An 86,357-nucleotide genomic window follows, 5' to 3' on the forward strand; every position below is an offset into this window, starting at 1 on the left:
ACCTTGGACATGGACACCCCAGCCGACAGACTGGCCAGACTGCTCGCCAACCCGGCAGCAGCATGAACCGTTGCTTAGACCGAACGACCTTGCCCGGCCAGCAACCGTCAAGTTCACCGCTCCAGCGGTGATTTCGACAGACGGGGCTCCTACACCTCGTGCGGCCGCAGCGCGAGCGCAGCGGGGTCGACGGTGTCCGTGTCGAGCACCCGGTGCGGTACGGCGATGCGCCACTCGCCGCTCGCGACGTCCTGCACCCGGTCCGCCGGGCCGTCGAGCCCGGCCACCCAGGTCATCAGGGCCGCCGCCTCGGGGCGGCGGTCCTGCTCGACCAGCCAGCCACAGAGCCGGTGCACCGGCGGCAGCCCGCTGTGCACCAGCGAGCGCTGCCCCCACAGCTCGAGCACCCCGGCCCGCAGCAGTCGCCACCACTCGTCGCTCGCGCCGGGGATGAGCAGGAAGTAGCGCCACAGGTCGCCGGCGAGCACCCGGTCCACGGCGTAGGACGTGACCACCGGGTCGCCGTGCGCCTCCACCGAGGCGAGCGTCATCCGCTTGGTCTCCCACCGGTCGACCAGGTCCGGCACCGACGCCCGCTGCTGGGTGATCGAGGTGCCGTCGGTGCGGATGCGCCAGTGGTAGACCGGCTCCTCGAGCACGTCGAAGGTGCCCGCCAGGTAGGCACGCGTCGTGGTCGGCTGGTCCTCGTAGCGGACCCGCTCGGGCCAGGAGAGCCCCGCCGACTCCCAGAAGGACCTCCGGAACAGCTTGTTCCACGCGAAGACGTCGCCGAGGATCTCCGGGTGGTCGTGGATGCGGACCCCGGTCAGCGGCGGGTGGTGCAGCCGACGCATCCACGGCGGCTCGGTGAGCGAGCCGTCCTCCCAGCGCAGCACCGACCCGGTCGCGAAGTCCGACCCCGAGGCCTCCAGCGCCGCCACGAGGGTGGCCAGCGCGTGCGGCGGCAGCACGTCGTCGGAGTCGAGAAAGCCGACGTAGTCGCCCCGCACGTGGCGGAGACCCTCGTTGCGGGCGGCACCGAGCCCGCCGTTGTGGGTGTGCACGACGCGGATCCGGGGGTCGCGCGCGGCCCACTCGTCGGCGATCTCGCCGGACCGGTCGGGGGTGCCGTCGTCCACGACCACGGCCTCCCACCGGGTGTGCGTCTGGGCCGCCAGGGACTCCAGGCAGGCGGGCAGCCAGTCCTCGACGGCGTACACGGGCACGACCACGCTGACCAGGGGCCGCCGACGACCAAACCACTTCACGAGGGGGGACAGTAACGAGTTGTAGGCTCACCGACCGTGACTGAGGCGAGCGGGACCCGATCGACGACCCAGCGGCAGGCCCGCGCCATCGACGAGATGAACCCCGACGGCGTGCCCCGCAAGGTGCTCTTCGTCGCCGGCGCCGGCCGCAGCGGCACCTCGACCATGGCCGGCATCGCCAGCCTGCTGGGCATGCACGTCCCGCTGCCCGAGGTCCCCGCCGACGCGTCCAACCCCCGCGGCTTCAGCGAGCCCCAGTGGGTGGTCGACCTGCACGACCGGCTCCTCAAGGAGGCCGGCGTCCAGGTCAGCGACAGCCGCCCCAGCGCCTGGTTCGAGACCGGCCGCATCTCCACCCGCGAGCCCGCCCGCATCCGGGTCACCGAGTGGCTCGAGCCGCACTTCGACGTCCACCCCGAGCTCGTCGTCAAGGACCCGCGACTGAGCTGGTTCCTCGGCCTGTGGCGGGTCGCCGCGATCCGCACCGGCGCGACGCCGGTCTTCGCCACCATGCTGCGGCCGCCGGCCGAGGTGGTGGGCAGCAAGCAGAAGTACTACGCCAACAAGCTCGGCGCCTCGCACCTCGCGGCGAGCTGGCTCAACATGCTGCTCCACACCGAGCGCGCCACCCGCGAGAGCGCCGGCAGCGGCCGGGTGTTCGTGCGGTACGAGGACCTGCTCACCGACTGGGTGAAGACGACGATGCACGTCGGCAAGACCCTCGACCTGCAGACGATCATCCACACGCGCAGCGACCAGATCCGCGAGGTCCACCGCTTCATCGACCCCAACCTGCGCCGGGTCACCCAGACCCTCGACGACCTCGGCCTCCCGCCGCGGCTGCACGAACTCACCGCCACCACCTGGACCGAGCTCAACAAGCTGGCCGAGCCCGACGGCGACACCGCCGAGGTGCACGCGACCCTCGACGAGCTCCGCGACGCCTACACCGACCTCTACGAGGAGGCCGAGGCGATCAGCCGGTCCTCCGTCGTGGCCGCGCGGATCGCCGGCGCCCAGGCCGCGGCCGACGCCCCGGCCCCCGCGACCGGGCTGGCCGACCGGATCCCGCACGACGTGCGCGCCAAGATCCCGCCGTCCGTACGCCGCGGCGTCCGCAAGGCGCTCGGGCGGGAGCGGACCCAGGGATGAGCATCCCCATCGGCTCGGGCCCCGGCCTGTCCAACATCGAGGGGCACACCGACTTCGACATCGTGTGGCCCTGGAACCGCGAGGGCGGGCTGCGACGCGGCGCGACCGCCGTGCTGCGGGTGAAGAACGAGGCGGCGTCGATGCCCTTCGTGCTGCCGCCGCTGCTGCGGGCCTGCGACGCGGTGCTGCTCGTGGACAACGGCTCCGACGACGGCACGGGCGAGGCCGCGCTGGCCGCCGCCGCCCACGCCGGCCTTCCCGACAGGCTGACGGTCAAGGAGTACCCCTTCTCCGTCGCCCGCGCCGGCGCCGAGCACCTGGCGGTCAACGAGCGCTCGGTGCACTCGCTGGCCTACTTCTACAACTGGTGCTTCAGCCACGTGCGCACCCGCTACTCGTGGAAGTGGGACGGCGACATGGTGCTCACGACCGAGGGCGAGGTCTCGCTGGCCGACCTGTCGTGGCAGATCGGGATGACCGACGCCGTCGTGCGCATCCCGCGCCACGGGCTGTACATCAAGGACGACACCACCGCCTACCTCGACCTCGGCCTGCGCAACATCGAGGAGTGGGGCTTCCCGATGAGCCCGGACTTCGTCTACTCCAAGGCGCCGGAGTGGGAGATCCGCACCACCCCGGAGAACTTCCGGATGTTCGCCCTGCCCCAGGGCCTGGTCGTGGAGCTGAAGTACCTCGACGGCGACGAGTTCGCGCACTGGACCGACCCGGCGTCGTTCGCGACGAGCATCCGCAACCGCCGCAAGCGCCGGGAGTGGACGGTCTTCAACGCCCTCAACTCCGGCGAGGTCCCCGAGGGCGTCACCGAGATCGTGGCACCCGAGGGCGAGCACGTGGTCGACCATGTGACCCGTGCGTGGCTGCCCCGCGCCCCCCGCCCGTTCGTCGTCGACGACCCCGACCACGCCAAGCTGCACCTGCGCGCCTGAGGGATCCGTACGCCGTGGGCGCGGGCGTGTCGGGTACGTCACGTCCGCAGTCGGTTCCCACGGCGGAATCCGCGGGCGTACCCTCGGCGTTGAATCGAGCACATCGAGCGGTACCCAGCCTGTCTCCTCGGGGGAGGCAGTGGGACTGAAACGAGAGGTTCGCACCAGATGACCCAGCCCAGCACGGGCCTGCGGGTCGGCGCCATCGGCGCCGGTCGCGTCGGCGCGACCCTGTCCGCCGCCCTGCGCGCCGCCGGCCACGACGTCGTGGCCGTGGCGGGTGAGTCCGACGCCTCCCGCCGCCGCATCGCGGCGCTGCTCCCCGGCGTACCGGTCGCCAAGCCGTCCGACGTGGCCCGCGCCTGCGACCTGCTGCTCCTCACCGTGCCCGACGACATGCTGCCCAACGTGGTGGCGATGCTGGCCGCGTCCGGGGCGATCCGCGAGGGCCAGTACGTCGCCCACACCTCGGGTCGCCACGGCCTCGCCGTCCTCGAGCCCGCCGCCGCGGTGGGGGCGCGGCCGATCGCGCTGCACCCGGCGATGACCTTCACCGGCACCGAGGTCGACCTGCCCCGCCTGGCGGGCTGCGTCTTCGGCGTGAGCGCCGGTGAGGCGGAGCGTGAGCTCACCGAGCGCCTCGTCGCCGAGCTCGGCGGTCGCGTCGTGTGGGTGCCCGAGGACCGTCGCACGCTCTACCACGCAGGTCTCGCGCACGGCGCCAACCACCTCGTGACCCTGGTGTCCCAGGCCGTCGAGCTGCTCTCCCAGGCGCTCGACACCGGCTCCGACGCGGACGTCAGCGCCGCCGACACCCTGCGCCCGCTGCTCAACGCCGCCCTCGACAACGCGCTCGCCCAGGGCGACTCGGCCCTCACCGGCCCGATCGTGCGCGGCGACGTCGAGACGGTCCGCGCCCACCTCGCCGACGTCGCGGCCACCGCCCCCCACACGCTCCCGTCGTACGTCGCCCTGGCGCGCGCCACCCTCGACCGCGTCGTCACCGACGGGCGGGTCCTGCCGATCCGGGCGGCCAAGCTGGCGGCGGTCCTCGACGACGCCGAGCGGGCCGCGGCTCCCGGCCTGCCCACGGAGCGCCCCGCCCGATGACCACCACCCCCGTCCTCGCGTCGACCCGCGAGGAGCTGCGGGCCTGGCGCGCGCAGCGACCGGGCCGCGTCGCCTTCGTGCCCACCATGGGCGCACTCCACGACGGCCACGCCAGCCTGATGCGCACCGCCCGCAAGCACGCCGACACCGTGGTCGTCAGCGTCTTCGTCAACCCGCTGCAGTTCGCGGAGGGCGAGGACCTCGACCGCTACCCGCGGACCCTGGAGGCCGACCTCGAGGTCTGCGCCGCCGAGGGCGTGGACGTCGTCTTCGCCCCCTCGGTCGAGGAGGTCTATCCCCACGGCGTGCGCAACCAGCAGGGCGTGACCGTCGACCCCGGCCACCTGGCGACGATCCTCGACGGTGCGAGCCGCCCGGGGCACTTCACCGGGGTGCTCACCGTCGTGGCCAAGCTCTTCGGCCTCGTCCAGCCCGACGTCGCGGTCTTCGGTGAGAAGGACTACCAGCAGCTCGCGCTGATCACGCGGATGGCCGCTGACCTGTGCCTCCCGGTGGAGGTCGTGGGCGCCCCGACGGTCCGCGAGGACGACGGCCTGGCCATGTCCAGCCGCAACCGCTACCTCGACCCGGACCAGCGCCGGGCCGCGGTCGCGCTGAGCCGGGCGCTGCGAGCGGCGCAGGAGCGGGCGTCGTACGGCGTGCCGGCGGCGCGCTGGGCGGCGATGAGCGTCCTGCGCGCGGAGCCCGCGGTCGAGCTCGACTACCTCGCGCTCACCTCGCCCGACCTCGGCGAGGCGCCCGAGACGGGGGAGGGCCGGATCCTGGTCGCGGCCCGGGTCGGCACCACCCGGCTCATCGACAACATGCAGATCTTCTTCGACCACCTTCCACAGGCGGGCACCCCGACCGGGGGCTCGACCACCACTGAGAGGAGCAGCTGATGCTGCGCACGATGATGAAGTCCAAGATCCATCGGGCCACCGTGACCCAGGCGGACCTGCACTACGTCGGGTCGGTGACCGTGGACGAGGACCTCCTCGACGCGGCCGACCTGCTCGCCGGCGAGCTCGTCCACATCGTCGACGTCACCAACGGCGCCCGCCTGGAGACCTACACGATCGCGGGCGAGCGCGGCTCGGGCGTGATCGGGATCAACGGCGCCGCCGCCCGGCTCGTGCACCCCGGCGACACGGTCATCCTCATCGCCTACGGGCAGATGGAGACCGCCGAGGCCAAGGAGTACAAGCCGTCGGTCGTCTTCGTCGACGCCGACAACAAGGTGATGGCCACCGGCTTCGACCCCGCCGAGACGTTCGGCGACTCCTCGCTGACGCGCGGCGACTTCCTGTCCCGCTAACCTGCGCGGATGCAGTCGTCGCCCCCGGGGCTCCCGCAACGCCTGCGGGCGCCCGAGCCGGGCTGGACCACGCGCGCCGACGCGGTCGTCATCGGGTCCGGCATCGCCGGGCTCACCGCCGCGCTCCGGATCCGGGCGGAGGACCCGGCGCTGTCGGTGCTGGTCGTCACCAAGGACGTCCTCAGCGCGGGCTCGACCCAGTGGGCCCAGGGCGGCATCGCCGCGGCCCTCGGCCCGGGTGACACGCCGGAGCAGCACCTGCACGACACCCTGGTGGCCGGTGCCGGCGCCTGCGACGTGGAGGCCGTCCGGGCGCTCGTGACCGAGGGTCCCGCCGCCGTGCACGAGCTGATCGCGCTGGGGACACGTTTCGACCACCACGAGGGCGAGCTGTCGCTGACCCGCGAGGGCGGCCACCTGCGCGACCGCATCGCGCACGCCGGGGGCGACGCGACCGGTGCCGAGATCCAGCGGGCGTTGATCGCCGCCGTGGAGCGCGACCCCGCCATCGAGGTCATCCAGCACGCGCTGGCGGTCGACCTGCTCCTCGCCGCCGACGGTGGCGTGGCCGGGGTGACCCTGCACGTGCTGGGGGAGGGCCAGCGCGACGGAGTCGGGGCGGTGCACTGCCGCGCCGTCGTGCTCGCGTCGGGCGGCCTGGGCCAGGTGTTCTCCCAGTCGACCAACCCCAGCGTCTCCACGGGCGACGGGATGGCGCTGGCGATGCGTGCCGGCGCGACGCTGCGCGACCTCGAGTTCGTGCAGTTCCACCCGACGGTGATGTACCTCGGCCCCGACTCCCAGGGCCAGCAGCCGCTGATCTCCGAGGCAGTCCGCGGCGAGGGCGCCTTCCTCGTCGACGCCCTTCCTGAAGAGGGGGGCACCCGCTTCATGCAGGGCGAGCACCAGCTCGCCGACCTCGCCCCCCGCGACGTGGTCGCCAAGGCCATCACCCGGCGGATGATCGAGACCGGCGAGCCGCACATGTGGCTGGACGCCCGGCACCTCGGCGCCGCGTTCTGGGAGAGGCGCTTCCCCACGATCCTCGCCGTCTGCCGCGAGCACGGCGTGGACCCCACGACCGAGCTGATCCCGGTCGCCCCGGCCCAGCACTACGCGTCCGGGGGCGTCGCCACCGACCTGCACGGCCGCTCGGACGTGCCCGGCCTCTACGCCACCGGCGAGGTGGCCTGCTCCGGCGTCCACGGCGCCAACCGGCTGGCGTCCAACTCGCTGCTCGAGGGCCTGGTGTTCTCCCGCCGCATCGCCGCGGTCCTGCCCGGCGAGCTGCGTCCCTGGGCGGAGCCGGTGCCCGACGGCCGCCCCGCCGGGCTCACCGCCTGGGACCGGCGCCGCGCGCTCCAGGAGGTCATGACCTCGCGGGTCGGCGTGCTCAGGACGGCCGACGGCATGCAGGAGGCGCTGGACCGGCTCGCCGCCCTCGGCGGCGCCGGCGACGAGGCCCCGGGTGTCGACGGGTGGGAGACCACCAACCTGCTCTCCCTCAGCACCGCCCTGGCCGCTGCGGCCCTGCTGCGCGAGGAGACGCGCGGCTCCCACTGGCGCGAGGACTTCCCCGACCGCGACGACCTCAGGTGGGCCGGCCACGTCGACAGCCGCCTCGTCGCCGGCGAGCTCCGGCAGGACTTCGTCGCCGCACCCTCGACCGACCCGTCCGCCCTGACCGTGGAGAACCGATGACGCCGTACGCCGCCCTGCCGCCCGCGCTGCTCGACGAGGTGCGGGCGGCCGGGCTCGACCCCGAGCAGGTCCACGCCGACATCGCCCGCGCCCTGGCCGAGGACCTCCCCGGCGGGGCCGAGGACGCCACCAGCGTCGCCACCATCCCCGCCGACGCCACCGGCACGGCCGACTGGTCGGCGCGCGAGCCCGGCGTCGTCGTGGGGCTGGCGCTCGCGGCGATGGTCTTCCACCAGGTCATGGGCGACACCGTGACGATCTCCGACCGGGTCGCCGACGGCACCCACGTGGACCGGGGCGACGTCGTGCTCCGTGTCTCCGGTCCCACCCGGGGGCTCCTGACCGCGGAGCGCACCGCGCTCAACTTCGCCAGCCACCTGTCCGGCGTCGCCACCGCCACCAGCCGCTGGGTGGCCGCCCTCGAGGGCACCGGCGCCCAGGTCCTCGACACCCGCAAGACGCTGCCCGGCTGGCGGGCCCTGCAGAAGTACGCCGTGCGCTGCGGTGGCGGCGTCAACCACCGCTTCAGCCTCGTCGACAAGGCGATGATCAAGGACAACCACGTCATCGCCGCCGGGGGCGTCGTGCCCGCCCTCGAGGCCGTGCGGGCGGCGTACCCCGGGCTCCCCGTCATCTGCGAGGTCACCGACCTCGACCAGCTGCGCGACCTGCTCGCCGTCGACGCCGAGTGGGTCCTGCTCGACAACATGGACGACGCCACGATGGCCGAGGCCGTGCGGGTGCGGGACGCGAGCGGGGTCGGGGCCGTGCTCGAGGCCTCCGGCGGGCTCACCCTCGAGCGTGCCCGGGCGGTCGCCGAGACCGGCGTCGACTACATCTCCGTCGGCGCCCTGACGCACAGCGTGACCGTCCTGGACCTCGGCATGGACCTGCGATGACGCTCCTGACGGTCGACATCGGCAACAGCCACACCTTCCTCGGCCTCTTCGAGGGCGAGGAGGTCACCCACCACTGGCGCGTCGCCACCGACGAGCGGCGGACCGCCGACGAGTGGGCCGTGCTCGTGCGCGGGCTGCTCACCCAGGTCGACCCGGCCGGCACCGCGGGCATCACCGGCATCTCGGTCTGCGCCACCGTCCCGGCCGTGCTGCACGAGTGGCGCGAGATGATGGCCCGCGACTTCCCGCACGCGCACAGCGTCGTGGTCGAGCCCGGGGTGCGCACCGGCGTGCCCGTGCTGATGGACAACCCCCGCGAGGTCGGTGCGGACCGCATCATCAACGCGCTGGCGGCCGCGACCCTCTACGGCGGTCCGGCGATCGTCGTGGACTTCGGGACCGCCACCACCTTCGACGTGGTCAGCGGGGCCGGCCAGTACATCGGCGGGGCGATCGCGCCGGGCATCGAGATCTCGCTCGAGGCGCTGGGCCGCCGCGGCGCCCAGCTGCGCAAGGTGGAGCTCGCCCGGCCGCGGTCGGTCATCGCCAAGAACACCGTCGAGGCGCTCCAGAGCGGCATGATCTTCGGCGTCGCCGCCCAGGTGGAGGGGATCGTCGACCGGATGATCGCCGAGCTCGGCTCCGCCGTCGACGACGTGACCGTCATCGCGACCGGGCACCTCGCGACCCTGCTCCTCGACGAGTGCGACTGCTTCACCGAGCACGCGCCGTGGCTCACCCTGCAGGGACTGCGCCTCGTGCACGAACGCAATTCCTAGAACCCTTTACCCGGGGTCATTCCGGACAGCTCTTTCGAATAGCGACCGAAATGGTCTGGTCGGGTATTTGCCCGACCAATTCGGCGCGAGTACCTTTCCGATATCGCGGGGGTAATTTCCGAGAAAGCCGATGTCTGGAAGAAGGCAAATCGTGGCACAAAAGGTCAACATCGTCCTCGTCGACGACCTCGATGGTTCCGAGGCCACCGAGACCGTCTCGTTCGGCCTCGACGGGACGTCGTACGAGATCGACCTCAACGACAGCAACGCGGCCGCCCTGCGCGAGGCCCTCAGCGGCTACGTCGGGCACGCCCGCAAGGTCGCCGGCGGCGCCCGCCGCGGTCGTCGCAGCTCCTCGGCGAGCAGCGCGGGCAGCTCGAGCAACACCAAGGACGTCCGCGAGTGGGCCAAGGCCCAGGGCATGGAGGTCTCCGAGCGCGGCCGCATCTCCGCGGACGTCCAGCAGGCGTACGACGCGGCGCACTGACGCGTTCCCGCCGGGACGACCTGCGCGGGTCGTCCCGGCGGGGGGTCCGCGGCTCACCCGCTGCGGGGGTGGACGCCGTCCTCCCCAGGGTGTTCGCTGAGAGCGGACGCCTCCGGTGGGCGACTGGGAACACGTAGGGTGGAGTCGGGCGTTGAGCCCACTGTCCGCGCACCGTCCGTCGGTGGCCTCGTGGACGCACCAGACGAAGGAGCGCACATGTTCGAGCGGTTCACCGACCGAGCCCGGCGAGTTGTCGTGCTGGCCCAGGAAGAGGCCCGCATGCTCTCCCACAACTACATCGGCACCGAGCACATCCTGCTCGGACTGATCCACGAGGGCGAAGGCGTCGCGGCCAAGGCGCTGGAGTCCCTCGACATCTCCCTGGAGGCCGTGCGCGCCCAGGTCGAGGAGATCATCGGCCAGGGCCAGCAGGCGCCCTCCGGCCACATCCCCTTCACGCCCCGCGCCAAGAAGGTGCTCGAGCTGTCCCTGCGCGAGGCGCTGCAGCTCGGCCACTCCTACATCGGCACCGAGCACATCCTGCTCGGCCTGATCCGTGAGGGCGAGGGCGTGGCCGCCCAGGTCCTCCAGAAGCTCGGCGCCGACCTCAACCGGGTCCGCCAGCAGGTCATCCAGCTCCTCAGCGGCTTCCAGGGCAAGGAGTCGGCCGCGTCCGGCGCGTCCACCGGGGGCTCGTCCTCCGAGGCGCCGTCGAGCTCGCTGGTCCTCGACCAGTTCGGCCGCAACCTGACCCAGGCCGCCCGCGAGGGCAAGCTCGACCCGGTCATCGGGCGCGAGCAGGAGATCGAGCGCGTGATGCAGATCCTCTCGCGCCGCACCAAGAACAACCCCGTCCTCATCGGCGAGCCCGGCGTCGGCAAGACGACCATCGTCGAGGGCCTCGCCCAGGACATCGTCAAGGGCAACGTGCCCGAGACGCTCAAGGACAAGCACATCTACACCCTCGACCTCGGCGCGCTGGTCGCCGGGTCGCGCTACCGCGGTGACTTCGAGGAGCGCCTCAAGAAGGTCCTCAAGGAGATCCGCACCCGCGGCGACATCGTGCTGTTCATCGACGAGATCCACACCCTCGTCGGCGCCGGCGCGGCCGAGGGCGCGATCGACGCGGCCTCGATCCTCAAGCCGATGCTCGCCCGCGGCGAGCTCCAGACCATCGGCGCGACCACGCTGGACGAGTACCGCAAGTACCTCGAGAAGGACGCCGCGCTCGAGCGCCGCTTCCAGCCGATCCAGGTGCAGGAGCCCTCGATCGCGCACACCATCGAGATGCTCAAGGGCCTGCGCGACCGCTACGAGGCGCACCACCGGGTGACCATCACCGACGAGGCGCTGGTCTCCGCGGCCACCCTGGCCGACCGCTACATCTCCGACCGGTTCCTGCCGGACAAGGCCATCGACCTCATCGACGAGGCCGGCTCGCGCCTGCGCATCCGCCGCATGACGGCCCCGGCCGACCTGCGGGAGTACGACGACAAGATCGCCGACGTGCGCCAGCGCAAGGAGGCCGCGATCGACGGCCAGGACTTCGAGGCCGCCGCCCGCCTGCGCGACGAGGAGAAGCAGCTCATCGCCCGCAAGTCCGAGCGCGAGTCGCAGTGGCGCTCCGGTGACATGGACGAGGTCGCCGAGGTCGACGAGGAGCTGATCGCCGAGGTGCTCGCCGTGGCGACCGGCATCCCGATCGTCAAGCTCTCCGAGGAGGAGTCCACGCGACTGCTCAAGATGGAGGACGAGCTGCACAAGCGGGTCATCGGCCAGGAGGAGGCCGTCAAGGCACTCTCCCGGGCCATCCGTCGTACGCGGGCGGGGCTCAAGGACCCCAAGCGCCCCGGCGGGTCGTTCATCTTCGCCGGCCCCTCGGGCGTCGGCAAGACCTGGCTGTCCAAGACGCTCGCCGAGTTCCTCTTCGGCGACGAGGACTCGCTGATCCAGCTCGACATGAGCGAGTTCGGCGAGAAGCACACCGTCTCGCGCCTCTTCGGCTCGCCCCCCGGCTACGTGGGCTACGAGGAGGGCGGCCAGCTGACCGAGAAGGTCCGCCGCAAGCCGTTCTCCGTCGTGCTGTTCGACGAGGTCGAGAAGGCCCACCCGGACATCTTCAACAGCCTGCTGCAGATCCTCGAGGAAGGTCGCCTGACCGACTCGCAGGGCCGTGTGGTCGACTTCAAGAACACCGTCATCATCATGACCACCAACCTCGGCACCCGCGACATCGCCAAGGGGGTCAACCTCGGCTTCCAGCAGTCGGGCGAGGCGGGGTCCTACGACCGGATGAAGAGCAAGGTGCAGGAGGAGCTCAAGCAGCACTTCCGGCCCGAGTTCCTCAACCGTGTGGACGAGATCATCGTGTTCCCGCCGCTGTCGCAGGAGCAGATCATCTCGATGGTCGACAACATGATCGCCGCCGTCGAGCTGCGCCTCAAGGACCGCGACATGCAGCTCGAGCTCACGCAGCCGGCCAAGAACCTGCTGGCCCAGCGTGGCTTCGACCCGGTGCTCGGTGCCCGGCCGCTGCGTCGCACCGTGCAGCGCGAGATCGAGGACGTGATGGCCGAGAAGATGCTCTACGGCGAGATCGGCCCCGGCCAGATCGTGCTCGTGGACGTCGAGGGGGAGGGTCCCACGGCGACCTTCACCTTCAAGGGCCAGAAGGTCTCGGCGCTGCCCGACCTGCCGCCGTTCGAGACCGCCGACGTGGCCGCCGAGCCGCTCGACATCGCGACGCCGGTCGAGGGCGAGGGTCCGGACGACTCCGAGGGCCCGACGGACGTGCCCCGCTCCACCGAGTGACGGCCTGACCGCACCAGCACGACCAGCACCACCGAGGAGCCCCCGGCGCACTCGCGCCGGGGGCTCCTCGCACGTCCGGGGCGTCCCGGGCCCTCGCCCCTCGCTGGGTAGTTTGGGACGAAATCGTCGGTGGATCGGCGACTTCTCCTACGAGATCGTCCCCAACTACCCGGGTCAGGGGTGGACGCGGTGGACGGACTACCCCGGGAGTGCGTAGCCGCCGTCGACGACGGCGACGAGGCCGTCCTCGACCAGCCCGGCCAGGCAGCGCTCCCGCTGCTCCGCCCCGGGCCAGACCGCCTCGATCGCGGCAGGCCGGACCGTGCCGTCGGCCTCGCGCAGCACGGCCATGATGCGACCGCGGCACTGGCGGTCGGTGCCGGCCCAGGCCTGCCCGCGCCGCGGAGGACCGTCGTACGCCGGACGGCCGGCCGCCTGCCACGCGCACCGGTCGGCGACCGGGCAGGCCCCGCACCGCGGGTCGCGGGCCGTGCAGACGAGCGCGCCGAGCTCCATCACCGCCACCGCCCAAGTGGCGGCGGTCGCCTCGTCGTCGGGCAGCAGCGTGGTGGCCAGGTCGCGCTCGGCGCGGGTCACGGACGCCGGCGGGAGCTCGGCACCCGAGGCGACCCGGGCCAGGACCCGGCGCACGTTGGTGTCCAGCACGACGTGGCGTCGTCCGAAGGCGAAGCTGGCCACCGCCGCGGCGGTGTAGTCGCCCACCCCGGGCAGCGCGATCAGGTCGTCGTACGACTCGGGCACCTCGCCGTCGTGCCGCTCCACGATGGCCACGGCGGCGGCGTGCAGGCGCAGCGCCCGCCGCGGGTAGCCGAGCCGCCCCCACATCCGGACCGCCTCGCCGGTGGCCTCGCCCGCCAGGTCGGCGGGGGTGGGCCACCGCTCGAGCCATGCGTCGTGGACCGGGAGCACCCGCGCGACCGGGGTCTGCTGGAGCATGAGCTCGGAGACGAGCACGGACCACGCCGACGCGTCGGGCCGACGCCAGGGCAGGTCGCGCGCGTGGGCGTCGTACCAGTCCAGGATCGGCTCGTGCAGCTCGCTCATCGCGGTGATCGTACGCACGGATCCGACGGTGGCCCGGTGTGGCTCCCGCTGCCGTGCCCGCCCGGCTCCTAGGGTCGGGGCCATGCCGTCCTCGCGTCCCGCTCCGCCGATGGCACCGCGTGGTCCCCTGCCCGCCCGGGTCTACTGGTTCCGCCGTCTCGTGGTGCTCGGGGTGGCCGTGCTGCTCGTGGCCGGCCTGGCCCGCCTCCTCGGGGGGTCGAGCGATGCGTCCTCCGACGAGGACCCCCAGGCGACCACCGCCGGCGCGACGACGGGAACGACCCCCACCGAGAGCACCACCCCGGGGGAGACGGCCGCGACGGAGGACCCGGCCGCCACGCCGACCGAGGGGTCGACCGAGGCGCCGAAGCGCAAGAAGAAGCAGACCCCCACCGAGCCGCCGCTCGCCGAGCCGAGCGGGACGTGCGAGAACGGCGACATCGTCGCCACCCCCACCATCACCGAGGCGCCGGGCGGTAGCGACGTCCCGATCACGCTCAACCTGCGCACCCGGGTCACCGAGGCGTGCACGTGGACGGTGTCGCCGGAGACCCTGACGGTCAGCATCACCTCGGGCAACGACTCCATCTGGTCGAGCCGCGAGTGCCCGGCGGCCATCGTTCCCCAGGAGGTGGTGGTGCGGCAGGCGGTCGACGCCCCGGTCGTCATCACCTGGAACGCCCGCCGCTCGGACGAGGACTGCTCCTCGCTCACCGAGTGGGCGCTGCCGGGCTACTACCACGTGGAGGCCGCCGCCCTGGCCGGCGAACCGACCGACGTGCAGTTCGAGCTGGTGCGCCCGTCCAGCGAGGTGATCACCAAGACGGTGACGCCCAAGCCCCAGAAGGGCAGGAAGAGGCAGCAGGACAGCTCGCACCAGCCCGGCGAGGACGGCACGGGCAACTCCGAGGGCTGACGTGGACGTGGAATCACCGGGCGCCCGGTGATTCCGTGGGTTCGGCCACGCTGCAGTGCGCGCGAACCCACTGGAACACGCGCCAACCACGCGGCCGACCTCGTGCCTCGGTCGCGGAGCGTGCTCCATCTGACCGCGCCCACGCGGTGCGCGCGGGCGCGCACGACCGCGTGGCTCAGATGTAGCGCTCGGTGATGCTGGACTCCGCGAGCCGCGAGAGTCCCTCGCGCACGCTCCGGGCCCGGAGCTCCCCGACGCCCTCGACGGTCTGGAGGTCGTCGATCCCGGCGGAGAGCAGCTGCTGGAGGCCGCCGAAGTGCTCGACGAGCCGGTCGACCACCGAGCCGGGCAGGCGGGGGACCTTGGCCAGCAGCCGGTAGCCGCGCGGGGCGACCGCGCCGTCGAGGTGCTCCCCGGTGCCGAGCCCGAGGACCGCGGCGACGGCGCCGGGATCGACCAGCTCGGCGGGGGAGAGGGCCGACAGGTCGGCCAGGATGACCGACGCCTCGACCTTGCGCCGCTTGCCCGCAGGCAGGTAGTCGCGGACGACCAGCTCGCGCTCGGCGTCCACGCCGGTGATGAGCTCCTCGAGCTGCAGGGACAGCAGCCGGCCGTCGGTGCCGAGCTCGAGCACGTAGTCCTCGATCTCGCGGGCGATGCGGGTGACCATCTCGAGGCGCTGGGCCACCACGGTCACGTCGCGCACGGTCACCAGGTCCTCGATCTCCAGCGCCGACAGCGTCGCCGAGACCTCGTCGAGGCGGAGCTTGTAGCGCTCGAGCGTCGCCAGCGCCTGGTTGGCGCGGGAGAGGATCTGGCCGGAGTCCTCGAGCACGTGGCGGATGTCGCCGACGTAGGCCGCGATGATCTGCATCGACTGCGACACCGAGATCACCGGGTGACCGGTCTGCTTGGCCACGCGCTCGGCGGTGCGGTGCCGGGTGCCCGTCTCCTCGGAAGGGATCGACTGGTCGGGCATCAGGTGCACGGCGGCCCGCGAGATCCGGGTGACGTCGCGGTCGACGATGATCGCGCCGTCCATCTTGGCCAGCTCGCGCAGCCCGGTGGCGGTGAACGGCACGTCGAGGGTGAAGCCGCCGGTGGCGAGCGACTCGACCATCTTGTCCTGGCCCAGCACGATGAGGGCGCCCGTGCGGCCGCGGAGGATGCGCTCGAGGCCGTCGCGCAGGGCGGTGCCGGGTGCGATCATCGCCAGGGTGGCGCGCAGGCGCAGCACGTCGTCCGAACGCTCGGGCACGGTGGTCCTCTCTGACGGGTACGACGCCGGGCGTCGCGGCGCTCAGTCTAGGGGACGCAGGCGGGGCCGGTCGTCGTTCGTCACGCGCAGGGTGCGCAGGGCGCCCCACACCGTGCCCTCGGCGATCACGCGCAGCCCGTCGACCATCTGCGGGGTGCCCCGGTCGGGCCGGTCGGACGCTCCGGGCTCCCGCGGCACCACGGCCACCTCGAACCCGAGCCGGGCGGCCTCGGCCAGACGCTGGGGCAGGTCGCGCACCCGGCGCAGCTCGCCGGCGAGCCCGATCTCGCCCATCGCCACGACCCCCTTGGGCGGGGCGATCCCGTTGGTGGCGCTGGCGACCGAGACGGCGATCGCCAGGTCGGTGGCCGGCTCGGTGAGCCGCGCGCCGCCCACGGTCGAGGCGAACACGTCGGAGGCGTGCAGCCGGATGCCGGCGTGCTGCTGGAGCACGGCCAGGATCATCGCGACCCGGGAGGAGTCGACGCCCGACGTCGTACGCCGCGGGCGCTCGAGCGGGGAGGCGGTGACGAGCGCCTGCACCTCCGCGAGCAGCGGGCGCCGCCCCTCCATCGTCACCGCCACGCAGGTCCCGGGCACCTGCTGGCTGTGGTGCTCGACGAAGAGCCCGGTGGGGTCGGTGACGGCGGTGATGCCACCGGCGGCGAGGTCGAAGCAGCCGACCTCGTCGACGGGGCCGAACCGGTTCTTCATCGCCCGGACCATGCGGAAGCGGGAGTTGCGGTCGCCCTCGAAGTTGAGCACCACGTCGACGAGGTGCTCGAGCACCCGGGGACCGGCGATCGAGCCGTCCTTGGTGACGTGGCCGACGATGACCGTGGTGATGTTGCGGGTCTTGGCCACCCGCACGAGGGCGGCGGCGACCTCCTTGACCTGGGTGACGCCGCCCGGCACGCCCTCGACGCCCGAGGCCGCGATGGTCTGGATCGAGTCGATCACGAGCAGGGTGGGTCGCACCTGCTCGATGTGGCTGAGCACCGCGCCGAGGTCGGTCTCGGCCGCGAGGTAGAGCTCGTCGTGGACGCCGCCCGTGCGGTCGGCGCGCAGCCGCACCTGGGAGGCGGACTCCTCACCGGTCACGTAGAGCGTCCGGGTGCGCACCCGGGCGGTCTGGGCGGCGACCTCGAGCAGCAGGGTGCTCTTGCCGACGCCGGGCTCACCGGCCAGGAGGATGGCCGCGCCGGGCACCAGCCCGCCGCCCAGCACGCGGTCGAGCTCGGGCACCCCGGAGGTCCGGAACGTGGAGTCCTCGACCGACACCTGGCCGATGGGGACCGCCGGGCTGGTCACCGGCGTGGCCGCCGCCCGGACGGTCGGCGCGGCCGCCTCGGCGACCGATCCCCAGGCCTGGCACTCGCCGCACCGGCCCACCCACTTGCCGGTCTCCCAGCCGCACTCCGAACACCGGTAGGCGGCACGCTGTCTGCTCATGGTCGGCACCGTAGGCGAGAGCACCGACGACGCGGTTATGCTGCCGGTGCTTGGAACGATCAAGGGGGACCGAGATGTCGCGACCGGAGTCCCGGCTGGGTGCGCACCTGCCGGTGTCGCCGCCGACGCTGGCGGACGTGGCCGAGCGCGCCGGGGTGAGCCGCCAGACGGTGTCCAACGCCGTCAACAACCCCGACCTGCTGCGCCCGGGGACCCTCGAGCGGGTCCGCCAGGCGATCGAGGAGATGGGCTACTCGCCCAACCGTGCGGCCCGCAACCTGCGGACCCGCACCTCCCAGCTGATAGGCCTGCGGGTCTCCCCGGTCCAGGAGGGCACCGCCAACGCGATGATGGACCGCTTCGTCCACACGCTGGTGGAGACCTCCGCGCTGGCCGGGCACCACGTGCTGCTGTTCACCGGCGACGACGAGGACCCGGTGGCCGGCTACGACAACCTGCTCCGGTCCACGGCCGTCGACGCCTTCGTCGTCACCGACACCTACCTCGGCAACCCGCAGGCCGCGTGGCTCGCCGCCCAGCGGGCCCCGTTCGTGGCGTTCGGTCGTCCCTGGGACCGCGCGAGCGCCCGTCACCCCTGGGTCGACGTCGACGGGGCCGCCGGCACCCGGCTCGCGACCGAGCACCTCGTCGAGCAGGGCCACACCCGCATCGCCTGGATCGGCTGGCGCAAGGACTCGCCCATCGGCGAGGACCGCCGCTCCGGCTGGCTCACCACCATGCACGAGCACGGCCTGTCCACCACCGGCCTCGCCAGCCGGGTCGAGGACACCGTGCAGTCCGGCGGCGAGGCGGCGGCCGTGCTGCTCGACGAGTCGGCGCCGACCGCCTTCGTGTGCGCCTCGGACACCCTCGCCATGGGCGTCCTGCACACCCTGTGGCTCCGCCAGCTCGCGCCGGGCCGCGACATCGCGGTGGTCGGCTTCGACGACTCCCAGGTCGCGCAGGTCTACCCCGTGGGCCTGACCTCGGTGCGCCAGCCCCTCGAGGACGTCGCGGTCGAGATCGTCCGGGCGCTGCAGAGCCTGCTGTCGCACCAGCCGACCCCCGAGGACGGCGTCCTCCTCACGCCGACCCTGGTCGTGCGCGAGTCATCGGCCCGGCCCGAGGCCGACGTCCCTGCGTGAGGACGAGGCTCAGTACTCCCGCCACCACAGGTTGACCGCGTAGTCGACCTCGGTGCCCTCGTGCGTCGCCAGCACCCGGTCCGCGACCTCCGGCGTGAGCTCGATCCGCACCACCGCCTCGAGGTCGGCGCGGGAGGCGAAGGACCAGCCCATGTCGATCGGCACGCGGGTCCAGCCGCGCTGGGACCAGAACCTCTCGACCTCGTCCGGGTCGACCGTCGGGTAGCCGAGGCGGAACCACGCCCCGAACGTCGAGCGGGTGGCGTCGTTGTCGATGACGAACGCGGTGCCGCCGCGGCGTACGACCCGGTCCAGCTCGGCCAGCCCCGGCTCGCAGCCGGGCCCGAAGAAGTAGGCCCACCGGGCCTGCACGACGTCCACCGACGCGTCGGGGAGCGGGACGGCCTGCGCGGTGCCTTGGAGCACCTCGACGTTCGCGAGCCTCCTCGTACGACGCCGCGCCAGCGCCGCGAGGGACCCGTGCGGCTCGACGCCCACGACCGCCCGCGCGCGCTCGGCCCAGCGCGGGAGGTGGAAGCCGGTCCCGCAGCCGACGTCGAGGAAGACCCGGTCGTCCCAGGGCGCGATCGACCTCATGGCGGCGTCGATGCGGCCGTGCGGGTCCGCGGCGCGGTTCTCGAGCTCGTAGGTCTCCGGGTGGTGCCAGATGTTCGGGCTCGGGGTGGCCCCGTCGCGCCGAGGAGGTCTGGTCAGAGTCGGACGAGCCCGGAGGGCGTCTGGACCTGGACGGCGATGATGCCCGGCGTGCCGTTGGGGGCGACCCACTCGACCTTGATGTCCTCCAGCGGCGCCTCGACGGTCTCGCCGAGCCACTCGCTGACCCGCTGCGGGTCACCGGCGATCTCGAGCGCGACCAGCGAGAAGCTGCTGTCGGCGGCGTTGCTCGGGTGCATCTCAGCCGGCGACTCCCACTGGATGAAGAAGGGGAGCTGCGGGTCGGAGAGCAGGCCGTGGACGCCGATCTGGCGCCAGAGCAGCTCCTCGCCGTTGGGCAGGTGGCGGTTGCCCTTGACCGACTCGCGGCCCAGCCGGGTCTCGACAGCGGTGATGTCGTCGACCGCCACCACCCAGCCGAGCCAGCCGCCACCGAGGGCGGAACGGGCACGGACGGCCTGCCCGAAGGGGGCCTTGTCGCTCGCAGGGTGGTCCAGCACCTCGACGATCTCGATGTAGGTGCGGCCGTCCAGCGGCATGATCATGTTGCGGGTCCCGAAGCGCGGGTGCACTCCGCCGTCGATGAAGTCCTTGCCGAGCTGGCCCCCGATGCGCTGGGCGGTGCTGGCAAGTCCATCCGGTCCGGCTGCGAACGAAAGATGGTCCAGGCGCATGCGAGCATTGTGTGCTCGCACCCTTCGGGGTGCTACATCGGGGTCAGGTTGTCTTGACGTCGAGGGATCTCGACCCGGTGAGTCGAGGGTCAGCGCGGGTCGGCGGGATGCAGCGCGAGGGCCGACCGGGAGCGCACGTGCGCGTCGCAGTGCCGCACCAGCTCGGCGTACGCGGCCTCGCCCATCAGCTCGGTCAGCTCGGGCTCGTGGGTGACGTAGACCGGCTCCGGGGCGACGTGGGCCTCGGTGTTGCCCGAGCAGTACCAGTCGAGGTCGTGCCCGCCCGGCCCCCAGCCGCGCCGGTCGTACTCCCCGATCGACACCTCGGTGTACGACGTCCCGTCCTGGCGCTCCACGGTGCGGAACGTGCGCCGGATCGGCAGCTGCCAGCAGACGTCCGGCTTGGTCTCGAGCGGGTTGCGGCCCTGCTCGAGCGCCAGCCCGTGGAGGGCGCAGCCGGCACCCGAGGGGAAGTCGGCGCGGTTGTGGAAGACGCACGCCGACTGGCCGTCGTACTCCACGGCGATCGTCTTGCGCTCGCCCTCGTCGTCCGCCTCCGCCCAGCCCTCGGTGAGCACGGTGCGCTGCGGGTGGAACTGCCACTGCTCCGGCGTGAGCTGCGCGACGTACGACGCGACGCGCTGCTCGTCGTCGGCGTCGCTGAAGTGGGCGCCCAGGGTGCAGCAGCCGACGTCGGGGGAGTCGGCGTAGATGCCCCGGCAGCCCTGGCCGAAGATGCAGGTGTAGCCCGACGTCAGCCAGGTGAGGTCGCAGCGGAAGACCTGCTCCTCGTCGGCCGGGTCGACGAACTCGACGAACGCACGGGGAAACACCAGGTCGACTTCGGGCACTGGGCAAGCCTAGTAGTTTGGGCCCATGCGCCTGGGCGTCCTCGACATCGGCTCCAACACGGGTCACCTGCTCGTGGTGGACGCGCACGGGGGAGCGGCCCCGCTGCCGGCGTTCTCGCACAAGCAGCCGCTGCGCCTTGCCGAGCACCTCGACGAGAACGGTGCGGTCTCGCAGGCGGGGATCGACGCCCTGACGCGGTTCTGCGAGGAGGCCCTCACCGTCGCCGAGGACAAGGGCTGCGAGGAGATGCTCGGCTTCGCCACCTCCGCGGTGCGCGACGCGGTCAACTCCGACGAGGTGCTGGCGCACGTCAACGACGTCACCGACGTCGACCTCTCCGTCCTGTCCGGTGAGGACGAGGCGCGGCTGACCTTCCTCGCCGTACGCCGCTGGTTCGGCTGGTCGGCCGGCCGGCTGGCGGTCTTCGACATCGGCGGCGGCTCGCTGGAGGTCGCCGGCGGCTCCGACGAGGCTCCCGACGTGGCCTGGTCGATGCCCCTCGGCGCGGCGCGCCTCGCGCGCGACTGGTTCGGTGGCGCCCGCCCCGACGACGAGGCGATCCGCAGGCTGCGCCGCCAGATCCGCGCCGACATCGCCCGCGACGCCGGCCACCTGATGCGTCCCGGCGCCCCCGACCGCGCGGCCGCGACGTCCAAGACGTTCCGCTCGCTGGCCCGCATCTGCGGCGCGGCCCCCAGCGGCGACGGCCCGCTCGTGCCGCGCAGCCTCGAGCTCGCCACCCTCTCGCAGTGGATCCCCAAGCTCATCGCCCTCGGCCCGGACGAGCTGGCCGCCCTGCCCGGCGTGTCCCCGAGCCGCACGCACCAGATCGTCCCGGGTGCCCTGGTCGCCGAGGCGTGCATGGACATCTTCGGCCTCGAGGCCCTCGAGATCTGCCCGTGGGCGCTGCGCGAGGGCGTCATCCTCGAGCGCCTCGACCAGCTGTCCGTCGTGACCCGGCCGCCCACCCGGCCCACGATCCGGAACGGCGCGCCGTGACCCTCGTCGCGCTCTCCACGGCCTCGGTCTACCCCGAGTCGACCGCCCACGCCTTCGCGTGGGCCGCCCAGCTGGGCTACGACGCCGTCGAGGTGATGGTGGGCGTCGACTCGCTCTCGCAGCAGACCGCCGCGCTCCAGCAGCTCTCCGAGCACCACGAGATGCCGATCTGCGCGATCCACTCGCCGTGCCTGCTCTGGACCCAGCGGGTCTGGGGCACCGAGCCGTGGGGCAAGCTCGAGCGCTCCGCGGAGCTGGCGGTCGCCGTCGGTGCCGACGTCGTCGTGGTGCACCCGCCGTTCCGCTGGCAGAAGGAGTACGCCGCCGGCTTCGTCGACGGGATCGCCGCCCTGGAGGAGTCGACCGGCATCGCCTTCGCCGTCGAGAACATGTACCCGTGGAGGGCCTCGTCGCGCCGGGGCATGGAGATGTACCTCCCCGGCTGGGACCCCAGCGACCAGGAGTACGCCAACACCACCATCGACCTCTCGCACGCCGCCATCGCCCGCAGCGACGTGGTCGCGATGGCCGAGCGGCTCGGCGACCGGCTGCGGCACGTGCACCTCACCGACGGCAGCGGCTCGGCCAAGGACGAGCACCTGGTACCCGGTCGCGGGGGCATGCGCGCGGAGGAGTTCCTCACCCATCTGGCCGGCCGCGACTTCGCCGGCCACATCGTGCTGGAGATCAACACCCGCCGCTGCTCCACCCGCGCGGAGCGCGAGGCCGACCTGCGGGAGTCGCTGGAGTTCGCCCGCGAGCACTTCGCGGTCCCGGCGCGCTGACCGCGTCGGGCGGGCGTCGTACCCTCCGTCGCATGACCCGCCCCTCCCGCGGCCGCCGCCCGGGCGCCCCGGACACCCGTGCCGCCGTGCTCGGCGCGGCCCGCGCGTCCTTCGCGGCCAAGGGCTTCGGCGGTACGACGATCCGTGCGGTCGCCGCCGACGCCGGCGTCGACCCGGCGCTGGTGCACCACTACTTCGGCACCAAGGACGACCTCTTCCTCGCGGCCATGGAGCTGCCCGTGGACCCCCGCCGGGTGATCGAGCCCGTAGTGGAGGGCCCGGTCGAGGAGGCCGCCGAGCGCTTCCTGCGGGCCTTCCTGTCGGTCTGGGACGACCCGCAGGTGCAGCCGGCCCTGCTCGCGGTGGCCCGTGCCGTCATGGACCCGGCCACGCACCGGCTGCTCAGCGAGGGGTTCCTGCCGGTGGTGATCGAGCCGGTCGGCATCGCGCTGGGCATCGACCGGCCCCAGCACCGGATGGCCCTGGTCGCCAGCCAGGTGATGGGGCTGATCCTGATGCGCTACGTGATGAGGATCGAGCCGGTCGCCTCGCTCACCAGCGAGCAGGTCGTCGCGACGTACGGACCGACGCTCCAGCGCTACCTCACCGGGGAGATACCCGACTGAGTCCTTGCGCCCGAGGGCGAGCGGGAGCACAATTCAACACATGATGAATAACGTCATCGACATCCGCGACCTCGTCGTCGTGCGTGGCGGTCGCGAGGTGCTCCCGGGGCTCACCTTGGAGGTCGCCGCCGGCGTCACCGGCCTGCTGGGCCCGAGCGGCTGCGGCAAGTCCACGATGCTGCGCTCCGTCGTCGGTGTGCAGCGGGTCCGGTCCGGCACCGTCGAGGTGCTCGGCCTCCCCGCCGGGGACCGGCGGCTCCGCGACCGGGTCGGCTACGTCACCCAGGACGTGAGCGTGTACGACGACCTCTCCGTCGCCGAGAACCTCCGCTTCTTCGCCCGGGTGCTCGGCGTCAAGGGCGACGAGGTCGACGAGGCGATCGCCGCCGTGGACCTGACCGACCGTCGTGACCAGGTGGTGGGCAGCCTCAGCGGGGGGCAGCGGAGCCGGGCCAGCCTCGCCGTCGCGCTGCTGGGCGACCCGGACGTGCTCGTGCTGGACGAGCCCACCGTCGGGCTCGACCCGGTGCTCAGGCGCGACCTGTGGAGGCTCTTCCACCGGCTGGCCGACCGCGGCAAGGCGGTCCTCGTGTCCAGCCACGTGATGGACGAGGCCGACCGCTGCGACCGGCTGCTGCTGATGCGCGAGGGCCGGATCATCGCCGACGGCACGCCCGCCGAGATCCGCGGCAGTGCCCCGGACATCGAGGCGGCCTTCCTGCGGATCGTCGAGGCCGCGGCATGAGTCCCCGGGTGACGCTGGCCGTCGCGGGCCGCGTCCTGACCCAGGTCCGGCGGGACCACCGCACGCTGGCGATGCTGCTGGTGCTCCCGTGCCTGTTGATGAGCCTGCTGTGGTGGATGTTCGAGGACCTCCCGGGAGACGCGTTCGACGGCTTCGGCCCGGCCCTGCTGGCGATCTTCCCCTTCACGGTCATGTTCCTCGTGACCAGCGTGACGACCCTGCGCGAGCGCGGGAGCGGCACGCTCGAGCGGCTGCTGTCGATGCCGATGGGCAAGCTCGACTTCCTGCTCGGCTACGCCCTGGCCTTCGGCCTGCTCGCCGCCGTCCAGTCCGCCCTCGCGGTGACGGTGAGCGTCGGCCTGCTCGGGCTCGACGTCAACGGGCCGGTGTGGCTCCTCGGGGTCGTGGCCGTCGTCGACGCCGTGCTCGGCACCGCTCTCGGGCTGCTGGTCAGCGCCTTCGCCGACACCGAGTTCCAGGCGGTCCAGTTCATGCCTGCGTTCGTCATCCCGCAGCTGCTGCTGTGCGGCCTCTTCGTCCCCCGGGACGCCCTGCCGTCCCTGCTGTCGGCGGTCTCCGACGTCCTCCCCCTCTCCTACGCCGTGGACGCCATGCAGGAGCTGGTCGGGGCCGCAAACCAGGCGAGCGTGTGGCGCGACGTCGGCGTCGTGCTCGGCTTCGCGGTCGCCGGCCTGGCGCTCGGCGCGGCGACCCTGCGGCGGCGCACGGCCTGAGGGGCTCAGCCCGCCGGCGCTCCCGGGTGCGACGAGCCCGACGCGCGGCCCAGCAGCCAGGCCGCGGCGCCGTACAGCCCGGCGAACATCGCGCTCAGCGCCAGCACGTCGACCACCGAGCCGTCCTCCTGGAGCCCGGCGGCCACCGCGACGACCCCGGCGACCAGCATCAGCGCGGCCGTGGTCCCGAGCCCCCGCGCCAGGGCCGGAGCCTGGAACCGGCCGGCCGCGGCGACCAGCAGGCCGACGACCAGCGCGCCGACGTACAGCAGGTCCGGCGGCCCGCCGGACCCCACGATGCCCAGCGCCCCGATCCCGAAGAGCAGCACCAGGGTGGCGCCGGTGGCGACCGCCAGGCCGAGCAGGCGGTGCGTGCGTGGCGTCATGGAGGTCCTCCTCGAGGTGCTGGTGCGACTGCCACCGACGGTAGGGCGCGGGGACGGCGGGAGTGGTGCAGGCGGTGTGGAGGTCCTGTGCAGGTGGGTCCGGCCGGCGCGGCGTAGCCTGTGCGGCATGTCACTGCTCCGCCAGCCGATCCTGCTGCTCGCCAAGAGCGACCAGGTCAAGAAGCTCGTCAGCACCATGCCCGTCTCGTCGGGCATCGTCACCAGCTACGTCCCCGGTGAGACCACCGACGCCGCCGTCACGGCCACCGCCGAGCTGGTCGAGGACGGGCTGTACGTCACCCTGGACTTCCTGGGCGAGGACACCCTCGACATCGCCCAGGCCGACGCCACGGTCGCGGCCTACAAGGAGGTCCTGGCGGAGCTGGCGCGACGCGGGCTCGCCGCCCGGGCCGAGGTCAGCGTCAAGCTCAGCGCGGTCGGGCAGGCGCTGCCGGAGAACGGCGAGAAGGTCGCCCTGGAGAACGCCCGCGAGATCTGCCGCGCGGCCCGCAACGCCGGCACCACGGTCACCCTGGACATGGAGGACCACACCACCACCGACTCGACGCTGTCGATCCTGCACGAGCTGCGCAAGGACTTCCCCGAGACCGGCGCCGTGCTGCAGGCCATGCTGCACCGCACCGAGGCCGACTGCCGGGCGCTGGCCTACGAGGGGTCGCGCGTGCGTCTGTGCAAGGGCGCCTACCACGAGCCCGAGACCGTCGCCTTCCAGGACAAGCTCGACATCGACAAGTCCTACGTCCGCTGTCTCAAGGTGCTGCTGGCCGGGCAGGGCTACCCGATGATCGCCAGCCACGACCCGCGCATGGTCCAGATCGCCTCCTCGCTGGCCAGCCGCTACGGCCGCCAGCCGGGCACCTACGAGTTCCAGATGCTCTACGGCATCCGTCCCGAGGAGCAGAAGCGCCTCGCCGAGTCCGGCGAGACGGTGCGCGTCTACATCCCCTACGGCCAGGAGTGGTACGGCTACCTGATGCGCCGCCTCGCCGAGCGCCCGCAGAACCTGTCCTTCTTCCTCCGCTCGCTCATCTCCAAGAAGTAGGTCGCCATGTCCCAGACCGCGATCATCGGGGCCGGGGTGATGGGGGAGACCCTGCTGTCCGGGCTCGTCCGCGCCGGCCGTCGCGTCGACAACCTGCTGGTCGGGGAGAAGCGGCCCGAGCGGGCCAAGGAGCTCGAGGAGCAGTACGGCGTCGCGGTCGTCACCAACGCGGAGGCGGCCCGCACGGCCGACACGGTCGCGCTGGTCGTCAAGCCGCAGGACATGGCGGTCGTCCTCGACGAGATCGCCGGGGAGCTGCGGCCCGGTCAGCTGCTGGTCAGCCTGGCGGCCGGCATCACCACCGCCTTCATCGAGTCCCGGGTGCCCGAGGGGGTCGCGGTCGTCCGCGTCATGCCCAACACGCCGGCGCTGGTCGACGAGGGCATGGCGGCGATCTCGCCGGGCTCGCACTGCGACGAGACCCACCTCGCCGAGGCCGAGGCGCTGCTGGCCTCCACCGGGCGCGTGGTCCGCGTCCCCGAGCGCCAGCAGGACGCGGTCACCGCGATCAGCGGCTCGGGCCCGGCCTACATCTTCTTCGTGGTGGAGTCCATGATCGAGGCGGGCGTCCACCTCGGCCTGCCCCGGGCCACCGCCACCGAGCTGGTCATCCAGACGCTCTACGGGTCGGCGACCATGCTGCGCGAGACGGGCACCCACCCGGTGGTGCTGCGCGAGCAGGTCACCTCGCCCGCCGGGACCACCGCCTCCGCGCTCCGCGAGCTCGAGGTGCACAAGGTGCGCGCCGCGTTCCTCGCCGCCATGGAGGCCGCCCGTGACCGGTCCCGGGAGCTCGCCGAGGGCTCCTGAGCCCGCACGCTTCGGGCAGTTCGGCTCCTTGCCCCGTGTGCTGAGCGTGCGGACGGCTTGCGGTGCGGCGAACTGCCCGCGGTGTGCGTCAGCCCGCGGCGTGCGGGTCGGGCAGCAGGCCGGGGGTGGCCGCCAGGATGGCGCGCGCCGCCTCGCGGTGCTTGTGCTCCACGAGCACCTCGTAGCGGGTGGCGACCACCGCGGTCACCGAGCTGAAGTCGCGGCGCCCGCGGGTCGCGGCGTACCCCGTCAGGCCCCACACGAGGCCGAACAGCGCGCCGAAGGCGGCCGTCGACAGCAGCACGCCGAGCAGGTCGTCCTCGACCCACAGGGCGACGACGAGGCCGACGAAGACACCGAACCAGAGGCCCGACACCGCACCCGCGAGCGCGACCCGGCCCCACGTGAGCCGCCCGGTCACCCGCTCGATGCGCTTGAGGTCGGTGCCGACGATCAGGAGGTTCTCGACCGGGAACTCCTGGTCGGAGAGGTGGTCGACGGCGCGCTGCGCCTCCTCGTAGGTGTCGTAGACGGCCAGGGACTGCGGGTAGTCCAGGTCGAGGCCGGTGCTGCGGGTGCCGATGCGGTCCATGCCTCGAGTGTTGCACCCGGTGTCTGGCTCCCCGCCGTGGCTACCGCCGGCACGGCGGGTTGCGGGTAGCGTCGGTCACATGGAGTGCCCCGGCCCTGCGTCCGTCGTCTTCGACAAGACCCTGGTGGAGTACGACTTCGGCCCCGGGCACCCGATGTCCCCGCTGCGCGTGGACCTGACGATGCGCCTCGCCGAGGAGCTCGGGGTGCTGGACCGCCTGCGGATGGTCGAGGCTCCCGTCGCCGACGACGACCTGATCGCCACCGTCCACGAGCGCAGCCTCATCGAGGCGGTCACGCGCTGCGGCACCGAGGGTGGCGAGGACCCCGGGCACGGGCTCGGCACCGACGACGACCCGGTCTTCCAGGACATGCACAAGGCGGCGGCCCACGTGGTCGGCGCGACGGTCGAGGCCTTCCGGCAGGTCGCCAGCGGCGACTCGCTGCACAGCGCGAGCATCGCCGGCGGTCTCCACCACGCGATGGCCGACCGGTCCTCGGGCTTCTGCATCTACAACGACATCGCGGTGGGCATCCAGTCGCTGCTCGACCAGGGCCACGAGCGCATCGCCTACGTGGACGTCGACGTCCACCACGGCGACGGGGTGGAGCGGATCTTCTACGACGACCCGCGGGTGCTGACGATCTCCCTGCACGAGACCGGCCAGATGCTCTTCCCCGGCACGGGCTTCCCGGGGGACAGCGGCGGGCCGGGGGCGGAAGGCACCGCGGTCAACGTCGCGCTCCCGCCGGGCACCGCCGACGCCGGCTGGCTACGGGCATTCCACGCCGTCGTGCCGCCGGTGCTGCGCGCCTGGGAGCCGGAGATCCTGGTGACCCAGCACGGCTGCGACTCCCACATGGAGGACCCGCTCGCGCACCTCATGCTGAGCGTGGACGGCCAGCGTGCGGCCTACCTCGCGCTGCACGAGCTGGCCCACGAGGTCACCGAGGGCCGGTGGGTCGTGACCGGTGGCGGTGGCTACGCGCTGGTCGACGTGGTGCCGCGTGCGTGGACGCACCTGCTCGCGATCGTCGGGGGACACCCGCTTCCCCCCGACACCCCCACGCCGCCCGGGTGGCGGGCCCACGTCACCGAGCTGCTCGACCGCACGCCGCCCTTCCGGATGACCGACGGGCGCACCCCGGCCTACCGGGACTGGGCGGACGGCTACGACCCGGAGACCTGGCTGGACCGCGCGATCATGGCCACGAGGACCGAGGTGTTCCCGCTGCACGGGCTGGATCCGTACCCCTGACGAGGGAGTCGAAGGTCAAGATCAACCCGACACGCCGTACGTCCCACAAGTTTCAGGAGTGACCCTCTTCCCCACGGGTCACACAGGCCCTATTGTCGGCGAGAGCGCCACGATTGTGACACCGGCGGGGAAGCCGGTGCCGTGACGTACAGAAGGATCGGTGCACCATGGCCCCCACATCGAACGGTGACATGTCCGACGTCGTCTTCCTGACGATCGCGGAGGTCGCCGCCAGGATGCGTGTCTCGAAGATGACCGTCTACCGCCTCGTCCACGGCGGGGAGCTGCCCGCCGTGCGCGTCGGACGCTCGTTCCGCGTGACCGAGGACGACGTCAACGACTACCTGCGCAAGAGCTTCTACGACGCGGGCTAGGGGCGAGCCGCACCACACGATTCCTCACCGTCCGGTCCGGCAAGTAGGCTGTGACGGACGCGCGGGCCACCTGCCTGCGCGCCGCACGTAGCAGGAGTGCTCGTGCGACGCACGTGAAAGGTTTCCCTGTGGGTTCTGTCATCAAGAAGCGGCGCAAGCGCATGGCCAAGAAGAAGCACCGCAAGCTGCTCAAGAAGACGCGCGTCCAGCGTCGCAAGCTCGGCAAGTAGGTCCTGGCCGGGGGGCGTTCGGTCATGGGACGGGTCGTGCTGGTCACGGGGATCTCCCGGGACATCGCCCGCCGTTTCGCGCGCGCGGCCGCCAGCGACCCGTCCATCGACCGGGTCGTCGGCGTCGACGTCGTGCCGCCCCGCGGTGACATCGGCGAGGTCTCCTTCGTCCGCGCCGACATCCGGACGCCGGTCATCGCCAAGGTCCTGGCCAAGGAGGACGTCGACACCGTCGTCCACATGAGTGTGATCGCGACCCCCGGCTCGGCCGGGGGCCGCAACACCATGAAGGAGCTCAACGTCATGGGCACCATGCAGCTGCTCGCTGCATGCCAGAAGGCGCCCGGTGTCGAGCGGGTGGTGGTCAAGTCCACCACCACGGTCTACGGGGCGAGCTCGCGCGACCCCGCCATGTTCACCGAGGAGATGGGTCCCAAGCGGCTGCCCTCCTCGGGCTACGCCAAGGACGTCTACGAGGTCGAGGGCTACGTCCGCGGCTTCGCGCGCCGTCGTCCCGACGTGGCCGTGACCATGATCCGCGCGGCCAACGTGATCGGTCCGCACGTGAGCAGCCCGATCACCAGCTACTTCCGGCTCCCGGTCATCCCCCGGATCCTGGGCTTCGACCCGCGCCTGCAGTTCCTCCACGAGGAGGACCTGCTCGCGGTCCTGCGGCACGCCGCGGTCGCCGGCCCGCCCGGCACCTACAACGTCGCCGGCGACGGGATCCTGATGCTCTCCCAGGCGGTCCGCCGCCTCGGCAAGCCCTCCGTCGCCCTGCCCGCCGTCGCGGTGGGCCGGCTCGGGTCCGCGCTGCGCCAGGCCCGGATGGCGGACTTCTCGCCCGAGCAGCTCGGCTTCCTGACCTACGGTCGGGGGGTGGACACGACGCGGATGCGCGCCGAGCTCGGCTTCGAGCCGCGCTTCACGACCGCGTCCGCCTTCGCGGACTTCGGCGTCTCCCTCGGCGTCTCTCCCCGGGGCCCGCACGGCCCGGCCGGCCCCGCCCTGGCGGGCGTCCCGTCGGAGGCGCGCCGTGGCTGAGTCCCGGCGGCCCCGCGACGAGGGCGCCGACGTCGTCCCCATCGGTACGTCGGGTCGTCCCGGTCGTGGCACGGGTCGGCAGCGGCCGTCCGCCGCCGCCCGCAACCTGGCCCCCCAGTCCCGCAAGGGCTCCGTCCCGCGCCCGGTGAGGGCGACCGGGCCGGCGGCCCCCGGGGCGCAGGGCCCGACGCCCGCGCCCGCGTCGGGGGACGCCACGGGCGCACGTCCCGCCGCCAGGACCGAGGAGCGCCACCCGCTGGCCGGCATCCCGGTGACGGACTGGCTCGAGGCCTTCCAGCACGCCGCCGTCGAGCTGTTCGGCGACGAGTGGGAGCGCCGGCTCGCCGAGCTGATGGCCTTCATGCGGCGACGGCTCACCGGCGACTACACGGTCGACGAGTACGGCTTCGACCCGGAGGTCACCGAGCGGTTCCTGATGGCCGCCCTGCGACCGATCGCGCAGAAGTGGTTCCGCGTCGAGGTCCGCGGCGTCGACAACATCCCCGCCACCGGGGGCGCGCTCGTCGTGTCCAACCACTCCGGCACGGTGCCGGTCGACGGCCTGATGACCATGGTCGCGGTGCACGACGCGACCGGCCGCTTCCTGCGCCCCCTCGGCGCCGACCTGGTCTTCAAGCTGCCGGTGGTCAGCTCGCTGGCCCGCCGCAGCGGCGCCACGCTCGCCTGCTCGGAGGACGCCGAGCGGATGCTCTCGGGCGGAGAGCTGGTCGGCGTGTGGCCCGAGGGCTTCAAGGGCATCGGCAAGCCGTTCAGCGAGCGCTACAAGCTCCAGCGCTTCGGGCGGGGCGGGTTCGTCTCCGCGGCGCTGCGCACCGGCGTGCCGATCGTGCCGCTGTCCGTGGTCGGTGCCGAGGAGATCTACCCGCTGGTGGGCAACATCCCGAGCCTGGCCCGCCTGCTGGGCGTCCCCTACATCCCGATCACGCCGCTCTTCCCGTGGCTGGGGCCGCTCGGCATGGTGCCGCTGCCGTCCAAGTGGCTGCTCGAGTTCGGGGAGCCGATCCGCACCGACGAGTACGACGCGGTGGAGGCCGAGGACCCGATGCTGGTCTTCGACGTGACCGACCAGGTGCGCGAGACGATCCAGCAGACGCTCTACACCCTGCTCCGGGAGCGCGACAGCGTCTTCCGCTGAGGCGGGCGCTGCCCTCAGTCGAGCAGCGAGTCGCCGGTCCCCTCCAGCACCTCACCGGTCTGGTCGAGCGTGTCGCCGGCCCCGTCGACCACGCCGTCCACCACGGGGTCGGCGACCGGCCCGACGACGGGCACCTCCTCGACGAGGTCGGGGACGTCGCCGGTCAGCAGCTTGGTCACGTCGTCCACGGTCTCCTTGACGGGCTTGGTGGCGTCCTTGCCCGGCAGGGTGGGGGTCGTGGAGCCGCCGCCATCCGTCGTACCACCCGTCGTGCCACCGGTGTCCCCGCCGCCGGGGGAGGTGGGCAGGGCGGTGTCGAGGTCGGGGACGACGATGCCGCCGACGTCCTGGCCGGAGATGGTGGAGGGGACGGACACCTGCACGCCGGACCGGCCGCGGTCGACGATCGAGGCGGACGACTCCTGCAACACGGTGCCGACGTCACGGCCGGGCACGGAGACCGTGAGCAGGAACGGGGGCAGGGTCGAGACGCCCCCGCCGCAGGACGGGCAGGCCGCGGCCGCGCGGGCGTCGAGCTCGGCGAGGGTGCTGCCGGCGGCGACGAGCTCGTCGCGGGCCGAGTCGGGGACGCCGGGCTCGAGCAGGTCCAGGCGGTCGAGACCGGTCGCGGTGAAGGTGCGCAGCGAGCGGACCAGCTGCTCGTCGCCGGACTCGCCGTAGGCGTCGAGGAGGAGGTCGGCGGCCTCGGTCGCCTGCTGCTCGAAGGTCGTGAGGGTGTCGGCCACCGCCGCGTCACGGGTCGGGGAGTCGTCGCGGGTGAGCTCGTCGACCTCCGCGAGGCGCCCGCTGGCCATGTCGAGCAGCTGCTCACCGCGGTCGGCGTCGGTCGGGGAGAGCCCGGTCCGGGCGTCCTCGATGGCCCGCTTGACGGGGTAGAGGGAGTCACCGGGCAGGGCCGTCTGGGCGGCGACCGCCATCGAGGTGGTGGCCCCGACCAGCGCCGCGCCCCCGAGCAGGGCCGCCAGTCGCCGGTCACGGCTCCGCGGGCGCACGGGCAGCGTGAGCCGGGCCTCGTCCTCGCGGCGCCGGGTCGACTGGGCGACCAGGACGGTGTCGGCCTCGGCCAGCAGGCGCTCGCGCAGCGAGGCGGTGAAGTCGGCCCGGGGAGCAGGGGCGGGGACGGCACGCAGGTCGTCGACGACGGCGAGCAGGTCGGCGAACCGCTCGGCGTCACGCTCGGTGAGGGGCGGGCGGGGGTCGGTCGAACCGTCCCGGTGACGGCCCGCGAGGGCCGTCCCGGAGACCAGGGCGTCGAACTCCTCGGCACGCCGTCGTGCCGAGAAAGGCACAGTCATCCTGTCCGTCCTTGCTTGTCGTCCTCGGTGCCGCGGGCCGCGGTGCGCTGCCCCTCCACCCCGGTGAACGACCGGTCGGGCGGCGAGGTTACGCACTGTGACGCAGCGAACCCGCAGGGTCCGGACGGGAGCGCGAGACGGGTCGTCATCAGTCCCGGATCCCCTCCGGCACGAGCTTGGCGAGGTTGCGCACCGCGCGGAGCTGGAGCTGCTTGACGGCCCCCTCGCTGCGGCCCAGCGCGAGGGCCGTCTCGGCGATGCTCATCCCCTGGAGGAAGCGCATGATGATGCACTCGCGCTGCTCGGTGGCCAGCTCGGACAGGGCGGCCAGCAGGAGCTCGTTGGTGATGCCCTCCAGCACGGCGTCCTCGGGCCCGTCGGTGGCGTCGTCGTGGAGGGTCATGTCCTCGGTGGTGAGCTCGAGCCGGGTGCGGCCCGCCTTGTAGTGGTCCGTGGTGAGGTTGCGGGCGATTGTCATCAGCCAGGCGCCGAAGTCACGCCCCTGCCACCGGAAGCTGTTCATGCTCCGCAGGGCACGGAAGAAGGTCTCCGAGGTGAGGTCCTCGGCCAGCGGCACCGAACGGGTGCGGTAGTAGAGGAAGCGGTAGACCGACGGCTGGTAGTGGTCGTAGAGGAGTCCGAACGCCTCGCTGTCGCCGCCCCTGGCCAGCTCGACCAGCGCGATCAGCCGAGTCCGGTCGGCCTCGTCCTCCTCCGAGGAGGTGGCCTGCTCGGCGTCCCCGAAGGCGTTGCGGTCCGAGGGGCCGTCGCCGCCGGGTCGCGTGGGGCGGTCGACGGACGCGTCCGCCTCGGCGAGGAGCACGCCCTCGGCCGGGAGGGGCGCGGGCGCACCGAGGACGAGCAGGACGGCGCGCCGCAGCGCGTCGAGCCCGCGCTCGATGTCGTGGTCACCCCTCATGGCGTCGTTGACGACCCTCCCCAGTCGGCCCCCGCCGGAATCTACCCAACAGTAGGTGTCGGAGTCGTCGGTGTGAACCGTCTGCGGGCGATCCCTCCGGGGCGGGGCCGGCCGCGCGGGTCAGTGGTGGTGCCTGCCGCGCACCGTGGCGCCGGCAGCCACGGCTCCGCTGACCGCACCGGCGGCGGCCGCCACCACGAGGCCGGCACGGGCGGCCTTGCGTCCGGTCCGGTAGTCGCGGACCCGCCAGCCGCGCTGCCGGGCGTAGGAGCGGAGCCGGGCATCGGGGTTGATGGCGCAGGCGTCCCCGACCAGGGAGAGCATCGGCAGGTCGTTGGCGGAGTCGGAGTAGGCCGAGCAGCGGCTCAGGTCGAGCCCCTCGCGGGCGGCGAGCGCCTTGATGGCCTCCGCCTTGGCGGGCCCGTGGAGCATGTCGCCGACGAGGCGGCCGGTGTAGACGCCGTCCACGTGCTCGGCGACCGTGCCCATCGCGCCGGTCAGGCCGAGCCGCCTGGCGATGATGCGGGCGATCTCGATCGGCGCCGCGGTGACCAGCCACACCCGCTGCCCCTGGTCGAGGTGCATCTGCGCCATCGCGCGGGTGCCCGGCCAGATGCGGTGGGCCATGCCCTCGTCGAAGATCTCCTCACCGAGGGCCTCGAGCTCGCTCACCGTGTGCCCGGCGATGAACCCGAGCGCGGAGCTGCGCGCCTCGGCGACGTGCTCGGGGTCCTCGACGCCCACGACGCGGAAGTACGCCTGCTTCCACGCGGCCCCCAGGATCTCGCGCGTCGTGAAGAACTCGCGGCGGTGCAGCCCGCGGGCGAGGTGGAAGATGCTCGCGCCCTGCATGATCGTGTTGTCGACGTCGAAGAACGCCGCGGCGGTGGGGTCGGCGGGCGTGTCGAGGGCGGTCTCCACCTCGGCCGCGGCGGCCGCGGCCTCACCGGCCAGGGTCGAGCGCTGTCGCAGGTCGAGGCGGCGGCTGCCGTGGGGGTGGCGGTCGTGCGGCGTCACGTCGCCCAGCGTAGTCCGGGCGGCCCCCACGGTCCGGAGGAACACGTGAGACCCGCGGGCCCGTGTGGAAGTATCGATGCATGTCGTCGACGGACCTTGCGGACCTGGTCGCCGAGGCCGCCGATGCCTCGCCCGACCGCCTCGCCGTGGTCGAGTCCGGCGGGCGCGCCGTGACCTGGCGCGAGCTGGAGACCGACGTGGCCCGCTGCGCCACCGGGCTGGGCCGGATGGGCGTCCTGGCCGGTCACCGCGTCATGATCGCCGTCGGCAACCGGCTGGAGCTCGTCACGAGCCACCTCGGGGTGCTCCGGGCCCAGGCGGTCTCCGTCCCCGTCAACCCCCGCTCGACCGCCGACGAGCTGGCCCGCATGATCGCCGACTCGGGCTCCCGGCTGGTCGTCGCCGACGCCGGGTCGCTGCCCGCCGTGCGGTCCGCGGTGGCCACCGTGGAGGCCGCCCTCGACGGGGACGCGTCCCTGCTGGACGCAGACCTGGTCTCGCGCGCGGTGCGTCCCCGGGTCGTCGCCGTCGGCGAGGACCGCGGACCCGGGGAGATCGGCTTCGACGACCTGGTGTCGGGTGAGTCGAGGCCGGTGCCGCCGCTCCAGGACCCGGAGAAGCTGGCCGCCCTCCTCTACACGAGCGGTACGTCGGGCCGCCCGCGCGCCGCGATGCTCACCCACCGCGCGCTGCTGGCCAACATCGAGCAGGTCGCCCGCGTCGAGCCGCCGATGATCCACGGCGACGACGTCGTGCTCGGGGTGCTGCCGCTCTTCCACGTCTACGGCCTCAACGCCGTGCTCGGCGGTGTGCTGAGGCACCGCGCCAAGCTGCTGCTCGTCGAGGAGTGGGACCCCGTGGCCGTGCTGGACCTGGTCGAGGACGAGGCGTGCAGCGTGCTCCCGGTCGCCCCGCCGGTCTTCGCCCACTGGCTGCCGCTCGACAACCTGGCCGAGCGCCTCGGCCCGGTGCGCTTGGTGCTGTCGGGCTCGGCCCCGCTGGCGCCGGAGGTCGTGGAGGCCTTCGCCGCGGCCACCTCGATCCCGGTCCACCAGGGCTACGGGCTGACCGAGGCGGCGCCGGTGGTCACCAGCACCCTGTGCAGCGAGTCCTGGCAGGCCGGCTCCGTCGGCGCGGCCCTGCCCGGCATCGAGCTGCGCCTGGTCGACGGGACCGGACGGGTGCTGACCGGGGAGGACCCCGGGGAGATCCAGGTGCGCGGCGACAACTTGTTCAGCGGCTACTGGCCCGACGGCGCCGACGGTCCGGACGCCGAGGGCTGGTGGTCCACGGGGGACGTGGGCTTCCTGGACCCGACGGGCGACCTGTTCCTCGTCGACCGGGTCAAGGAGCTGGTCATCGTGAGCGGCTTCAACGTCTACCCGACCGAGGTCGAGGAGGTGCTGCGCGAGGTCCCGGGAGTCGCGGACGCGGCCGTCATCGGCGTCCAGGACCCCGACACCGGCGAAGCCGTGGTCGCCTACGTGGTGGCCGACCCGGCGCACGCCACGGACGGTCGTGACGCGCTCGCCTCCGCGGTCGCCGAGCATGCCGCCGCCCGCCTCGCGCGCTTCAAGCAGCCGACCCGCATCGAGGTGGTCGACGAGCTGCCCCTGACGGTGACCGGCAAGGTGCAGAAGGGCCGCCTGAGGGGCCTCGAGCGCCGTCGTGCCCTGGGGCTCCTCGAGTGACCGGCCCGGACGCCCCGCAGCCCACCGCCCCGCGGGTCACCCTCTACGGGCGCGCGGGGTGCCACCTGTGCGACGAGGCCCGCGCCGTCGTCGAGGCGGTCTGCTCCGAGCTCGGGGAGTCCTGGACCGAGGTCGACATCGACGCCGACCCGGCGCTCCTGGACCGCTTCGGCGAGGAGATCCCGGTGACGCTCGTCGACGGTCGCCAGCACGACTTCTGGCGCGTCGACCCCGACCGGCTCAGGACGGCCCTGCGCGGTCGCTGACCCCTCGACTCACCCCGGTCGAGGTGGGGATACTCACATGTGCTAGCCGCGGTCCTCCGCCGAGTTTGTTCTCCCGTTCACAAACTCCTACAGTGACCACGCCGCTCGACCTTGACCGGGTCCTCCACCACCCGGGATCGAGGGGCTGGAGAGAAGAGCAGTGACCGCACGGACTTCCACCGACAGCGCCCGGGACATCCCCGAGGCCACCGTCGCTCGGCTGCCCGTCTACCTCCGGGCCCTGGTCGGCCTGGCCGAGGCGGGCACCGCCACCTGCTCCAGCGAGGAGCTGGCCGCGGCGGCCGGCGTCAACTCCGCCAAGCTCCGCAAGGACCTCTCCCACCTCGGCAGCTACGGCACCCGCGGCGTCGGCTACGACGTGGAGTACCTGCGCTACCAGATCGCCCGCGAGATCGGCGTGACCCAGGACTGGCCGGTTGTCATCGTCGGCATCGGAAACCTCGGCCACGCCCTGGCCAACTACTCCGGCTTCCGCAGCCGCGGCTTCCGGGTCGTGGCCCTGCTGGACGCCGATCCCGAGCGCCACGACGAGCTGGTCGCCGGGATCGACGTACGCCCCTTCGACGACCTGGAGTCGATCGTCGCCGACCAGGGCGTGGCCATCGGCGTCATCGCCACCCCGGCCGTCGCCGCCCAGGCCGTGGCGGACCGCATGGTCGCGGCCGGCATCACCAGCATCCTCAACTTCGCGCCGACCGTGCTGGCGGTGCCCGAGGGGGTCGACGTGCGCAAGGTCGATCTCTCGATCGAGCTGCAGATCCTCGCCTACCACGTGCAGCGCAAGGCCGGGACGACCCTGGCCGACGACATCGACCGCCTCGACGGACAGCTCGACGATGAGGAGGTGACCGCATGAGCGTCCTCGTCGTGGGCGTCTCCCACCGGTCCGCGCCCGTGCCCCTGCTCGAGCGCCTCGCGCTCGACGCCGGCGGCGTCACCAAGCTGATCACCGACGTGGCCGCGGGCGAGCACGTCACCGAGGCCACCGTCATCTCCACCTGCAACCGGCTCGAGGTCTACGCCGACGTGGACCGCTTCCACGGCAGCGTCGAGGAGGTCTCCCGGCTGCTCGTCGAGCGCGCCGGTGAGTCGACCGAGGCCCTCGTGCCGCACCTCTACGTCCACTACGACGACGGTGCCGTCTCCCACCTCTTCAACGTCGCCGCCGGCCTCGACTCGATGGTCGTCGGCGAGGGCCAGATCCTGGGCCAGACCCGCGACGCCCTGCGCGTGGGCCAGGAGCTCGGCACGGTGGGTCCCGCCCTCAACGTGCTCTTCCAGCAGGCCCTGCGCGTGGGCAAGCGGTCCCGGGCCGAGACCGACATCGACCGGGCCGCCCCCTCGCTGGTCACCGCGGCCCTCGAGCGCATCCCCGGCGCGGTGGCCGGACGCCGGGTCGTCGTCGTCGGCGCCGGTGCGATGGCCTCGCTCGCCGCCGCCACCGTGCACCGGCTGGGCGCCAGCGACCTCGCGGTGGTCAATCGCACGCCCCACCGTGCCGAGCGCCTCGCCACCGAGTACGCCGCGCGACCGGTGTCGCTGCTCGACCTCGACGTCGAGATCGGCCGTGCCGACGTGGTCATCTCGTGCACCGGTGCCACCGGAACCCTGATCAGCCGCGGCACGGTCGAGGCCGCCCGCGCCCACAACGAGGCCCCGTTGGCGATCGTCGACCTCGCGCTGCCGCACGATGTGGACCCGGACGCCGCCGAGCTGCCCGGCGTGACCGTGCTGGGGCTGGCCACGCTGGCCGAGGAGCTCAAGGACTCCGACTCCGCCCGCGGCGTCGACGACGTGCGCACCATCGTGGCCCAGGAGATCGCCGCGTTCCTCACCGCGCGCCGGCAGGCGAGCGTGACCCCCACCGTCGTGGCGCTGCGCTCGATGGCCACCGCGGTGGTCGACAGCGAGATGGACCGGCTCGCCTCGCGGCTGCCCGGCCTCGACGACGCCACCCGCGCCGAGGTGCTCCACACCGTCCGCCGGGTCGCCGACAAGCTGCTCCACGAGCCGACCGTCCGGGTCAAGGAGCTCGCGAACGAGGACGGCGCCGTCTCCTACGCCGCCGCCCTGGCCGAGCTGTTCGCGCTCGACCCCGAGGCGGTCGACGCGGTCACCCGCGCCGAGGGCATCTCGAGGGGTGAGGGCTCGTGACCGCGACCCTGCGCCTGGGCACCCGCGCCTCCGCGCTCGCCACCACCCAGTCGGGCCTCGTCGCCGATTTGATTCGGCAGCGGCTGGGGCGTGAAGTGGAGCTCGTGACCATCACCACCGAGGGCGACGTCAACGGCGCCCCGCTCGCCACGCTGGGTGGCACCGGGGTGTTCGTCAGCGCGCTGCGCGACGCGCTCCTGCGCGGTGAGGTCGACGTGGCCGTCCACTCGCTCAAGGACCTGCCCACCACTCCCGCCGAGGGCATCGCGCTGGCCGCGGTGCCCACCCGTGAGGACCCGCGGGACGTGGTGGTCGCCCGGAACGGCATGACCCTCGGCGAGCTGCCGCAGGGCAGCCGGGTCGGCACCGGCTCCCCGCGTCGTGCCGCCCAGCTCGAGGCCCTCGGCCTCGGCCTGGACGTCGCCGGCGTCCGGGGCAACGTGGACACCCGCATCGGCAAGGTCGCCAGCGGCGAGTACGACGCCGTCCTGCTGGCCCGTGCGGGCCTGGCCCGCCTCGGCCGCGTCGACGAGGCCACCGAGGTGCTCGACCCGCTGCAGATGCTCCCGGCCCCCGGCCAGGGTGCGCTCGCGATCGAGTGCCGCGACGACGACGCCGACCTCGTGGCCGGCCTGGCCGCGCTCGACGACCCCGCCACTCGCGCGGCGGTCACCGCCGAGCGCGCCGTGCTGGCCACGCTCGAGGCCGGCTGCTCCGCCCCGCTCGGCGCCCTCGCCGAGGTCGTGGAGGGCGAGGACGGCGACGAGCTGTGGGTGCGCGCGATCGCGCTCTCCCACGACGGTGGCCTCTCGGTCCGGATGAGCGCCACCGGACCCGTTGCCGACGCCGCCGGCGTCGGCCACCGCCTCGCGAGCGACATGCTCGCCGACGGCGCCGCAGATCTGATGGAAGCACCAGTGAGGAAGCAGCAGGCATGACTCGAAGCCAGAGCCAGTCCCCGTCCAGCACGTCGGGCGCCGCGCCCCGTGGATGGGTGTCCTTCGTCGGCAGCGGTCCGGGCGACCCCGGCCTGTTGACCGTGCGCGCGGTGGAGCTCCTCCGCGACGCCGACGTGATCGTGACGGAGTCGCCCGAGCACGTCGGCATGGTCCGCACGCTGCTCGGCCTGCCGACCCCCGTCGAGGGCTCGACCGAGGAGCAGGACGGTCCGCTGCTCGTCGACGGCGGCTTCGGCGAGGACGGCCAGCCGCTGACCCACGCCGCGCGGGCCAAGGTCGTGGTCAAGCACGGCAAGAAGCAGCGCGTCGTACGCCTCATGACCGGTGACCCGTTCCTCTACGCCTCGGGTCCCGAGGAGGCGCAGGCCTGCGTCAAGGCCGGCGTCGGCTTCGAGATCGTCCCCGGCGTCTCGTCGGTCTCCGCGGTGCCCGCCTACGCCGGCATCCCGCTGACCACCAAGAACCACAAGGAGATGGCCGTCGTCACCTGTGGCGACAAGGTCGACTGGAGCCAGTACGCCGACGACCGCACCCTGGTGCTGCTCTCCGGCGTCGGCGCCATCGCCGAGACCGCCGCCGCCCTCGTCGAGGCCGGCCGGTCCCCGCAGACCCCGGTCGCCGTCACCCGCGTCGGCACCACGACCGAGCAGGCGACCCTGACCTCCACGCTGGCCGACGTCGCCGCCGACGTCCGCGCCGCCCGCGTGGCGCCTCCGGCGATCATCGTCATCGGTGACGTCGTCGACCTGCGCGAGACGCTGTCCTGGTTCGAGACCAAGCCGCTCTTCGGCTGGCGGGTGCTCGTCCCGCGCACCAAGGAGCAGGCCGGCTCGCTGTCGCGCCGCGTGCGCGAGTACGGCGCGGTGCCCGAGGAGGTGCCCACCATCTCGGTGGAGCCGCCGCGCAACCCGCTGCAGATGGACAAGGCCGTCCGCGGCCTCGTCGAGGGCCGCTACGAGTGGATCGCCTTCACCTCGGTCAACGCCGTCAAGGCCGTCCGGGAGAAGTTCGAGGAGTACGGCCTCGACGCCCGCGCGTTCTCGGGCCTCAAGATCGCCGCGGTCGGCGACAAGACGGCCCAGGCCATCGCGGCCTGGGGCCTGCGCGCCGACCTGGTGCCGTCGGGCGAGCAGTCGGCAGCCGGCCTGCTCGAGGACTGGCCGCCGTACGACGAGGTGCTCGACCCGATCAACCGCGTCTTCCTGCCGCGGGCCGACATCGCCACCGAGAACCTCGTGGCCGGCCTGGTCGACCTGGGCTGGGAGTGCGACGACGTGACGGCCTACCGGACCGTGCGGGCCACCCCGCCGCCGGCGCCGACCCGCGACGCGATCAAGACCGGCAAGTTCGACGCGGTCGTCTTCACCTCGTCCTCGACCGTGCGCAACCTGGTCGGCATCGCCGGCAAGCCGCACCCCTCGACGATCATCGCGGTCATCGGCCCGGCCACGGCCAAGACGGCCGAGGAGCACGGCCTCCGGGTCGACGTCCTCTCGCCCAAGCCCGACGTCGAGGTGCTGGTCGACGCGCTGGCCGACTTCGGCGCCGCCCGCCGCCTCGCGATGGTCGAGGCCGGCGAGCCCGTCACCCGCCCGAGCGAGCGCAAGCCCGCCGCGCGGCGCAAGGCCCGGGCCAAGTGAGCGCCGGCGCAGGGGAGCAGCCCGAGGTCGTCGGACCCGTCGTCCGACCCCGACGACTGCGGCGCACCCCTGCGCTGCGGCGGATGGTCGCCGAGACCTCGCTCGAGCCGCGCCATCTGGTGCTGCCGATGTTCGTCCGCGAGGGCATCGTCGAGCCCCAGCCCATCGGCTCGATGCCGGGCGTGGTCCAGCACACCCGCGACTCGCTGCGCCGGGCCGCCGTCGAGGCGGCGGAGCTCGGTCTCGGGGGCGTGATGCTCTTCGGCGTCCCGGAGGCGAAGGACGCGACCGGCTCGGGGGCGATCGACCCGGCCGGCATCCTCAACCTCGCGATCAACGACGTGGTCGCCGAGGTCGGGGAGGGGCTCACCGTGATGAGCGACCTGTGCCTCGACGAGTTCACCGACCACGGCCACTGCGGCCTGCTCACCACCGACGGCGAGGTGGACAACGACAAGACGCTGGCGGCGTACGCCGAGATGGCGCTCGCGCAGGCCGAGGCGGGGGTCGACATGGTCGGCCCCAGCGGCATGATGGACGGCCAGGTGCGGGTGGTCCGGCAGGCGCTCGACGCCGCGGAGCACCAGGGCGTCTCGATCCTGGCCTACTCGGCCAAGTACGCGTCGGCGTTCTACGGCCCGTTCCGCGAAGCGGTCGACTCCTCGCTCGAGGGCGACCGTCGCACCTACCAGCAGGACGCCCCCAACGCGCTCGAGGGCGTCCGCGAGGCGCAGCTCGACGTCGCCGAGGGCGCCGACATCGTCATGGTCAAGCCGGCCCTTCCCTACCTCGACGTCGTACGCCGCGTGCGCGACGCCGTGGACGTCCCGGTGGCCGCCTACAACGTCTCGGGCGAGTACGCGATGGTCGAGGCGGCCGCCGCCAACGGCTGGATCGACCGGGAGCCGGCGATCCTGGAGACGCTGACGTCGATCAGGCGCGCAGGCGCGGACGTCGTCCTCACCTACTGGGCCGCCGAGGCGGCCCGGCTCCTGCGCGCCTGACCGGACGGCTCAGGAACCGCCGTACGGCGGGCAGTCGTAGTCGGCGATGTAGTAGCTGAACGCCATCCGCTTGCCCTTCTTGTTGTAGATCTCCGACTTCAGCACGCCGGAGTCGCCCACGACCACCGTGCGCGTCTCGGTGCCTGCCTTGTAGCAGACGGTCGTGTAGGGCTCGAAGTACAAGGTCGTGGTCTCGTGGTCGAGCTCCACCTTGTCCGGGCTCTTGTAGTCGTCGCAGTGGTCGGTGACGGCCGAGCTGGGGCCGGCGGTGCCGACCAGCGCCACGGCCGCCAGGGCCAGGGCGCCGGCTGAGCTTGCGATGCGCTTCATGTCGCTCTCATCTCGTGTCGTGGGGTTGCCGGGCCGGACGGCCGCAGCCTGCCCACTGTGACCATGGAGACGGTCAGGACGGACTAGTCGGACCGACCCATCCCCACAATGGGTCATCCCGGTCCGGACCACCTGCACGCGCCCTAGGGTCGGGTGGGTGCAGACGCAGACCCACGACCTCACCTTCACCGGCGCCGAGGTCCACAAGCGCTTCGTGTCCTGGGACCAGGGCGAGGCCGAGCGCGAGTGGTCGTGCCTGTCCCTGCTCGCCGAGCACGCGCCCGGGGTCGCACCGCGACCGCTGCGCCGCGAGATCGTCGACGGCTCACCGGTGGTGGTCATGGAGCGGCTGCCCGGCGAGCCGCTCGGGGGAGCGCCCCTCACGTCGGCCCAGACCGCATCGCTCGCGGACGCGCTGCGCCGGCTGTACGACGTGCCGCTCGCGGCCGTGCACGCCGCCGGGGTCCCCGAGCGGAGGTACGGTCCCACCTCCCACGCCGCCGCGACCGTGCGTCCGTGGCTGGCGGACGACCACGACCTGGCGGCCTGCCAGGACGCGAGCCTGGTGGGCGAGGCGGTCGGCGCGGCGCTCGCCTGGCTCGACGCCCCGGTCGGTGTGCCCGACCCCGTGCTCTCGGCAGTGGGCATCGCCGACCTCAACCCGGCCAACGTCCTCTGGGACGGGGAGCGGTGCCGACTCGTCGACTTCGAGGACGGCGGGCTCAGCGACCCGGCGTACGAGCTGGCCGACCACGTGGAGCACATCGGGACCCGGCTGGCCGGCCTGCTCGACGCCGAGCACCTGGTGGACGCGGTCGGGCTGGACGAGGCGGCGCGGGCCCGGTTCGCGGCGTACCGGCCGCTGTGGGCGTCGTTCTGGCTCGCGATGCTGCTGCCGGGCAACGGCGGGTGGCGGCGCAACCCGCAGGGCAGCACCGAGCTGCAGGCGCGGCACGTGCTGGCCCTGCTCGGCGGCTGAGCGCCGGACCGCCAGAACCGTCCCGGCTAGTTTGGGACGAACTCGTGGGAGATCTTGCCGATCCGCCTACAAGATCGTCCCAAACTAACCGCGGGGCGTCCGTGAGCCGGGGGCTCAGGGAGCGAGCAGGGCGTTGGCGCAGTCAGCCAGCTCGTTGGTCCCCGTGAGCGGGTTGTCGACGACACCCTGGGTGGTGCACTGGGCCACGGCCTGGACGTAGGTCAGCGTCTGGTCGAGCGGGGTGACGCTCGTCGAGGGCAGCGTCGGCGCCTGCGTCGGCACCGACGTGGGGACCTTGACCGGGTCCTTCGTGGGCTCCTTGGTCGGCTCCTGCGTCGGCTGCTGGGTCGGCGTGGGGGTGGGGGTCTTGGTCGGCTGCTTGGTGGGCTGCTTCGTCGGCTTGGTCGTCGGGTTGCCGGACTGCGCGACGGGGGTGCCCTGCTGTCCCATGATCGTCCCCGGGCCCTTCCCCTTGTCGCGGGCCGGGTTGCCCGGCCGCGCGGGCTGGGGCGCGAACACGCCCGCCGAGGTGGTGCTCGTGGGCACGGAGGTGAAGTCGCCGTCGAGGTAGGCCTGCATGATCGACAGGACCAGGTCGACGTAGTCGTGGGAGTGGTTGTAGCGGTAGACGCTCGCCCGCTGGCCCTGCTCGGCGGAGAGGTCGTCGTCGCCCGAGCACAGGTAGACCGCGGTGGCCAGCGCCGCGTCGTCGATGTCCTGCGGGTCGCGCCGGCCGTCGTTGTCGCCGTCCACGCCCACGACCGACCAGGTCGAGGGGATGAACTGCATCGGGCCGACGGCGCGGTCGAACTTCTCGTCCGAGTCGTACTGGCCCGCGTCGGTGTCGGTGATGCGCTGGGTGTTCCTGGAGCCGTCGAGCGCGATGCCGTAGATGCCGGGCTGCGCGACCCCGTCGTCGTCGAGCACGTTGCCACCGAACCGGCCGTGGTCGGACTCCACGCGGCCGATGGCCGCGATCAGCTGCCAGGGAAGCCGGCAGGACCGGTCGGCGGCGTTGATGACCGCCTCCGCGCGCTGGTAGGCCGCGAGGGCCGCGGCGGGGATGCCGCTGGTCGAGGCGGTGTCGACGGCCTGGGCGGCCTGGCCGCGGGGGACGCCGGGGGTGACGGCGTCGGGAGCCGTCACGCTCGCCGGGGCCTCGATCGCCTCGGCGGGGACCGTGGAGCCGTCGGGGAGGGCGCCGGACGTCTCGTCCCCGGCCGCTGCCGTGCCACCGCCCACGCCCGCCATGCTGGCGGTCCAGGCGGCGGAGAGCACGGCCAGCGGCACGAGTGCCGTGGCCTTGTGCATGCGGCCGAATGCTGACATCTGCTGGTCTCCCCGTGTGTGGTGCGAACCGGTCGCGTCCCTCCCGTGGGCCCGCGTGCTGTTCCCAACGAAGGTTGTCACAGTGAGTTACGTCGCAACAGGTCGGAGACCAGATTCTCCCCCCGACCCGCCCGGTTGACACCTCCTGCGCGGATATCCCCCGCCTGGGTCGTCCCGAGGGGTGGGTCGGGGGCTCTCCCCGAATGAGCGTGGGCTTGGGTGCTGGGCGACAATGGCCCGGTGACCCAGCCCCACCGTGCCGACCCGCGGGCCACAGCCCCCACCTCCCACAGCGGCGCGCTCTTCGAGCGTGCCCGCGCCGTGACGCCCGGCGGGGTCAACTCCCCGGTCCGCGCCTTCAACGCGGTCGGTGGCACCCCTCGCTTCATCCGCTCCGCGTCCGGCGCGTGGCTCACCGACGTCGACGGCAACGAGTACGTCGACCTCATCTGCTCGTGGGGTCCGATGCTGCTCGGCCACGCCCACCCCGAGGTGCAGGCGGCCGTCACCGCCGCGGTCGCGCGCGGGACGTCGTACGGCACGCCGACCGAACCTGAGGTGGAGCTCGCGGAGGAGATCGTGGCGCGCACCCCGGTGGAGGCGGTGCGGTTCGTCTCCAGCGGCACCGAGGCCACCATGTCGGCGATCCGCCTGGCGCGCGGCTTCACCGGCCGTGACCTCGTCGTGAAGTTCGCGGGCTGCTACCACGGCCACGTCGACGCGCTGCTGGCCTCGGCGGGCTCCGGGCTGGCCACGCTCGCCGTTCCGGGGACCCCCGGTGTCCCCGCGTCGGCGGCCGGCGAGACCATCGTGCTGCCCTACAACGACCGCGCCGCGGTGGAGAAGGCCTTCGCCGAGCACGGCGACCGGATCGCGTGCCTCATCACCGAGGCCACCCCCGGCAACATGGGCATCGTCCCGCCCGAGCCGGGCTTCAACGCCTTCCTCGCCGAGACCTGCCGGCGGCACGGTGCGCTCTTCGTCAGCGACGAGGTGATGACGGGGTTCCGCGCCACGCGCCAGGGCGGCTGGGGCCTCGACGGCGCGGTCGAGGGCTGGGTCCCCGACCTGATGACCTTCGGCAAGGTGATGGGCGGCGGCTTCCCCGCCGCGGCCTTCGGGGGCCGGGCCGACGTCATGGGGCGGCTGGCGCCCGAGGGCCCCGTCTACCAGGCCGGCACGCTCTCGGGGAACCCCGTGGCCACCACGGCCGGGCTGACCACCCTGCGGCTGGCCACCGACGAGGTGTACGCCCACCTCGACGCCACCGCCGCCACGATCGGCTCCGCGGTGGTCGACGCCCTGGTCAACGCCGGCGTCCCGCACCGTCTCCAGTCCGCCGGCACCATGTTCTCGGTCTTCTTCGGGGACGACGAGGTGCGCGACTTCGAGGGCGCCAGCCGCCAGGACACGACCGCGTTCGCGGCCTTCTTCCACGCCATGCTCGACGCTGGCGTCTACCTGCCCCCCTCGGCGTACGAGGCGTGGTTCGTGTCCGCGGCCCACGACGACCGGGCGGTCCAGGCCGTCATCGACGCCCTGCCGGGCGCCGCCCGCGCCGCCGCCGGCGCCACCGACAACCGCGAAGGGAACCGCTCCTGATGGAGACGATCGTCCACCTGCTCCGCCACGGCGAGGTCCACAACCCCGAGGGCATCCTCTACGGCCGCCGCGACGGGTTCCACCTCTCCGAGCTCGGCACCCGGATGGCGCAGCGCGTCGCGGACACCGTCGGCGACCGCGACATCGTGCACCTGGTCACCTCGCCGCTCGAGCGGGCCCGCGAGACCGCCGCCCCCCTCGCCGCCGTCCGCGGCCTCGAGCCGGTGGTGGACCCGCGCGTCATCGAGTCGTCCAACAAGCTCGAGGGCGTCAGCTTCCGCGACGGGGGGCTGACGTTCCTCAAGCGCCCCAGCCTGCTGCGCCACATGTACAACCCGTTCACCCCCTCGTGGGGCGAGGCCTACGACGACATCGCAGCGCGGATGCTGGCGGCCGTGCACGACGCCCGGGACGCCGCCCGGGGCCACGAGGCCGTGGTCGTCTCCCACCAGCTGCCCATCTGGGCCACCCGGCTCTCCGCCGAGGGCAGGTCCTTCCTGCACCACCCCAAGCACCGGCAGTGCACGCTGTGCTCGCTCACGTCGCTGCACTTCCACGACGACCGGCTGGTGCGCGTGACCTACTCCGAGCCCGCGGCCGACATGATCCCCGTCGGCGAGCGGTCCGCGCCCTTCTCGGCCGGGGGCGCCGCCCCGGAGGACAAGCCCTGATCGTGCGCCCCGACCGTCCGCGCCCCCGCGGCGCCCTCCGTCCCCTGCTCGCCTGCCTCCTGCTCGGCACGGCGGCCCTCAGCGGCTGCTCGTCCCTGCAGGGCGCGGGCGACAAGGGTTACGTGACCGGTGACGGCCAGCTCGAGGTCGTGGCGGCCGCCGACCGCGGCGCGCCGGTCGACCTCGAGGGGGAGGACCTCGACGGCGAGCCGCTGTCGCTGGCCGACTTCCGCGGCAAGGTCACGGTCGTCAACGTCTGGGGCGCCTGGTGCGCGGCCTGCCGGGTCGAGCAGGACGACCTCGACGAGGCGGCCGAGGAGACCCGGGACGTGGCCCGGTTCGTGGGCATCGACATCCGCGACGGCTCGGTCGAGAACGCCCGGTCCTACGTCCGCTCCTTCGACGTGCAGTACCCGTCGTTCTACTCGCCCGACGGCAAGGCGCTGGTGCCCTTCGCCGGCACCCTGACCGCCTACACCGTGCCCTCCACCGTCGTGCTCGACCCCGAGGGCCGCATCGCCGCCTCGATCCTGGGCAGCCTCCCGTCGAAGCAGACGTTGGTCGACCTCGTCGAGGACACCGCGGCCGAGGACACCGCGGCCGAGGACACCGCAGCCGGGGATCCCTCGTGAGCGACTGGTTCACCGACCAGGCCGCCGCCGGGTCCCTCGCCCTCGCCGTGCCCGTCGCCCTGCTCGCCGGGCTGGTGTCGTTCTTCTCCCCGTGCGTGATCCCGCTGCTGCCGGGCTACCTCTCCTACGCCACCGGGCTGTCCGGCGCGGACCTGGAGAGCGCCCGCCGTGGCCGGATGCTCGCCGGTGCCCTGCTCTTCGTGCTCGGCTTCGCGGTCGTGTTCGTCGCCATCGGCACGGCGGCCGGCTCGCTCGGGGCGTGGCTGGTCGAGTGGAAGCGCGAGATCACCGTGGTCCTCGGCGCTGCGACCATCGTGCTGGGCCTGATGTTCGCCGGGCTCGTGCCCGGGCTGCAGCGCGACTGGCGGGTCCACCGGGTGCCCGCGGTCGGCCTGGCCGCGGCCCCGCTCCTCGGCTTCCTCTTCGGCCTCGGCTGGAGCCCGTGCATGGGTCCGACGCTCGCGGTGATCACCAACCTGTCGCTCAACGAGGGCACCGCCTCACGGGGGGCGCTGCTGTCGGCGATCTACGCGCTGGGACTGGGGCTGCCGTTCATCGTCGCCGCGCTGGCCTACCGTCGCGCGCTGACCGTCTTCGCCGTGATCCGCCGCCACCAGGTGTGGGTGATGCGGATCGGTGGGCTGATGCTCGTCGCGGTCGGCGTGCTGCTGGTGACAGGGCTCTGGGACCAGATGGTCCAGTGGCTCCAGGTCCGCATGGTCTCCTCCTTCGAGACGGCGGTGTGAGGTGAGCATCCGGACCTCCGGCGAGGACCGTCAGGCGCAGCCCATGCCGACGGACATGAACGCGCGCGAGCTGCTGCGGTGGTCGTGGCGCCAGCTCACCTCGATGCGCACCGCGCTGGTGCTGCTGCTCCTGCTCGCGCTGGCCGCGATCCCGGGCTCGGTGGTGCCGCAGGAGGACGTGGACGCCCTGGCGGTCAGTCGCTGGAAGAACGCGCACCCCGACCTGACGCCGGTCTACGAGCGGCTCGGGCTGTTCTCGGTCTACGACTCCGTGTGGTTCTCCGCGATCTACATCCTGCTGATGATCTCGCTGGTCGGGTGCATCCTGCCGCGCTCCGCGGTCTACTGGCGGGCGCTGCGGGCCCGGCCGCCCCGCGCCCCCCGCAACCTGTCCCGGTTGCCGGAGCACGCGTCGTACACGACGGGGGAGGGGGCGGACGACGTCCTCGCCGCCGCGGCACGCGAGCTCCAGCGGCGGCGCTACCGGGTCGAGGTGCGCGAGGGCGCGGTGTCGGCCGAGAAGGGCTACCTGCGCGAGGCCGGCAACCTGCTCTTCCACCTCTCGGTGCTCGTGGTGCTGGTCGGCTTCGCGATGGGCGGGCTGTTCGGCTTCAAGGCCGGCGTCATCGTGACCGTGGGCAACGGCTTCTCCAACAACCCCACGCAGTACGACGAGTTCGTCCCCGGCAGCATGTTCGCCGCCGACGACATGGACGGCTTCTCCGTCGACGTCGAGGACTTCGACATCACCTGGCTGACCGAGGGGCCGGCCAAGGGGCAGGCGCGCAGCTTCGTCTCGCACCTCGACTGGGCCACCGCCGACGGCGACAGCGGCACCTACGACCTGCGGGTCAACCACCCGCTCGCGATCGGGGACACCGAGGTCTTCCTGATCGGCCACGGCTACGCCCCGGTCGTCACCATCGAGGACGGCAACGGCGACGTGGCCTACAGCGGACCGACGATCTTCCTGCCGACCGACGCGACGTTCGAGAGCTTCGGCGTCATCAAGGCGCCCGACGCCCGGCCCGACCAGGTCGCGCTGGAGGGCACCTTCTACCCGACGTTCGCGCTGGGCGACGGCTTCCCGCGGTCGGTCTTCGGCGACGCGGTCAACCCGCTCATGTCGCTGTTCGTCTACCGGGGCGACCTCGGCCTCGACGACGGCGGGAGCCAGTCGGTCTACGTCCTGGACAAGTCGCAGGCCACCCAGGTGATGCAGGACGACGGCCAGCCGCTGCGCCTCGACATGCGGCCCGGCGACAGCGTCGAGCTGCCCGACGGGCTCGGCACGGTGACCTTCGAGGGCATCCAGCGCTGGAACAAGCTGCAGATCAGCGAGACCCCCGGCAAGCTCGTCGCCCTCGCGGGGGTCGTCCTGGCCCTCCTCGGGCTCCTCGGCTCGCTCTTCATCCGGCCCCGCCGGGTGTGGGTGCGGGCGCGCGAGGAGGACGGCGCCACCGCCGTGGACCTCGCAGCCCTCGACCGCTCCAGCGGCGGCGACCCCGAGCGCGGCGCGGCCGAGCTCGCGGCGATCATGGACACCCTGCGCGCCGGGTCCGGCGACGCGGGCACCAGCAAGGAGAACTCGTGACCGACGCATCGTGGGAGACCCTCAGCAACCAGGCGGTGGCGGCCGCCGGGGTCGTCTACTTCCTCGCCCTGATGGCTCACCTCGTCCAGTGGGCATCGCTGCGCAAGCTGCCCGCCGAGGAGGTCGTCACCGAGGGCCGGACCGCGATGGCCGGCCGGCTCGGGGTGCTGCTGACCGGAGTCGCCGTCCTGGTGCACGGCCTGGCCCTCGTCGCGCGCGGGATGGCCGCCGACCCCAACCGGGTGCCGTGGGGCAACATGTACGAGTTCACCCTGTCCGGCACCTTCGTCGTCGCCCTGCTCTACCTGCTGCTGCTGCGCCGCTTCGACCTGGAGTGGATGGGCCCGCTCGTGGTGGCCCTCGTGCTCGCGCTGATGATGCTGGCGGTCATCTGGCTCTACGACCCGGTGGCGCCCCTCACCGAGGCGCTCTACAGCCCCTGGCTGGTCATCCACGTCGTCTCCGCGGTGATCGCCACCGGCGCGTTCACGCTCGGCGGCATCTGCTCGGTGCTCTACCTGCTCAAGGAGCGCTCCACCAAGGACCGCGGCTACCTCGCCCGGGTGCCCGGGCTCACGTCGCTGGACCGCACGTCGTACCGGATGCACGCCTTCGCGTTCCCGGTGTGGACGTTCGCGGTCCTCATCACCGGGCCGATCTGGGCGCACCAGGCGTGGTCGTCCTACTGGAACTGGGACCCCAAGGAGGTCTGGGCGTTCATCACCTGGGTCGTCTACGCGGCCTACCTGCACGCGCGCGCCACCGTCGGGTGGAAGGGTCGCAACGCCGCCTACGTGGCGCTCGTGGGCCTGGCGACGCTGTGGTTCAACTTCATCGGCATCAACTTCTTCTCGACGACCTCGCAGCACTCCTACGCCGCACCGGCGTCGGTCGAGCAGCGCTCGTCGTACGACGCGGGTCAGGTGCCGCTGCCGGTGCCTCCGGGGCCGCCCGCGTCGCCGTCCGCCTGACGGCGCTTGCGATCGAGGTCGCGGAGGAAGTCCGGGTCGTCGTCGGGCCCGTGGGGGCGCGGCGGGGGAGCGGCGGGGCGGCGCTTGGGGGGACGGATGCCTCGCTGCTGGGCCGCTCGCACGAGGACGTAGACGACTGCCGCCAGCAGCACGAGGAAGACCAGGAACTTCACACCCCCAATGTAGGCGGCCGCACAACCGCCCGACTCGTGACGGCTCCCGCGCAGCGCCTAGGCTGGAGGACGTGAAGGAGTTCCTCGTCTACACCGGCCTGCGCATCCTGCTGTTCATCGGCATGGTCGGCCTGGTCCTCGGCGTCTGGTCGCTGCTCGACAGCGACGGCCGGATCAACCTGCTGTGGCCCGTCGTCATCGCGTTCGCGCTCTCCGGCGTGGCCTCCTACTTCCTCCTCAACCGGCAGCGCGACGCCTTCGCCCGCAAGGTCGAGGAGCGGGCCTCCCGGGCCAGCGCGGCCTTCGAGGAGCGCCGGGCCCGCGAGGACCGCGAGCAGTAGTCAGAAGCTCGTCAGCGAGTACGGCGCGGGGCCGCCGTCCATGAGCCGGCCCAGGCGCTCGACGGCGTCCCGCTCCCCGGTGAGACGGCCCGCGGACGCGAGCGCGTCGACGCGGACGCCGCCGAGGTAGAGGGACCCCAGCGTCTCCGCGGTGACGGTCAGGTCCGGGTCGTCGTCGGTCGGCTTGACCGTCGCCCGCCCGTCCGTCGCCTCGACGCGCCAGGTGCCCGCGGCGTGGCCCAGCGGGTCGGTCACGCCGAGCAGGAGGGTGTCGTCGGTGAACCACGGCCGCGCCTCGAGTGCCCGGGGCACGTCGAGGACCCGGATCCAGATGTGGTCGTAGACGCTCCTGACCTTGAGCACGTCGCTGTTGGCCAACGCCCAGTAGAGCGGGTCGTCGGACGGACTGTTGCGCACCGACACCCGCGAGGAGAGGTCGATGTCGGCGAGGAACCGCCACAGCCCCAGGTGCGCCGACGCGTCGAGCGTGAGCAGCTCCGCGGTGACCGTCGCGGGCGCCTCGCCCTCGCCCTCCGCGTGCTTCCACAGCGCGTAGCCGTCGGGCCGCTCGTCGGCGTCGAGGTGCACGGCGGCGCGCAGCTTGTCGTCGGCGTTGCCGGTCGCCGGGTCGAACTCCCCCGTCTGCCAGGCGCGGTAGAAGTGCGGCCGCTCGACCGAGCCCCGCCGGGTCGCGTGGAACCGGGCGAACAGGTCGCTGGCCGTGTCCCAGAGGTCGGCGGGCTCGACGAGCTCGACGCGGCCGGGGTCGGTGAAGTCGCGCAGCGCGAAGGCCGCCGACGTGTCGACCTCGATCCGGCGCCGGAACGAGGCGGGACCGAACCCGAAGCGTCCGTAGATCGACGCCTCCGACACCGTCAGCGCCGCGACCGGCAGGTCGGTCTGCGCGAGGTCGTCGAGCATCATGCGCCGCAGCAGGCCGCGCCGACGGTGGGCCGGGCTGACGGTCACGTCGCTGATCATGTGGAGCGGCACCACCTCGGCGCCGGCGTTGAGCGTCATGTCCCACGAGCTGAACGTGGCGACCGGCAGCGGGCCGGCACCGAACGTGCCGTCGGGGAGCCAGGCCCCGGCGAGCCGCATGTCGTCGGTCCGGGCGGTCTCGCGCCAGAGTGCGAGGTGCTTGTCCGTGGGCCGCCCCTCGTGGAAGCCCCGGTTGACCGCGCGCATCCAGGCCTCGACGGCGGCCTTGGCCTCGTCGCTGTCGTCGTGCGGGTCCAGGGTCCGGTGCTCGTACTCCACGGTGCTCAGGCTAGTGAGCGGGGCAACCGGATTTCTCGGGTAGTCCGTGACGAACGGACCCCGGAACTCGGCCGGGAGGGGTCCGATCGTCACGGACTACCCCGCAGTGGGCCCTCAGGCGGCGAGGAGGCCGTCGACCTGGTTGACGGCCTGGGTGATGCCCTCCTCCATCCCCATGTCGAGCACCTTCTGGAGGTCCTCCGAGGTGGGGTAGGTCGCGGTCATCACCATCCGGGTCCCGCCGTCGGTGGCGACCAGCTCGACGGCGCTGGAGCCGACCGGGGCGGACTCCTGCGGGTTGCCGTCGGCGTCCGCGAAGCCGTCGTCGTACCCCAGGCGGTGGGGCTTCTCGACCTCGGTGATGTCCCAGTAGCCGGGGTAGACCTCACCGTCGGGGCCGGTCATGTGGTACTTCACGCGGGCTCCGGGGCGCAGCTCGTGCTCGGTGAAGGTCGCGGGGTGGGTCGGCGGACCCCACCAGCGCTCGAGCTGGCGCGGGTCCTCCCAGATCTGCCACACGCGCTCCACGGGTGCGGCGAACTCGGAGGTCACGGTGATGGTGCGGTTGTCGATGTCCTTGGCCACGTCGGTCACGGGCATGGTCACGTCTCCTTCTCGGTGTCGGTGCCTGGTTCGGTGTCGGCCAGGAGCTCCTCGATGCGACCGATGCGGCCACGCCAGACGTCCTCGAGCTCCCGCAGCAGCGCGGTGACCGACCGGATGGCCTCCACCTCGCCGCTGGCCAGCTGCTCGCGCCCGCTCCGCCTCTTGGAGAGGAGACCGGCGCGCTCGAGCACCGCGACGTGCTTCTGCACGGCCGCGAAGCTCATCGGGTAGTGCTCGGCCAGCGCCGAGACGGAGTGCTCCCCGGCGAGCACGCGGCGGAGGATGTCGCGCCGCGTGGTGTCGGCGAGGGCGTGGAAGAAGGCGTCGGCCCTCCGGTCCTCGTCGCTGGTCATACGGACAACGTACAACCATATGGTTGTACGTTGTCAAGGCCCACCGGCCAGGAAGTGCCCGGTCGGCAGGATCCAGCGCTCAGGAAGTGCCCGGTCGGCAGGATCCAGCGCTCAGGAACCGCCCGGTCAGGGGGTGAAGACGAGGGGTGTGGCGACCAGCACCGACCAGATGAGCTGCCCGACACCGGTCTGCTGGAGGACCGGGACGAGCGCCGGACCCACGGCACCGCCGAGGACGGTGCGCACCGGCGGGACCATCCGCACGAGGAACCCGAGCCCGACCAGCGCCCACCAGGTGGTGGCCGCGGCGACGGCGACGACCGCAGCGGCGGCGGCGAGGACGAGCATCGCGTAGAGCCCGCGGGTGCGCTCGGGCCCGAGCTTGACCGCCAGGGTCCGCTTGCCGGCCTCGACGTCGGTGGGGATGTCGCGCAGGTTGTTGGCGACCAGGATCGCGCACGCGAGCGAGCCGACGCCGACGGCGGCGTACAGCGCGGCCCACTCGAAGGTCTCCGTCTGGACGTACGTCGTCCCGACCACCGCCACCAGGCCGAAGAACACGAACACCATCACCTCACCGAGGCCGAGGTAGCCGTAGGGACGCGAGCCGCCGGTGTAGAACCACGCCGCGAGCACGCACACCAGGCCGACGGCGACCAGCCACCACGCGGTCGTGGCCGCCAGCACCAGGCCCGCCACGGCCGCGACCCCGAACGCCGCGAACGCGGCCCCCTTGACCGCGCCGGGGGAGGCGGCACCGGACCCGACCAGCCGCATCGGCCCGACCCGGTCGGCGTCGGTGCCGCGGATCCCGTCGGAGTAGTCGTTGGCGTAGTTGACCCCCACCTGGAGGGCCAGGCTCACGACCAGGGCGAGGAGCGCCTTCCACCAGACGGCCGAGTCGACGTACGACGCGACGCCGGTGCCGGCGAGGACCGGAGCCACGGCGGCGGGCAGGGTGCGGGGACGGGCGCCGGCGAGCCAGTCGGAGGGGGATGCCACCCGGGGATTGTGTCAGTCGTGTCCCACGATCGGGCTCGCGCCTCCGGGCTGCGCGGGCTGCTCCACGGTCGGCGGTCCCACGGGTGCGACCTCGGCGGCCTCGTCGCGCGAGGCGGCGGCGTCGGCGAGGACGTCGGCCGGGACGTGCCGCTCCAGGAAGGACCGCGCGACCCGCGTGCTGGGGTGCAGCGCCGCGGCCGCCACCGCGATGCAGGCGGCGATGACGAGCCACCCCACGGCGCCCCAGTTCATCGCGAGGAACGTGAAGGCGGCCGGCGCCCACACCCGGCCGAGCGTGCCGCTGAGCTCGGCAGCACCCTGGTACTCGCCCCGGCGCCGCGGGTCCATCAGGTCGGCCTCGAAGGTCCAGCTGGCCGCGGAGAGGTAGAGCTCGGCACCGGTGAGGGTCACGTGGCCGAGGAAGAAGAGCACGACGGTCAGCCAGCCGACCGTCTCGTGGGTGGTCAGCGTGATCACGCAGGAGACGAAGAAGAACAGCGACGACAGGCGGACCGCCCGCAGGGCGGTGCTGCGGTCCTTGATGCCGCGCGCGGCGGCCATCGGCAGGAAGATGCACATCACCGTGTTGGTGCCGAGGAGCAGCGCCACCACCGACCAGGGGGCGTCGGTCTTCTCCACCAGCCACAGCGGGATGACCAGGTGGAGGATCACCTGGTTGGTCCACAGCACGCCGAGGAAGAACGTCGCGGCCATCCAGCCGACGTTGCGCAGCGGTCCCGGTCCGGGCGACTTCATCGCCCGTTCCTCCCGGGTCTTGAGGTCGTGGGAGGCCTTGGGCAGTCGCGTGACCGCGATCGCGTTGACCACGAACACGAGCGCGGTGAACCACGGCACCGTCCGGAGCAGGGTCAGGGACTCGAAGGCGAGCGCGAAGCCGGCGAGCAGGGCACCCAGCGTGAAGCCGACGTTGAGGGCCGAGTACATGTAGGCGCGCGAGCTCACCCGCTCGTCGGGTGGCAGCACGTCGATGGTGTAGGCGCCGTGGGCGGCACCGCCGAGGGCGCCGATGACCTCCATGGCCACCGCCATCGCGACGTACCCGGCGAAGCTGTCGATGAAGGGCCACAGCGCGAACATCGCGGCCTGGCCGGACGAGCTGATCGCCCACGCGTGCTTGGGACCGAGCCGGTCGACCAGGCGTCCCATGGGGTAGGCGGCGATGAAGGCCGCGATGCCCGCGATGGTGAGGCCGAGCCCCACCTGGGCGGCGGTGAGTCCGACGATCTGGGTGAAGAAGATGGCCGACCCGGCCATGAACGTGCCCTCGCCGAGCGCGAACAGCAGGGACTGGGTCGCCAGCCGACCGGCCAGCGGCGACGGAGGGGTCGCCTGCTGCTTGACCGTCGTCAGGATGCTCATCGGGGTGCTGCCGTCCTCTCGGGGTGCCGCTCGGCCGAGCGGGACGTCGTACGCATGGTGGGGATGGCCCACGCCGACCCGGCAGTGTGACCGATGTGCGCGGCGCAGGCGTACTCGGCGCGCGCGGCGAGCCGCAGCGGGAGCGACGTGGGCCGCCGTGCCCACCCGGGCCGGGGGTCGACCGGCGGGGTGGGCAGCGTCATCGCGCCCACCGGCCCGAGAGATCCGGTGGCTGGGTGGTCATTGCCGCACATTCTCCCTGCGGGACTAGCGTTCGTCTCGTGAATTCGTTGCGTCCGGTGCGGGGGAGCGCCGCCGAGGTCGTCGCCGCGCTGCGCGACTGGCTGGCCGTGATGGCCGAGCCCGTGCCGCTGGTGGTGGAGACCTCGGGCTCGACCGGGCGACCCAAGCGGGTGGAGCTCGCGCGGCACGCGGTGCTCGCCTCGGTGCACGCCTCCGCCCGTCGGCTCGGCGCGAGCGGGCAGTGGCTGCTGGCGCTGCCGCCGTCGTACGTCGCGGGGGTGCAGGTCGTCTGCCGCTCGCTGGTCGCCGGCCACGACCCGGTGGTGGTCACCGGCACCTTCGCCGACGCCCTCGCGGGTCTCCCGCACCACCGGGACGTCCCGCTCTTCACCTCCCTGGTGCCCACCCAGCTGCACCGGCTGCTCGACGACGAGCGCGAGGCGGCGGCCCTGCGGGAGCTGCACACGGTCCTGCTCGGCGGCGGGCCGATCGACCCCGCGCTGCGCAGGCGGGCCGAGGGCGCCGGGGTCCGCGTCGTCGCGACGTACGGCGCCAGCGAGACCGCCGGCGGCTGCGTCTACGACGGCGTCCCGCTCGACGGGGTGAGCGTCGACATCGGCGACGACGGCCGGATCCGGATCACGGGTCCGATGCTGTTCGAGGGCTACGTCGACGACCCCGGGCTCACCGCGAGCACCCTGGTCGACGGGTGGTTCCTCACCGCGGACGCCGGCCGCCTCGACGAGGACGGCCGGCTCCAGGTGCTCGGCCGGCTCGACGACGTGGTGGTCAGCGGTGGCGTCAACGTGCCGCTGCCCGCGGTCGCGCGACGCCTGCGCGAGCACGTCGAGGTCGTGCACGTCGAGGTGCTGGGCGTCCCGGACGAGGAGTGGGGCCAGCGGGTGGTCGCGTTCGTGGTCGGCTCGGTCTCCCTCGAGGTGGTGCGGGACTGGGTCGGTGAGGCCCACCCGCGCTCGTGGGCCCCCCGGCAGGTCGTCACCCTGGACGCGCTCCCGCTGCTCGGCAACGGCAAGGTCGACCGGCAGGCCCTGGTCGCGCTGGCGGAGGACGAGGCGTGATCCGGGTCTTCAGCATCCCGATGCGCACGCGCTTTCGGGGCATCACCGTCCGCGAGGGCGTGCTCCTCGAGGGACCGGCCGGCTGGGGGGAGTGGAGCCCGTTCACCGAGTACGACGCCCCGACGGCCCGCCCCTGGCTGCGGGCCGCCGAGGAGGCCGCCGCCGGCGACTGGCCGGCCCCGCTGCGCGACGCCGTGCCGGTCAACGTCACCGTGCCCGCCTGCGACCCCGAGCGCGCGCACGCGATCGTCACCGCCGGCGGTTGCACGACGGCCAAGGTCAAGGTCGCCGAGGCCGGCCAGGTCCTCGCCGAGGACGAGGCGCGGCTCGAGGCCGTCCGCGACGCCCTCGGTCCGGGTGGACGGGTCCGCGTCGACGCCAACGGCGGCTGGGACGTCGACGGGGCGGTCGCCGCGATCCGCCGGCTCGAGCGGGCGGCCGGCGGGCTCGAGTACGTCGAGCAGCCCTGCGCCACCGTCGAGGAGCTCGCCGCGGTACGCCGCGCCGTCGCCGTGCCCGTCGCCGCCGACGAGTCGATCCGGCGCGCCGAGGACCCCTACCGCGTGCGCGACCTCGAGGCGGCCGACGTCGCCGTGCTCAAGGTGCAGCCGCTGGGCGGGGTCCGGGCGTGCCTGCGGATCGCCGAGGACATCGGCCTGCCGGTCGTGGTCTCGAGCGCCGTGGAGTCGAGCATCGGCATCGCCGCCGGCGTGGCGCTGGCCGCGGCCCTGCCCGAGCTGCCCCACGCCTGCGGCCTGGCCACCGTCCAGCTCCTCGCCGACGACGTCGCGGTCGAGCCGCTGCTGCCGGTGGGCGGGATGCTGCCGGTGCGCACGCCGGCGGTCGACCCCGCGGCCCTCGACCGCCTGGCCGCCGACCCGGACCGGGTGGCGTGGTGGGAGCAGCGCCTCGCCGCGGTGCGGCAGGATCGTCCGTCGTGAACCCGTCGACCGCCCTGGCCCGCGACGTCGTCTCGGCCCTGCTCGCCACCGGTGTCCGCGAGGTCGTGCTCTGCCCCGGCTCGCGCAACGCCCCGCTGTCCTTCGCCGTGCACGACGCCGCCCGCGCCGGCCTGCTGCGCCTTCACACCCGGGTCGACGAGCGGACCGCGGGCTTCCTGGCCCTCGGCCTGACCAAGGTGGGCGCCCGGGCGGCGGTGGTGTGCACCTCGGGGACCGCGGTCGCCAACCTGCTGCCCGCCGTGATGGAGGCGGCGCACGCCGGGCTGGACCTGGTGGTGGTCACCGCGGACCGGCCCGCGCGCGTGCGCGGCACCGGCGCCAACCAGTCGACCGACCAGGTCGGCGTCTTCGGCGTTTTCGCGGCGACCAGGGCGCTCGAGGCGGGCGACGACGTCGCGGTCCCGCGTCCGGGAGGACCGGTCCACCTCAACGTCCACCTCGAGGAGCCCTTGGTGCCCGACGGTCCGTGGGCCGACGTGGCCGTGGACTCGGCAGAGGTGACCTGGCGCGACGAGCACGTGGAGTCCGTCGAGCTCGGGACCGGCCCCCGCACGGTCGTGGTGGCCGGGGACGACGCCGGGCCGCCCGCCCGGGTGCTGGCCCAGGAGGCCGGCTGGCCGCTGCTGGCCGAGCCGACCAGCGGCTCGCGCACCGGTGACCACGCGATCCGCACCTACCGGCTGCTGCTCTGCAGCGACCTGGGCGAGCGCATCGAGCGGGTCGTCGTCGCCGGGCACCCGACCCTGTCCCGACCGGTCGCCCGGCTGCTCGCTCGCGAGGACGTCGAGGTCGTCTCGCTGCGCTCGCGCGGCTTCTGGTCCGCCCGGCCGTTCCCGGTCGCCGTCGAGGCCGACCGGCTCACCGCGGCCCCCGGCGACCCCGGCTGGCTGGCGGAGTGGCGCGAGGCCGACCGCTCGGTGGGCCGCCAGCTCGACCGGCTGCTCGCGGCCGAGCCGGACCTCACGCCGTACGAGGTCGCCGGTGCGGTCAGCCGTGCCCTGCCGCCCGGCGGACTGCTGCACGTCGGCGCCTCGAGCCCGATCCGCGACCTGGACCTGATGGTCGCGCCGTACGCCGTCGGCGACCGCCGCAAGGTGATCGCCAACCGCGGGCTGGCCGGCATCGACGGGACCGTCTCGACCGCCGTCGGCGCCGCCCTCGGCAGACCGCGCAGCACGCGTGCGCTGGCGCTGATGGGCGACGTGACGTTCGTGCACGACATGACGGGGCTGGTGCTCGGTCCCCGCGAGGAGCGGCCCGACCTGACGATCGTGGTCGTCAACGACAACGGCGGCTCGATCTTCGCCATGCTCGAGCAGGGGGCCGAGAACTACCGCGAGTCCTTCGACACCCTCTTCGGGACACCCCACGACGTCGACCTGGCCAGCCTGTGCGCCGCCACCCGCACGCCCCATCTGCGGGTGTCCAGCCTGCCCGAGCTCGAGCATGCGCTGGCCTCGCCTAACGGCGGCACCGAGGTGGTCGAGGCCGTCGTGCGTCGCGACAACCGTCGGGACCTCGACCTGCGGATCCGCGCGCTCCGACCGGTCTCTCGCTGAAGGTCGTCCCGAGCAGCGCGGGAGAGCCCTCGTCGGGCAGGTGCACGAGCCCCACGGCCAGCTCCTCGACCCCCAGCGTCCCGCCGTCGGCGGACCGGAGGGCGGCGTACGGCGGGTTCCACCGCACCGCGAGGTCGGGCCGGCCGCGGAGGCGGGTGACGACCCGGAGCGCCACCACCGCGAGGTGCCCGCCGGCCACCGCGACGACCCGCACCGGCGCGTCCTCGGCCCGTGCCTCGACCTCCCAGCCGCGGAAGATCGCCCGCGCGCCGAGGTCGGCCATCGCCCGGCGCCACTCGCGGGTGGCGTCGTCGACCCGCACGCCGTCCCCGCTGCCGTCGGCCAGGAACCCGCCCCAGGCCTCGCGGGCCGCGGCGGCCGCGTCGAGCACCCGGCGGCCGGGCAGCGGCCCGGGACGGGCGGCCTCCGGGAGGTCGCCGATGACGTGCGTGCGGGCCTCCACCAGCCAGGGCGAGGTCACCGAGTCGCGCACCACCACGTGCACCTCGGGGTCACCGCCCAGCGGGCGCGCCGCGACCAGGGCCCACATCGGGTAGGAGTCGAAGCGGGCCGCGAAGACCCGCAGCCCGGTGTGCCGGGGTGCCGGCCCGCGGCCGAGCCCCATGGTGCGGCGCGCGGCCGCCTCCCACCGGTCCACCGCGAGCGCCAGCCCGCGGTCGGCGGCCCGCCACGGGCCGTCACGCCACTCCGGGGGGCCCGCCGCCCGGACCGCCCGGGCCCTCCGCCGGTCGTACGACGCGTAGAGCTGCGGCAGGTCGCCCGCGGTGAGCGCCACCTTGGTGCGCGCGAGGGTGGCGGCCTCCGCGGTGGACGGCCGCGGGACCTCCGGGACCGTGCACCCGGTCGCCAGCAGGACGGCGGCCAGGGGCGCGGCGGCGGAGCGGCTGCGACGCCTGGGGCGTTCGGCCCGGCGGGCCCCGCCGCGGCCGGGAACGGCCTCGCCGCCCGAGCCGGGCGACCGTCGCGACCTCCGGGGTCGGCGGGGTCGGCGGGGTCGCCGGGGCCGCCGGGGGCGCAGCAGCTCGACCGCCAGCACCAGCAGCAGCAGGCCGACGCCCGCGACCGCCAGCGCGGCCGCGTACGTCCCCTCGACGGTCACGCCGAACGAGACGGTGGTCGGCCCGGTGCCGCCGAGCGGGGCGATCACCCACTGGGCGGCCGAGGTGCTGCGGTCCAGCCCGAGCTCCTGCGGCCCGGCGCCGCTCATCGCGCGCGTCCAGAAGTCGACGTCCTCGGGGTGGGCGGGGGCGCCGCGACCGGTCTCGCGGGCGACCACCCCCTCCGGGGTCACCCCCTCGAGGCGCACGCGCGTCGAGTCGCCGACCCAGTCCGCCACGTCGACCGGGTGCGCCGTGCCGATGAAGACGCCCTGCGGGGCCTGCGCCCGCAGCGTCACCGTCATCCCGTCCCAGGCCAGCAGGTCGGGGGCGGTGAGGACGGGACGGCCGTCCGCGCCGAGCTCGGCGGGCCGGTTGAAGACCGTGTCGTCGGAGCCGACGTACGCCGCCGCGCCCACGCCACCGAGGAGGAACACCAGACCGAGGAGGCCCAGCACGATCCTCCCGAGTCGACGCACGCGGCGATCATCCCAGCCGCTCGGGGTGCCGGTGCCTGCGGGTGGAGATCGCCATGCTGGTCGTCGTCCCGGTGGTCGTGGTCCCGGTGGTCGTGGTCCGGCCGGCTGGGCCCGCGTCGCACGCCGAGATGCGACGACGCGCCGTCCCGCCGGAGCGGGACGACGCGTCGTCAGTGGTGCTGGGACCGACGGCCTGGTGGCCGGACGGTCAGGCCTGCCAGACCCGGATCCAGTCGACGTTCATCGTCTGGGGCAGCTTGCTGTCACGGCCGATCTTGGAGATCTCGTAGTCCGAGGCGAGCATGCTCAGGATCGGGTACTGCGGCTGGCCGGAGACGCCGACCTTGGTGCGGAAGGTCTCCTGGCCGTCGATGCGGAAGATGTAGACCTTGGGGGTCCACTCGACCGAGAACACGTGGTAGTTCTTCGACCAGCCGTCGCGCTTGTTGGCGAGGAACGAGCGGGAGTCCTTGATCCAGGAGCCGGTCTTGACGCCCTGGCCCTTCTTGTTCTTCGAGTAGACGAAGGACGTGAGGCCACCCTCGGGGTGCTTGTCGCCGAAGTACTCGATGACGTCGATCTCGGCGCCGGTCAGGCGCGGGTCGGTGGCACCGTCGACGCTGGTGGCCGGCTGCATCCAGAACGCGCCGTGCTGGCCGCGGCTCTTCTGGAACTTGATGCGGGCGGCGGCGAAGCCGTACTTGAAGGAGAACGCGCCCTGCGTGCCGATGTGGCCGTTGAGGCGGTAGGCGTACTTGCCGGTGGACTTGCCGTCCTTCTTGGCGTTGCACTTCCCGGACCGGCTGGTGTCCTTGATGACGCTCAGGCGCGCGGTGCCGCCGCCGACCTTGACGGCGCGGGGGTCACCCTTGGAGCACGCGCGCAGGCTCTCCGGCTCGTAGGTCGTGCCGCGGTGGTTCCAGACCGCGTCCAGGCTGCTGCCCGAGAACTCGTCGGTCCAGGTCGGGGTGAGCCAGCGCTCGGTGCTCTCGGGCTTGCTCTTGCCGCCCTTGGCGCCCTTGAACGGCGTCGCGACGGCGCGGTAGGTCAGCGCCTCGCCGCCCTTGGAGATCGGGGCGCCGAACTCCGCGCGGCCCTTCTTGTTGAGCTTGGTCTTCTTGACCGTCTTCCACTTGCTGCCCTTCTTCACCTGGAGGGCGACGGGGCGACCGACCTTGGCCGGCTTGACGGTGGCGGTGAGGCCGGCCTTGGCCGAGTTGGCCGATCCGGGGCGCTTGCCCTGCGCGACGATCTGCGGCATGGCCTGCAGCTTGATGCGGGTCTTCTTGGCCCGACGCTCGCTCACGGAGGTCGAGACGGAGTCGGAGGTGTCGGCGCTCGTCGAGCTGGTCTGCGTGACCATCAGCAACGAGGCGGGCATCAGCAGCGCGAGCAGGCTTCCTGCCAGGGCGCGGCGTCCAGACATGGGATCTCTCATTCGATCGGGTGCGGTTGACGTTCCCCCACTGCACTCGAGGGCGTGCACACCTTAACTTTGATTGCCTGATCCCCAGCATCGAACCGCTCGATCGCTCCCTGTCGGGAGCCTCCGCCGGCACCTAGGGTGGACGGCATGCGGATCACGAAGTTCGGGCACGCCTGCGTACGCATCGAACACGACGGCGCCGTCGTCGTCCTGGACCCGGGGGTCTTCAGCGAGCCGGAGGCGCTCGACGGCGCGACCGGCGTCCTGATCACGCACGAGCACCCCGACCACGTGCACGCCGACCTCCTCCGTGGCTCGGACGCACCGATCTGGACGATCGAGTCCGTGGCCCGCCTGCTGCGGGAGCAGGCGGGCGACGTCGGCGAGCGGGTGAGCGTCGTCCACCCCGGTGACCGGCTCGACCTCTCCGGCCTGCCGGTCGAGGTGGTCGGGGACAAGCACGCCGTCATCCACCCCGACTACGACCGCATCGACAACTCCGGGTACGTCGTGACCGTCGGCGACGCGGCCGTCTACCACCCCGGTGACTCCCTCACCGCCCCGGGGAGGCCGGTCGACGTGCTGCTGGCGCCGATGAGCGCGCCGTGGCTCAAGGTCAGCGAGGCGATCGACTTCGTCCGCGAGGTGGGCGCGCCGCGCTCATTGGGGATCCACGACAAGGTCTACAGCGAGATCGGGCTCGGCATGGTCGCGACCCACATGGGCAACCTGCTGCCGGAGGGCCAGGAGTTCCTCCGCCGGGAGCCCGGCGAGGACCTCTGACTCAGATCTGGCCCGAGAGGGCGTCGCGCACCGGGACGAACTTGGCCTGCGACTCGGCGAGCTCGGCCTCCGGGTCGGAGCTGCCGACCACGCCGCACCCGGCGAAGAGCCGCACGGTCCTGCCCTCGACGAGCGCCGACCGCAGCGCGATGCCCCACTCGCCGTCGCCCTCGGCGTCGATCCAGCCCACCGGTCCGGCGTAGCGGTCGCGGTCCATCCCCTCGATCGCGGCGATCAGCGCGACCGCCTCGGGCGTGGGTGTCCCGCCGACCGCCGCCGAGGGGTGCAGCGCCTCGGCGAGCTGGAGGGAGGACACCGTGGCGGCGTCGTGGACCACGCCGGCCACGTCGGTGGCCAGGTGCATGACGTTGGGCAGGTGCAGCACGAAGGGCGCCTCGGGCACGTTCATCGACGAGCAGTGCGGCTCGAGCGCGTCGGCCACCGACCGGACGGCGTACTCGTGCTCCTCGAGGTCCTTGGACGAGCGGGCCAGCGTCGCGGCCAGGGCGAGGTCGCGCTCGTCGTCGCCCGTACGACGAATGGTCCCGGCGAGCACGCGGGAGGTCACGAGCCCCCGCTCGCGGCGCACCAGCATCTCGGGCGTCGCCCCGAAGAGGCCGTCGACGTGGAACGTCCAGCACATGGCGTAGTCGGTGGCCAGCCGGTGCAGCGACCAGCGGACGTCGACGGGCTCGTCGCAGGTGGCGACGAGGTCGCGGGCCAGCACGACCTTCTCCAGGTCGCCGGCGTCGATGCGCGAGACGGCGTCGGCCACCACCGACATCCAGGCCTCGCCGTTGAGGGCCCCGTCGGCGAAGCTCAGCCCGACCGGTGCCCGCGGCACGGCGGCGGGCACCAGGGCGGGTGCCCCGGCCGGCGTCGCGTCGCCGACCGTGGTCACCCAGGCGCGGTCGCCGCGACGGCCGACGACCACGCGGGGGACGACGAGCACCGAGTGGCCGGGGTCGTCGGCGAACCCGAAGGAGCCGAAGGCGACCAGGCCCGTGCCGGGCTCGCCGACCTCGTCGGTGACCTCGGCCCGGGCGGTGGTCTCGGCCCACCATTTGTCGGCGTCGCGGAAGCGGGTCGGACCGGTGGTGCGCACCAGGGCGGCGACGCCCCAGCCGACCAGGCCCTCGCCGTTGCGCAGCCAGGTGACCGGGGCGTCGGCGGGGAGAAGGTCGAGCAGACGGGTGGTCCCCGGGTCCCCGAGGTCGACCGCGGTCGTCCGCACCACGAGGGGGCCGGACGCGGTCGTCGCGTGGGTCGTCGCCGCACTCGTCACGCCCCGGAGCCTACTGGGGACAGCGACGGGCACCCGAGTCCGGACCGGCCGCGAGGACCCGACCGGAGGGGTCAGGACCGGTAGACGATCACCTTGTCGCCGAGACGCACGCGGTCGAAGAGGCGGCGGATGCCGTCGTAGTCGCGCACGTTGACGCACCCGTGCGACGCGCCGTTGTAGCCCGTGGCGGCGAAGTCGGGGGAGTAGTGCACCGCCTGGCCGCCGGAGAAGAACATCGCGAACGGCATCGGGGTGTCGTAGAGGCTCGAGACGTGGTCGCGGCTCTTGCGGAACACCGAGAAGGCGCCCTCGCGGGTCGGCAGCTCGTCGGAGCCGAACCGCACGTCGAAGCTCGTCTTCACCACGCCCTCGACGACCCAGCGCAGCGAGTTGGAGCTCTTGTCGACGCACATGGCGCGTCCGGTGAGGCAGCGCGGGTCGAGCGCCGGGCCCTGGGGCTCGATGTTGAAGAGCTCGGCGCGGGTCGGCTTGCGGGTCATCGCGCCCAGCCGGTCGAGGGTGCGGCGGTCCACCTCGCCGGTGACCGGGATCCGGCGCTTGGCCTGGAACCCCTTCACCGCCGTGGTGGTGCGCGCGTCGTAGGCGCCGGTGACGTCGCCGCTCCACCACCGCAGCTGGGCGAGACGGGCCTGGAGCCGCCGGACGGCGATGCCCCGGTCGCCCGGGCCCAGGATCCTCGGGCCGGGCGTGTAGATGTTGTGCAGCGCCTCGCGCGTCGGCTCGGTCGTGACGGCCAGCAGCCGCCTCCACGTGCGGGCGTCGACGCGACCGGTGACCTCCCGCTGGCGACGCGCCTGGAACGTCCGCACGCCTGCACGGGTCTGCGCGTCGAAGCGGCTGGTCACGACCTCGGAGTGCAGGCCGAGCTGGTGGAGGCGGCTCTGGAGCACGCGCACCCGCCAGCCGGTGTCGCCGAACCTCATCGGGAGGGACGCGCGGGCCGAGACGGCGTCGCCGGCGCGGTCCGCGGCCCGCGCCGGGGCGGTGAGGCTGGTGGCGCCGAGGGTGCTGAGCCCGACGGCGAGCGCGACCGCCAGCAGGGCGTGCACGGAACGGGCGAGGGAGGGCGGCTGGTGGGGCCGGCTCACAGACATGGGAACTCCGGGGTAGGGGACGTCGACATCGTAAGGACGCCCACCGACGCCGCACGGTTGCGTCCGACTACGCTCGCCGCGTGGCCCGTGCAGAGCTCGACAAGCAGCCGACCGACGTCCGACGCATGTTCGACGCGGTCGCCAGGCGCTACGACGTCACCAACGACGTCCTCTCCCTGGGGCAGGACCGGCGGTGGCGGCGCGACGTCCTCGACGCCGTGGACGCGTCGTACGGCGACCGGGTGCTCGACCTCGCGGCCGGCACCGGGACCTCGAGCCAGCCGTTCGCCGACGCCGGCGCCTACGTCGTGCCGTGCGACTTCTCCCTCGGGATGCTGCAGGTCGGCAAGCAGGCGCGCCGGCACCTGCCCTTCACCGCCGGCGACGGCACCCGCCTCCCGTTCGCCGACGACACCTTCGACGCGGTGACCATCTCCTTCGGGCTGCGCAACATCGTCGACCCGGAAGCGGGCCTGCGGGAGATGCGCCGGGTCACCCGGCCCGGGGGGCGCCTGGTGGTGTGCGAGTTCAGCAGCCCCACGTTCCGGCCCTTCCGCACGGTCTACATGGAGTACCTGATGAAGGCGCTCCCGGCGATCTCCAGGGCCGTCTCCTCCTCGCCGGACGCCTACGTCTACCTCGCCGAGTCGATCCGCGCCTGGCCCGACCAGGCCGGGCTGGCCGAGCTGATCGCCGCCGCCGGGTGGCGCGAGCCCCAGTGGCGCAACCTGTCGGGCGGGATCGTCGCCCTCCACCGCGCGGTTGCCTGAGGCGACCGCCTGAGGGGACGCCGGCGCGCACCGGCGTACCCCAATTAGGCAACGCCTCCATGCGGTAAATCCGCAGGTGAGCGCGGCGTTCGGGGGTCGAGGACCCCCGCGTGACGCCCGGCGTGACGGGTCCTACACTGTGGGCTGCGCCACTAGTGAAGAAGTTCACAAAGCCACATGCGACGGGTCGCGGGTGGCCTCCGGTGGTGCCGGACGAGGGAGGGACAGGCTCGATGGAGCTCTACACGCCAGTGCTCGTGCTGGCCGCCCTGGCCGCACTCTTCGCGGTCGGCTCGGTCGCGATGAGCGCGGTGGTCGGTCCCAAGCGCTACAACCGCGCGCGACTCGACTCCTACGAATGTGGCATCGAGCCCACCCCGCAGCCGGTCGGCGGCGGGCGGTTCCCGGTGAAGTACTACATCACCGCGATGCTCTTCATCATCTTCGACATCGAGATCATCTTCCTCTACCCGTGGGCGGTCCACTTCGACGCCATGGGGCTCTTCGGGCTCGTCGAGATGGTCATCTTCATCGGCACCGTGTTCGTCGCCTACGCATACGTGTGGCGCCGCGGCGGCCTCGACTGGGACTGAGGGACTTGACTCATGGGTGTTGAGGAGAAGCTGCCGAGCGGCGTCCTGCTGACGACGGTCGAGGGTGTCGCCGGCTACATGCGCAAGGCGTCCTTCTGGCCGGCGACCTTCGGCCTGGCCTGCTGCGCCATCGAGATGATGACCTCGGGCGGCCCCAAGTACGACCTGGCCCGCTTCGGCATGGAGGTCTTCCGCGCCAGCCCGCGCCAGGCCGACCTGATGATCGTGGCCGGCCGGGTCAGCCAGAAGATGGCCCCGGTCCTGCGCCAGATCTACGACCAGATGGCCGAGCCCAAGTGGGTGCTCGCGATGGGCGTGTGCGCCAGCAGCGGCGGCATGTTCAACAACTACGCGATCGTCCAGGGCGTCGACCACGTCGTGCCCGTCGACATGTACCTCCCCGGCTGCCCGCCCCGCCCGGAGATGCTGATCGACGCGATCCTCAAGCTGCACGACCAGGTGCAGTCCACCAAGTTCGGCGCCAACCGCCTCGCGCAGATCGAGGAGCTCGAGGGCGAGGCCCTGCGGGCGCTGCCGACCAGCCAGATGCGAGGCCTGCTGCGATGACGCCGACCGAGACGAGCGAGGCACGAGCGAGCGACCGAGGGGGCCGGTGGGCATGAGCAACCCGCAGGACAACCCCTCCGACAAGCCGGAGACCGCCCACGTCGACCAGCCGGCCGTCGAGCAGTCGCCGGAGAACCTCCCGGCGCCCCCGGGCGGCACCGAGGTGCGCTCCGTGGGCCAGCGCCGTGGCATGTTCGGCGTCTCCGGCACCGGCGACACGTCGGGGTACGGCGGCCTGGTCGCCCCCATCGTGTTCCCCAGCCCCTCCCAGCGTCCCTACGGCGGGTGGTTCGACGAGGTCGCCGACGCCCTCGAGGCGCGGCTCGGCCAGACCGACCTGACGGCCGCCGTCGAGTCGGTCGTGGTGCACCGCGGGGAGATCACCTTCCACGTCCGGCGCGAGGACCTGCCCTTCGTGGCCCAGATGCTGCGCGACGACGAGGACCTGCGCTTCGAGTTCTGCGCGAGCGTGAGCGGCGTGCACTACCCCGACGACGCCGGGCGCGAGCTGCACGCGGTGTACCACCTGCTCTCGATGACCCACAACCGCCGGATCCGCCTCGAGGTGACCTGCCCCGACGCGGACCCGCACGTGCCCAGCCTGGTGAGCATCTACCCCACCGCCGACTGGCACGAGCGCGAGACCTGGGACATGTTCGGGATCGTCTTCGACGGCCACCCCGCCATGACCCGCATCCTGATGCCCGACGACTGGCCGGGCCACCCGCAGCGCAAGGACTACCCCTTGGGCGGCATCCCTGTGGAGTACAAGGGCGGCTCCGTGCCGCCGCCGGACCAGCGGAGGTCCTACACCTGATGACCAGCACCGACCACAGCGCAGGCAACAGCGCAGGCCAGCAGGACCTGTACGCCGACCCGAGCGAGACCAGCCAGGGCAAGGTCTTCACGGTCACCGGCCAGGACTGGGACTCGATCACCCAGGGACTGGGCGACTCCGCCGACGAGCGGGTCGTCGTCAACATGGGTCCCCAGCACCCCTCGACCCACGGCGTGCTGCGCCTGATCCTCGAGCTGGAGGGGGAGACGGTCACCGAGGCCCGCTGCGGCATCGGCTACCTGCACACCGGCATCGAGAAGAACATGGAGTACCGCTCCTGGGTGCAGGGCACGACGTTCTGCACGCGGATGGACTACCTGTCCCCGTTCTACAACGAGGCGACCTACGTCCTGGGCGTCGAGCGACTGCTCGACATCGAGGACGACATCCCGGAGAAGGCCCAGGTCATGCGGGTGCTCCTCATGGAGCTCAACCGCATCTCCTCGCACCTGGTCGCCATCGCCACGGGCGGCATGGAGATCGGCGCCCTGACCGTGATGACGATCGGGTTCCGCGAGCGCGAGCTCGTGCTGGACCTCTTCGAGCTCATCACCGGCCTGCGGATGAACCACGCGTTCATCCGTCCCGGCGGTGTCGCCCAGGACCTGCCGCCGGGTGCGCTGGACGAGATCCGCGACTTCATCGCCCTGATGCGCAAGCGCCTGCCCGAGTACGCCGCGCTGTGCAACGCCAACCCCATCTTCAAGGCCCGGTTGGAGGGCGTCGGCCACCTCGACCTCGCCGGCTGCCTGGCGCTGGGGCTGACGGGTCCGCCGCTGCGCTCCACCGGCTACGCCTGGGACCTGCGCAAGACCCAGCCCTACTCCGGCTACGAGGACTACGACTTCGACGTCCAGACGTGGGACACCGCCGACGCCTACGGCCGGTTCCGGGTGCGCCTGGCGGAGATGGACGAGTCGCTCAAGATCGTCGAGCAGGCGGCCAACCGCCTCGCCGACCTCGAGGGCGCGCCGGTCATGGTCGGAGACAAGAAGATCGCCTGGCCCAGCCAGCTGGCCATCGGATCCGACGGCATGGGCAACTCCCTGGACCACATCCGCCACATCATGGGCGAGTCGATGGAGGCGCTGATCCACCACTTCAAGCTGGTGACCGAGGGCTTCCGGGTCCCGGCCGGCCAGGCCTACGTCCCGGTCGAGTCGCCGCGCGGCGAGCTGGGCGCGCACGTCGTCTCCGACGGCGGCACGCGACCCTTCCGCGCGCACTTCCGCGACCCGTCCTTCACCAACCTCCAGGCGACGAGCGTGATGAGCGAGGGCGGCATGGTCGCCGACGTCATCGTCGCGATCGCCTCGATCGACCCCGTGATGGGAGGTGTCGACCGATGAATCACCCCACCCTGTTCTCTCTCTCCTCCGCTTCGCTCCTCCGATCGACAACAGTGAGGGGACCCCGATGAGCCACGACGAGTCCACCGACGTGCCCGCCGTCGACCCCGGCATGGCCGTCAGCACCGCGTCGTACGCCGCCCCGAGCCCGGACCGGTTCTCCGACGACGACACCGCGCTGTCCGAGCAGACCTGGGGCGAGCTGCGCCAGATCGCCGGCCGCTACCCCGAGGCCCGCTCGGGGCTGCTGCCGATGCTGCACCTCGTGCAGTCGGTCGAGGGCCGGGTGACGCCCGAGGGCATCGAGGCCTGCGCCGAGGTCCTGGGCATCTCCGCGGCCGAGGTCAGCGGCGTCGCGACCTTCTACACGATGTACAAGCGCAAGCCGGTCGGCGACTACCACGTCGGCGTCTGCACCAACACGCTGTGCGCGGTCATGGGCGGCGACCTGATCTTCGAGCGGCTCAAGGAGCACCTCGACGTCGGCAACGACGAGACGACCGCGGACGGCAAGATCACCCTGGAGCACGTCGAGTGCAACGCGGCCTGCGACTACGCCCCGGTGATGATGGTCAACTGGGAGTTCATGGACAACCAGACGCCCGACTCCGCCGTCCGGGTCGTCGAGGACCTGCGCGCCGGCAAGGAGGTCCGCTCCACCCGGGGGCCCCGGCTGTGCACCTGGCGCGAGGCCGAGCGCGTGCTCGCCGGCTTCCCCGACGACCTCGCCGACGAGGGTCCGTCCGCGGGCCCGGCGTCGCTGGTCGGCCTGGGCATCGCCCGCGACAACGGCTGGACGGCCCCCGGTGGCCAGGCAGCCGGACGCACCGCCGACGAGCCCGTTGCGTCCGCGACGGGCGCCGAGGGCAGCCACGAGGCCGAGCGCACGGAGGCCGAGGGCGAGGTCCAGCGCTCCGACGCCGACCTCAAGCACGAGGACGACACCCAGGGCACCGAGGAGGCCAAGTAGTGGACACCCTGACCCCGGTGCTCACCGACAACTGGGACGCCGAGCGCTCCTGGACTCTCGCGTCGTACGAGGAGCGCGGCGGGTACGCTGCCCTGCGCACGGCGCTGGGCATGGACCCCGACGCGATCATCACCGCCGTCAAGGACTCCGGCCTCCGCGGCCGCGGAGGTGCGGGCTTCCCCACCGGCATGAAGTGGGGCTTCATCCCGCAGGACAACCCCAAGCCCAAGTACCTCGTGGTCAACGCCGACGAGTCCGAGCCGGGCACCTGCAAGGACATCCCGCTCATGATGGCCAGCCCGCACACGCTGCTCGAGGGCGTCATCATCAGCTCGTTCGCCATCCGCGCCAACCACGCGTTCATCTACGTCCGCGGCGAGGTGCTGCACGTGATCCGCCGCCTGCAGCGTGCGGTGCAGGAGGCCTACCTGGCCGGCCACCTCGGCAAGGACATCCACGGCTCGGGCTACGACCTCGACGTGGTCGTCCACGCCGGCGCCGGCGCCTACATCTGCGGCGAGGAGACCGCCCTCCTCGAGGGCCTCGAGGGACGCCGCGGCCAGCCGCGCCTGCGCCCGCCGTTCCCGGCGGTCGCCGGCCTCTACGCCAGCCCGACGGTCATCAACAACGTCGAGTCCATCGCGTCGGTGCCCAGCATCATCGGCAACGGCGCGGAGTGGTTCGCCTTGATGGGCACCGAGAAGTCCAAGGGCTTCGGCATCTTCAGCCTCTCGGGCCACGTCACCCGCCCGGGCCAGTACGAGGCGCCGCTCGGCATCACGCTGCGCCAGCTGATCGACCTGGCGGGCGGCATCCGGGACGGCCACGAGCTCAAGTTCTGGACCCCCGGCGGGTCCAGCACACCGTTGCTGACCACCGAGCACCTCGACGTGCCCCTCGACTTCGAGGCCGTCGGCGCCGCCGGCTCGATGCTCGGCACCCGGGCGCTGCAGCTCTTCGACGAGACGACCTGCGTCGTGCGCGCCGTGCTGCGGTGGACGGAGTTCTACAAGCACGAGTCCTGCGGCAAGTGCACCCCCTGCCGCGAGGGCACCTGGTGGCTGGTCCAGACGCTCGCCCGCCTCGAGAAGGGGGAGGGCAAGGAGTCCGACCTCGACCTGCTGCTCGACCAGTGCGAGAACATCCTGGGCCGGTCCTTCTGCGCCCTCGGCGACGGTGCGACCAGCCCCATCTCGAGCTCGATCAAGTACTTCCGCGACGAGTACCTCGCGCACCTCACCCACGGTGGGTGCCCGTTCGACCCGGCCGCCTCGACCGCCTTCGCGACCACCGGAGCCACTGCATGACGACCACCCCGGCGAAGACCCATCGACACGGCGCTGGCGCGCCTGCTCAGGACAGCGCCGACCTGGTCACCCTGACGATCGACGGCGTCGAGGTCAGCGTCCCCAAGGACACGCTGGTCATCCGCGCCGCCGAGCAGATCGGCGTCCAGGTCCCGCGCTTCTGCGACCACCCGCTGCTCGCCCCCGTCGGCGCCTGCCGCCAGTGCCTGGTGGACATCCCCGACGCCGGCAACGGCAAGCCGATCCCCAAGCCTCAGGCCTCCTGCACGCTCACGGTGGCCGACGGCATGGTGGTCAGCACCCAGGCGACGAGCCCGGTGGCCGACAAGGCCCAGCAGGGCGTCATGGAGTTCCTGCTCATCAACCACCCACTGGACTGCCCCGTCTGCGACAAGGGCGGCGAGTGCCCCCTGCAGAACCAGGCGATGTCCAACGGTCGCGGCGAGACCCGATTCGAGGGCGTCAAGCGCACCTTCCCCAAGCCGATCAACCTCTCGGCGCAGGTGCTGCTGGACCGGGAGCGCTGCATCGTGTGCCAGCGCTGCACCCGCTTCGCCGACGAGATCGCCGGTGACCCGTTCATCGCGCTGGTCGAGCGGGGCGCGCAGCAGCAGATCGGCATCGCCGAGGACGCGCCGTTCCTGTCCTACTTCTCCGGCAACACCATCCAGATCTGCCCGGTCGGGGCCCTCACGAGTGCGGAGTACCGCTTCCGCTCGCGCCCCTTCGACCTCGTCTCCACGCCCAGCGTCGCCGAGCACGACGCCTGCGGCGCCGCCATCCGCGTGGACCACCGGCGCGGCAAGGTGATGCGTCGCCTCGCCGGCAACGACCCCGAGGTCAACGAGGAGTGGATCAGCGACAAGGACCGCTTCGCCTTCCACTACGCCCAGCAGGACGACCGCCTGACCCACCCGATGGTGCGCGAGGACGGCGAGCTCCGACCCGCCTCCTGGCCCGAGGCCTTCGCCGTCGCGGCCCGAGGCCTGCAGGCCGCCGGCAGCACGGCGGTGCTCACCGGGGGACGCCTCACGGCCGAGGACGCCTACGCCTACGCCAAGTTCGCCCGCGTCTCGCTGGGCACCAACGACGTCGACTTCCGCGCCCGTCCCCACAGCGCGGAGGAGGCCGACTTCCTGGCCGCCCACGTCGCGCTGTCCATGGACGTGACGTACGACGACCTCGAGCGCGCGTCGGTCGTGGTGCTGGCCGGCCTCGAGCCCGAGGACGAGGCGGCCACCGTCTTCCTGCGCCTGCGCAAGGCCACCCGGCGGTCGACCAAGGTCGTGGCGCTGGCTCCCTTCACCAGCCGTGGCCTGGGCAAGCTCAAGGCTCGTCTCGTCCCGACCGCTCCCGGCGAGGAGGCCGAGGCGCTGCGCGCGCTGGCCGAGGACGCCACCACCGCCCTCGACGCCGGGGGCGTGATCCTCGTCGGCGAGCGGCTGGCCCAGCAGCACGGTGCCCTGACCGCCGCCCTCGAGCTCGCACGCACCACCGGGGCCCGGCTGGCCTGGGTCCCGCGCCGGGCCGGTGACCGCGGCGCGGTCGAGGCCGGCTGCCTGCCCACGCTGCTGCCCGGTGGTCGTCCCGTCGGCGACGCCTCCGCGCGCGTCGACGCCGCGACGGCCTGGGGCGTGGACACGCTCCCCGAGGCCGCAGGCCGCGACGGCGACGGCATCGTCGCCGCGCTCCTCGACGGCACCCTCGGCGGCGTCGTCGTCGGCGGCGTGGACCCGGCCGACACGGCCGACCCCGCGGCGACCCGCGCCGCCCTGGAGGCCGCGTCGTTCGTCGTCAGCCTCGAGCTGCGGGAGACCGACGTGACCCGACGGGCCGACGTGGTCCTTCCCGTCGCCCCGGTCACCGACAAGGCCGGCACCTTCGTCACGTGGGAGGGGCGCCCGCGCCCCTTCGAGGCCGTCTTCAGCAACCCGGGCTCGCTGCCGGACCTGCGGGTCCTGGCCGGCATCTCCGAGGAGCTGGCCGCGCTGGGGCAGGGCCGCCCGCTCGGCTTCCGCACGGTCCCCGAGGCGCGCGCCGAGATGGAGGCCATGGGTCCGTGGGACGGCGACCGTCCCCGGCTCGCCCTCGGCAAGGAGCCGCGCCGCCCACGGGGCCGGTCCGGCGCCCTCGCCGTCTCCACGTGGAAGCAGCTCCTCGACCCCGGCTCCATGCAGGACGGGGACCCGCACCTCGCCGCGACCCGCCGCCCCGCGGTCGCGCACGTCAGCCCCGCCACCCTGGCCGGGCTCACGGGTGCGGTCGACGCCGACGGGCGCTCGGCCGTCGTGCTGACCGGCGACCGCGGCTCGGTCACGCTGCCCGTCCGGGCCGTCGCCGACATGGTCGACGGCGTGGTGTGGCTGCCGTCGGTGAGCGCACGTGGTCGCACCCTCGCGGACCTCGCGTCGCCCGGCAGCACGGTCACGGCGAAGGGAGCCGGCAAGTGAACATCTCCCAGCCCATCTCACAGGTGCTGGTCCTCGCGGCGGAGACGCCGCAGGGCGACCGCCTCGAGGCATTCGGGCAGGACCCGTGGTGGCTCGTCGTGATCAAGGCAGTGGCGATCTTCGTCGTGCTGGTGCTGCTGACGCTGTTCAACATCTGGCTGGAGCGTCGGGTCGTGGCCCGCATGCAGCACCGCATCGGCCCCAACGTCAACGGTCCCTTCGGCCTGCTCCAGTCGCTGGCCGACGGCGTCAAGCTGGCGCTCAAGGAGGACATCATCCCCAAGGCCGCCGACAAGGTGGTCTTCCTGCTGGCGCCGGTGCTGGCGGTGATCCCGGCCTTCGTGACCTTCGCGGTGATCCCGTTCGGTCCCGTGGTGGAGCTGCCCTTCACCGACCGCACGACCCCGCTGCAGCTCACCGACATGCCCGTCGCGGTCCTGTTCGTGATGGCCGTCGCCTCCATCGGCATCTACGGCATCGTGCTGGGCGGCTGGTCGAGCGGGTCGACGTACTCCCTGCTCGGCGGCCTGCGCTCGAGCGCGCAGATGATCTCCTACGAGGTCGCGATGGGCCTCGCGCTGGTGGCGGTGTTCCTCTACGCCGGCTCCATGTCGACCTCCGAGATCGTGGCCGCGCAGAACCCCGAGCCCGACTACTGGCTGGGCGTCATCCCGATCCCCACCTGGTACGCCCTGATCCTGCTGCCCTCGTTCGTGATCTACGTGATCGCCATGGTGGGCGAGACCAACCGCGCGCCCTTCGACCTCCCCGAGGCCGAGGGTGAGCTGGTCGGCGGCTTCCACACCGAGTACTCCAGCCTCAAGTTCGCGCTGTTCTTCCTCGCCGAGTACATCAACATGGCGACCGTCTCGGCGCTGGCGACCACCCTGTTCCTGGGCGGCTGGCACGCGCCGTGGCCGATCATCCAGATCTGGGAGGGCGCCGACTCCGGCTACTGGCCGGTGCTCTGGTTCTTCGGGAAGATGTTCCTGTTCATCTTCATGTTCATCTGGCTGCGCGGCTCGCTGCCGCGGCTGCGCTACGACCAGTTCATGGCGTTCGGCTGGAAGCGGCTCATCCCGATCTCGCTGGCGTGGATCATCGCCGTCGCGACCATCCGGGTGCTGACCCTGGACGGCGGCATCGACCGCGACTACCTGCTGGGCGCCGCCGGTGTCCTGCTGGTGCTCTTCCTCGTGCTGTTCTTCGTCGGCGAGGGCGGCGGCGAGGAGGCCGAGGTCCCGGCCGAGCGCGAGCCCGCCGACGCCTTCGCCGGGGGCTACCCGGTCCCGCCGATGCCGGCCGGTGGTGCGGTGCGCGGCGCGGCCGCCCCGCTGACCTTCGCCGAGCGCCGTACGACGGTGTCGGGCACCTCGAGCACGTCCGACGTCCACGACGCGACCACTTCCGGGGCCGCGTCGCAGGAGGAGAAGTCATGAGTGAGTCCAAGGGGTTCAAGGAGCAGTTCTGGGACCCGGTCGCCGGCTTCGGCGTCACCTTCCGGACGATGTTCAAGAAGGTGGTCACCGAGCAGTACCCCTTCGAGAAGCTGCCCACGGCACCGCGCTTCCACGGCCGCCACCAGCTCAACCGCTGGCCCGACGGCCTGGAGAAGTGCGTCGGCTGCGAGCTGTGCGCGTGGGCCTGCCCGGCCGACGCCATCTACGTCGAGGGCGCGTCCAACACCGAGGACGAGCGCTTCAGCCCCGGCGAGCGCTACGGCCGCGTCTACCAGATCAACTACCTGCGCTGCATCCTGTGCGGGCTGTGCATCGAGGCGTGCCCGACGCGTGCTCTCACGATGACCAACGAGTACGAGCTGGCCGACTCCACCCGTGAGTCGCTGATCTACGAGAAGTCCGACCTGCTCGCGCCGCTCCTGCCCGGCATGGAGCAGCCGCCGCACCCGATGCGGCTGGGGGCCGACGAGGGCGACTACTACCGCGGCACCTACGGCGCCCCCGCCGACCTGGTGACCGACCGGGCCGCCACGCCGGGGGAGGGGAACCACTGATGGCCTTCTGGATCCTGGCCCCGATCATGGTGGTCGCTGCCCTGGGCATCCTGTTCGTCCGCAAGGCCGTGCACGCCGCCCTGCTGCTCGCCGTGGTGATGATCGGACTCGCGGTGCTGTACGCCGTCCTCGAGGCGCCGTTCCTGTTCGCCGTGCAGATCATCGTCTACACCGGCGCGATCCTCATGCTGTTCCTCTTCGTGCTGATGCTCGTCGGCGTCGACGCCTCCGACTCGGTGGTCGAGACGATCCGGGGCCAGCGCGCCCTGGCGACCGTCCTCGGCCTGCTGCTCGGCCTGGTGCTGGTCACCGGTTTCTCGCAGCTGGCGCTCGGGACGGCCGTCGGGATGGAGGAGGCCAACCGGGGTGGCAACATCGAGCAGCTCGCCAACGTCCTCTTCAGCCGCTACGTCTTCGCCTTCGAGGCCACCAGCGCGCTGCTGATCACCGCCGCCATCGGCGCGATGGTGCTCGCCCACCGCGAGCGCCTGACGCCCAAGGCCGGCCAGGCCGCGCTGGCCGCGCAGCGGATGCGCGACTACTCCGAGTCGGGCAAGCACCTCGGTCCGCTGCCCTCGCCCGGCGTCTACGCCCGCCACAACGCCGTGGACACCCCGGCGCTGCTGCCTGACGGCACCGCGTCGGAGGCCTCGGTCTCGCGCGTCCTGGCGGCGCGCGGCACGGTGCGCTCCGCGCCGGCGTACGCCGACGACATCGACGAGGTACGCCGCCAGCTCGGCGCCGGTCGCGCCGACCAGCCCGTGGACGGCACGGCCGACGCCACCGACCCGGCGCGGATGCCCGAGCAGTCCGGCAAGGCCGGCGCCCCCGCCACGACGGAGGAGGACGTCAAGACCACCCCAGGGCGTTCTTCGTCTCCTCCGCTCCGCTCCTCCGCCGAACAACGCCCAGGGGACCCCGCATGACCCAGTACATCGTGCTCTCCGCGATCCTCTTCACCATCGGCTGCGTGGGGGTGCTGACGCGGCGCAACGCGATCGTGGTCTTCATGTGCGTCGAGCTGATGCTCAACGCCTGCAACCTCGCGCTGGTGACCTTCGCCAAGCAGCACGGCAACCTCGACGGCCAGGTCGCCGCCTTCTTCGTGATGGTGGTGGCGGCGGCCGAGGTCGTCATCGGCCTGGCGATCATCATGACCATCTTCCGCACGCGACGCTCGGCCTCGGTCGACGACGCCAGCCTGCTGAAGTACTGAGGACTCGACTGTGAACCTGACTGTCAATGCCGGGGCCATCGTGCACGCCGCCGAGGGCGGCGCCATCCCGGTCGTGCACCCCGGTGCCGCCGACGGCGTCTTCTCCTACCTGTGGCTGATCATCGCCCTGCCGCTCGCCGGTGCCGTCGTCCTGCTGCTCGGCGGGGCCCTGGCCCCCCGGGCGCTGGACCGGGTCGGCCACTGGATCGGCACGGCCACGGTCGCCGGCTCCTTCGTCCTGAGCCTGGCCATGTTCGTGGCGCTCCTCGGCCGCGACGAGGAGGAGCGCCAGGTCGGCCAGCAGCTCTACACCTGGTTCCAGGCCGGCGGGCTCGACGTGGGCATGGACCTGCTCTACGACCCGCTGTCGGCGCTGTTCCTGCTGCTGATCACCGGTGTGGGTGCGCTGATCCACGTCTACTCCATCGGCTACATGGAGCACGACGCGCGCCGGCGACGCTTCTTCGGCTACCTCAACCTCTTCGTGGCCGCGATGCTGGTGCTGGTCCTCTCGGCCAACTTCCTGGGCCTGTTCCTCGGCTGGGAGGGCGTGGGCCTCGCGTCGTACCTGCTCATCGGCTTCTGGCAGCACAAGCACTCCGCGGCGGCCGCCGCCAAGAAGGCCTTCATCATCAACCGTGTCGGTGACATCGGCCTCTCGCTGGCGATCGCCCTGATGTTCGCCACGTTCGGCACCACCGACTTCGCGGCCATCAGCGCCACGACCGGCGAGGTGGGCGAGGGCACCCTCACCGCGCTCGGCCTGCTGCTCCTGCTGGGCGCCTGCGGCAAGTCGGCCCAGGTGCCGCTGCAGGCCTGGCTGCTCGACGCGATGGAGGGCCCGACCCCGGTCTCGGCCCTGATCCACGCGGCGACCATGGTCACCGCGGGCGTCTACCTCGTCGTCCGGTCCAACTTCATCTTCGACCTCGCCCCGATCGCCCAGACCGCCGTGGTCGTGGTCGCCACCGTCACGCTGCTGTGGGGCGCGATCCTCGGCTGCGCCAAGGACGACATCAAGAAGGCGCTCGCCGGCTCCACCATGAGCCAGATCGGCTACATGATGCTGGCCGCCGGCCTCGGCCCCGCGGGGTACCCGTTCGCGATCTTCCACCTGCTCACGCACGGCTTCTTCAAGGCCAACATGTTCCTCGGCGCCGGATCGGTCATGCACGGCATGGACGACGACGTGGACATGCGCCACTACGGCGCCCTGCGCACCTACATGCCGGTCACGTTCCTCACCTTCGCGATGGGCTACCTTGCGATCATCGGCTTCCCGGGCTTCTCCGGCTTCTGGTCCAAGGACAAGATCATCGAGACCGCGCTCGCGGACAACCTCGTGGTCGGCCTGCTCGCCCTGCTCGGTGCCGGCATCACCGGCTTCTACATGACCCGCCTGATGCTGATGACCTTCTTCGGCCAGAAGCGCTGGGCCGAGGGCGTGCACCCGCACGAGTCGCCCCGCATCATGACCGTGCCGCTGATCGTGCTGGCCGCCCTCTCGGTCCTCGGCGGCGTGCTGCTGCTGGGCGACTTCGTGGTCGACTTCCTCGCACCCGTCACCGGCGTGGCCGAGCACCACGAGCCCCCGCTGCCCCCGATCGTCATCACGGTCATCGTGACCCTGGTCGTCGCCGCCGGCGTCGCCGCCGCCTGGTTCCTCGTCGGCAAGCGCGACGTGCCGCGCGAGGCGCCCCAGGACGTCTCCTTCGCCGTCCGCGCGGCGCGCGCCGACCTCTACGGCGACGCCATCAACGACGGCCTGGTCGTCCGGCCCGGACGCGGACTCGTCGACGGCCTGACCACGTTCGACCGGGTCGGCGTCGACGGCGTGGTCGAGGGCGGCTCGGCGGCGGTCGGAGGCATCTCCGGCCTGCTGCGCCGCTCGCAGAACGGCTTCGTCCGCTCCTATGCCCTGTCCCTGCTCGGCGGCGCCCTCCTCGTCGTCCTGGCCCTGCTGGCGGTGAATCTGGCATGAACGACCTTCCTGTCCTCTCGATCCTGATCGCGTTGCCGCTCGTCGGCGCGCTGGTCACGCCCTTCCTCCCGGCCGCGACCGCCCGGCTGGTCGGTCTCGGATTCGCCGGCGCGGCGCTGGTGTGGGCCGTGGTCGCCGCGCTCACGTCGTACACGCTCGACGGCGGCATGCAGCTGACCGAGACCCACGCGTGGGTGGAGGCGCTCGGCGTGCACTACGCGCTCGGCGTCGACGGCCTCGGCCTGCTCATGGTGCTGCTGACCGTCGTGCTCGTGCCGATCGTCCTGGTGGCGTCGTGGCACGAGGCCGACGCCCCGGGCAACGGCGGCAGCCGCTCGTTCGTCGCGTGGGTCCTGGCCCTCGAGGCGATGTCGCTGGCCGTCTTCACCGCCACCGACGTGTTCCTCTTCTACGTCGTCTTCGAGGCCACGCTCATCCCGGCCTACTTCCTCATCGGCGGCTTCGGCCGGGCGGGACGCGGCCGGGCGGCCACCAAGTTCCTCATCTACCAGCTCGCCGGCGGGCTGGTGATGCTCGCGTCGGTGATCGGGCTCTACGTCGTCTCCGCCGACTCCGGCAACCCGAGCTTCCTGCTCACCGACCTGGCCGCGCTCGACATCGACCCGGTCACGCAGCGCTGGATCTTCCTCGGCTTCTTCATCGCCTTCGCGATCAAGGCGCCGATGTTCCCGGTGCACACCTGGCTGGCCGACACCACCGAGCGCACCACCACCGGCACCTCGGTGCTGCTGGTCTGCGTGCTCGACAAGATCGGCACCTTCGGCATGCTGCGCTTCTGCCTCGGGTTGCTGCCCGACGCGTCGCAGTGGGCCACGCCGGTCGTCGTCGTGCTGGCGCTCATCTCGATCGTGTACGGCGCGCTGGTGGCCATCGGGCAGGACGACGTGCTGCGCCTGATCGGCCTCACCTCGCTGAGCCACTTCGGCTTCATCGTGCTGGGCATCTTCGTCTTCAGCACCCAGGGCGGCTCCGGCGCGATCCTCTACATGGTCAACCACGGCATCGCGACCGCCGCTCTCTTCCTGGTGGCCGGCTACCTCGTGCAGCGGCGCGGCACCGCGTCGATCAAGGCCATGGGCGGGGGCGTCGAGAAGAGCGCGCCGGTCCTGGCGGGCGCGTTCCTGATCGCCGGCCTCGCGGCCTGCGGCCTGCCCGGGCTGTCGCCGTTCGTGTCCGAGATGCTGGTCCTGATCGCGGCCTTCCAGCACGCCTGGTGGGTCGGCGCCATCGCGGTGACCGCGATCGTGCTCGCGGCGATCTACGTCCTGTGGCTCTACCAGCGCACCATGACCGGCCCCGACGTCGTCGAGATCGCCGACCTCGACCGGCGCGAGGTGGGCACGCTGGCGCCGCTGCTGCTGGCGCTGGTGCTCTTCGGCTTCGCGCCGATGCCGCTGCTCGACGTCATCAACCCCAACGTCGAGGACACGCTGGCGGAGGTCGGCGTGACCGACGAACCCCCGACCGTCCCCGCTGCCGACCACGCAGCCAGTGACGAGGCCGCCGGTGCGGCCGGCTCGCAGGGAGGCCACGAGTGAACGAGTTCATCAAGCCCACGGTCGAGTACTTCGAGCTCTGGCCGCTGCTCGTCGTCTTCGGCGTCGCGTGCGTCGGCGTCATGCTCGAGGCCTTCGCGCCGCGATCGGTGCGCTACCTCGCCCAGGTCCTGCTCACCGTCGGCGGTCTCGTCGCGGCCCTCGTGGGCGTCGTGCTGATCGCCCAGGACACCGACGTGCACCAGGACGGCGTCGCCCGCGGCGTGCTGGCCATGTCCGGCACCATCGCGGTCGACGGCCCGACGCTCTTCATCTGGGGCCTCGTCCTGCTCCTCGCCATCGCCGGCACGCTGCTCTTCGCCGAGCGCCACCTCGACGGAGGCGTCTCCGCGTTCGCCGGCCAGGCCGCTGCCCTGCCGGGCACCGAGGCCGAGCGGGAGGCCTCGACCAAGGGCCTGGACCACACCGAGGTCTACCCGCTGCTGATGTTCGCGGTGTTCGGGATGATGCTCTTCCCGGCCGCCAACGACCTGCTCACCATGTTCGTCGGCCTCGAGGTGCTCTCGCTGCCGCTCTACCTGCTGTGCGGCCTCGCCCGTCGGCGGCGGCTGCTCAGCCAGGAGGCGGCGCTCAAGTACTTCCTGCTCGGCGCGTTCTCCAGCGGCTTCTTCCTCTACGGCGTCGCGCTCGTCTACGGCTACGCCGGCTCGATGCAGTTCGCCGCCATCAACGAGGCCGTCCGCAACGACACCGGCAACACCGCCCTGCTGCTCGTCGGCGTCGGACTGCTCTCCGTCGGCCTGTTCTTCAAGGTCGGTGCCGCGCCGTTCCAGGCATGGACGCCCGACGTCTACCAGGGCGCCCCCACCCCGGTCACCGCGTTCATGGCGGCCGGCACCAAGGTCGCCGCCTTCGGCGCGCTGCTGCGACTGTTCTACGTCGCGTTCGGCGCCGACCGCTGGTCGTGGCAGCCGATGATGTGGGTCATCGCGATCCTCACCATGATGGTCGGTGCCGTGCTGGCCATCACCCAGACCGACGTCAAGCGGCTGCTGGCCTACTCCTCGGTCGCGCACACCGGCTTCCTGCTCACCGGCGTGCTCGGTGTGCAGCAGTCCTCGGCGCTCGCCGAGGGCGAGATCTCCGCGCTGCAGGCGGTGCTGTTCTACCTCGCGACCTACGGCTTCGCGACGCTCGGCGCCTTCGCGGTCGTCAGTCTGGTGCGCGACTCCGGTGGCGAAGCCACCGCCCTGTCGCGCTGGGCGGGCCTGGGCAAGGAGTCGCCGGTCGTGGCGGGCGTCTTCGCGTTCTTCCTGCTGGCGATGGCGGGCATCCCGCTGACGTCCGGCTTCGTCGGCAAGCTCGCCGTCTTCTCCGTGGCCCTGGCGGCCGGGGCGTGGCCGGTCGTCATCGCCGCGGTGCTGGCCAGCGTCATCGCGGCGTTCCTCTACGTCCGGGTCATCAAGGCGATGTACTTCGACGAGCCGGTCGGGGAGGGCCCCACGGTGGCCTACCCGAGCGTGCTGACCGCGACGACCATCGCCCTGGGGGCCGCCGTGACGCTGATGCTCGGCATCCTGCCGGGCCCGTTGCTCGACCTCGCGGCCCTTGCGGGAGAATTCATCAGGTGAGCACCTCTTCCGCGCCGGCGCTGGCGCTCCCCGTCGTCGACGAGGCACTGGCCCGTCGCCTCTCCGCACGGCTCGAGGTCGTCGAGGAGATGCTCGTGGGGCACACCCGGGCGCGGACGGCGTACGTCTCGGACGCAGCCGGCCACCTGATGAGGGCCGGGGGCAAGCGCTTCCGCCCGCTGCTCGTGCTGCTGGCCGCGGAGACCGGTGACACCCCGGACGCGGACGAGGTGCTGGCGGCGGCCTGCGTCGTCGAGCTGACCCACGTGGCGTCGCTCTACCACGACGACGTGATGGACGAGGCCGCGATCCGGCGCGGGGCCGACACGGCCAACGCCCGCTGGGACAACCACGTCGCGATCCTCACCGGCGACTACCTCTTCGGGAAGTCCTCCGAGGTCACCGCCCAGCTCGGGCCCGAGGCCGTCCTCATCCAGTCGCGCACCTTCACCGAGCTCGTCGAGGGGCAGATCCTCGAGACGGTGCAGCCCGGACCGGGCGAGGACCCGCTGGCCCACTACCTCGAGGTCGTGGCCGGCAAGACCGGGTCGCTGATCGCCACCTCCGCCGAGTACGGCGCGATGTTCGGCGGCGCCCCTGCCGAGGTGCGGGCGGCGCTGCGCGGCTACGGCGAGATCGTGGGCGCCGCGTTCCAGCTCTCCGACGACATCCTCGACATCGCCTCGGAGTCCGCCGAGTCCGGCAAGACCCCCGGCACCGACCTGCGCGAGGGCGTGCCCACGCTGCCGGTCCTGATGGCCCGCGCGTCCACCGACCCGGGGGACGCCCGGCTGCTCGAGCTCCTCGACGCGGACCTGACCGACGACGACCTGCACGCCGAGGCGCTGGAGCTGCTGCGCCGGCACCCGGCGATGGACCAGGCCCGCGGCTACGTGATGGCGGAGTCCGACCGCGCCAAGGCGCTGCTCACCGCCCTGGAGCCGGGACCGGTCCGTACGGCGCTGGAGTCGTTCGCCGACATCGTCGCCAGCCGCTCCTCCTGACCTGACCCGACCCCATCTCCGCTGGGTAGTTTGGGACGATCTCGTAGGTCATCCGGCCGATCGACCACCCAGATCGTCCCAAACTACGTCAGCAGGCCGAGGCCTCGGTGACCAGCCGCAGCTGCCGGCGCCGGTGGTTGACCGCCTCCACGGTGAAGATCACCAGCGCCACCCAGACCAGCCCGAAGCCGATCCAGCGCCCGGGCGGCATGTCCTCGCGGAACAGCAGCACGCCGAGCGCGAACTGGATGACCGGCGCCAGGTACTGCAGGAGCCCCAGCACGACGAGCGGCACCCGGATCGCGGCCGCGCCGAAGCACAGCAGCGGGATCGCGGTGACGATCCCGGTCGTGGCGAAGAGCAGCGCGTGGCCCACGCCCTGGGACCCGACGCTGGAGGCGCCCGTGGCGACGAGCCAGGCGACGTACAGGCCGGCGACCGGTGCGATCACGGCGGTCTCGACGGTCAGGCTGGTGACCGCGTCGACGTTGGCCTGCTTCTTGGCCAGCCCGTAGGAGCCGAAGGAGAAGGCCAGCACGAGCGCGACGTAGGGCAACCGCCCGTAGTCCAGGGTCAGCACCACCACGGCGAGGCTCGCGATCGCCACCGCGACCCACTGGAGCCGGCGCAGCCGCTCGCCGAGGATCAGGACCCCCATCAGCACGGTGACGAGGGGGTTGATGAAGTAGCCCAGCGACGTCTCGACCACGCGGCCGTTGTTGACGCCCCAGATGTACGCCGCCCAGTTGAGCGAGATGACGACCGCGGCGAACGCCAGCAGTCGGAACCTGCGACGGTCGCGCACGACGGCCAGCACCGGGCGGGTGCGCCGCAGCACGACCACCACGACGGCCATGGTCACGGCGGACCACAGCACCCGGTGGGCGAGGATCTCCACGGCCCCGGCGGGCTCGAGGAGCGGCCAGTAGAGCGGGAACGCCCCCCACAGGGAGTAGGCCGCCACCCCCAGGAGGAAGCCGCGACGAGATTCCTGCACCGTCCGACCCTAGTCGCGTCATGACCTAGGATTCGGCAGGTCTCGAAACAGTGTGGTGCACTCGCGCCGCAGCAACGATGCCTGCCGCCCACCGCGCGGGCATCGCCTGACAACTCACCGATTCGTCCAAGGGGGACACACCATGCGGATCTTCCGCACCGTGGCGACCGGCCTGCTGGCCGGCCTCGTCGGCCTGGGCGCCGTCGTTGCCGGCCCGACGGCCGCGAGCAACGCCGAGCAGTCCAAGCCCAAGCGCATCATCACCGAGAAGGCGCCGAAGCAGGTCGCCTACGACGCGTTCCGGCTCAAGGGCAAGGTCGAGAACCCGCAGGTCGACGGCACGCTGCTGCCCTTCCAGGGCAAGGTGCTGCTCACCAAGAAGGCCTGCAAGAAGTGCAAGTTCAAGACCGTTCGCAAGATCAAGGTCAACGAGAAGGGCGTCTTCAAGGCCCGCCTGGGCGTCCCGGACCGGGGCCGCTGGAAGTGGCGGGTCAAGGTCAAGAGCAACGCGACCTACGCCACGACGTACGGCGAGAAGTGGACGCTGTTCTTCACCTGACCCGCACGACACGACGGCCCGGCGCGAATCGCGCCGGGCCGTCGTCGTGCTCGAGGGGAGCGTCGGTGTCAGACGACCGTCCAGGTGTCCCCGGCGCCGATCAGGGCCGCGAGGCGGGCCTGCTGGTCGTCGTCGGAGCCGCCGCGCGCGGTGGTGAGCTGCGCGCGGGCCTGGTCGTCGTACGTCGGTCGCTCGACCTGGCGGAAGATGCCGATGGGGGACTGGTTGAGGTAGCCGGCGTCGGTGAGCCGGCTGATCGCGAACGCGGTCGAGGGGTC

General features: G+C 72.7%; 86 protein-coding genes and 1 pseudogene. 60 read left to right on the plus strand and 27 right to left on the minus strand.

What is annotated here, in order from left to right; translation table 11 throughout:
- Positions 1 to 149 precede the first annotated feature (149 nt).
- Positions 150 to 1,268: a glycosyltransferase family 2 protein gene (locus DAI17_RS18930; protein ID WP_107774800.1), complete on the minus strand. Its 1,119-nt coding sequence runs from the start codon at positions 1,266 to 1,268 to the stop codon at positions 150 to 152.
- Between the two features lie 36 nt (positions 1,269 to 1,304).
- Here DAI17_RS18930 and DAI17_RS18935 point away from each other — a divergent pair, with 36 nt between their 5' ends.
- From DAI17_RS18935 to DAI17_RS18980, 10 genes are all read left to right on the plus strand, one after another.
- A complete protein-coding gene (locus DAI17_RS18935; RefSeq protein ID WP_234412602.1) occupies positions 1,305 to 2,420 on the plus strand; it encodes a sulfotransferase family protein in 1,116 nt (371 codons plus the stop codon).
- Entirely contained in the window at positions 2,417 to 3,367 is a 951-nt protein-coding gene (locus DAI17_RS18940; RefSeq protein WP_107774801.1) for a glycosyltransferase, read from the plus strand. Before DAI17_RS18935 ends, DAI17_RS18940 begins: the two co-directional genes overlap by 4 nt.
- 168 nt (positions 3,368 to 3,535) lie before the next feature.
- Positions 3,536 to 4,477 (plus strand): Rossmann-like and DUF2520 domain-containing protein, encoded by a 942-nt coding sequence (locus tag DAI17_RS18945; RefSeq protein WP_107774802.1) that lies wholly within the window; start codon positions 3,536 to 3,538, stop codon positions 4,475 to 4,477.
- Positions 4,474 to 5,379: a pantoate--beta-alanine ligase gene (gene panC, locus DAI17_RS18950; RefSeq protein WP_107774803.1), complete on the plus strand. Its 906-nt coding sequence runs from the start codon at positions 4,474 to 4,476 to the stop codon at positions 5,377 to 5,379. Before DAI17_RS18945 ends, panC begins: the two co-directional genes overlap by 4 nt.
- Positions 5,379 to 5,795 carry an aspartate 1-decarboxylase gene (gene panD, locus DAI17_RS18955; protein ID WP_107774804.1) on the plus strand — a complete coding sequence of 139 codons (417 nt, stop codon included), beginning with the start codon at positions 5,379 to 5,381 and terminating at the stop codon, positions 5,793 to 5,795. Before panC ends, panD begins: the two co-directional genes overlap by 1 nt.
- Before the next feature lie 9 nt (positions 5,796 to 5,804).
- On the plus strand, positions 5,805 to 7,496 hold the full coding sequence (locus tag DAI17_RS18960; RefSeq protein ID WP_107774805.1) for an L-aspartate oxidase: 1,692 nt from the start codon (positions 5,805 to 5,807) through the stop codon (positions 7,494 to 7,496).
- Positions 7,493 to 8,395 (plus strand): carboxylating nicotinate-nucleotide diphosphorylase, encoded by a 903-nt coding sequence (gene nadC, locus DAI17_RS18965; protein ID WP_107774806.1) that lies wholly within the window; start codon positions 7,493 to 7,495, stop codon positions 8,393 to 8,395. Before DAI17_RS18960 ends, nadC begins: the two co-directional genes overlap by 4 nt.
- The gene (locus DAI17_RS18970) at positions 8,392 to 9,174 is read left to right on the plus strand and encodes a type III pantothenate kinase (RefSeq protein WP_107774807.1); all 783 of its coding nucleotides are present in this window, start codon (positions 8,392 to 8,394) and stop codon (positions 9,172 to 9,174) included. Before nadC ends, DAI17_RS18970 begins: the two co-directional genes overlap by 4 nt.
- A 151-nt stretch (positions 9,175 to 9,325) precedes the next feature.
- Positions 9,326 to 9,661 carry a histone-like nucleoid-structuring protein Lsr2 gene (locus tag DAI17_RS18975; protein ID WP_107774808.1) on the plus strand — a complete coding sequence of 112 codons (336 nt, stop codon included), beginning with the start codon at positions 9,326 to 9,328 and terminating at the stop codon, positions 9,659 to 9,661.
- A gap of 216 nt (positions 9,662 to 9,877) precedes the next feature.
- Positions 9,878 to 12,472, plus strand: coding sequence for an ATP-dependent Clp protease ATP-binding subunit (locus DAI17_RS18980; RefSeq protein ID WP_107774809.1), 2,595 nt, complete (start codon positions 9,878 to 9,880; stop codon positions 12,470 to 12,472).
- Between the two features lie 198 nt (positions 12,473 to 12,670).
- Here DAI17_RS18980 and DAI17_RS18985 read toward each other — a convergent pair whose 3' ends face one another.
- Positions 12,671 to 13,537, minus strand: coding sequence for an HhH-GPD family protein (locus DAI17_RS18985; RefSeq protein WP_107774868.1), 867 nt, complete (start codon positions 13,535 to 13,537; stop codon positions 12,671 to 12,673).
- An 82-nt stretch (positions 13,538 to 13,619) separates the two neighbouring features.
- Here DAI17_RS18985 and DAI17_RS18990 point away from each other — a divergent pair, with 82 nt between their 5' ends.
- Entirely contained in the window at positions 13,620 to 14,453 is an 834-nt protein-coding gene (locus DAI17_RS18990) for a hypothetical protein (protein ID WP_159081645.1), read from the plus strand.
- A gap of 175 nt (positions 14,454 to 14,628) precedes the next feature.
- On the opposite strand, the gene disA is transcribed toward DAI17_RS18990, so the two are convergent.
- Positions 14,629 to 15,711 carry a DNA integrity scanning diadenylate cyclase DisA gene (disA, locus tag DAI17_RS18995; RefSeq protein WP_107774811.1) on the minus strand — a complete coding sequence of 361 codons (1,083 nt, stop codon included), beginning with the start codon at positions 15,709 to 15,711 and terminating at the stop codon, positions 14,629 to 14,631.
- Positions 15,712 to 15,753: 42 nt separating this feature from the next.
- A complete protein-coding gene (gene radA / locus DAI17_RS19000) occupies positions 15,754 to 17,163 on the minus strand; it encodes a DNA repair protein RadA (RefSeq protein ID WP_107774812.1) in 1,410 nt (469 codons plus the stop codon).
- Positions 17,164 to 17,237: 74 nt separating this feature from the next.
- Here radA and DAI17_RS19005 point away from each other — a divergent pair, with 74 nt between their 5' ends.
- Positions 17,238 to 18,308 (plus strand): LacI family DNA-binding transcriptional regulator, encoded by a 1,071-nt coding sequence (locus DAI17_RS19005; protein WP_107774813.1) that lies wholly within the window; start codon positions 17,238 to 17,240, stop codon positions 18,306 to 18,308.
- Between the two features lie 9 nt (positions 18,309 to 18,317).
- Here the strand turns inward: DAI17_RS19005 and DAI17_RS19010 are convergent, their stop codons facing one another.
- From DAI17_RS19010 to DAI17_RS19020, 3 genes are all read right to left on the minus strand, one after another.
- Entirely contained in the window at positions 18,318 to 18,905 is a 588-nt protein-coding gene (locus DAI17_RS19010; protein ID WP_234412603.1) for a class I SAM-dependent methyltransferase, read from the minus strand.
- 113 nt (positions 18,906 to 19,018) lie between these two features.
- Positions 19,019 to 19,657 (minus strand): VOC family protein, encoded by a 639-nt coding sequence (locus DAI17_RS19015; protein WP_107774814.1) that lies wholly within the window; start codon positions 19,655 to 19,657, stop codon positions 19,019 to 19,021.
- 89 nt (positions 19,658 to 19,746) lie between these two features.
- A complete protein-coding gene (locus tag DAI17_RS19020) occupies positions 19,747 to 20,508 on the minus strand; it encodes a hypothetical protein (protein ID WP_107774815.1) in 762 nt (253 codons plus the stop codon).
- Positions 20,509 to 20,533: 25 nt separating this feature from the next.
- Here DAI17_RS19020 and DAI17_RS19025 point away from each other — a divergent pair, with 25 nt between their 5' ends.
- The 5 genes from DAI17_RS19025 to DAI17_RS19045 are packed head-to-tail and all read left to right on the plus strand — an operon-like array spanning position 20,534 to position 24,398.
- A complete protein-coding gene (locus tag DAI17_RS19025; protein ID WP_107774816.1) occupies positions 20,534 to 21,508 on the plus strand; it encodes a Ppx/GppA phosphatase family protein in 975 nt (324 codons plus the stop codon).
- Positions 21,505 to 22,293 (plus strand): sugar phosphate isomerase/epimerase family protein, encoded by a 789-nt coding sequence (locus DAI17_RS19030; RefSeq protein ID WP_107774817.1) that lies wholly within the window; start codon positions 21,505 to 21,507, stop codon positions 22,291 to 22,293. Before DAI17_RS19025 ends, DAI17_RS19030 begins: the two co-directional genes overlap by 4 nt.
- Positions 22,294 to 22,325: 32 nt before the next feature.
- Positions 22,326 to 22,919 carry a TetR/AcrR family transcriptional regulator gene (locus DAI17_RS19035; protein ID WP_107774818.1) on the plus strand — a complete coding sequence of 198 codons (594 nt, stop codon included), beginning with the start codon at positions 22,326 to 22,328 and terminating at the stop codon, positions 22,917 to 22,919.
- A 40-nt stretch (positions 22,920 to 22,959) separates the two neighbouring features.
- A complete protein-coding gene (locus tag DAI17_RS19040) occupies positions 22,960 to 23,664 on the plus strand; it encodes an ABC transporter ATP-binding protein (RefSeq protein WP_199905217.1) in 705 nt (234 codons plus the stop codon).
- A complete protein-coding gene (locus DAI17_RS19045) occupies positions 23,661 to 24,398 on the plus strand; it encodes an ABC transporter permease (RefSeq protein WP_107774819.1) in 738 nt (245 codons plus the stop codon). The genes DAI17_RS19040 and DAI17_RS19045 overlap by 4 nt, the downstream gene beginning before the upstream one ends.
- A 5-nt stretch (positions 24,399 to 24,403) precedes the next feature.
- On the opposite strand, the gene DAI17_RS19050 is transcribed toward DAI17_RS19045, so the two are convergent.
- A complete protein-coding gene (locus DAI17_RS19050) occupies positions 24,404 to 24,784 on the minus strand; it encodes a hypothetical protein (protein ID WP_107774820.1) in 381 nt (126 codons plus the stop codon).
- Positions 24,785 to 24,911: 127 nt separating this feature from the next.
- On the opposite strand from DAI17_RS19050, the gene DAI17_RS19055 reads away from it, so the two are divergent.
- On the plus strand, positions 24,912 to 25,847 hold the full coding sequence (locus tag DAI17_RS19055; RefSeq protein WP_234412604.1) for a proline dehydrogenase family protein: 936 nt from the start codon (positions 24,912 to 24,914) through the stop codon (positions 25,845 to 25,847).
- Between the two features lie 6 nt (positions 25,848 to 25,853).
- Positions 25,854 to 26,657 (plus strand): pyrroline-5-carboxylate reductase, encoded by an 804-nt coding sequence (gene proC, locus DAI17_RS19060; protein ID WP_107774821.1) that lies wholly within the window; start codon positions 25,854 to 25,856, stop codon positions 26,655 to 26,657.
- An 88-nt stretch (positions 26,658 to 26,745) separates the two neighbouring features.
- Here the strand turns inward: proC and DAI17_RS19065 are convergent, their stop codons facing one another.
- Positions 26,746 to 27,249, minus strand: coding sequence for a general stress protein (locus tag DAI17_RS19065; protein WP_107774822.1), 504 nt, complete (start codon positions 27,247 to 27,249; stop codon positions 26,746 to 26,748).
- Positions 27,250 to 27,328: 79 nt separating this feature from the next.
- Here DAI17_RS19065 and DAI17_RS19070 point away from each other — a divergent pair, with 79 nt between their 5' ends.
- The 5 genes from DAI17_RS19070 (at position 27,329) to DAI17_RS19090 (ending at position 31,311) form a co-directional block, all read left to right on the plus strand.
- Positions 27,329 to 28,507: an acetoin utilization protein AcuC gene (locus tag DAI17_RS19070; RefSeq protein ID WP_107774823.1), complete on the plus strand. Its 1,179-nt coding sequence runs from the start codon at positions 27,329 to 27,331 to the stop codon at positions 28,505 to 28,507.
- A 167-nt stretch (positions 28,508 to 28,674) separates the two neighbouring features.
- Complete coding sequence (locus DAI17_RS19075; RefSeq protein ID WP_107774824.1) at positions 28,675 to 28,881, plus strand: helix-turn-helix domain-containing protein; 207 nt, start codon at positions 28,675 to 28,677, stop codon at positions 28,879 to 28,881.
- 128 nt (positions 28,882 to 29,009) lie between these two features.
- Positions 29,010 to 29,111, plus strand: coding sequence for a 30S ribosomal protein bS22 (locus DAI17_RS19080; protein ID WP_008356322.1), 102 nt, complete (start codon positions 29,010 to 29,012; stop codon positions 29,109 to 29,111).
- Between the two features lie 24 nt (positions 29,112 to 29,135).
- Positions 29,136 to 30,155 (plus strand): NAD-dependent epimerase/dehydratase family protein, encoded by a 1,020-nt coding sequence (locus DAI17_RS19085; RefSeq protein ID WP_107774825.1) that lies wholly within the window; start codon positions 29,136 to 29,138, stop codon positions 30,153 to 30,155.
- Positions 30,148 to 31,311 carry a lysophospholipid acyltransferase family protein gene (locus DAI17_RS19090; protein ID WP_199905218.1) on the plus strand — a complete coding sequence of 388 codons (1,164 nt, stop codon included), beginning with the start codon at positions 30,148 to 30,150 and terminating at the stop codon, positions 31,309 to 31,311. Before DAI17_RS19085 ends, DAI17_RS19090 begins: the two co-directional genes overlap by 8 nt.
- 14 nt (positions 31,312 to 31,325) lie before the next feature.
- Here the strand turns inward: DAI17_RS19090 and DAI17_RS19095 are convergent, their stop codons facing one another.
- From DAI17_RS19095 to DAI17_RS19105, 3 genes are all read right to left on the minus strand, one after another.
- Complete coding sequence (locus DAI17_RS19095) at positions 31,326 to 32,627, minus strand: DUF5667 domain-containing protein (protein ID WP_159081646.1); 1,302 nt, start codon at positions 32,625 to 32,627, stop codon at positions 31,326 to 31,328.
- 148 nt (positions 32,628 to 32,775) lie between these two features.
- Entirely contained in the window at positions 32,776 to 33,546 is a 771-nt protein-coding gene (locus DAI17_RS19100) for a sigma-70 family RNA polymerase sigma factor (protein ID WP_199905219.1), read from the minus strand.
- Positions 33,547 to 33,666: 120 nt separating this feature from the next.
- Positions 33,667 to 34,563: an HAD family hydrolase gene (locus DAI17_RS19105; RefSeq protein ID WP_107774873.1), complete on the minus strand. Its 897-nt coding sequence runs from the start codon at positions 34,561 to 34,563 to the stop codon at positions 33,667 to 33,669.
- Positions 34,564 to 34,643: 80 nt separating this feature from the next.
- Between DAI17_RS19105 and DAI17_RS19110 the strand changes: the two genes are divergently transcribed.
- From DAI17_RS19110 to hemB, 7 genes are all read left to right on the plus strand, one after another.
- Complete coding sequence (locus DAI17_RS19110; RefSeq protein WP_107774827.1) at positions 34,644 to 36,254, plus strand: class I adenylate-forming enzyme family protein; 1,611 nt, start codon at positions 34,644 to 34,646, stop codon at positions 36,252 to 36,254.
- Positions 36,251 to 36,520 carry a glutaredoxin family protein gene (locus tag DAI17_RS19115; RefSeq protein ID WP_107774828.1) on the plus strand — a complete coding sequence of 90 codons (270 nt, stop codon included), beginning with the start codon at positions 36,251 to 36,253 and terminating at the stop codon, positions 36,518 to 36,520. The genes DAI17_RS19110 and DAI17_RS19115 overlap by 4 nt, the downstream gene beginning before the upstream one ends.
- Positions 36,521 to 36,680: 160 nt before the next feature.
- Positions 36,681 to 37,397, plus strand: a complete 717-nt coding sequence (locus DAI17_RS19120) for a redox-sensing transcriptional repressor Rex (protein ID WP_107774829.1) — start codon at positions 36,681 to 36,683, stop codon at positions 37,395 to 37,397.
- Positions 37,394 to 38,695 carry a glutamyl-tRNA reductase gene (locus tag DAI17_RS19125; RefSeq protein WP_107774830.1) on the plus strand — a complete coding sequence of 434 codons (1,302 nt, stop codon included), beginning with the start codon at positions 37,394 to 37,396 and terminating at the stop codon, positions 38,693 to 38,695. Before DAI17_RS19120 ends, DAI17_RS19125 begins: the two co-directional genes overlap by 4 nt.
- Positions 38,692 to 39,633 (plus strand): hydroxymethylbilane synthase, encoded by a 942-nt coding sequence (gene hemC / locus DAI17_RS19130; protein WP_107774831.1) that lies wholly within the window; start codon positions 38,692 to 38,694, stop codon positions 39,631 to 39,633. Before DAI17_RS19125 ends, hemC begins: the two co-directional genes overlap by 4 nt.
- The gene (locus tag DAI17_RS19135; protein WP_107774832.1) at positions 39,630 to 41,294 is read left to right on the plus strand and encodes a bifunctional uroporphyrinogen-III C-methyltransferase/uroporphyrinogen-III synthase; all 1,665 of its coding nucleotides are present in this window, start codon (positions 39,630 to 39,632) and stop codon (positions 41,292 to 41,294) included. The genes hemC and DAI17_RS19135 overlap by 4 nt, the downstream gene beginning before the upstream one ends.
- Complete coding sequence (gene hemB, locus DAI17_RS19140; protein ID WP_107774833.1) at positions 41,291 to 42,298, plus strand: porphobilinogen synthase; 1,008 nt, start codon at positions 41,291 to 41,293, stop codon at positions 42,296 to 42,298. The genes DAI17_RS19135 and hemB overlap by 4 nt, the downstream gene beginning before the upstream one ends.
- 9 nt (positions 42,299 to 42,307) lie before the next feature.
- On the opposite strand, the gene DAI17_RS19145 is transcribed toward hemB, so the two are convergent.
- The gene (locus DAI17_RS19145) at positions 42,308 to 42,628 is read right to left on the minus strand and encodes a hypothetical protein (protein WP_107774834.1); all 321 of its coding nucleotides are present in this window, start codon (positions 42,626 to 42,628) and stop codon (positions 42,308 to 42,310) included.
- A 157-nt stretch (positions 42,629 to 42,785) separates the two neighbouring features.
- Here DAI17_RS19145 and DAI17_RS19150 point away from each other — a divergent pair, with 157 nt between their 5' ends.
- Positions 42,786 to 43,607: an aminoglycoside phosphotransferase family protein gene (locus tag DAI17_RS19150; protein ID WP_159081647.1), complete on the plus strand. Its 822-nt coding sequence runs from the start codon at positions 42,786 to 42,788 to the stop codon at positions 43,605 to 43,607.
- Between the two features lie 114 nt (positions 43,608 to 43,721).
- Here DAI17_RS19150 and DAI17_RS21730 read toward each other — a convergent pair whose 3' ends face one another.
- Positions 43,722 to 44,918 carry a lytic transglycosylase domain-containing protein gene (locus tag DAI17_RS21730; protein WP_325049881.1) on the minus strand — a complete coding sequence of 399 codons (1,197 nt, stop codon included), beginning with the start codon at positions 44,916 to 44,918 and terminating at the stop codon, positions 43,722 to 43,724.
- A 258-nt stretch (positions 44,919 to 45,176) separates the two neighbouring features.
- Here DAI17_RS21730 and hemL point away from each other — a divergent pair, with 258 nt between their 5' ends.
- The 6 genes from hemL to ccsB are packed head-to-tail and all read left to right on the plus strand — an operon-like array spanning position 45,177 to position 51,152.
- Complete coding sequence (hemL, locus tag DAI17_RS19160) at positions 45,177 to 46,538, plus strand: glutamate-1-semialdehyde 2,1-aminomutase (protein ID WP_107774837.1); 1,362 nt, start codon at positions 45,177 to 45,179, stop codon at positions 46,536 to 46,538.
- On the plus strand, positions 46,538 to 47,209 hold the full coding sequence (locus DAI17_RS19165; RefSeq protein ID WP_107774838.1) for a histidine phosphatase family protein: 672 nt from the start codon (positions 46,538 to 46,540) through the stop codon (positions 47,207 to 47,209). The genes hemL and DAI17_RS19165 overlap by 1 nt, the downstream gene beginning before the upstream one ends.
- Positions 47,210 to 47,211: 2 nt before the next feature.
- Complete coding sequence (locus DAI17_RS19170) at positions 47,212 to 47,841, plus strand: TlpA family protein disulfide reductase (RefSeq protein ID WP_234412605.1); 630 nt, start codon at positions 47,212 to 47,214, stop codon at positions 47,839 to 47,841.
- Positions 47,838 to 48,587 carry a cytochrome c biogenesis CcdA family protein gene (locus DAI17_RS19175; RefSeq protein WP_107774839.1) on the plus strand — a complete coding sequence of 250 codons (750 nt, stop codon included), beginning with the start codon at positions 47,838 to 47,840 and terminating at the stop codon, positions 48,585 to 48,587. The genes DAI17_RS19170 and DAI17_RS19175 overlap by 4 nt, the downstream gene beginning before the upstream one ends.
- 43 nt (positions 48,588 to 48,630) lie before the next feature.
- On the plus strand, positions 48,631 to 50,181 hold the full coding sequence (gene resB / locus DAI17_RS19180) for a cytochrome c biogenesis protein ResB (protein WP_107774875.1): 1,551 nt from the start codon (positions 48,631 to 48,633) through the stop codon (positions 50,179 to 50,181).
- Positions 50,178 to 51,152 carry a c-type cytochrome biogenesis protein CcsB gene (ccsB, locus tag DAI17_RS19185; protein ID WP_107774840.1) on the plus strand — a complete coding sequence of 325 codons (975 nt, stop codon included), beginning with the start codon at positions 50,178 to 50,180 and terminating at the stop codon, positions 51,150 to 51,152. Before resB ends, ccsB begins: the two co-directional genes overlap by 4 nt.
- Here the strand turns inward: ccsB and DAI17_RS19190 are convergent.
- Positions 51,101 to 51,325 carry a hypothetical protein gene (locus DAI17_RS19190; RefSeq protein ID WP_107774841.1) on the minus strand — a complete coding sequence of 75 codons (225 nt, stop codon included), beginning with the start codon at positions 51,323 to 51,325 and terminating at the stop codon, positions 51,101 to 51,103. The genes ccsB and DAI17_RS19190 overlap by 52 nt on opposite strands.
- A gap of 71 nt (positions 51,326 to 51,396) precedes the next feature.
- Between DAI17_RS19190 and DAI17_RS19195 the strand changes: the two genes are divergently transcribed.
- Positions 51,397 to 51,666: a DUF4229 domain-containing protein gene (locus DAI17_RS19195; protein WP_107774842.1), complete on the plus strand. Its 270-nt coding sequence runs from the start codon at positions 51,397 to 51,399 to the stop codon at positions 51,664 to 51,666.
- On the opposite strand, the gene DAI17_RS19200 is transcribed toward DAI17_RS19195, so the two are convergent.
- From DAI17_RS19200 to DAI17_RS19225, 6 genes are all read right to left on the minus strand, one after another.
- The gene (locus DAI17_RS19200) at positions 51,667 to 52,926 is read right to left on the minus strand and encodes a GNAT family N-acetyltransferase (protein ID WP_107774843.1); all 1,260 of its coding nucleotides are present in this window, start codon (positions 52,924 to 52,926) and stop codon (positions 51,667 to 51,669) included.
- 114 nt (positions 52,927 to 53,040) lie between these two features.
- Complete coding sequence (locus DAI17_RS19205) at positions 53,041 to 53,526, minus strand: SRPBCC family protein (protein WP_107774844.1); 486 nt, start codon at positions 53,524 to 53,526, stop codon at positions 53,041 to 53,043.
- 2 nt (positions 53,527 to 53,528) lie between these two features.
- The gene (locus DAI17_RS19210; RefSeq protein ID WP_107774845.1) at positions 53,529 to 53,885 is read right to left on the minus strand and encodes an ArsR/SmtB family transcription factor; all 357 of its coding nucleotides are present in this window, start codon (positions 53,883 to 53,885) and stop codon (positions 53,529 to 53,531) included.
- Positions 53,886 to 54,011: 126 nt separating this feature from the next.
- Positions 54,012 to 54,887, minus strand: coding sequence for a 1,4-dihydroxy-2-naphthoate polyprenyltransferase (locus DAI17_RS19215; protein WP_107774846.1), 876 nt, complete (start codon positions 54,885 to 54,887; stop codon positions 54,012 to 54,014).
- Positions 54,888 to 54,899: 12 nt separating this feature from the next.
- A complete protein-coding gene (locus DAI17_RS19220) occupies positions 54,900 to 56,267 on the minus strand; it encodes an MFS transporter (protein WP_107774847.1) in 1,368 nt (455 codons plus the stop codon).
- Positions 56,264 to 56,470 carry a hypothetical protein gene (locus DAI17_RS19225; protein WP_159081648.1) on the minus strand — a complete coding sequence of 69 codons (207 nt, stop codon included), beginning with the start codon at positions 56,468 to 56,470 and terminating at the stop codon, positions 56,264 to 56,266. Before DAI17_RS19225 ends, DAI17_RS19220 begins: the two co-directional genes overlap by 4 nt.
- A gap of 78 nt (positions 56,471 to 56,548) precedes the next feature.
- Here DAI17_RS19225 and DAI17_RS19230 point away from each other — a divergent pair, with 78 nt between their 5' ends.
- From DAI17_RS19230 to menD, 3 genes are read left to right on the plus strand one after another with little or no spacing between them, the layout of a single operon-like run.
- Positions 56,549 to 57,589, plus strand: coding sequence for an AMP-binding protein (locus DAI17_RS19230; protein WP_234412606.1), 1,041 nt, complete (start codon positions 56,549 to 56,551; stop codon positions 57,587 to 57,589).
- Positions 57,589 to 58,530 (plus strand): o-succinylbenzoate synthase, encoded by a 942-nt coding sequence (locus tag DAI17_RS19235; RefSeq protein WP_107774877.1) that lies wholly within the window; start codon positions 57,589 to 57,591, stop codon positions 58,528 to 58,530. The genes DAI17_RS19230 and DAI17_RS19235 overlap by 1 nt, the downstream gene beginning before the upstream one ends.
- Positions 58,527 to 60,110: a 2-succinyl-5-enolpyruvyl-6-hydroxy-3-cyclohexene-1-carboxylic-acid synthase gene (gene menD, locus DAI17_RS19240; RefSeq protein WP_107774849.1), complete on the plus strand. Its 1,584-nt coding sequence runs from the start codon at positions 58,527 to 58,529 to the stop codon at positions 60,108 to 60,110. Before DAI17_RS19235 ends, menD begins: the two co-directional genes overlap by 4 nt.
- On the opposite strand, the gene DAI17_RS19245 is transcribed toward menD, so the two are convergent.
- Both DAI17_RS19245 and DAI17_RS19250 read right to left on the minus strand, forming a co-directional pair.
- Positions 60,013 to 61,707, minus strand: coding sequence for a hypothetical protein (locus tag DAI17_RS19245; protein WP_159081649.1), 1,695 nt, complete (start codon positions 61,705 to 61,707; stop codon positions 60,013 to 60,015). The genes menD and DAI17_RS19245 overlap by 98 nt on opposite strands.
- 208 nt (positions 61,708 to 61,915) lie before the next feature.
- Positions 61,916 to 63,133 carry a glycoside hydrolase family 16 protein gene (locus tag DAI17_RS19250; protein WP_159081650.1) on the minus strand — a complete coding sequence of 406 codons (1,218 nt, stop codon included), beginning with the start codon at positions 63,131 to 63,133 and terminating at the stop codon, positions 61,916 to 61,918.
- A gap of 147 nt (positions 63,134 to 63,280) precedes the next feature.
- Between DAI17_RS19250 and DAI17_RS19255 the strand changes: the two genes are divergently transcribed.
- Positions 63,281 to 63,916, plus strand: coding sequence for an MBL fold metallo-hydrolase (locus DAI17_RS19255; protein ID WP_107774852.1), 636 nt, complete (start codon positions 63,281 to 63,283; stop codon positions 63,914 to 63,916).
- 1 nt (position 63,917) lies between these two features.
- Here DAI17_RS19255 and DAI17_RS19260 read toward each other — a convergent pair whose 3' ends face one another.
- Positions 63,918 to 65,201, minus strand: a complete 1,284-nt coding sequence (locus DAI17_RS19260; protein WP_107774853.1) for an isochorismate synthase — start codon at positions 65,199 to 65,201, stop codon at positions 63,918 to 63,920.
- Positions 65,202 to 65,272: 71 nt separating this feature from the next.
- On the minus strand, positions 65,273 to 66,316 hold the full coding sequence (locus DAI17_RS19265; protein ID WP_234412607.1) for a L,D-transpeptidase family protein: 1,044 nt from the start codon (positions 66,314 to 66,316) through the stop codon (positions 65,273 to 65,275).
- 80 nt (positions 66,317 to 66,396) lie between these two features.
- Between DAI17_RS19265 and DAI17_RS19270 the strand changes: the two genes are divergently transcribed.
- The 16 genes from DAI17_RS19270 to DAI17_RS19345 all read left to right on the plus strand — a co-directional run bounded on the left by DAI17_RS19270 (position 66,397) and on the right by DAI17_RS19345 (position 84,523).
- On the plus strand, positions 66,397 to 67,086 hold the full coding sequence (locus tag DAI17_RS19270) for a demethylmenaquinone methyltransferase (protein WP_107774854.1): 690 nt from the start codon (positions 66,397 to 66,399) through the stop codon (positions 67,084 to 67,086).
- Positions 67,087 to 67,319: 233 nt separating this feature from the next.
- A complete protein-coding gene (locus DAI17_RS19275; RefSeq protein ID WP_107774855.1) occupies positions 67,320 to 67,679 on the plus strand; it encodes an NADH-quinone oxidoreductase subunit A in 360 nt (119 codons plus the stop codon).
- 12 nt (positions 67,680 to 67,691) lie between these two features.
- Positions 67,692 to 68,246, plus strand: coding sequence for a NuoB/complex I 20 kDa subunit family protein (locus DAI17_RS19280; RefSeq protein ID WP_107774856.1), 555 nt, complete (start codon positions 67,692 to 67,694; stop codon positions 68,244 to 68,246).
- A gap of 52 nt (positions 68,247 to 68,298) precedes the next feature.
- Positions 68,299 to 69,063: an NADH-quinone oxidoreductase subunit C gene (locus DAI17_RS19285; protein WP_107774879.1), complete on the plus strand. Its 765-nt coding sequence runs from the start codon at positions 68,299 to 68,301 to the stop codon at positions 69,061 to 69,063.
- Entirely contained in the window at positions 69,063 to 70,433 is a 1,371-nt protein-coding gene (locus DAI17_RS19290; protein ID WP_107774857.1) for an NADH-quinone oxidoreductase subunit D, read from the plus strand. Before DAI17_RS19285 ends, DAI17_RS19290 begins: the two co-directional genes overlap by 1 nt.
- Positions 70,434 to 70,500: 67 nt before the next feature.
- Positions 70,501 to 71,403 (plus strand): NADH-quinone oxidoreductase subunit NuoE, encoded by a 903-nt coding sequence (gene nuoE / locus DAI17_RS19295; protein ID WP_407669755.1) that lies wholly within the window; start codon positions 70,501 to 70,503, stop codon positions 71,401 to 71,403.
- On the plus strand, positions 71,403 to 72,710 hold the full coding sequence (gene nuoF / locus DAI17_RS19300; RefSeq protein WP_107774858.1) for an NADH-quinone oxidoreductase subunit NuoF: 1,308 nt from the start codon (positions 71,403 to 71,405) through the stop codon (positions 72,708 to 72,710). Before nuoE ends, nuoF begins: the two co-directional genes overlap by 1 nt.
- Complete coding sequence (locus tag DAI17_RS19305; protein ID WP_107774859.1) at positions 72,707 to 75,160, plus strand: NADH-quinone oxidoreductase subunit G; 2,454 nt, start codon at positions 72,707 to 72,709, stop codon at positions 75,158 to 75,160. Before nuoF ends, DAI17_RS19305 begins: the two co-directional genes overlap by 4 nt.
- Before the next feature lie 23 nt (positions 75,161 to 75,183).
- Positions 75,184 to 76,599: an NADH-quinone oxidoreductase subunit NuoH gene (gene nuoH, locus DAI17_RS19310; protein ID WP_407669756.1), complete on the plus strand. Its 1,416-nt coding sequence runs from the start codon at positions 75,184 to 75,186 to the stop codon at positions 76,597 to 76,599.
- Positions 76,596 to 77,174 carry an NADH-quinone oxidoreductase subunit NuoI gene (gene nuoI / locus DAI17_RS19315; protein ID WP_107774860.1) on the plus strand — a complete coding sequence of 193 codons (579 nt, stop codon included), beginning with the start codon at positions 76,596 to 76,598 and terminating at the stop codon, positions 77,172 to 77,174. Before nuoH ends, nuoI begins: the two co-directional genes overlap by 4 nt.
- Entirely contained in the window at positions 77,174 to 78,100 is a 927-nt protein-coding gene (locus DAI17_RS19320; protein WP_107774861.1) for an NADH-quinone oxidoreductase subunit J, read from the plus strand. The genes nuoI and DAI17_RS19320 overlap by 1 nt, the downstream gene beginning before the upstream one ends.
- Positions 78,097 to 78,390 carry an NADH-quinone oxidoreductase subunit NuoK gene (gene nuoK / locus DAI17_RS19325; RefSeq protein ID WP_107774862.1) on the plus strand — a complete coding sequence of 98 codons (294 nt, stop codon included), beginning with the start codon at positions 78,097 to 78,099 and terminating at the stop codon, positions 78,388 to 78,390. The genes DAI17_RS19320 and nuoK overlap by 4 nt, the downstream gene beginning before the upstream one ends.
- Before the next feature lie 73 nt (positions 78,391 to 78,463).
- Complete coding sequence (nuoL, locus tag DAI17_RS19330) at positions 78,464 to 80,371, plus strand: NADH-quinone oxidoreductase subunit L (protein WP_456093757.1); 1,908 nt, start codon at positions 78,464 to 78,466, stop codon at positions 80,369 to 80,371.
- Entirely contained in the window at positions 80,368 to 81,930 is a 1,563-nt protein-coding gene (locus tag DAI17_RS19335; protein WP_107774863.1) for an NADH-quinone oxidoreductase subunit M, read from the plus strand. Before nuoL ends, DAI17_RS19335 begins: the two co-directional genes overlap by 4 nt.
- A complete protein-coding gene (nuoN, locus tag DAI17_RS19340; RefSeq protein WP_107774864.1) occupies positions 81,927 to 83,519 on the plus strand; it encodes an NADH-quinone oxidoreductase subunit NuoN in 1,593 nt (530 codons plus the stop codon). Before DAI17_RS19335 ends, nuoN begins: the two co-directional genes overlap by 4 nt.
- Positions 83,516 to 84,523 carry a polyprenyl synthetase family protein gene (locus DAI17_RS19345; protein WP_234412608.1) on the plus strand — a complete coding sequence of 336 codons (1,008 nt, stop codon included), beginning with the start codon at positions 83,516 to 83,518 and terminating at the stop codon, positions 84,521 to 84,523. Before nuoN ends, DAI17_RS19345 begins: the two co-directional genes overlap by 4 nt.
- 88 nt (positions 84,524 to 84,611) lie before the next feature.
- On the opposite strand, the gene rarD is transcribed toward DAI17_RS19345, so the two are convergent.
- Positions 84,612 to 85,520 carry an EamA family transporter RarD gene (gene rarD / locus DAI17_RS19350; protein ID WP_107774865.1) on the minus strand — a complete coding sequence of 303 codons (909 nt, stop codon included), beginning with the start codon at positions 85,518 to 85,520 and terminating at the stop codon, positions 84,612 to 84,614.
- A 142-nt stretch (positions 85,521 to 85,662) separates the two neighbouring features.
- Here rarD and DAI17_RS19355 point away from each other — a divergent pair, with 142 nt between their 5' ends.
- Complete coding sequence (locus DAI17_RS19355) at positions 85,663 to 86,079, plus strand: hypothetical protein (RefSeq protein ID WP_107774866.1); 417 nt, start codon at positions 85,663 to 85,665, stop codon at positions 86,077 to 86,079.
- 68 nt (positions 86,080 to 86,147) lie between these two features.
- On the opposite strand, the pseudogene DAI17_RS19360 reads toward DAI17_RS19355, so the two are convergent.
- Positions 86,148 to 86,357 (minus strand): annotated as a pseudogene (locus DAI17_RS19360) (2-oxoacid:ferredoxin oxidoreductase subunit beta); the annotation flags it as partial.

Source organism: Nocardioides sediminis (assembly GCF_003047295.1).
Taxonomy (GTDB): Bacteria; Actinomycetota; Actinomycetes; order Propionibacteriales; family Nocardioidaceae; genus Nocardioides; species Nocardioides sediminis.

Bases quoted from the DNA above. Each gene is read 5' to 3' on its own strand.
- DAI17_RS18940 (WP_107774801.1), top strand. From the start codon at position 2,417: ATGAGCATCCCCATCGGCTCGGGCCCCGGCCTGTCCAACATCGAGGGG.
- DAI17_RS18945 (WP_107774802.1), top strand. From the start codon at position 3,536: ATGACCCAGCCCAGCACGGGCCTGCGGGTCGGCGCCATCGGCGCCGGT.
- panC (WP_107774803.1), top strand. From the start codon at position 4,474: ATGACCACCACCCCCGTCCTCGCGTCGACCCGCGAGGAGCTGCGGGCC.
- panD (WP_107774804.1), top strand. From the start codon at position 5,379: ATGCTGCGCACGATGATGAAGTCCAAGATCCATCGGGCCACCGTGACC.
- DAI17_RS18960 (WP_107774805.1), top strand. From the start codon at position 5,805: ATGCAGTCGTCGCCCCCGGGGCTCCCGCAACGCCTGCGGGCGCCCGAG.
- nadC (WP_107774806.1), top strand. From the start codon at position 7,493: ATGACGCCGTACGCCGCCCTGCCGCCCGCGCTGCTCGACGAGGTGCGG.
- DAI17_RS18970 (WP_107774807.1), top strand. From the start codon at position 8,392: ATGACGCTCCTGACGGTCGACATCGGCAACAGCCACACCTTCCTCGGC.
- DAI17_RS18980 (WP_107774809.1), top strand. From the start codon at position 9,878: ATGTTCGAGCGGTTCACCGACCGAGCCCGGCGAGTTGTCGTGCTGGCC.
- DAI17_RS18985 (WP_107774868.1), bottom strand. From the start codon at position 13,537: ATGAGCGAGCTGCACGAGCCGATCCTGGACTGGTACGACGCCCACGCG.
- DAI17_RS18990 (WP_159081645.1), top strand. From the start codon at position 13,620: ATGCCGTCCTCGCGTCCCGCTCCGCCGATGGCACCGCGTGGTCCCCTG.
- radA (WP_107774812.1), bottom strand. From the start codon at position 17,163: ATGAGCAGACAGCGTGCCGCCTACCGGTGTTCGGAGTGCGGCTGGGAG.
- DAI17_RS19005 (WP_107774813.1), top strand. From the start codon at position 17,238: ATGTCGCGACCGGAGTCCCGGCTGGGTGCGCACCTGCCGGTGTCGCCG.
- DAI17_RS19010 (WP_234412603.1), bottom strand. From the start codon at position 18,905: ATGAGGTCGATCGCGCCCTGGGACGACCGGGTCTTCCTCGACGTCGGC.
- DAI17_RS19015 (WP_107774814.1), bottom strand. From the start codon at position 19,657: ATGCGCCTGGACCATCTTTCGTTCGCAGCCGGACCGGATGGACTTGCC.
- DAI17_RS19025 (WP_107774816.1), top strand. From the start codon at position 20,534: ATGCGCCTGGGCGTCCTCGACATCGGCTCCAACACGGGTCACCTGCTC.
- DAI17_RS19035 (WP_107774818.1), top strand. From the start codon at position 22,326: ATGACCCGCCCCTCCCGCGGCCGCCGCCCGGGCGCCCCGGACACCCGT.
- DAI17_RS19040 (WP_199905217.1), top strand. From the start codon at position 22,960: ATGATGAATAACGTCATCGACATCCGCGACCTCGTCGTCGTGCGTGGC.
- DAI17_RS19045 (WP_107774819.1), top strand. From the start codon at position 23,661: ATGAGTCCCCGGGTGACGCTGGCCGTCGCGGGCCGCGTCCTGACCCAG.
- DAI17_RS19050 (WP_107774820.1), bottom strand. From the start codon at position 24,784: ATGACGCCACGCACGCACCGCCTGCTCGGCCTGGCGGTCGCCACCGGC.
- DAI17_RS19055 (WP_234412604.1), top strand. From the start codon at position 24,912: ATGTCACTGCTCCGCCAGCCGATCCTGCTGCTCGCCAAGAGCGACCAG.
- proC (WP_107774821.1), top strand. From the start codon at position 25,854: ATGTCCCAGACCGCGATCATCGGGGCCGGGGTGATGGGGGAGACCCTG.
- DAI17_RS19065 (WP_107774822.1), bottom strand. From the start codon at position 27,249: ATGGACCGCATCGGCACCCGCAGCACCGGCCTCGACCTGGACTACCCG.
- DAI17_RS19070 (WP_107774823.1), top strand. From the start codon at position 27,329: ATGGAGTGCCCCGGCCCTGCGTCCGTCGTCTTCGACAAGACCCTGGTG.
- DAI17_RS19075 (WP_107774824.1), top strand. From the start codon at position 28,675: ATGGCCCCCACATCGAACGGTGACATGTCCGACGTCGTCTTCCTGACG.
- DAI17_RS19085 (WP_107774825.1), top strand. From the start codon at position 29,136: ATGGGACGGGTCGTGCTGGTCACGGGGATCTCCCGGGACATCGCCCGC.
- DAI17_RS19095 (WP_159081646.1), bottom strand. From the start codon at position 32,627: ATGACTGTGCCTTTCTCGGCACGACGGCGTGCCGAGGAGTTCGACGCC.
- DAI17_RS19100 (WP_199905219.1), bottom strand. From the start codon at position 33,546: ATGAGGGGTGACCACGACATCGAGCGCGGGCTCGACGCGCTGCGGCGC.
- DAI17_RS19110 (WP_107774827.1), top strand. From the start codon at position 34,644: ATGTCGTCGACGGACCTTGCGGACCTGGTCGCCGAGGCCGCCGATGCC.
- DAI17_RS19125 (WP_107774830.1), top strand. From the start codon at position 37,394: ATGAGCGTCCTCGTCGTGGGCGTCTCCCACCGGTCCGCGCCCGTGCCC.
- DAI17_RS19135 (WP_107774832.1), top strand. From the start codon at position 39,630: ATGACTCGAAGCCAGAGCCAGTCCCCGTCCAGCACGTCGGGCGCCGCG.
- DAI17_RS19145 (WP_107774834.1), bottom strand. From the start codon at position 42,628: ATGAAGCGCATCGCAAGCTCAGCCGGCGCCCTGGCCCTGGCGGCCGTG.
- DAI17_RS21730 (WP_325049881.1), bottom strand. From the start codon at position 44,918: ATGCACAAGGCCACGGCACTCGTGCCGCTGGCCGTGCTCTCCGCCGCC.
- DAI17_RS19165 (WP_107774838.1), top strand. From the start codon at position 46,538: ATGGAGACGATCGTCCACCTGCTCCGCCACGGCGAGGTCCACAACCCC.
- resB (WP_107774875.1), top strand. From the start codon at position 48,631: ATGCCGACGGACATGAACGCGCGCGAGCTGCTGCGGTGGTCGTGGCGC.
- DAI17_RS19205 (WP_107774844.1), bottom strand. From the start codon at position 53,526: ATGCCCGTGACCGACGTGGCCAAGGACATCGACAACCGCACCATCACC.
- DAI17_RS19210 (WP_107774845.1), bottom strand. From the start codon at position 53,885: ATGACCAGCGACGAGGACCGGAGGGCCGACGCCTTCTTCCACGCCCTC.
- DAI17_RS19220 (WP_107774847.1), bottom strand. From the start codon at position 56,267: ATGAGCATCCTGACGACGGTCAAGCAGCAGGCGACCCCTCCGTCGCCG.
- DAI17_RS19225 (WP_159081648.1), bottom strand. From the start codon at position 56,470: ATGACGCTGCCCACCCCGCCGGTCGACCCCCGGCCCGGGTGGGCACGG.
- DAI17_RS19250 (WP_159081650.1), bottom strand. From the start codon at position 63,133: ATGTCTGGACGCCGCGCCCTGGCAGGAAGCCTGCTCGCGCTGCTGATG.
- DAI17_RS19255 (WP_107774852.1), top strand. From the start codon at position 63,281: ATGCGGATCACGAAGTTCGGGCACGCCTGCGTACGCATCGAACACGAC.
- DAI17_RS19265 (WP_234412607.1), bottom strand. From the start codon at position 66,316: ATGTCTGTGAGCCGGCCCCACCAGCCGCCCTCCCTCGCCCGTTCCGTG.
- DAI17_RS19275 (WP_107774855.1), top strand. From the start codon at position 67,320: ATGGAGCTCTACACGCCAGTGCTCGTGCTGGCCGCCCTGGCCGCACTC.
- DAI17_RS19280 (WP_107774856.1), top strand. From the start codon at position 67,692: ATGGGTGTTGAGGAGAAGCTGCCGAGCGGCGTCCTGCTGACGACGGTC.
- DAI17_RS19285 (WP_107774879.1), top strand. From the start codon at position 68,299: ATGAGCAACCCGCAGGACAACCCCTCCGACAAGCCGGAGACCGCCCAC.
- DAI17_RS19290 (WP_107774857.1), top strand. From the start codon at position 69,063: ATGACCAGCACCGACCACAGCGCAGGCAACAGCGCAGGCCAGCAGGAC.
- nuoE (WP_407669755.1), top strand. From the start codon at position 70,501: ATGAGCCACGACGAGTCCACCGACGTGCCCGCCGTCGACCCCGGCATG.
- DAI17_RS19305 (WP_107774859.1), top strand. From the start codon at position 72,707: ATGACGACCACCCCGGCGAAGACCCATCGACACGGCGCTGGCGCGCCT.
- nuoI (WP_107774860.1), top strand. From the start codon at position 76,596: ATGAGTGAGTCCAAGGGGTTCAAGGAGCAGTTCTGGGACCCGGTCGCC.
- DAI17_RS19320 (WP_107774861.1), top strand. From the start codon at position 77,174: ATGGCCTTCTGGATCCTGGCCCCGATCATGGTGGTCGCTGCCCTGGGC.
- nuoK (WP_107774862.1), top strand. From the start codon at position 78,097: ATGACCCAGTACATCGTGCTCTCCGCGATCCTCTTCACCATCGGCTGC.
- DAI17_RS19335 (WP_107774863.1), top strand. From the start codon at position 80,368: ATGAACGACCTTCCTGTCCTCTCGATCCTGATCGCGTTGCCGCTCGTC.
- DAI17_RS19355 (WP_107774866.1), top strand. From the start codon at position 85,663: ATGCGGATCTTCCGCACCGTGGCGACCGGCCTGCTGGCCGGCCTCGTC.